This window comes from Rhodococcus erythropolis R138 (genome assembly GCF_000696675.2).
Classification (GTDB): Bacteria; Actinomycetota; Actinomycetes; order Mycobacteriales; family Mycobacteriaceae; genus Rhodococcus_F; species Rhodococcus_F erythropolis.
On sequence record NZ_CP007255.1, the window covers coordinates 227,843 to 343,185 of the forward strand.

At 62.0% G+C, this 115,343-nt stretch carries 108 protein-coding genes, 4 tRNA genes and 1 other RNA gene (1 of these 113 cut by a window edge); 37 read left to right on the forward strand and 76 right to left on the reverse strand.

The features are described from left to right. Nucleotides 1–207, forward strand: the end of a protein-coding gene (locus H351_RS01035) for a vWA domain-containing protein (protein ID WP_051636444.1). It extends 1,512 nt beyond the left edge of the window; only the last 207 of its 1,719 coding nucleotides appear in the window; the start codon falls outside the window, past its left edge; its stop codon occupies nucleotides 205–207. A 4-nt stretch (nucleotides 208–211) separates the two neighbouring features. On the opposite strand, the gene H351_RS01040 is transcribed toward H351_RS01035, so the two are convergent. The 11 genes from H351_RS01040 to H351_RS01090 all read right to left on the reverse strand — a co-directional run bounded on the left by H351_RS01040 (nucleotide 212) and on the right by H351_RS01090 (nucleotide 11,847). Beyond that, nucleotides 212–1,375 (reverse strand): low temperature requirement protein A, encoded by a 1,164-nt coding sequence (locus H351_RS01040; RefSeq protein WP_029254303.1) that lies wholly within the window; start codon nucleotides 1,373–1,375, stop codon nucleotides 212–214. 66 nt (nucleotides 1,376–1,441) lie between these two features. Then, on the reverse strand, nucleotides 1,442–2,569 hold the full coding sequence (locus H351_RS01045; RefSeq protein WP_029254302.1) for an acyl-CoA dehydrogenase family protein: 1,128 nt from the start codon (nucleotides 2,567–2,569) through the stop codon (nucleotides 1,442–1,444). Between the two features lies 1 nt (nucleotide 2,570). After that, a complete protein-coding gene (locus H351_RS01050; RefSeq protein WP_020905915.1) occupies nucleotides 2,571–3,776 on the reverse strand; it encodes an acyl-CoA dehydrogenase family protein in 1,206 nt (401 codons plus the stop codon). A 17-nt stretch (nucleotides 3,777–3,793) separates the two neighbouring features. Beyond that, complete coding sequence (locus H351_RS01055) at nucleotides 3,794–6,004, reverse strand: acyl-CoA dehydrogenase family protein (protein WP_029254301.1); 2,211 nt, start codon at nucleotides 6,002–6,004, stop codon at nucleotides 3,794–3,796. Nucleotides 6,005–6,031: 27 nt separating this feature from the next. Continuing rightward, entirely contained in the window at nucleotides 6,032–7,162 is a 1,131-nt protein-coding gene (locus H351_RS01060) for a steroid 3-ketoacyl-CoA thiolase (protein WP_029254300.1), read from the reverse strand. After that, nucleotides 7,159–8,013, reverse strand: a complete 855-nt coding sequence (locus H351_RS01065; protein ID WP_020905912.1) for an SDR family NAD(P)-dependent oxidoreductase — start codon at nucleotides 8,011–8,013, stop codon at nucleotides 7,159–7,161. The genes H351_RS01060 and H351_RS01065 overlap by 4 nt, the downstream gene beginning before the upstream one ends. 1 nt (nucleotide 8,014) lies before the next feature. Beyond that, nucleotides 8,015–9,223, reverse strand: a complete 1,209-nt coding sequence (locus H351_RS01070) for a DegT/DnrJ/EryC1/StrS family aminotransferase (RefSeq protein ID WP_029254299.1) — start codon at nucleotides 9,221–9,223, stop codon at nucleotides 8,015–8,017. A gap of 32 nt (nucleotides 9,224–9,255) precedes the next feature. Continuing rightward, a complete protein-coding gene (locus H351_RS01075) occupies nucleotides 9,256–10,437 on the reverse strand; it encodes a lipid-transfer protein (protein ID WP_029254298.1) in 1,182 nt (393 codons plus the stop codon). Beyond that, nucleotides 10,434–10,847, reverse strand: a complete 414-nt coding sequence (locus tag H351_RS01080; protein WP_021332909.1) for a hotdog family protein — start codon at nucleotides 10,845–10,847, stop codon at nucleotides 10,434–10,436. The genes H351_RS01075 and H351_RS01080 overlap by 4 nt, the downstream gene beginning before the upstream one ends. Further along, the gene (locus H351_RS01085) at nucleotides 10,844–11,272 is read right to left on the reverse strand and encodes a Zn-ribbon domain-containing OB-fold protein (protein WP_003943933.1); all 429 of its coding nucleotides are present in this window, start codon (nucleotides 11,270–11,272) and stop codon (nucleotides 10,844–10,846) included. Before H351_RS01085 ends, H351_RS01080 begins: the two co-directional genes overlap by 4 nt. Continuing rightward, nucleotides 11,269–11,847 carry an FAS1-like dehydratase domain-containing protein gene (locus H351_RS01090; RefSeq protein ID WP_029254297.1) on the reverse strand — a complete coding sequence of 193 codons (579 nt, stop codon included), beginning with the start codon at nucleotides 11,845–11,847 and terminating at the stop codon, nucleotides 11,269–11,271. Before H351_RS01090 ends, H351_RS01085 begins: the two co-directional genes overlap by 4 nt. A 65-nt stretch (nucleotides 11,848–11,912) precedes the next feature. Here H351_RS01090 and H351_RS01095 point away from each other — a divergent pair, with 65 nt between their 5' ends. Continuing rightward, nucleotides 11,913–12,626, forward strand: a complete 714-nt coding sequence (locus H351_RS01095) for a TetR/AcrR family transcriptional regulator (protein ID WP_182262141.1) — start codon at nucleotides 11,913–11,915, stop codon at nucleotides 12,624–12,626. On the opposite strand, the gene H351_RS01100 is transcribed toward H351_RS01095, so the two are convergent. The 4 genes from H351_RS01100 to H351_RS01115 all read right to left on the reverse strand — a co-directional run bounded on the left by H351_RS01100 (nucleotide 12,613) and on the right by H351_RS01115 (nucleotide 15,712). Beyond that, entirely contained in the window at nucleotides 12,613–14,085 is a 1,473-nt protein-coding gene (locus H351_RS01100; protein ID WP_029254295.1) for an MFS transporter, read from the reverse strand. The two genes, H351_RS01095 and H351_RS01100, sit on opposite strands and share 14 nt — an antisense overlap. A gap of 86 nt (nucleotides 14,086–14,171) precedes the next feature. Continuing rightward, entirely contained in the window at nucleotides 14,172–14,741 is a 570-nt protein-coding gene (locus H351_RS01105; RefSeq protein WP_007731538.1) for a TetR/AcrR family transcriptional regulator, read from the reverse strand. Beyond that, entirely contained in the window at nucleotides 14,741–15,361 is a 621-nt protein-coding gene (gene recR, locus H351_RS01110; RefSeq protein WP_003943917.1) for a recombination mediator RecR, read from the reverse strand. The genes H351_RS01105 and recR overlap by 1 nt, the downstream gene beginning before the upstream one ends. 12 nt (nucleotides 15,362–15,373) lie before the next feature. Next, complete coding sequence (locus H351_RS01115) at nucleotides 15,374–15,712, reverse strand: YbaB/EbfC family nucleoid-associated protein (RefSeq protein ID WP_003943929.1); 339 nt, start codon at nucleotides 15,710–15,712, stop codon at nucleotides 15,374–15,376. Nucleotides 15,713–15,821: 109 nt separating this feature from the next. On the opposite strand from H351_RS01115, the gene H351_RS01120 reads away from it, so the two are divergent. The 3 genes from H351_RS01120 (at nucleotide 15,822) to H351_RS01130 (ending at nucleotide 18,514) form a co-directional block, all read left to right on the forward strand. Continuing rightward, a complete protein-coding gene (locus H351_RS01120; RefSeq protein ID WP_029254294.1) occupies nucleotides 15,822–16,622 on the forward strand; it encodes an Rv3717 family N-acetylmuramoyl-L-alanine amidase in 801 nt (266 codons plus the stop codon). Nucleotides 16,623–16,706: 84 nt separating this feature from the next. After that, nucleotides 16,707–17,003 carry a hypothetical protein gene (locus H351_RS01125; protein WP_029254293.1) on the forward strand — a complete coding sequence of 99 codons (297 nt, stop codon included), beginning with the start codon at nucleotides 16,707–16,709 and terminating at the stop codon, nucleotides 17,001–17,003. Then, nucleotides 17,003–18,514, forward strand: a complete 1,512-nt coding sequence (locus tag H351_RS01130) for an alpha/beta hydrolase (protein ID WP_029254292.1) — start codon at nucleotides 17,003–17,005, stop codon at nucleotides 18,512–18,514. The genes H351_RS01125 and H351_RS01130 overlap by 1 nt, the downstream gene beginning before the upstream one ends. Nucleotides 18,515–18,568: 54 nt before the next feature. On the opposite strand, the gene H351_RS01135 is transcribed toward H351_RS01130, so the two are convergent. After that, nucleotides 18,569–19,003 carry an SRPBCC family protein gene (locus H351_RS01135; RefSeq protein WP_019746544.1) on the reverse strand — a complete coding sequence of 145 codons (435 nt, stop codon included), beginning with the start codon at nucleotides 19,001–19,003 and terminating at the stop codon, nucleotides 18,569–18,571. Between the two features lie 338 nt (nucleotides 19,004–19,341). On the opposite strand from H351_RS01135, the gene H351_RS01140 reads away from it, so the two are divergent. Together H351_RS01140 and H351_RS01145 are read left to right on the forward strand one after the other, a co-directional pair. Further along, entirely contained in the window at nucleotides 19,342–20,745 is a 1,404-nt protein-coding gene (locus H351_RS01140; protein ID WP_019746543.1) for an FAD-binding oxidoreductase, read from the forward strand. Beyond that, the gene (locus H351_RS01145) at nucleotides 20,742–22,043 is read left to right on the forward strand and encodes a class I SAM-dependent methyltransferase (protein WP_029254291.1); all 1,302 of its coding nucleotides are present in this window, start codon (nucleotides 20,742–20,744) and stop codon (nucleotides 22,041–22,043) included. The genes H351_RS01140 and H351_RS01145 overlap by 4 nt, the downstream gene beginning before the upstream one ends. A gap of 36 nt (nucleotides 22,044–22,079) precedes the next feature. Here the strand turns inward: H351_RS01145 and H351_RS01150 are convergent, their stop codons facing one another. The 7 genes from H351_RS01150 to H351_RS01180 form a co-directional block, all read right to left on the reverse strand. Then, complete coding sequence (locus H351_RS01150) at nucleotides 22,080–23,117, reverse strand: type IV toxin-antitoxin system AbiEi family antitoxin domain-containing protein (RefSeq protein ID WP_024487818.1); 1,038 nt, start codon at nucleotides 23,115–23,117, stop codon at nucleotides 22,080–22,082. Nucleotides 23,118–23,257: 140 nt separating this feature from the next. Next, entirely contained in the window at nucleotides 23,258–25,399 is a 2,142-nt protein-coding gene (locus tag H351_RS01155) for a 3-hydroxyacyl-CoA dehydrogenase NAD-binding domain-containing protein (RefSeq protein WP_003943799.1), read from the reverse strand. A gap of 45 nt (nucleotides 25,400–25,444) precedes the next feature. Beyond that, nucleotides 25,445–26,659 (reverse strand): acetyl-CoA C-acetyltransferase, encoded by a 1,215-nt coding sequence (locus H351_RS01160; protein ID WP_003943886.1) that lies wholly within the window; start codon nucleotides 26,657–26,659, stop codon nucleotides 25,445–25,447. A 222-nt stretch (nucleotides 26,660–26,881) separates the two neighbouring features. Beyond that, entirely contained in the window at nucleotides 26,882–28,744 is a 1,863-nt protein-coding gene (locus H351_RS01165; protein ID WP_029254290.1) for a multicopper oxidase domain-containing protein, read from the reverse strand. An 88-nt stretch (nucleotides 28,745–28,832) separates the two neighbouring features. Next, nucleotides 28,833–30,419 (reverse strand): hypothetical protein, encoded by a 1,587-nt coding sequence (locus H351_RS01170; RefSeq protein WP_021342624.1) that lies wholly within the window; start codon nucleotides 30,417–30,419, stop codon nucleotides 28,833–28,835. Next, nucleotides 30,416–36,535 (reverse strand): type I polyketide synthase, encoded by a 6,120-nt coding sequence (locus tag H351_RS01175; protein WP_029254289.1) that lies wholly within the window; start codon nucleotides 36,533–36,535, stop codon nucleotides 30,416–30,418. Before H351_RS01175 ends, H351_RS01170 begins: the two co-directional genes overlap by 4 nt. 677 nt (nucleotides 36,536–37,212) lie before the next feature. After that, nucleotides 37,213–39,474 carry a DNA polymerase III subunit gamma and tau gene (locus H351_RS01180; protein ID WP_029254288.1) on the reverse strand — a complete coding sequence of 754 codons (2,262 nt, stop codon included), beginning with the start codon at nucleotides 39,472–39,474 and terminating at the stop codon, nucleotides 37,213–37,215. A gap of 162 nt (nucleotides 39,475–39,636) precedes the next feature. Between H351_RS01180 and H351_RS01185 the strand changes: the two genes are divergently transcribed. After that, a complete protein-coding gene (locus tag H351_RS01185) occupies nucleotides 39,637–40,950 on the forward strand; it encodes an ammonium transporter (RefSeq protein ID WP_003943791.1) in 1,314 nt (437 codons plus the stop codon). Between the two features lie 6 nt (nucleotides 40,951–40,956). Here the strand turns inward: H351_RS01185 and H351_RS01190 are convergent, their stop codons facing one another. The 7 genes from H351_RS01190 to H351_RS01220 all read right to left on the reverse strand — a co-directional run bounded on the left by H351_RS01190 (nucleotide 40,957) and on the right by H351_RS01220 (nucleotide 48,008). After that, nucleotides 40,957–41,328: a carboxymuconolactone decarboxylase family protein gene (locus H351_RS01190; RefSeq protein ID WP_020905896.1), complete on the reverse strand. Its 372-nt coding sequence runs from the start codon at nucleotides 41,326–41,328 to the stop codon at nucleotides 40,957–40,959. A gap of 8 nt (nucleotides 41,329–41,336) precedes the next feature. Continuing rightward, on the reverse strand, nucleotides 41,337–42,926 hold the full coding sequence (locus tag H351_RS01195) for a long-chain-fatty-acid--CoA ligase (RefSeq protein ID WP_029254287.1): 1,590 nt from the start codon (nucleotides 42,924–42,926) through the stop codon (nucleotides 41,337–41,339). Beyond that, on the reverse strand, nucleotides 42,919–43,542 hold the full coding sequence (locus tag H351_RS01200; protein ID WP_029254286.1) for an RBBP9/YdeN family alpha/beta hydrolase: 624 nt from the start codon (nucleotides 43,540–43,542) through the stop codon (nucleotides 42,919–42,921). Before H351_RS01200 ends, H351_RS01195 begins: the two co-directional genes overlap by 8 nt. Then, nucleotides 43,542–44,903 (reverse strand): MFS transporter, encoded by a 1,362-nt coding sequence (locus H351_RS01205; protein WP_021332896.1) that lies wholly within the window; start codon nucleotides 44,901–44,903, stop codon nucleotides 43,542–43,544. The genes H351_RS01200 and H351_RS01205 overlap by 1 nt, the downstream gene beginning before the upstream one ends. A gap of 96 nt (nucleotides 44,904–44,999) precedes the next feature. Beyond that, entirely contained in the window at nucleotides 45,000–46,052 is a 1,053-nt protein-coding gene (locus tag H351_RS01210) for a beta-keto acid cleavage family enzyme (protein ID WP_003943988.1), read from the reverse strand. A gap of 51 nt (nucleotides 46,053–46,103) precedes the next feature. Continuing rightward, on the reverse strand, nucleotides 46,104–47,003 hold the full coding sequence (locus H351_RS01215; RefSeq protein ID WP_029254285.1) for a TauD/TfdA dioxygenase family protein: 900 nt from the start codon (nucleotides 47,001–47,003) through the stop codon (nucleotides 46,104–46,106). 30 nt (nucleotides 47,004–47,033) lie between these two features. Next, a complete protein-coding gene (locus H351_RS01220; protein ID WP_003943928.1) occupies nucleotides 47,034–48,008 on the reverse strand; it encodes a quinone oxidoreductase family protein in 975 nt (324 codons plus the stop codon). 200 nt (nucleotides 48,009–48,208) lie between these two features. Between H351_RS01220 and H351_RS01225 the strand changes: the two genes are divergently transcribed. Continuing rightward, a complete protein-coding gene (locus H351_RS01225) occupies nucleotides 48,209–49,213 on the forward strand; it encodes an AraC family transcriptional regulator (protein WP_021342611.1) in 1,005 nt (334 codons plus the stop codon). Here H351_RS01225 and H351_RS01230 read toward each other — a convergent pair. After that, a complete protein-coding gene (locus H351_RS01230; RefSeq protein WP_029254284.1) occupies nucleotides 49,206–50,252 on the reverse strand; it encodes a YeiH family protein in 1,047 nt (348 codons plus the stop codon). The genes H351_RS01225 and H351_RS01230 overlap by 8 nt on opposite strands. 101 nt (nucleotides 50,253–50,353) lie before the next feature. On the opposite strand from H351_RS01230, the gene H351_RS01235 reads away from it, so the two are divergent. Then, nucleotides 50,354–51,262, forward strand: coding sequence for a LysR family transcriptional regulator (locus tag H351_RS01235; protein ID WP_029254283.1), 909 nt, complete (start codon nucleotides 50,354–50,356; stop codon nucleotides 51,260–51,262). A gap of 6 nt (nucleotides 51,263–51,268) precedes the next feature. On the opposite strand, the gene H351_RS01240 is transcribed toward H351_RS01235, so the two are convergent. The 4 genes from H351_RS01240 to ffs all read right to left on the reverse strand — a co-directional run bounded on the left by H351_RS01240 (nucleotide 51,269) and on the right by ffs (nucleotide 54,756). Beyond that, complete coding sequence (locus H351_RS01240) at nucleotides 51,269–51,850, reverse strand: HhH-GPD-type base excision DNA repair protein (RefSeq protein ID WP_019746526.1); 582 nt, start codon at nucleotides 51,848–51,850, stop codon at nucleotides 51,269–51,271. 18 nt (nucleotides 51,851–51,868) lie between these two features. Further along, on the reverse strand, nucleotides 51,869–53,224 hold the full coding sequence (locus H351_RS01245; RefSeq protein ID WP_029254282.1) for a glycosyltransferase 87 family protein: 1,356 nt from the start codon (nucleotides 53,222–53,224) through the stop codon (nucleotides 51,869–51,871). A 98-nt stretch (nucleotides 53,225–53,322) separates the two neighbouring features. Then, nucleotides 53,323–54,615 carry an aspartate aminotransferase type Ic gene (locus H351_RS01250; RefSeq protein WP_029254281.1) on the reverse strand — a complete coding sequence of 431 codons (1,293 nt, stop codon included), beginning with the start codon at nucleotides 54,613–54,615 and terminating at the stop codon, nucleotides 53,323–53,325. A 41-nt stretch (nucleotides 54,616–54,656) separates the two neighbouring features. Then, nucleotides 54,657–54,756, reverse strand: an RNA gene (ffs, locus tag H351_RS31305) — signal recognition particle sRNA small type. A 136-nt stretch (nucleotides 54,757–54,892) separates the two neighbouring features. Here ffs and H351_RS01255 point away from each other — a divergent pair. From H351_RS01255 to H351_RS01265, 3 genes are all read left to right on the forward strand, one after another. Further along, nucleotides 54,893–54,980: transfer RNA gene (locus H351_RS01255), tRNA-Ser, on the forward strand. Between the two features lie 77 nt (nucleotides 54,981–55,057). Beyond that, a complete protein-coding gene (locus H351_RS01260) occupies nucleotides 55,058–55,498 on the forward strand; it encodes a hypothetical protein (RefSeq protein ID WP_019746523.1) in 441 nt (146 codons plus the stop codon). A 56-nt stretch (nucleotides 55,499–55,554) separates the two neighbouring features. Next, complete coding sequence (locus H351_RS01265; RefSeq protein ID WP_029254279.1) at nucleotides 55,555–56,373, forward strand: pentapeptide repeat-containing protein; 819 nt, start codon at nucleotides 55,555–55,557, stop codon at nucleotides 56,371–56,373. Between the two features lie 9 nt (nucleotides 56,374–56,382). Here H351_RS01265 and H351_RS01270 read toward each other — a convergent pair whose 3' ends face one another. After that, nucleotides 56,383–56,691: a DUF6191 domain-containing protein gene (locus H351_RS01270; RefSeq protein WP_007731580.1), complete on the reverse strand. Its 309-nt coding sequence runs from the start codon at nucleotides 56,689–56,691 to the stop codon at nucleotides 56,383–56,385. A gap of 134 nt (nucleotides 56,692–56,825) precedes the next feature. Here H351_RS01270 and H351_RS01275 point away from each other — a divergent pair, with 134 nt between their 5' ends. Continuing rightward, the gene (locus H351_RS01275) at nucleotides 56,826–57,497 is read left to right on the forward strand and encodes a response regulator transcription factor (protein ID WP_019746521.1); all 672 of its coding nucleotides are present in this window, start codon (nucleotides 56,826–56,828) and stop codon (nucleotides 57,495–57,497) included. 39 nt (nucleotides 57,498–57,536) lie between these two features. Beyond that, nucleotides 57,537–58,316 carry a helix-turn-helix domain-containing protein gene (locus H351_RS01280; RefSeq protein ID WP_029254278.1) on the forward strand — a complete coding sequence of 260 codons (780 nt, stop codon included), beginning with the start codon at nucleotides 57,537–57,539 and terminating at the stop codon, nucleotides 58,314–58,316. Nucleotides 58,317–58,338: 22 nt separating this feature from the next. Here H351_RS01280 and H351_RS01285 read toward each other — a convergent pair whose 3' ends face one another. Together H351_RS01285 and argE are read right to left on the reverse strand one after the other, a co-directional pair. Beyond that, nucleotides 58,339–59,628, reverse strand: coding sequence for an MFS transporter (locus H351_RS01285; RefSeq protein ID WP_020905883.1), 1,290 nt, complete (start codon nucleotides 59,626–59,628; stop codon nucleotides 58,339–58,341). A gap of 26 nt (nucleotides 59,629–59,654) precedes the next feature. Then, nucleotides 59,655–60,842 carry an acetylornithine deacetylase gene (argE, locus tag H351_RS01290; protein WP_029254277.1) on the reverse strand — a complete coding sequence of 396 codons (1,188 nt, stop codon included), beginning with the start codon at nucleotides 60,840–60,842 and terminating at the stop codon, nucleotides 59,655–59,657. A gap of 111 nt (nucleotides 60,843–60,953) precedes the next feature. Between argE and H351_RS01295 the strand changes: the two genes are divergently transcribed. From H351_RS01295 to H351_RS01315, 5 genes are all read left to right on the forward strand, one after another. Then, complete coding sequence (locus H351_RS01295) at nucleotides 60,954–62,021, forward strand: Lrp/AsnC family transcriptional regulator (protein WP_232253112.1); 1,068 nt, start codon at nucleotides 60,954–60,956, stop codon at nucleotides 62,019–62,021. Between the two features lie 51 nt (nucleotides 62,022–62,072). Beyond that, on the forward strand, nucleotides 62,073–62,633 hold the full coding sequence (locus H351_RS01300; protein WP_020968193.1) for a TIGR03086 family metal-binding protein: 561 nt from the start codon (nucleotides 62,073–62,075) through the stop codon (nucleotides 62,631–62,633). Between the two features lie 51 nt (nucleotides 62,634–62,684). Next, on the forward strand, nucleotides 62,685–63,293 hold the full coding sequence (locus tag H351_RS01305) for a TetR/AcrR family transcriptional regulator (RefSeq protein ID WP_019746515.1): 609 nt from the start codon (nucleotides 62,685–62,687) through the stop codon (nucleotides 63,291–63,293). A 1-nt stretch (nucleotide 63,294) separates the two neighbouring features. After that, nucleotides 63,295–64,191, forward strand: coding sequence for a tRNA glutamyl-Q(34) synthetase GluQRS (gene gluQRS, locus H351_RS01310; RefSeq protein ID WP_029254276.1), 897 nt, complete (start codon nucleotides 63,295–63,297; stop codon nucleotides 64,189–64,191). 255 nt (nucleotides 64,192–64,446) lie between these two features. After that, on the forward strand, nucleotides 64,447–65,187 hold the full coding sequence (locus tag H351_RS01315; RefSeq protein WP_019746513.1) for an EAL domain-containing protein: 741 nt from the start codon (nucleotides 64,447–64,449) through the stop codon (nucleotides 65,185–65,187). Between the two features lie 12 nt (nucleotides 65,188–65,199). On the opposite strand, the gene H351_RS01320 is transcribed toward H351_RS01315, so the two are convergent. After that, a complete protein-coding gene (locus tag H351_RS01320) occupies nucleotides 65,200–65,853 on the reverse strand; it encodes a DUF4190 domain-containing protein (RefSeq protein ID WP_029254275.1) in 654 nt (217 codons plus the stop codon). Between the two features lie 130 nt (nucleotides 65,854–65,983). On the opposite strand from H351_RS01320, the gene H351_RS32895 reads away from it, so the two are divergent. The 3 genes from H351_RS32895 to H351_RS01335 all read left to right on the forward strand — a co-directional run bounded on the left by H351_RS32895 (nucleotide 65,984) and on the right by H351_RS01335 (nucleotide 68,504). Beyond that, the gene (locus H351_RS32895; RefSeq protein ID WP_029254274.1) at nucleotides 65,984–66,697 is read left to right on the forward strand and encodes an RDD family protein; all 714 of its coding nucleotides are present in this window, start codon (nucleotides 65,984–65,986) and stop codon (nucleotides 66,695–66,697) included. 340 nt (nucleotides 66,698–67,037) lie between these two features. Beyond that, the gene (locus tag H351_RS01330; RefSeq protein ID WP_019746510.1) at nucleotides 67,038–67,652 is read left to right on the forward strand and encodes a hypothetical protein; all 615 of its coding nucleotides are present in this window, start codon (nucleotides 67,038–67,040) and stop codon (nucleotides 67,650–67,652) included. 117 nt (nucleotides 67,653–67,769) lie between these two features. Further along, on the forward strand, nucleotides 67,770–68,504 hold the full coding sequence (locus H351_RS01335; protein ID WP_019746509.1) for a queuosine precursor transporter: 735 nt from the start codon (nucleotides 67,770–67,772) through the stop codon (nucleotides 68,502–68,504). Here the strand turns inward: H351_RS01335 and tgt are convergent. The 6 genes from tgt to H351_RS01365 form a co-directional block, all read right to left on the reverse strand. Further along, nucleotides 68,495–69,784, reverse strand: a complete 1,290-nt coding sequence (gene tgt, locus H351_RS01340) for a tRNA guanosine(34) transglycosylase Tgt (RefSeq protein WP_029254273.1) — start codon at nucleotides 69,782–69,784, stop codon at nucleotides 68,495–68,497. The two genes, H351_RS01335 and tgt, sit on opposite strands and share 10 nt — an antisense overlap. A 54-nt stretch (nucleotides 69,785–69,838) precedes the next feature. Continuing rightward, nucleotides 69,839–70,507 carry a GOLPH3/VPS74 family protein gene (locus H351_RS01345; RefSeq protein WP_020905872.1) on the reverse strand — a complete coding sequence of 223 codons (669 nt, stop codon included), beginning with the start codon at nucleotides 70,505–70,507 and terminating at the stop codon, nucleotides 69,839–69,841. A gap of 22 nt (nucleotides 70,508–70,529) precedes the next feature. Continuing rightward, nucleotides 70,530–72,461 carry an ABC transporter ATP-binding protein gene (locus H351_RS01350; RefSeq protein ID WP_020968186.1) on the reverse strand — a complete coding sequence of 644 codons (1,932 nt, stop codon included), beginning with the start codon at nucleotides 72,459–72,461 and terminating at the stop codon, nucleotides 70,530–70,532. Next, the gene (locus tag H351_RS01355; RefSeq protein WP_029254272.1) at nucleotides 72,458–74,191 is read right to left on the reverse strand and encodes an ABC transporter ATP-binding protein; all 1,734 of its coding nucleotides are present in this window, start codon (nucleotides 74,189–74,191) and stop codon (nucleotides 72,458–72,460) included. Before H351_RS01355 ends, H351_RS01350 begins: the two co-directional genes overlap by 4 nt. 114 nt (nucleotides 74,192–74,305) lie before the next feature. After that, complete coding sequence (locus H351_RS01360) at nucleotides 74,306–76,660, reverse strand: MMPL family transporter (RefSeq protein WP_019746493.1); 2,355 nt, start codon at nucleotides 76,658–76,660, stop codon at nucleotides 74,306–74,308. 71 nt (nucleotides 76,661–76,731) lie between these two features. Beyond that, complete coding sequence (locus H351_RS01365) at nucleotides 76,732–77,361, reverse strand: TetR/AcrR family transcriptional regulator (protein WP_007731646.1); 630 nt, start codon at nucleotides 77,359–77,361, stop codon at nucleotides 76,732–76,734. A 250-nt stretch (nucleotides 77,362–77,611) separates the two neighbouring features. Here H351_RS01365 and H351_RS01370 point away from each other — a divergent pair, with 250 nt between their 5' ends. Beyond that, nucleotides 77,612–78,721 carry a sensor domain-containing diguanylate cyclase gene (locus H351_RS01370; RefSeq protein ID WP_029254271.1) on the forward strand — a complete coding sequence of 370 codons (1,110 nt, stop codon included), beginning with the start codon at nucleotides 77,612–77,614 and terminating at the stop codon, nucleotides 78,719–78,721. Nucleotides 78,722–78,733: 12 nt separating this feature from the next. Here the strand turns inward: H351_RS01370 and H351_RS01375 are convergent, their stop codons facing one another. Then, nucleotides 78,734–79,189 carry an RrF2 family transcriptional regulator gene (locus H351_RS01375; protein WP_003943908.1) on the reverse strand — a complete coding sequence of 152 codons (456 nt, stop codon included), beginning with the start codon at nucleotides 79,187–79,189 and terminating at the stop codon, nucleotides 78,734–78,736. A gap of 128 nt (nucleotides 79,190–79,317) precedes the next feature. On the opposite strand from H351_RS01375, the gene H351_RS01380 reads away from it, so the two are divergent. Next, entirely contained in the window at nucleotides 79,318–80,259 is a 942-nt protein-coding gene (locus tag H351_RS01380) for a sterol desaturase family protein (RefSeq protein WP_029254270.1), read from the forward strand. Here H351_RS01380 and H351_RS01385 read toward each other — a convergent pair. The 3 genes from H351_RS01385 to H351_RS01395 all read right to left on the reverse strand — a co-directional run bounded on the left by H351_RS01385 (nucleotide 80,225) and on the right by H351_RS01395 (nucleotide 81,721). After that, nucleotides 80,225–80,563: a DUF202 domain-containing protein gene (locus tag H351_RS01385; protein ID WP_029254269.1), complete on the reverse strand. Its 339-nt coding sequence runs from the start codon at nucleotides 80,561–80,563 to the stop codon at nucleotides 80,225–80,227. The two genes, H351_RS01380 and H351_RS01385, sit on opposite strands and share 35 nt — an antisense overlap. Next, the gene (locus H351_RS01390; RefSeq protein ID WP_029254268.1) at nucleotides 80,564–80,914 is read right to left on the reverse strand and encodes a YidH family protein; all 351 of its coding nucleotides are present in this window, start codon (nucleotides 80,912–80,914) and stop codon (nucleotides 80,564–80,566) included. A 123-nt stretch (nucleotides 80,915–81,037) separates the two neighbouring features. Beyond that, nucleotides 81,038–81,721 carry a YceI family protein gene (locus tag H351_RS01395; RefSeq protein ID WP_019746487.1) on the reverse strand — a complete coding sequence of 228 codons (684 nt, stop codon included), beginning with the start codon at nucleotides 81,719–81,721 and terminating at the stop codon, nucleotides 81,038–81,040. Nucleotides 81,722–81,965: 244 nt separating this feature from the next. Between H351_RS01395 and H351_RS32225 the strand changes: the two genes are divergently transcribed. Next, nucleotides 81,966–82,139, forward strand: a complete 174-nt coding sequence (locus tag H351_RS32225; protein ID WP_003943953.1) for a hypothetical protein — start codon at nucleotides 81,966–81,968, stop codon at nucleotides 82,137–82,139. Nucleotides 82,140–82,366: 227 nt separating this feature from the next. Here the strand turns inward: H351_RS32225 and H351_RS01405 are convergent. The 4 genes from H351_RS01405 to H351_RS01420 all read right to left on the reverse strand — a co-directional run bounded on the left by H351_RS01405 (nucleotide 82,367) and on the right by H351_RS01420 (nucleotide 83,845). Further along, nucleotides 82,367–82,457, reverse strand: a tRNA-Ser gene (locus H351_RS01405). Between the two features lie 56 nt (nucleotides 82,458–82,513). After that, nucleotides 82,514–82,705, reverse strand: coding sequence for a CsbD family protein (locus H351_RS01410; RefSeq protein WP_003943869.1), 192 nt, complete (start codon nucleotides 82,703–82,705; stop codon nucleotides 82,514–82,516). A 138-nt stretch (nucleotides 82,706–82,843) separates the two neighbouring features. Further along, complete coding sequence (locus H351_RS01415) at nucleotides 82,844–83,305, reverse strand: nucleoside deaminase (RefSeq protein ID WP_019746485.1); 462 nt, start codon at nucleotides 83,303–83,305, stop codon at nucleotides 82,844–82,846. Continuing rightward, the gene (locus tag H351_RS01420) at nucleotides 83,306–83,845 is read right to left on the reverse strand and encodes a tRNA adenosine deaminase-associated protein (protein ID WP_003943823.1); all 540 of its coding nucleotides are present in this window, start codon (nucleotides 83,843–83,845) and stop codon (nucleotides 83,306–83,308) included. A gap of 48 nt (nucleotides 83,846–83,893) precedes the next feature. Between H351_RS01420 and H351_RS01425 the strand changes: the two genes are divergently transcribed. After that, on the forward strand, nucleotides 83,894–84,868 hold the full coding sequence (locus tag H351_RS01425) for a prephenate dehydrogenase (protein WP_029254267.1): 975 nt from the start codon (nucleotides 83,894–83,896) through the stop codon (nucleotides 84,866–84,868). An 11-nt stretch (nucleotides 84,869–84,879) separates the two neighbouring features. Here the strand turns inward: H351_RS01425 and H351_RS01430 are convergent, their stop codons facing one another. Further along, nucleotides 84,880–85,467 carry a putative glycolipid-binding domain-containing protein gene (locus tag H351_RS01430; protein WP_019746484.1) on the reverse strand — a complete coding sequence of 196 codons (588 nt, stop codon included), beginning with the start codon at nucleotides 85,465–85,467 and terminating at the stop codon, nucleotides 84,880–84,882. A 238-nt stretch (nucleotides 85,468–85,705) separates the two neighbouring features. Between H351_RS01430 and H351_RS01435 the strand changes: the two genes are divergently transcribed. The 5 genes from H351_RS01435 (at nucleotide 85,706) to H351_RS01455 (ending at nucleotide 90,162) form a co-directional block, all read left to right on the forward strand. After that, the gene (locus H351_RS01435) at nucleotides 85,706–86,851 is read left to right on the forward strand and encodes a DNA cytosine methyltransferase (RefSeq protein WP_174531793.1); all 1,146 of its coding nucleotides are present in this window, start codon (nucleotides 85,706–85,708) and stop codon (nucleotides 86,849–86,851) included. Further along, a complete protein-coding gene (locus tag H351_RS01440; protein ID WP_029254265.1) occupies nucleotides 86,848–87,723 on the forward strand; it encodes a hypothetical protein in 876 nt (291 codons plus the stop codon). Before H351_RS01435 ends, H351_RS01440 begins: the two co-directional genes overlap by 4 nt. Nucleotides 87,724–87,733: 10 nt before the next feature. Continuing rightward, the gene (locus tag H351_RS01445) at nucleotides 87,734–88,138 is read left to right on the forward strand and encodes a very short patch repair endonuclease (protein WP_019746481.1); all 405 of its coding nucleotides are present in this window, start codon (nucleotides 87,734–87,736) and stop codon (nucleotides 88,136–88,138) included. A 10-nt stretch (nucleotides 88,139–88,148) separates the two neighbouring features. After that, nucleotides 88,149–88,838, forward strand: a complete 690-nt coding sequence (locus H351_RS01450; protein ID WP_029254264.1) for a DUF998 domain-containing protein — start codon at nucleotides 88,149–88,151, stop codon at nucleotides 88,836–88,838. Nucleotides 88,839–88,917: 79 nt separating this feature from the next. Next, nucleotides 88,918–90,162, forward strand: a complete 1,245-nt coding sequence (locus H351_RS01455; RefSeq protein WP_029254263.1) for an alpha/beta hydrolase family protein — start codon at nucleotides 88,918–88,920, stop codon at nucleotides 90,160–90,162. 1 nt (nucleotide 90,163) lies between these two features. On the opposite strand, the gene H351_RS01460 is transcribed toward H351_RS01455, so the two are convergent. From H351_RS01460 to H351_RS01505, 10 genes are all read right to left on the reverse strand, one after another. After that, complete coding sequence (locus H351_RS01460; RefSeq protein ID WP_019746478.1) at nucleotides 90,164–91,342, reverse strand: cation:proton antiporter; 1,179 nt, start codon at nucleotides 91,340–91,342, stop codon at nucleotides 90,164–90,166. Nucleotides 91,343–91,376: 34 nt separating this feature from the next. After that, the gene (locus H351_RS01465) at nucleotides 91,377–92,006 is read right to left on the reverse strand and encodes a pyridoxamine 5'-phosphate oxidase family protein (protein ID WP_020905857.1); all 630 of its coding nucleotides are present in this window, start codon (nucleotides 92,004–92,006) and stop codon (nucleotides 91,377–91,379) included. After that, the gene (locus H351_RS01470; protein WP_029254262.1) at nucleotides 92,003–92,818 is read right to left on the reverse strand and encodes an ABC transporter ATP-binding protein; all 816 of its coding nucleotides are present in this window, start codon (nucleotides 92,816–92,818) and stop codon (nucleotides 92,003–92,005) included. Before H351_RS01470 ends, H351_RS01465 begins: the two co-directional genes overlap by 4 nt. Then, nucleotides 92,815–93,867 carry a FecCD family ABC transporter permease gene (locus tag H351_RS01475; protein ID WP_029254261.1) on the reverse strand — a complete coding sequence of 351 codons (1,053 nt, stop codon included), beginning with the start codon at nucleotides 93,865–93,867 and terminating at the stop codon, nucleotides 92,815–92,817. Before H351_RS01475 ends, H351_RS01470 begins: the two co-directional genes overlap by 4 nt. Further along, nucleotides 93,864–94,907: a FecCD family ABC transporter permease gene (locus H351_RS01480; protein ID WP_029254260.1), complete on the reverse strand. Its 1,044-nt coding sequence runs from the start codon at nucleotides 94,905–94,907 to the stop codon at nucleotides 93,864–93,866. Before H351_RS01480 ends, H351_RS01475 begins: the two co-directional genes overlap by 4 nt. After that, nucleotides 94,904–95,938 (reverse strand): iron-siderophore ABC transporter substrate-binding protein, encoded by a 1,035-nt coding sequence (locus H351_RS01485; protein WP_029254259.1) that lies wholly within the window; start codon nucleotides 95,936–95,938, stop codon nucleotides 94,904–94,906. The genes H351_RS01480 and H351_RS01485 overlap by 4 nt, the downstream gene beginning before the upstream one ends. Before the next feature lie 156 nt (nucleotides 95,939–96,094). Continuing rightward, a complete protein-coding gene (locus tag H351_RS01490; RefSeq protein ID WP_029254258.1) occupies nucleotides 96,095–96,871 on the reverse strand; it encodes a helix-turn-helix domain-containing protein in 777 nt (258 codons plus the stop codon). Between the two features lie 187 nt (nucleotides 96,872–97,058). Continuing rightward, nucleotides 97,059–97,131 (reverse strand) — tRNA-Arg (locus tag H351_RS01495). Between the two features lie 82 nt (nucleotides 97,132–97,213). Then, nucleotides 97,214–97,305, reverse strand: a tRNA-Ser gene (locus H351_RS01500). A 96-nt stretch (nucleotides 97,306–97,401) separates the two neighbouring features. Then, nucleotides 97,402–98,121, reverse strand: a complete 720-nt coding sequence (locus H351_RS01505) for a dienelactone hydrolase family protein (RefSeq protein WP_029254257.1) — start codon at nucleotides 98,119–98,121, stop codon at nucleotides 97,402–97,404. 61 nt (nucleotides 98,122–98,182) lie between these two features. Here H351_RS01505 and hisC point away from each other — a divergent pair, with 61 nt between their 5' ends. The 3 genes from hisC to H351_RS01520 all read left to right on the forward strand — a co-directional run bounded on the left by hisC (nucleotide 98,183) and on the right by H351_RS01520 (nucleotide 101,961). Then, nucleotides 98,183–99,259, forward strand: a complete 1,077-nt coding sequence (hisC, locus tag H351_RS01510; protein ID WP_029254256.1) for a histidinol-phosphate transaminase — start codon at nucleotides 98,183–98,185, stop codon at nucleotides 99,257–99,259. A 100-nt stretch (nucleotides 99,260–99,359) separates the two neighbouring features. Further along, complete coding sequence (locus H351_RS01515; protein ID WP_029254255.1) at nucleotides 99,360–101,054, forward strand: bifunctional metallophosphatase/5'-nucleotidase; 1,695 nt, start codon at nucleotides 99,360–99,362, stop codon at nucleotides 101,052–101,054. Between the two features lie 37 nt (nucleotides 101,055–101,091). Beyond that, nucleotides 101,092–101,961 (forward strand): MYG1 family protein, encoded by an 870-nt coding sequence (locus H351_RS01520; RefSeq protein ID WP_019746470.1) that lies wholly within the window; start codon nucleotides 101,092–101,094, stop codon nucleotides 101,959–101,961. A 20-nt stretch (nucleotides 101,962–101,981) separates the two neighbouring features. Here the strand turns inward: H351_RS01520 and H351_RS01525 are convergent, their stop codons facing one another. After that, nucleotides 101,982–102,992, reverse strand: a complete 1,011-nt coding sequence (locus tag H351_RS01525; RefSeq protein ID WP_019746469.1) for an alpha/beta hydrolase — start codon at nucleotides 102,990–102,992, stop codon at nucleotides 101,982–101,984. A 399-nt stretch (nucleotides 102,993–103,391) separates the two neighbouring features. Between H351_RS01525 and H351_RS01530 the strand changes: the two genes are divergently transcribed. Both H351_RS01530 and H351_RS01535 read left to right on the forward strand, forming a co-directional pair. Next, entirely contained in the window at nucleotides 103,392–104,012 is a 621-nt protein-coding gene (locus tag H351_RS01530; protein WP_007731691.1) for a LysE family translocator, read from the forward strand. 25 nt (nucleotides 104,013–104,037) lie between these two features. Further along, nucleotides 104,038–104,445, forward strand: a complete 408-nt coding sequence (locus tag H351_RS01535) for a DUF4259 domain-containing protein (protein WP_020968164.1) — start codon at nucleotides 104,038–104,040, stop codon at nucleotides 104,443–104,445. On the opposite strand, the gene H351_RS01540 is transcribed toward H351_RS01535, so the two are convergent. The 11 genes from H351_RS01540 to H351_RS01590 form a co-directional block, all read right to left on the reverse strand. Continuing rightward, nucleotides 104,439–105,365 carry a D-isomer specific 2-hydroxyacid dehydrogenase family protein gene (locus H351_RS01540; RefSeq protein ID WP_029254254.1) on the reverse strand — a complete coding sequence of 309 codons (927 nt, stop codon included), beginning with the start codon at nucleotides 105,363–105,365 and terminating at the stop codon, nucleotides 104,439–104,441. The two genes, H351_RS01535 and H351_RS01540, sit on opposite strands and share 7 nt — an antisense overlap. A gap of 88 nt (nucleotides 105,366–105,453) precedes the next feature. Further along, nucleotides 105,454–106,497 carry an urea transporter gene (gene yut, locus H351_RS01545; RefSeq protein WP_020905834.1) on the reverse strand — a complete coding sequence of 348 codons (1,044 nt, stop codon included), beginning with the start codon at nucleotides 106,495–106,497 and terminating at the stop codon, nucleotides 105,454–105,456. Nucleotides 106,498–106,531: 34 nt separating this feature from the next. Continuing rightward, entirely contained in the window at nucleotides 106,532–107,479 is a 948-nt protein-coding gene (locus tag H351_RS01550) for an urease accessory protein UreD (protein ID WP_037119126.1), read from the reverse strand. Next, nucleotides 107,476–108,117, reverse strand: coding sequence for an urease accessory protein UreG (gene ureG / locus H351_RS01555; RefSeq protein WP_007731713.1), 642 nt, complete (start codon nucleotides 108,115–108,117; stop codon nucleotides 107,476–107,478). The genes H351_RS01550 and ureG overlap by 4 nt, the downstream gene beginning before the upstream one ends. Before the next feature lie 10 nt (nucleotides 108,118–108,127). Next, nucleotides 108,128–108,841, reverse strand: a complete 714-nt coding sequence (locus tag H351_RS01560; protein ID WP_029254252.1) for an urease accessory protein UreF — start codon at nucleotides 108,839–108,841, stop codon at nucleotides 108,128–108,130. Then, complete coding sequence (locus H351_RS01565) at nucleotides 108,825–109,472, reverse strand: urease accessory protein UreE (RefSeq protein ID WP_007731715.1); 648 nt, start codon at nucleotides 109,470–109,472, stop codon at nucleotides 108,825–108,827. Before H351_RS01565 ends, H351_RS01560 begins: the two co-directional genes overlap by 17 nt. Before the next feature lie 9 nt (nucleotides 109,473–109,481). Then, entirely contained in the window at nucleotides 109,482–111,200 is a 1,719-nt protein-coding gene (locus H351_RS01570; protein ID WP_029254250.1) for an urease subunit alpha, read from the reverse strand. Between the two features lie 35 nt (nucleotides 111,201–111,235). Next, nucleotides 111,236–111,673, reverse strand: coding sequence for an urease subunit beta (locus H351_RS01575; protein WP_003943812.1), 438 nt, complete (start codon nucleotides 111,671–111,673; stop codon nucleotides 111,236–111,238). Between the two features lie 29 nt (nucleotides 111,674–111,702). Further along, nucleotides 111,703–112,005 carry an urease subunit gamma gene (locus tag H351_RS01580; RefSeq protein ID WP_020905830.1) on the reverse strand — a complete coding sequence of 101 codons (303 nt, stop codon included), beginning with the start codon at nucleotides 112,003–112,005 and terminating at the stop codon, nucleotides 111,703–111,705. A 51-nt stretch (nucleotides 112,006–112,056) separates the two neighbouring features. After that, the gene (gene amt / locus H351_RS01585; protein WP_230091063.1) at nucleotides 112,057–113,736 is read right to left on the reverse strand and encodes an ammonium transporter; all 1,680 of its coding nucleotides are present in this window, start codon (nucleotides 113,734–113,736) and stop codon (nucleotides 112,057–112,059) included. Between the two features lie 540 nt (nucleotides 113,737–114,276). Continuing rightward, nucleotides 114,277–115,305 (reverse strand): prenyltransferase/squalene oxidase repeat-containing protein, encoded by a 1,029-nt coding sequence (locus tag H351_RS01590; protein ID WP_244891417.1) that lies wholly within the window; start codon nucleotides 115,303–115,305, stop codon nucleotides 114,277–114,279. Between the last annotated feature and the right edge of the window lie 38 nt (nucleotides 115,306–115,343).

Consider the following 115,343-nt stretch of genomic DNA (forward strand, 5'->3'; position numbering starts at 1 on the left):
GGTTCGTGGCCCTCTGCCGAATCCGACCCCCGTCTGGCGGGCGCCTACTCCTGCCGAGGGCAAGGGACGGATACACCCATCGTATGGGCCGAAAGCACCTATCCGATCGATCGTGCCGAAGATCGGTGGACCGTGCTGGTCGGACCGTCGAAGGGACCGCTGGAGACCGTCGCCGTCACCAAGGCGATATTCCTTGCCGCCGAATGAGCGCTCAGACGGTTTCGGATTTCCCCTCGGTCAGAATCAGTTCCACGGCCAACAGCGCGGCGCAGGCCAGTCCCGCGACCAGTTCGGGCACCGCGGTGTAGGTACCACCGAGCACGACGACGATCGCGACCGAGAATGGCATGAGGGTGCGTACCGAGGAGTCATGTAGTCGAATGTGGATGAACCACAGGGCGGCAAGGATGACCGCGACCGGAACGGTGACGGCAGCACCCGTCACCAACGCGCTGCCGTCACCGTGATGAGTCCAGAAGTCGACGCGCGAAGCCAACCCCGCACCGATGGCGGCAGCGGCGGCGAAGATGAAGTAGTGACCGAACCCCCAGACGAAGGGTGAGACGTTGTCACCGCCGATCACTTCGCCTGCATTGCGTTGGAAGTAGAGCCACCACAGGCTGAAGACAATCAGAATGCCGCCGATCACGACGTAGGTAACCTGCGCTGCCGGATGCTCACCGTCGACCGCGTCCTGAATCGCGATGGTTGTCGAGAGGATCGTCTCGCCCAGAACGATGATGAAGAACAACGAGTACCGCTCCGCGATGTGATGCGGGTGCCACGGCGTCATGCCCGGCTTCTCCGACCAGATCGGTACCGCGAATTCGCACAGAACCAACACCAGGAACGTCGGGACGTAAATGGCGGATGGAACGAAGTAGAAACCGATCCAACCGATCTGGACCAACACGATTCCGAGAGCGTATCGACGAGCCGTGAGCGCATGTTCGGGGTCGTTCCGCGACACCCTGAGCCATTGGATGACCAGGGCTATTCGCATGATGACGTAGCCGACGATGATGAGCAGGGCGTCGTCGTTGAAGAAGCGGACGATGCCGGCTGCAAGGACCAGCGATCCGAGGATCTGGAAGATGGTCAGCAGCCGGGCGATTCCGTCGTCGTTGTCGTACGCCGAGGTGAACCACGTGAAGTTCAGCCACGTCCACCAGATCGCGAAGAATGCCATCGCGAAGTGCCCGACGCCCGAAGCCGCGTGCCCTTCGCTGATCGCGTGGTGCAGACCGGTGGCCGCTTGAGCGACCGCCACGACGAAGCAGAGGTCGGTGAGCAGCTCGAGCGGCGTCGCCACCCGATGCGGCTCGTGCGGATCCCGCGGAACCAACGGCCGGATGAACGAACTGGTGCGATTCACGAAGGGCAGAGTAGCGCGATGATTGCCGACGCGCTGCCCGTGACTGCAACCTGTCGTCTCAGATATTCACGCCGACGCCCCGATCTGGGCTCGGATTTCCAACTGATCGGCGAGTTCGGCGCCTATCGCCCCCGCGCTCCCCAAGGTGAAGGCGATCTGCCGTCCCCACAGGAAATAGCGGTGAATCGGATAGTCGACATCCGCTCCGATTCCGCCGTGCAGGTGCTGGGTCGCGTGCACCACACGCAGGCCGCCGCGCGACGCCCACCATTTGGCGACCAGCGCCGCTGCTTCCGCTTCACTCTCGACTCCGCTGTCCATCAGCCAGGCAGCGCGGTGCGTGGTCAACCTTGTGCTCTCGGTGTCGAGGTACGCGTCGGCGGCCCGGACGGCAACTGCCTGGTTGGTCGAGAGTGGACGACCGAATTGCACTCGCTCGGAGGTGTATTTCGCCGTCATCCCCAGCGCTTCCTCGCAGACGCCGGTAGCCAGGGCCGCGAGAGCCACCCGTGCACGCCGCAACGTCCAGTCTCGAACCACCGCGCCGTCTGCGGGAAGTGCGTCAGCTGCAGTAACCGCAACCCCGTCGAACTGCACAGAACTGTTGCTCTCGCGGTTCGTCACCGCAAGCGGTGTACGCACCAGCGCGTCCCGGTCCGTGGGCACGATCATGACGCTGACACTGCCGTCCGGCATCGTCACCGGAACGACCAGCGCGGCCGCGAACTCCGCGGCAGGCACGGAGTCGACGTGGCCTGACAGAACCCAACCGTCAGGCGCCGGCTCGGCGCGAACCGCCGTCTCGGCGTTGTAGCCGGTGTCGAATGTGCCGGTGACGATCACCGAGCCGTCGAGCAGTCCCGGAAGCCACGACGCTTTCTGCTCCGTGCTGCCGAACTCGGAAATCGGCAGCGCCGCCGTGGAAATCACCGACCAGAGCGGCACCTGGGCGACCCGGCGGCCCTGTTGTTCGAGCACCGCGGCCAGGCCGAGCATTCCGAGTCCTGCTCCCCCGACCTCTTCCGGCAGAGCGATTCCCAGAACGTCGGAGTCGGCGAGGAGCTTCCACAGTTCGGCGTCGAAACCGCTGGTGCTCTCCACTTCCCGCAGTCGGTCCACTCCGGACTTCGCCGAGAAGATCGATTCACTCAGATCCCGCACGGCGGACAAGTTGTCGTCGAATTCGAATTCCATGTCAGCTCTTTTCGTTCTGTGCAGCGGGCCGGCGACGCGCAGCAAGCGCCATGCCCAGGCATTTTGCGGCGACAATTTCACGCATCACTTCGTTGGTACCACCACCGAAGGTGTTGTTCTGGGCGCGCCGACCCAGGTTCTCGACCCGCCCTTCCAGTACCGCTCCGGGTGTACCGGGGCGCAGTAAGCCCTTGGCACCCAGCACTTCCTGCAGCATGCCGTACGCACTGACGACGGCTTCGGTACCGAAGATCTTGGCCGCGGCCGAATCCCCGCCGCCCAAGGTGTTGGCGGCGACGTCCGCCACCAGTCGCAGGTTCATCAGGTCGGCGGCGCTGAGCAGCGCGTAGACTTCCGCCAATTTCTCACGTACCCAGCCGATGTCGTAGACGTGGCCGTCACCGGCGGGTTCCGTCTTTGCCCACTCGACCACCTCGGCGAAGAGCTCGTTGGCGATGCCACCGCGTGCTGCCAGGGCAACACGTTCGTGGTTGAGCTGGTTGGTGATGAGCTTCCACCCCTGATTGAGCTCACCGACGACATTGCTGATCGGCACCCGAACATCTTCGTAATAGGTTGCCGAAGTGCTGATTCCGCCCACGGTGTGAATTTCGGTGACCGAGAACCCCGGCGAATTGGTCGGTACCAAGACCACGGAAATGCCCTGATGCGTCGGCGCGTCAGGATCGGTGCGAACGGCAAGCCAGACCCAGTCGGCAAACACACCCGCACTGGTGAAGATCTTGTTGCCGTTGATGACAAGCTCGTCGCCCTCGATGCGGGCGCGTGTTTCGAGTGCCGCGAGATCGGTGCCCGCATTGGGTTCGGTGTAGCCGATGGCAAAGATCAATTCACCCGCCAGGATCGGACGCAGGAAGAAGTCCTTCTGAGCTTGCGTCCCGTGCTTGATCAGAGCGGGTCCGACGGTGTTCAGCGTGACCAGTGACAGCGGCGCATTCGCGCGAATCACTTCGTCGTAGAACACATACAGAGCTTCGGGGTTCTCACCCCGACCGCCGAATTCCTCCGGCCACCCCAAGCCCAGCCAACCGTCTTTACCCATCCGGCGCAGGATGCGATCGAAGACGGGGCCGCCTTCGGTCTGATCCACGAGAGCACGGCGGTCTTCGTCGTTGATGATCTCTGCGAAGTATGCGCGCAATTCCTTGCGCAGAGTCTTCGACTCCTCCGACAAATCCAAGTACATGGTGAAGCTCCTAAGATCTACGAACGCGGCAGGCCGAGTACGCGCTGCGCGATGACGTTGAGTTGGATTTCGACGGTTCCGCCGCCGAACAGAATCGAGGGAAGTCCGATGTGGTCTATCGCGTAATTCGCCGACGGGTCGACAACTGCGGCGCGCGGTCCGAGCAGTCGCAACAGGTCCCGCGAGCCCTCGCGCTGCGCCAGGGCGTTGTACACCTTCGACACGCTGATCTCGGCGCCCGGTTCCTGACCCGCCAGTCGCGCCGACACTCCGCGCAGATTCATCGCGGACAGTGCCAACTCACGAGAGATACTGCGGCCGAGGCCTTCCACTGCATCTTCGCGGGGGCAGTCGTGGCTCGCGTCGGCAATCACCTGACGGAACAACCGACTCGAACCGTGGTGCAGCGTGCTGCCCATGCTCAAGCGTTCGTTGGACAGCGTTGTCGCAGCCAGTTTCCACCCTTGCCCAGGTTCGGCCACCAGGCAGTCGTCCGGGACGAAGACCTCGTCGAGGAATACCTCGTTGAATTCCGACTTGCCGGTGGCTTGCTTCAGCGGACGTACGTCGACGCCCTTCGAGGTCATGTCGACCAGGAAGTACGACAGCCCACGATGTTTCGGAGCGTCCGCGTCGGAACGCGCCAGGCATACTCCCCAATCTGCCTCGTGCGCACCCGAGTTCCACACTTTCTGACCTGACAGGACCCAGCCACCGTCGACCTTGCGCGCTTTCGTGCTCAGACCGGCCAGGTCTGATCCCGCGCCCGGCTCACTGAACAGCTGGCACCAGATGATGTCGGCACGCAGCGAAGGCTCGACGAACCTGTCCTGCTGCTCGGCGTTGCCGTGTTCGAGAATCGTGGGCAGCACCCATTCCCCGATCACCGTGGACGGTTGAGCCCAACCTCGCATCGCGAATTCATGTGCGATGACGGCCTGTTCCCTCGGTCCCGCTCCCAGCCCGTACGGCGCCCGATAGTGCGGGGCAACCAGTTTGGCGTCGGCAAATCGGGCGCGTCGAGCGCTCCCCTTGGCCGGCGCCCAACTCGCGCTGGTGGTTCCGTCGTCAGGCAGCAGCGCAACCTCGTCCAGAACCCTCCGAACCTGCTCTCGTAACTCCGGCAGCATTTCCGGGTCGACAAAGGAGAAATCCCTTTCCGAATCGGCGGACCGGTCTCCCAATGTGTGTGCCCACTTCACCTCGGAACCCGCCACTGCCGCGATACTGATCGCCCGGCGCCAGTACAGATGCGCGTCATGCTCCCAAGTGAATCCGATTCCGCCGAGCAAAGTTACACATTCGAGGGCGTTCTCGATGCCGACGGGCAAAGCGGCCAACGCAGCTTGAGCCGAGACAAGTTTCTGCTGATCCTCGTCGTGCTCTTCGGATCGAGCGGCGTCCCACGCTGCGGCACAGGCAATCTCGGAGCGGACCAACATCATGGCCGCCTTGTGCTGAACTGCCTGGAAGCTTCCGACCGGACGGCCGAACTGCTGCCGGGACTTCACATAGTCGACTGCGGTCCGTAGCGCCCACCCGGCGATACCGCTCGCCTCCGCAGCCAACACCGTGTTGACGATCAGTTCGACTCGGTGCGCCTGGAGGCCGTCGACGATCAGCCCAGCCTCGACCTGGTGATCGGTCAACGTCAGTGTTCCGATCGACCGTGTCAGATCCACCCCGTCTTCGATCACCACCGCAGCGGAAGTCGACGGTTCGAGCCGGAACCACAACTCGCCGTCTTCGCTGTTCGCCCGCACGAGAACGACATCAGCTCCGGGCAGACCTAGAGCTGGGTCGGCAGAACCGCTCACTGTCCACCCAGCGTCGCTGCGAGCCGCGCGCAATCTCGTTCCGGTGCAGACTGCTCCGGTTGCACCGGCGGCCAATTCGGTCAGCATTGTTTCCGCAGCCGGGCCCGCAGCTGTTGCGAGAATGCCGCTCGCGATGACCGTCGGAACGTACGGTCCCGGATAGAGCGCATCACCCAATTGCTCGACTACCACTGCAAGTTCGGCAAGACCCGCCCCGTCACCGCCGTACTGCTCCGGCAGGTGCACTGCGTGCAGGCCCTGACGGACCAACCCATCCCACGAGTCCGGCCGATCACCGGCGGCGTACCTCTTGACGTTGCTCCGGGTATCGGCGATTCCACCGAAGCGGTTCGCGAATGCGGCTACCGCTTCCGCCAGGTCACGGTGATCTTCGAGCAGGGGTAGTGCCATGGCAGGTTCCTCAATCTTCGGTTCTTGTCAGATGCATTCGAGAATCAGGCAGGTGGTTGCGGCGGACGCGCAGATCGCGATCAGTGCGATAGACTTGTTCCGGCGTTCCAGTTCGTCGATGACATTGGCCAACAGTCTGATTCCGGTTGCACCGGCCGGGTGGCCCAGTGCGATTGCACCACCGTTGACGTTCAGCAATTCGGGATCGACGCCGTGAACCTGCGCGAACGACATCGGTACCGAAGCAAATGCCTCGTTGACCTCGAACAGATCGATGTCGTCGATTGTCAGCCCGGTGCGTCCGAGCACGATGTTTGCCGCGTCGACGGGACCGTCGAGCATGAACTCGGTGTCACCGCCGATGACGCACTGCGCCAGTATCTTTGCGCGCGGCCGCACGCCGAGGCCCTTGGCTCGATCCTCGGACATCAGCAGAGCGGCACTCGCACCGTCCGAGACCTGCGAAGACGTTCCAGCGGTGTGCAATCCGCCCTCTTGAACGGTGCGCAGCTTCGCGAGCCCTTCGAGACTCGATTCGCGCAGACCCTGATCCCGATGAACCGGAACGTCAGAGCCCGGAGCGACCACATCGATGATGTGCGAGTCGAAGCGTCCTGCCTCCCACGCCGCCGCCGCCCGCTGCTGCGAGCGCAGCCCGAAGGCGTCGAGATCCTCGCGGCTGAAACCGCGTTTGACAGCAATCCGATCGGCCGCGGTGTACTGGTCGACGGTATCGAGTGACCACGACTCCGGACGCGGCGTTCCCAGACCGGTACCCACCTTGTACGTCAACGGAGCGCGGGACATCAACTCGACACCGCACGCCACACCCACGTCGACTGCACCGATGGCAATCTGCCCGGCGATCAACTGCACCGATTGCTGCGCTGTGCCGCACTGCGCGTCGATCGTGGTGCAACCCGCTTTCAACGGAAGGCCCGCATGCATCCAGGACGTACGCACGATGTTTCCGAACTGCTCACCGAGAGGCGTCACGCAGCCGCCGATGACCTGGTCGACCGCGTCAGGATCCACGCCAACCCGATCCAGCACACCTTTCTGCGCATAACCCAACAGTTCCGCCGCGTGGACTCCGGACAGCCAACCCTCACGCTTGCCGAACGGCGTTCGTGCTGCGTCCACGATGACGGGCTTCATGCCAACTCCTCGGTTCGTAGTGCCGGGTTCTCCGGTAATGCTGCGCCGTCCAGACCGCGTACGGTCAGGGACCACTCGTCGATCAGGTCCAAGCTGACGCTCGAGCGCGCGGTGAACTCGGTGTCGCAATCACACAGCGCTGTGACCGCTTCCACCATTTCTTCCATAGATTCGACCTGATCCGGCCGGATAGTCTCACCGACCAGGACTCTGGCGCCCTCACTGAGCACCGCTGCCCGCGGTTGAACCGTGTTGACGCGAACCCCCTGGCCGTAGAGTTCCACGCCCATGCCGTTGCTCATCCTGTTGAGCGCTGCTTTGGAGGCGCCGTACACGGTCATGGCAGTTCCCGGTTCGACCCACGTGAACGGCGGGCCATGCCACGGTTTGACGGTGCCACTGGACACGTTCACGATCCAGCCGTATCCGTTTGCCACCATCCCCGGCACCACGGCTTGCATCAGATCGAGCGGTGCATGGACATTTGCCTCGAACATCAAACGTCGTCGCCGCAGTGGGTAATCCGACAGCGGCTGATAGATCGCCGCTGCCGCGTTGTTCACCAGGATGTCGATCGTCCCGCCAAGCTTCTCGATCGCCAGCGGCACAACGGTGTCGCGCTGCTGCTCGTCCGTCAGATCTGCGACAACTATCTCGACTTTGGTTCCGTACTTGGCAATTCGAGCCGCAGTCTCTTCGAGACTGCCCGGCAGGGTTGCATGCGTGCCGAGCGTCCGAGCCACGAGGGCGACGTCGGCACCCTCAGCGGCCAGTCGCTCTGCGACGCCCGCACCGATTCCGCGACTGGAACCGGTGACAAGCGCTCGGCGGCCGTCAAAGCGCCTCGTCATGCTATTTGAACTTCGAGGCGAAGCGATTGATGCTCTCCGCGATCCGGGCAACTTCGTCTTCATGCAGGCCGTGACTCATGCCGAGTGTCATTCCTCGGGCGAAAACCGCGTCGGCTTCCGGCAATCCTTCGACCGGCTGACGGAACTCGATGTTGTTCATCATCGGGTGACGAGTGACGTTGCCGCTCCACACAGTTCGTGTGTCGATACCGTCGGCCTCGATGGCTTCCTGCAGGTCGCTGCGCGTGAAGGGGGCGTTCTCGTTGATCATCACCGGGTAACACAGCCACGCCGTATCGAGACCGTCGAGTTCTACCGGCGTCGTGAAGAATTCAGGATGGGCGCCGTATGCCGCCGTGAAGGCCGCAAACGTTGCCTTACGCGTCTTGTAGTTCTCTTCCAGCTTGTCGAGCTGCACGACGCCGTAGGCTGCGCCGAGTTCGGAGGGCTCGAAGTTCCATGACATGAGCTCGAAGATGAAGTCGTTGTCGTAGTCGACGCCGTCGAGTTCTTCACGGAAGACTCGGCCGGATTTGTTGCTACCGAACAGGTTCGGCTCGCTGCGACGGCCCCAGCGGCGAAGCAGCAAAGCCTTGTCGCGGCTGGCTTCGTCGTCGACGCACACCATTCCACCGGTTCCCGCGCACGTGATGATGTGTGCCATCGAGAAACTGGTGACGACGATGTCCGCCCGGGAGCCGGTGGGAGTACCGCGGAGCGTGGCGCCGATCGCGTCACACGAATCCTCGATCACCTTGAGTCCATGGCGATCAGCGATATCACGAATGACGTCCCAGTCCGGGCAGTTGCCGGCGAGGTTCGGCATCAGGATGGCACCGGTCTTTTCGGTGACCATTGCCTCGATCTTGGTGACGTCGACGTTGAACGTGTTGGGTTCCACGTCCACGAACACCGGCACCAGACCGGCACGCACGATCGGTGCGATATCGGTGGAGAACGTCAACGGCGACGTGATGATCTCGCTTCCCGCAGGCAGTCCGAGCAGCTCGACTGCCAAGTACAAACCCGAGGATCCCGAGTTGCACATGACGCCGAACTTCTTGCCTGCCAAGGCCGCGATACGTTCTTCCATCTCGAAGACGTTCTTGCCGATGCGCAATCCTTGATGCCCGCTGCGCAAGACGTCGACAACCGCCTGTATTTCTTCCTCGCCGTGTGTAGCCCTGGCGTAGGTGATCCGCTCACTCATCTGGTTCCTGCTTTCTCGAATTGGCGGCAGATTCAGCGATCTGCCGAGAGGACGAGCGCACTGTGTGGGACGGGAGAGCCGCCGGTCACGAGCACGTTGTCCAGAGTTTTGGTGGGTTGATTGGTGGAGGTACCGCGGATCAGGCGAACACCTTCGGCAATACCGTTGACGCCGTGGATGTATCCCTCACCGAGTTGACCGCCATGGGTGTTGATCGGCAGGCGACCGTCCAGCTCGAGATTGCCGTCGGCGATGAAGTCTTTTGCCTCGCCTCGACCGCAGAATCCGTACTCCTCGAGTTGAAGCAGAACCATCGGGGTGAAGGCGTCGTAGAGAATTGCGGCATCGATGTCGTCCGGGCCGATACCGGCCTGGTCCCACAGTTGGCGCGCCACGAGTTCGACTTCCGGCATGCTGTCGATGTCGTCGCGGTAGTAGCTGCTCATCGAAATCTGTTGTGGACCTACGCCTTGCGCAGCACCGCTGATGATCGCAGGTTTGTGCGGCAGGTCGCGGGCGCGCTCCGCGCTGACGATGACCAGCGCCTGTCCACCGTCACTTTCCTGGCAGCAGTCGAGCAGGCGGATGGGGTCGGCGATCATGCGTGAGTTCTGATGGTCCTCGATGGTGATCGGGCGTTCGTAGAACCAGGCCTTGGGGTTGTTCGCGGCATGCTTGCGTGAGAGAACCGAGATCTGACCGAAGTCGGCGCTGGTTGCCCCGTACTTGTGCATGTAGAGCTTGGCGAGGAAGGCTTCCTGCTGCGCCGGCGTCAGAAGCCCGTACGGGTTGATCCAGTTCCGATACTCCTGGTCCGTCGACGCGTTGTACGCAAAGGGTGGTGGCCCGGCGCCGAATCGGTGACCTGATCTTTCGTTGAAGGCACGGTAGACGACCACGACGTCGGCGACACCACTGGCGACGGCAAGCGCGGCTTGTTGAACCGGTGCGCAGGCGCCGCCGCCGCCGTGGGGAATACGACTGAAGAACGTCAGTTCCGGGATCCCGAGAGCGCGTGCGACCGCAATCTCGGGATTGTTCTCCATGGTGAACAGTGCAAATCCGTTCACCTCTTCTGCCTCGATGTGAGCGTCGTCGAGCGCGGCGATCACGGATTCGCACGCCAACTGCCATTCACTGCGGCCGGAGTTCTTGGAGAACTCGGTGGCGCCGATCCCGGCGATGGCGGCTTGCCTCGAAAATCCTCGTGTCATGCGATTACCCTTTCCGCCGGTTCGAGAGTCACGTCGGCTGTCACGTGCGTTCCGCGAGCGTTCTTGCCGAGAACCGTCACGGTGAGCGCCCGGCCGTCGGAGTCGATCACCTTGCCGGTCAATGTCATGGTGTCTCCGGGAAAGTTCGGAACACCAAGCCGTAGTGATGTTTTGACGATTCGCGATCCCGGGCCTGACCAGTCGGTGATGTAGCGGTCGATGAGCCCGTTGGTGGTGTTGATGCTCATGAAGATGTCGGGAGTTCCGCGATCCTGCGCCTTGCCCGGATCGTGATGCACGTCCTCGAAATCCTGAGAAGCGATCGCCGTGGCGACGATGAGCGTTCGGTCCAACGGCAGTTCGAGGCTGGGAAGGGCCGAACCTACCTCGTAATCAAAAAGATTCGTCATTGCGCCGATCCCCGTCGCCTCAGTTGCGGCAGCATCTCCCCGTGGGCGTGCTCGGAGAACGCCACTTCGAGTTCCATACCGAATTCGAGTTCCTCGTGATCGATGCCCGCGATGTCGGCAACCAGACGCGTCCCTTCTTCGAGATCGACGAGTCCGACGGCGAGCGGGTACTCGAAGGCAGGATCCTTCGGGTGATGAATGACCGTGAAGCTGTGCAACGTGCATCGCCGCGTGGATTCGACTGTGTCCCAACTGAACGAGCGGCATTCCGGGCAGGCGGGCGCTGGCGGGTGGCGCAGTGTCTTGCAATCCGCACACCGTTGGATCTCGAGGCGACCCTCTTTGGCCGCGGAGAAGAAGAAATCGTTGTCGTCGGTGACGGTGAGTCTCGGCACCGCGGTGTGGCGGGAGCCAGTCTCGCTCATGCGATTACCTCCTGGGCTTCGGGCTTGGTATCTGTCTGGGTATCTGGTTTGAATCTGAGCAGTCGAAAGCGCTCTTCGACCAGCGTCTTTCCGTCCTGGTCCACGTACTTCTTGAACAGAGTGATGAAGCACCCGTGACCGAGAGCCGTCTGTTTGAACGGTGAGATCGCTTCGATGGTGAAATATGCGGTGACGTGGTCTCCGGGACTCAACTCCGCGAAATACTCCTGCTCGACGTTGGTCGCGACTACGGACGTGTAGCCGGCCTCGTCCAACAGCCCGAGTAGTCGTGAATAGGCGAAATCCTCGGAGGCTCCGTCGGCGCGAAGTTGTTGGACCTGCCGATAGCGGCGGTAGCCCGCCATCACCCAGGTCGAGATCATGGCGGGTGGGCAGACGACGTCTCGACGGCCAGTGCTGCGAGCAGCGTCGGCGTCGACGTAGATCGAGTTGCGGTCGTCGTGTGCCTCGACCCAGTTGCGGATCATCGCCTCGTTGACGGCGTAGCGGGCGACGCGGGGTGGTTCGGCCTCTGCGCCGATGAAATTCGGAAACTGCGTCTGCAGGCTCTGCACTGAAATCCTCCGTGAACGAAAGTTGAGCAAGCGCTTGATTTTGAAGCTAGCATAGGAATCCGGAAGTGGAAACACGCGATCTCACCGACGAATTGGTTCGAGCCGGAGCCATCAGGCAGGATTGCGCTACGTTCGACGCCGGCAGCCCGGCACCCGCGAAACCCTGCCCTGAGCAGGACCGACAACCAGTGGAGATTTCAGTGGCATCACCAGATCGTCGGGAGAAGATCCTGGAGAGCTCAGCCGAGCTGTTCGCCAGGAAGGGTGTCGCCACCACGACCGTTCGCGAGATCGGCGACGCTGCTGGAGTGTTCTCGGGCAGCCTTTACCACTACTTCAAGTCGAAGAATGCGATAGTCGCCGAGCTCATGCGCGGCTTCATCACCGACATTCAACTCCGCTTCGATCAGGTGGAGAAGACGGCGAACGACCCCGAGGACGTCCTACGCGGCCTGATCCGCGAGACCCTGGTCGTCATCGAACTGCACCCGCACCCGACGGCGATCTACCAGAACGATCGGGCGTATCTACGCGACAACGACCTCCTGCAATCCGTCGACGGTCCTTCCCGCCAAGTCCGCGAGCACTGGATGAAAGCGATCGCCGAAGGCGTCGATCAGGGAATCTTCCGCAGAGACGTGGCCCCCGAGATTTTCTATCGATCGGTTCGCGACACCCTGTGGTCGACCACGCATTGGCCGGACCGCCAGAAGTACACCACCGAAGAGTTCGCGGATCTGATGATCACACTCTTCCTCTCGGGATTCAGGGTCGCCTGACGAGATCCGGCAGGTCCAGATGTTTCGGGGTTCGCCCCTGCGGCAACAGGATCGACACCGCGAATACGACCACCGCGCAGCCCGCGCACACCAGGTAGGCGACGGAGAATCCGGTCCACGACGTGGAATGTTCCGAACCGCTGATCACGAACGCGGCGAGGATCGTTGCCACCGTCGCGCTGCAGATCGTGCTTCCGGACGTCCGCAGAAGTGAGTTCACCCCGTTGGCTGCAGCCAGTCGCTGACGGGGCACGGCAACCAGAATCAGCAGCGAGAGCGTGCTGTAGACGATGGCGGTCCCGACTGCTGTGATACCCAGTGCTGCAACCACTCCCCACAGCGGCTTACCGGCAACGGCGTGAATCCCGTACCCGCCGGCGAGGAACACGGCACCGGTCAACATCGCGGTCCGTGAACCGAAGCGGTCGGTGATCCGCACCGCAACCGGTGAGAACAGCACCATCGCGATACTCGCCGGAATTTGGCAGAGCGCTGCTGCGATGATCGACAGGCCGTACCCGGCGCCCGGCCCCTTCATCCCCTGCAGCAGTTGTGTAGTGATCAGTGTGTTCCCGAAAAATGCGAACCCGACGAGCAGAGCCGCCAGATGCGGGATCAACACCGCACGTTTCACGAGAGCGCGGACGTCGACCAGCGGATTGACGTTGCGCCGCTGTTGAATTACCCAGAGCGTGAACAGCACCGCCGACGCGGCCAGCATGGAGATCACCGCTCCGCTGGTCCATCCCCAACTCGACCCCTGAGTGATCGGCACGAGCAGAGCGATCATCGCGGCGCTCAGACCGACAGCCCCGACGCCGTCGAATCTTCCCGACGGATTCGGCTCGGACTCTCGAATGAACAGCACCGCAGCAAGCGTCACGGACAGCCCGATGGCGGTGGTTACCCAGAACAGGACGTGCCAGTTCGAGTACTGCGCGATCATCGCAGAAAACGGTATGCCCAAAGCGGTTCCGACGCCGAGCGTCGAACTCATCATGGCCACTGCGCCGTTGACCTTGTTGCGTGGCAATTCGTCACGGAGCATGGAGATTCCGATGGGGATGACCGCCGATCCAGCTCCCTGCAACGCTCTCGCAAAGATGAGGACAGCGATGTCCGACGACAGCGCACACAACATCGAGCCGAGAGTCATCATCGAGAAGGCAACCAGAAGCATCTTCTTCTTGCCGAACATGTCGGCGAGCCGGCCGAAGATGGGAGTGACGACGGCGCCGACCAGCAGCGTGACGGTCACCAGCCAGGACACCGCCGTACGTCCAGCGCCGGTGAAGTGCGGCAACTCCGGCAGCAGTGGAACGATGACCGTCTGCAGAACAGCCTGGAACACGGCGGCGGCGACAACGATGGGGAAGAGAAAGCGGGAGCGCGGCTGCGCGGGACTCGCGTCGGGGGTGGTGGCTGCAGGCGTGCCCGGCGGACGGTCGAGCGTCGTCACCCCACACCGCCTGTTCCCACTAGGTAAATATCCGTTCACCTACATTAGGTGAACGGATATTTACCAAGCAAGAATTGTGATGCCGCTCACCCGTCGAGTAGCTTTTGGACAAGTGGTGCGTACAGCGCAACCACTTCGTCCTGGGTGCCGGTGGCATGGCCGGCCATCATCCGTCGGCGCATGATCGCCACTCCGACCACCATCGACATCGCCAGTTCCGCGCGCAATCTCGCGTCGGGGCCGGACAGGCGAGCGGCGAGGGTGTCGATCATCTGCGTCGAATAGTTCTCGCGCAGCTTGCGGTTGCTCTCTTCACTGACGCCACTCATGAACAACAAGCTCATGGACAGCGGCTTGTACGACTCCAGCGGCTTGGTGAACAGCGAGACCATGCGCTCGCCGAGCGAGTCGTTCGGGGCGTCGAAGACCGTGACCGCCGCTGCCCGGAAGTCGACCAACTCGTCGTACAACTGCTCTTTGGAACCGAAGTACTTGATGATCAGCGGAGCGCTGACGCCTGCGTCTTCGGCGATGTCCTTGAGCGTGATTTCGCGGTACGGCCGAGTCGCGAATGCTTTCCCGGCCGACGCGATGATCTGCGCACGCGTCTGCTCGGACGTACGACGCACCTGCTGACCTTGCTCCGTGCCGCTCATCAAGCGTTCCGCGACAATTCACGACGGCCGGACAGTGCCCGACCCAGCGTCAACTCGTCTGCGAATTCGAGATCGCCACCCATCGGAAGACCCGAGGCCAAGCGAGACACCGTCAGCCCCGGAATGTCTCGCATCATGCGAACGAGATAGGTAGCTGTCGCCTCACCCTCCGTGTTGGGGTCGGTGGCGATGATGACCTCGGACACGTCGACGCCGTCCTCCTGATTTGCGATGCGAGCCAACAACTCCCGGATACGCAACTGGTCAGGCCCGATCCCCGAGAGCGGATTGAGCGCACCGCCGAGCACGTGGTAGCGACCCTTGAACTCACGGGTGCGTTCGACGGCCTGGACGTCCTTCGGTTCCTCCACGACGCAGATCACCGTGCGATCGCGACGTGCGTCGGCGCAGATGCGGCACTTCTCCTGATCGGACACAGTTCCGCACACCGTGCAGAACTGAACGCCGTCACGGATGCGCTGCAATGCATTTTTCAAACGGTCGATCTCGGGAGGCTCCACGGAGAGCAGGTGAAAAGCGATGCGTTGAGCGCTCTTCGGCCCGACTCCGGGAAGCTTCCCGAGTTCGTCGATCAGATCCTGAACCGGACCTTCGTACACGCGTTCTCGTTTCTAGAAGCCGGGGAGACCGGGAAGGCCTCCGCCGAGTCCGCCGGCCAACGGGCCGAGCTTCTCAGCAGCGACTTCCTGTGCTTTGCGCGAAGCGTCCTCGATCGCGCCGATCACCAGATCCTGCAGCGTCTCGACGTCTTCGGGGTCGACGACCTTGGGATCGATCTGCAGACCGACAACCTCGCCGGTGCCCTTGACCGTGGCGACAACCAGTCCGCCACCGGCCTGACCGGTCACTTCGGCCTGAGCCATTTCCTGCTGCGCCGCCATCAATTGCTGCTGCATCTGCTGAGCCTGAGCCAACAGAGCAGACATGTCGGGTGCTCCACCTGGTTGCACGAGCGGTCCTTTCTACAGAGTTATCCCCACCAGCGTAGTCGGTGCGCGCTACCGTGAGCGGGTGCGCCGGAACCAGTCAGACACCGTAAAACCGTCAGGTAGGTCAAACATGGCATCACGTGTGTTCCGCTCCACTGCCCTGATCGCCGTGGTCGGGGCTGGGCTTCTGAGCGCTGCGTGCACGATTCCGATCGAGACTGCCGAGGCCACGACTTCGGTCGAGGTGTCTCCGCTGAGCACTGTCGCCGCTGACGTCCCCGCTGCGCTCACCGGCAAGGTCGTCTTCCTCGATCCCGGGCACAGCGGGGCGAACGACGACAGCATCAACACCCAGGTCCCCACGGGCCGCGGCGGCACCAAGAACTGCCAGACCACCGGCACCAACACCGATGCCGGGTTCCCCGAGCACACCTTCAACTGGGAAGTCGCGAGCCTGGTCAAGAGCGAGCTCGAAGGCCAAGGCGCAACTGTCGTCCTGAGTCGACTCGATGACGTCAGCGTCGGATCATGCGTCGACGCACGTGCCGAAGCTGCCAATTCCTCCGGCGCCGACGTAGTGGTGAGCATTCACGCGGACGGCGCAGCAGCGGGGGCCGAGGGCTTCCATGTCTGCTACTCCGCGCCCCCGCTGAACACGGTGCAGGCCGGCCCGTCCGTCGCCTTTGCCGAAACCATGCGCGACTCACTCGTCACCGCCGGGCTCACCCCGTCGACCTACATCGGTGACGGCGGGTTGGCGCCACGCGCCGATCTGACGGGTCTCAATCTGTCGCAGCGGCCGTCGATTCTGGTCGAACTCGGCAACATGCGAAATGCCGACGAGGCAGCGCGCATGACCAGCCCGGACGGTCAGCAGGAGTATGCAGCCGCCGTCACCAGCGGAGTCACGGCCTTCCTGACAACCCCCTGACCTGGCTTCTGTGGAGAAATTCCGCTTGTCCACAGGAAAGTCGGCACCGCCCCGCTAGCCAGCTCACCTGGATACGGTTCTGCCATGGGGCCGATACTTCAGGTAGATTTCGCTGCTCTGCAGCAACTTTCAGCTGATCTGTCTCGAATTGCGGATCAGATCTCGGGGATCGATTCCGCCGGCCCGATTTTCGAAGCCACGGCGGCCCTGAATTCGTCCGCTGTCGCGGCGGTGTCGACTGGGAATGCCGGCGTCATCGCCGACGCGTACCGGCACCTGGCTACGCAATTGGGACTCATGGCGTCGGGAACCGCTGCCGCAGCACGTCTGTACGACGCTGCCGAGGGCGAAGTGGTGTCCGAACTGCGCGGAGCCTACTGATGCAGCCCACCGTCTCTCAGCTTCGAACGTGGTCACCGGAGAAATTGCTCACAAGCGCTTCGGAACTGATCGACATCGACCGGCAGATCGAAGCTCTCGGCAATGACGCCGGACGCAGCATCGACGGCGTCCGCGAATTCTGGCAGGGACAAGCGTCGAGCGCGGCGGCAGTGCAGTGGTCTGGCGTCTCGCTTTCCTCGTCGCGGCTGTCGATTGCCGTTCGCGTAATTGCGGATCTGTATGGCGGAGCGGCCAATACGATCGGTGCGGCGCGAAAATCAGTTCTGGACCTGGTCGAGGAGGCGACTCTCGAACACGGCTTGACGGTGTCAGACAGTGGAGCTGTATCGGCACCTGAGACGAAGCAGCCCTGGAATCTGGCCGACGTCATGCAAGATTCCGAAAATGCCACGGCTGCACAGATTTTTCAGCAAAAGATCTCCGCTGCATTGACGGCACTCGACGACGAAGACAACCGGGCCGCGACTGCTCTGGGTGAGGCATTCCGGGAGATCGGATCACTCCTTGGTAATCAGACTGATCGCCTCAACCGCACTGTCGTCGACATCATCGATGGGAGGTCGACACTCCCCGGGACACCAACGGAGCTACACCGACTGTGGGAATCGCTCACTCCCAACGAGAAAGACGCGTTGGCGAGGTGGGATCCGTCCATCGGTAGCCGCGACGGCCTTCCCGCTCTAGACCGGGACTACTACAACCGGCGGTACCTCTCTGCGCTCGAGCAGTTGCCGGATCGAACGGTAGCTGCCGGATACACGGCCGTGCGCGGCGAACTTCGACCGGACACGTTCCTTCTCTCGGTCACGGATGGGCACGCCGTAGTGGCAGTCGGTAATCCCGATGCCGCCGACAACGTCGCAACACTGGTTCCCGGAACCGGCTCCGGGCTGTCGGGCGTCGGCGGAGATCTGCAACGAACCAAGGCCATGTACGACGCGGCGGTCGCGGCGGCGCCAACGGAAGCCACATCGGTGATCCTGTGGTCCGGATACGACGCTCCCCCAGGTATTCCCGATGCAGCCTCGGATCGGTACGCCAACTCCGCGGCGCCGAGGCTGGACAGCTTCCAGGACGGGTTACGAACCGCACATGACGGTCCGCCGTCGCACAACGTGGTGATCGGTCATTCCTACGGCAGCACCGTCGTCGGTGCTGCGACTACCCGTGGCGCTTCTCTCGACGTCGACGAACTGGTTTTTGTCGCAAGCCCGGGCGTCGATGTCGAGCGCGTGAACGAACTGAGCCTGGACGGCGTCGACTCGGACGAGGTGGCGCGCCATGTTCATTCGACGACGGCCTTCTGGGATCCGGTCCAATTGATCCCCAAGATCCTCGGACTCCACGGGTTCGACCCGTCGGATCCGGAATTCGGCGCGCAGATATTCGCCGGATCACCCGGGGAGCCTGGGTTCGGAGTTCACAGCGACTACTGGGAAAGCGGAAACCCCGCACTCACCGAATTGGGGCGGATCATTACCGGCCCATGAAAGAAGGCGCCGTACCGGTGAAGGTACGACGCCATCTCGGTGATGCAGGATCAGTTAGACGAGTTCGCGCTTGAGGTTGTCCAGGACCTGGGCCTGGATGCGCTGCAGACCCTTCGGGGCGAACGTGCGCTCGAAGAATCCGCCGATACCGGTGGCACCCTGCCACTGGGTGAGCGTCGTCACCGTTGTTCCGGTGCCGTTGGGGGCAACGGTCCAGGTGGTGACGAGACTGGAGTTCGCGTCCTTCTCGGTGATGACGTTGCCGTCGACCGTCACGGTGGCCTTGACGTTGCGCGAGCGCTTTTCCGTCGCCTTCAGCGTCCACTGCGCGACGGTGCCGTCACCCTGGCCGCCTTCGACGACCTTGTAGTCGAGGTACTGCTCGGACAGGATTCGCGGGCGAACCGTCTCGTAGTCCGCGAGCGCCGCGAGCACCTTGTCGGGTGCTGCTGTGACGACTATCGAACTCATTGCATTGACCTGACCCATATGCCCTACGTCTCCTTGCTCGACCAACGCGGCTCGATACCGCGAATGACTACCCGAATCCGCACCTCGAACTGCGCAGATATTCCTTTCCATACTGCCTGCTGCGCCCGGGTATCTCGACCATCTACCCATTCCGTGTGAGCTGGTTCACCACTCGGAGCATTTACCGAGTTCGATTGCAACAACTCGATCAAATTCGGGCATTAATACCCCTCCGGATAGCTTGCACACGCAACTACCGATAGCGTCAGGGTGTGACTCTCTCGTTCAATGGGGTAGTTCAGAAGTTAGATCGAATCCGGACAAAGCAAGGCCCGGGTTCCGATGCTGCGCGTGAAATGGGGTTCGAGCAGCACAGAGAAGGCGTCGAACGCCTACTCGCGTCATACCGCGCCATTCCCGCCGATGCTTCTGTACGCCTGGCAAAGAAGACATCCAATCTGTTCCGCGCTCGCGCCAAGACGTCGGCCCCCGGCCTCGACGTCAGCGGTCTGGCAGGTGTCATCGCCGTCGATGCGCAGGCGCACACAGCCGACGTCGCCGGCATGTGCACCTACGAAGACCTCGTCGACGCGACGCTGCCCTACGGTCTGGCGCCACTGGTCGTACCTCAACTCAAGACCATCACCCTGGGCGGTGCGGTGACGGGCCTGGGCATCGAGTCCACCTCGTTCCGCAACGGCCTGCCACACGAGTCGGTGCTCGAAATCGACGTACTGACCGGGAGCGGCGAGATCATCACCGCAACGCCGGACGGCGAACACGCCGAACTGTTCTTCGGTTTCCCCAATTCCTACGGCACACTTGGCTATTCGACGCGATTGAAGATCGCACTCGAACCCGTCAAGAAGTACGTCGCCCTGCGTCACGTGCGCTTCGATTCGTTGAAGAAGCTCGAAGAAACGATGGATCGCATCGTCACCGAGCGCGAGTACGACGGTATCGCCGTCGACTATCTCGACGGGGTGGTCTTCACCGATTCCGAGAGCTACCTCACACTCGGCGTACAAACCGACGAGGAAGGCCCGGTCAGCGATTACACCGACCAGGACATCTTCTACCGGTCGATCCAGCATCCGTCACTCACACAGCCCAAGACGGATCGCTTGACCATTCGGGACTACCTGTGGCGCTGGGACACCGACTGGTTCTGGTGCTCACGGGCTTTCGGTGCACAGAACCCGAAGATTCGACGCTTCTGGCCCAAGCAGTACCTGCGCAGCAGCTTCTACTGGAAGCTGATCGCCCTCGACCACAAGTACGACATCGGAGATCGCCTCGAAAAGCGCAAGGGCAAGCCCCCGCGCGAACGCGTCGTCCAGGACGTCGAGGTACCCATCGAACGAACCGCGGACTTCGTCTCGTGGTTCCTCGAGGAAATTCCGATCGAACCACTGTGGTTGTGCCCGTTGCGTCTTCGTGAGCCCAGCCCGGCCGCTGCCTCAGCTTCTCGGCCGTGGCCCCTCTATCCCCTCGAACCCAAGCGCACCTACGTCAACATCGGCTTCTGGTCTTCGGTGCCGATCGTTCCCGGCGAGCGCGAGGGGGCAGCAAATCGACTGATCGAAGAAAAGGTCAGCGATTTCGACGGACACAAATCGCTCTACTCCGACTCCTACTACTCGAAGGAAGACTTCGAGGAGCTGTACTACGGCGGCGACCGGTACATCGGACTCAAGGAACGCTACGACCCGAAATCCCGTTTATTGGATCTATTCTCTAAGGCGGTGCAACGTAAATGACCACGTTCAAAGACTCCAAAAGCCAGGACAAGCTCTCTATTGCCGAGATTCTCGAGACGCTTTCCGACGGCATGCTGCCGCTTCGATTCACCGCGTACGACGGCAGCACCGCCGGCCCCGAAGACGCCGACTACGGACTGCACCTCAAGTCGACTCGCGGAACCACTTATCTCGCAACGGCGCCCGGCGATCTCGGCATGGCCCGCGCGTACGTCTCCGGTGATCTCGAAGCCGAGGGTGTTCACCCCGGTGATCCGTACGAGATCCTGCGCATCATGGGTGACGAACTCCACCTCAAGCGCCCGTCGGCACTGACACTCGCCAGCATCACCCGCTCACTTGGCTGGGATCTGTTGCGGCCCATCGCCCCGCCGCCCCAGGAACACCTTCCTCGCTGGCGTCGCGTCGCAGAAGGACTGCGTCACTCCAAGACTCGTGACGCCGAAGTCATCCATCACCATTACGACGTCTCCAACACCTTCTACGAGTACGTCCTCGGCCCGTCCATGACGTACACCTGTGCCGCCTACGACAATGCGGAACAGACGCTCGAAGAAGCCCAGGAGAACAAGTACCGCCTGGTGTTCGAGAAGCTCGGACTCCAGAAGGGTGATCGACTTCTCGACATCGGTTGCGGCTGGGGCTCGATGGTTCGCTACGCGGCCCGACGCGGCGTCAAGGTGATCGGCGTGACTCTCTCACGCGAGCAAGCGGATTGGGCACAGAAGGCCATCGAGGACGAGGGCCTCGCCGATCTCGCCCAGGTCCGTTTCTCCGACTACCGCGACGTGGCCGAAACCGGATTCGACGCAGTGTCCTCCATCGGCCTGACCGAGCACATCGGCGTCGGAAACTACCCGGCGTACTTCGAGTTCCTCAAGGGCAAGCTGCGTGAAGGTGGGCGTCTGCTCAACCACTGCATCACCCGTCCGGACAACCGAAGCAGTGCCAAGGCAGGCGGATTCATCGACCGGTACGTCTTCCCCGACGGGGAGCTCACCGGTTCGGGTCGCATCATCTCCGAGATCCAGAACGTCGGTCTCGAGGTGCGCCACGAGGAGAACCTGCGCGAGCACTACGCACTGACGCTCGCCGGATGGTGCCAGAACCTCGTCGACAACTGGGACGCCTGCGTCGCCGAGGTCGGCGAGGGAACCGCACGCGTCTGGGGCCTGTACATGGCCGGCTCACGACTCGGGTTCGAGCGCAACGTCGTTCAGCTGCACCAGGTTCTGGCCGTCAAGCTCGACCCCAAGGGCGAGGCGCATGTGCCGCTTCGCCCGTGGTGGAAGGCCTAGGGGCAAAGCCCCTGTGCGCCTTTTTGGTAGTCGGCACTACCAAAAAGGCGCACAGGTGCCGCAGGCACCCGACTGCGTCCTCACCCAGCCTCCGCGCCGCAAGACCGTCTCCACTTCATGTGCAACCTGGCACGGAGTCTTCATCACCTCGTCGAATCCGTAGACCAACCGCGGACGACCTGCCAGTTCTGCCGCGTTGTCACGACGGCGATCACGGAATGCCACCTCGGCCATGGAATGCGCCCACCGACCGTCGAGACGCACGATCAGCGGCACACCCACCTCGCTGTAATCGCAATCCTCGTACAGCGTGCGGCCGTCGACGCGGACCGGTGACTGGCGTCTGGCCGACGGCAACCCGTGCGCCTGCTCCACGTCGACCGCATAGTGGTATTCGAGCGTTGACTGCACCCCGTCTGCCAGGAGTCGTACCGCATCGGAAAGCGCACCCTTGAATCGATGTGGTGTTCGTTCGTCAATCCGACGGCGCACATCGTTCAACGGAATTCGCGCATTTGTCACTGTGGTGATGAGTGAAACGTAGGCGCTTCGCGCTGTGGATTCGGCGGTCGCAAGATCAATCGCGGTATCAGCCCGCGACGTTCGAGGTATGACTGACGGCACGCCGATGTATCGGTGAGCTCGGGATCGGTGGACGACGACCCCGGGGTGAACCACGCCGCCCACTCTGACAAGTGCACCCGACGTTCGCGCTGGAACTCGGCGGATTGTCGCGGACTGACAGCGAGCGGACTTGCCGTAGGGCACCGTGACATGGACTGGCTTGTCTGCGTCGATGCGACGCATTCCCCATTCCTCAGCTGCAGTGTCGTGGCTCAGAATCGCTTGCGGGCCACCGTAGAGCCAAGCGGCGTTCAGGATCATTTCTCTGGTGAGCGGGCCAGCGGTCACTGCATATACACCTTGTAGAACACGCTGCCATTCGCCGCGGTCCAGAAAGTTCCGTAGCATCCCTCGGTTGTATCCGAATGACGAGAGTTGCTGTTGCCGTACCAGACCGGATTGCGCATCGAGAATCCGGAGAAACTCGCTTCCACCATGAGACGTAGTCATGGCACCAAGCGTCAGGCCGAACTCCGACAGGACTGACGTGAAATTCGCTGTCGGAGTTCGTCTGTGGATAACGCACAAGCTGGGGATAAACCCCTGTGCGCCTTTTTGGTAGCCGTAACTACCAAAAAGGCGCACGGGGGCTATGCCCCTAGCGAAGCCGGCGGGGTGAACCGCGGGCCGTACTGCGCAGCGAGTTCCTTTGCGCGAGCGACGAAGCCGGCCGTGCCGCCCTCGTATCCGACGATGAACTGGTGAACGCCACCGGTCCAGGCCGGGAATCCGATGCCCATGATGGAGCCGATGTTGGCGTCCGCCGTGGTGATCAGGACGTTCTCGTCGAAGCACTTCTGCGTCTCGATCGCCTCGATGAACAGCATGCGGTCGATGAGGTCCTGGATCGGAGCATCGGAGGTTCCGGAGTTGAAGTTCTCGCGGAGTCCGGACCACAGGCCGGTGCGCTTGCCCTCGGCGTAATCGTAGAAGCCGGCTCCACCGAGCTTGCCCTTACGATCGAACTTCTCGACGAGGGTGTTGATGACCTCGCCGGCCGGATCTGCCGGCAGTTCCTTGCCCTCGGCCTTGGCGGCGTCGGCAGATTCCTTGCGGATCTTCTGCATGAGGGTGAGGTTGAGCTCATCCGAAAGCTGAAGCGGCGCAGCCGGGTAACCGGCCTGCATACCGGCCTGCTCGATGGTGGCAGGCTCGACGCCCTCGGCAAGCATGCCGATGGCCTCGTTGATGAAGGTTCCGATGACACGCGAGGTGAAGAAGCCACGCGAGTCGTTGACCACGATCGGCGTCTTGCGGATCGCCTGGACATAGTCGAACACGCGAGCCAGAGTCTCGTCGGAGGTCTTCTCACCGCGGATGATCTCCACCAGCGGCATCTTGTCGACGGGCGAGAAGAAGTGGATGCCGATGAAGTCTTCCTGACGCTTCACGCCGGTGGCGAGACCCGTGATGGGCAGCGTCGAGGTGTTCGAGCCCAGCAGTGCCTTGGGATCGACGATGTCCTCGATCTCCTGGAACACCTTGTGCTTGAGTTCCTGGCTCTCGAAGACCGCTTCGATGACGAAGTCGACGCCGGCGAAATCTGCCGGGTCAGCCGTCGGGGTGATCTTGGCGAGGAGTGCGTCGGACTTCTCCTGCGTGGTCTTGCCGCGCGAGAGTGCCTTGGCCTCAATGCCTTCGGCGTACGCCTTGCCCTTGTTGGCAGCCTCGATGCTGACGTCCTTGAGGACGACGTCGAAGCCGGCCTTCGCGGAGACGTACGCGATGCCCGCGCCCATCATGCCCGCGCCGAGGACGCCGACCTTCTTGATGGTGGACTTCTCGATGCCTGCCGGACGTGAACCGCCGCCGTTGATCGACTGCAGGTCGAAGAAGAACGCCTGAATCATGTTCTTCGCGACGCGGCCGGTCACCAGCGAGGTGAAGTAGCGAGCCTCGATGAGGAGCGCGTTGTCGATGTCGACCTGCGAGCCTTCGACGGCTGCGGCCATGATGGCGCGCGGAGCCGGCATCGGAGCACCCTTGAGCTGCTTACGCAGGTTCGCGGGGAACGCCGGAAGGTTGGCAGCGAATGCCGGGGTGGACGGGGTTCCGCCAGGGATCTTGTAGCCCTTGACATCCCACGGCTGAACGCCGCCTTCGGGGTTGGCCTTGATCCATGCCTTCGCAGCCGGAACCAGTTCTTCTACCGAGCCGACGACCTCGTCGATGAGGCCGACTTCCTTGGCCTGAACGGGTCCACGCTGCTGCCCCTGGAGCAGGACGCCCATGAGCGCGTTCTGCAGACCGAGCATCCGCACGGTGCGCACGACGCCGCCGCCGCCGGGCAGCAGGCCGAGGGTGACCTCGGGCAGGCCGATCTTGACGCCCTTGACGTCTGCCGCGATGCGGTGGTGGGTCGCGAGAGCGATCTCGAGGCCGCCGCCGAGCGCCGCGCCGTTGATGGCGGCGACTACCGGCTTGCCGAGAGTTTCGAGGCGACGCAGGTCTGCCTTGATCTCGACGCTGTGGTTGTAGATCTCCTCGGCCTGCTCGGGGCCGACCTTGATCATGTTCTTGAGGTCGCCACCGGCGAAGAAGGTCTTCTTGCCTGAGGTGATGACGGCACCGGTGATGGAGTCCTTCTCGGCGACCAGGCGGTCGACGGTGGCCTTCATCGACGCGATGTACGCGTCGTTCATGGTGTTTGCGCCCTGGTTGGGATCGTTGATGGTGAGCACGACGATGCCGTCGGCGTCCTGGTCCCAGTTGATGATGTTCTGATCAGTCACTTTGCTTGACTCCTGGTAAGCCTCGTTGGAAGGACGGACGCCGCGTCAGACGCGCTCGATGATGGTGGCAACGCCCATACCGCCGCCGATGCACAGGGTGATGAGGGCGCGCTTGCCGCCACGACGCTCGAGCTCGTCGACCATCGTTCCGGTGATCATCGCGCCGGTTGCACCGAGCGGGTGACCCATGGCGATCGCGCCACCGTTGACGTTGAGCTTCTCGTCCGGGATGTTCAGGTCCTTCTGGAACTTCAGGACGACGGAAGCGAATGCCTCGTTGATCTCGAAGAGGTCGATGTCGTCGACCGTCAGGCCGGCAGCTGCCAGAACCTTCTTCGACGCCGGCGTCGGGCCGGTGAGCATGATGGTGGAGTCGGCGCCGCTGGTGGCGGTGGCGACGACGCGAGCGCGCGGCGTCAGACCCATGTCCTTGCCGGCCTGCTCGCTACCGACGAGCACGAGGGCAGCGCCGTCGACGATTCCCGAGCTGTTGCCGCCGTGGTGAACGTGGTTGATCTTCTCGACCCAGTGGTACTTCTGCAGCGATACGGCGTCGAATCCGCCGATTTCACCGATCACACCGAACGCGGAAGCCAGGCCGGCAAGGTTCTCGGCCGTGGTGCCCGGACGCATGTGCTCGTCGTTGTCGAGGATGGTGATGCCGTTGATGTCCTTGACCGGCACTACCGACTTGGCGAAGTATCCGCCGGTCCACGCCTTGGCGGCGAGGTCCTGCGAGCGCACGGCGTATGCATCGACGTCGTCACGCGAGAAGCCCTCGATGGTGGCGATGAGGTCTGCGCCGACGCCCTGCGGCACGAAGTAGTTGTCGTAGTTGGTGGCGGGGTCGAGCGCCCACGGTCCACCGTCGGATCCCATCGGAACGCGGGACATCGACTCGACGCCACCGGCGATCACCAGTTCGTCCCAGCCGGACCGAACCTTCTGAGCTGCCATGTTGACGGCTTCGAGGCCGGAAGCGCAGAAACGGTTGAGCTGAACGCCGCCGACGGTGTCCGGCAGTCCCGCATCGTTGACTGCAACGCGGGCGATGTCCATTCCCTGATCGCCAACGGGGGTGACGACGCCCAGGATGAGGTCGGAGATCCGATCCTCGTCGAGGTCGGGAAAGCGCACGCGCAGTTCCTGGATCAGACCCGTGACCAGCGAGATCGGCTTGACCGAGTGCAACGACCCGGTCTTCTTGCCGCGGCCTCGCGGGGTACGGATGGCTTCATAAATGAATGCCTCTGTGGTCACTGTGAGGTGTTCCTTCCGTGTAATTCGTCGAACCGGTCTGCAGATCGTCCGCGCCGCCTTCGGTGGTGGCGCATGGCCGAGGTACAGACCTCAGCCCTTTCACTGTAGAACGTGTTCCAAATTCATGGGAAGGACCGAAGCGATCCTGCTAGGTGACCGAGGTGATCCGGTGCGCGAACGCCTGCCCGCTTCGGTTCATTTCGAGAGCGCCCCCGGAAGCACTCACGGCACGATGCGATACGGCAACATCATGTCGTGATCTTCGTGATCGAGTAGATGGCAATGCCACACGTATCCCTGGAGCCGACCGGTGTTACTCGCGTCGTGGTTGCTCATGCCGTGGTTACTCATACCGTGGTGCCCGTTTCCCTGATGCGCCTGATCACCGCCCGTCATCCCACCGCCCATCATCACAGCGCTCGGAAGACGATCGAACATCGCGTCGGGATCGAAACCCAGCTCATCCTCGGTGGGGAATCGCACGATGATCCGGGTGACAGTGCCGCCGTCCACCCTGACGGTGTCCTTCATCCCCGCTTCCCACGGCGCCGGCGCGATCATCGGCCCCGCCTCGAACCCGTCGGGCGACGGAGTCCACTTGTTGCCGATCACCGGCTGCGGATGGCGGATCAAGTACTCCAGCGTCCGCATCGGTGTCCTGCCGAGAATCCGGAAATTCACCAGGTGCAGGTGTATCGGATGCGGGTCCGGCGTGGTGTTGACGATGTTCCACTGCTCGACGGTGCCTTGCCGCGGCCTCTCGACGTCCGTGGTGCTGAACGTCAGGTTGTTCAGCGTCATCTGAGCCGGTGGATTCCGCAGTTCCAGTTGCTGGCTCACTGTCACCGTGCGAATTACCGTCGGCTGCTCCAACGGGGCGAGAACGTCACGTTGTCGGCGCCCACCGCGCAGTTGCGACGGAACACCACCGGTGAATCCGCGCCTGGAGTCGCCGCGGAACCGGCAGAACAGCGGCATCGTCACTTCACCGATGACAGCGGCGGGTAGCGGGGGCGCCTCGTCGTTGCGAAGCTCCACCGTCGAACCCTCCGACAGTCCGGTGAAATCGACGAGGAGGTCGTACCGCTCCCCCGGTGCGCAGCGGAAGGCATTGACCGCGACGGGTGCGTCGAGCATTCCGGCGTCGTTGCCGATGACCCAGAACGTCATCATGTTCGAGAAGTGAAGATTCCACACACTTGCCGACGACGCATTGACGATGCGGAAGCGGTAAAGGCCCCGAGCCACAGACAGTTCCGGCCACACCTTGCCGTTGACCAAGCCAACGTCGCCCACCGCGCCGCCTTCCCACGATCCTTCCGGGATCAAGATGGTGGATCGGCCGTTCTGGGCGCCTGTCGGCGTGAAGATCTTCTCCTGCAGGATCAACGGGATCTCGAATTCCTCGGCCGGCAACCCCAACGGATTTCCCAGTTTGCCGGTGTCGAATTCATCCCTGATCAGATAGTTGCCGATCAGACCGGCGTAGACGTTGAGCCGGGTGATGCCCATCGCGTGATCGTGATACCAGAGGTGGGCGGCTTCCTGACCGTGCGAAAAGTGATGCATCGCAGCCTGTCCCGGCATCACCAGCAGTTCCGGGTGGCCGTCGCTCTCAGGTGAAGTGACTCCACCGTGCAAGTGCAACGACGTCGGCGGGTTCGCACGAAAGTCGGCCTGCATTCCGTGCAGCGTCATATCCATGTCCGCTGCCAACGGATGTCCGGTCAGATCGTTCTCGAACGTCAACATGATCGGCTCGCCGGAATGCGCCTCGACGGTCGGGCCCAGATAACCGCCACCGATCTCTCCGCTGCGGTACGACAGTGCCGGGGACGATGGAAAGTCCCGATGAAAGGCATGTTGCCCCACTTGCGCTGTCAGCGTGATCTCGTTTCCGGAAAGCGTCGACAACGAGGGTAGTTGGTCACAAAACGGCTCGAACTCCGGCGAATGAAAAATCAACGGCGACTCGATGTCCGCGCTCCCGGTTGGAACAGCACTTGCCTTTGTACCCAATGCAACCGCCACCGTGCCGACTGCCGACCCCTTCAGAACCGACCTTCTCGAAACCCCGATACCCATACATACCCCTCCCCATCGAAACGGGTTGCGTTCTCCGGCAAGGAAAACGCAACCCGTCTCTCCACTTCGATCTCGGAAAATCCCCCGTCTACTTTCCGTCGATCGCCTCCAGCACCGAATCGATCAGTGACTGCGGAAGTTTCGACGGCGGAGAGATTTCCAGTTCTCCCGGAGCGCCCGGCATCGTCCAGACAGTTCTGTGCCGAGCGATCGCGAGCTTCTCCCGTGATCCGTCCTGATTGACCTTGAAGTACTCGAACTCGAGGTCGATCCCCCTCTCGTAGAGGGCAGTCAAGGACATCGTGACCAGGACGTCGTCGAACGGCATGACCTCGCGCAGATGCTCAACTCTGGTGTGCACACAACGCAGTTCCCCGAGAGCGCCTCTGGCCGCCATGGCCTCACGCTGAGAACGGGCGAGGAACTTGTCCCGAACCCTCGACTGCCAGATGTAATAGTTACCGAAGTAGATGTTGCCCACGACGTTTCCGTCCTGCATCGTCGTCGAGAACACCTCGGATTCGAGCAGGTACGGATTGCGCGGCACCATCGGAGCCGAGCGGATCAAGGAACCACGATCGACGTCCTTCGGTTGTGTGGGGACAGCGACGTTCTTCGCCCCCGTCGGAATCGTCATCGGCTCGATGAAATCGTGGAAGTACTGCGGCATCGGCCGTGCCGCCACCACACCGTGGGAGAGGATTTCCACCCACGTCGTCTGCATCGCACTCCACCCGATGTGAGTGCGCGTCTCGCCGTCGACCCGGCACCATTCGACATGCAGATTGGTGGTTGCCCGATCCGGACCGGTGAGCTCGGTGATCCAGATCGTCCCCTCGACAATGTCGTCGGTGTACAGGTTCGCATCGATGAACACCTCGGAGTTGTTGGTCACCATGCCCCAACGGCCCGTCGCCATGTCCTCCACGATCTGCTTCGAGATCGGTCCGGTTCCCCTCTCTCGCAAAGCGCCCAACCACAGCGCGAAGCTCGCGAACCCCACTGATCCACCGACGTTGCACGCGTCCCGGAACCCGACGGGGAACCGGATCGACACCGCCGGATAGCCGCTCCGGGCCACCACATGCACGTCGGAGCCGTAGGCCATCGGATCGAACTGCGCGAGAGACTTCGCCGACAACGGGCCGGAGTCGAACTGTGGTGCCGGGCCCTGCGCCGGTTCTTCCGCATCCGCCTCGTCCGAAACACGCTCTTCGGCATCCGCCTCATCGGTCACAAAAGCGAGAATCCGCTCCTCGTTGTCCGTCAACAGAGCCGGAAAAGTCAGAACCACCACGCTTCCCTCGACGCCGCCGCGGAAGGTCACTGCGTCGTCCTCCCTGGCGCCCATCGCCAGAGAAACCGACATCTGCCCTGTGGCCTTTCGGATCGCCTCGGCCGCCGCCCACAGCCTGGTTCCCGCACGATCGAGTGATTCGCCGCCTGCGATCAACTCGTCGAGCAGCGGAATCCGCGCCGAACCCAGAAGCGCCTTCCACTGCACGACGGTTCGGGAGCGAATCGGTTCGATGTCACACCCCTGAGGCCAGTCGCCGGCCGAACTGAGTGACTTGCTGCCGTCGTGCGAGAGCGAGACATCCACAGAGGGCGGAATATCACCGACAACGACGGGCTTTCCGGTTTCCTGCCATTCGATGGCAAAGGCATTACTCATTTGATCACCACATCCTCATCGAGATGAATGTTCACGGCCGCCTCGGCGATCGGTTTCTCCTGCTCGTGGCGTTCCGACTTGGTCAACTCGTGAATCCCCGGGGTGTGCGCGACCACAACCCGCGGGCTCTTCACTCCCAACGCCCGGCTGTGTTGCGCGAGCTTGTCGAGAATGATCTGTGCGTCGCGCGCAGTCGGATCCGCGATTTCCTCAGCCGTAGGACGGCTTTCGTCGTGGGAGAGAATCTGGGAGCGATATCCCTCGAGCTGCATCACCACTCGTCCGTCCTTCACCACCGCCACGTCAGCTTGCATGTGGGTCTCTGTCTGCACCTTGTCGTAGGCGTACGCGGTGAACGAACGAGCCTCGAATCGTCCGTCGTACATGTCGATTCGCGCAATGTTGACCGGAAGGCAGATCTCCCGCGGAACCATGATCTGGCCCGATTGGAGCAGGGAATCGAGGAAATACGGATCACCGAGGAGGTGCTGCTTACGGTCGGCTCGCGAAATAGCACTGAAGAGAATGTGCTCGGAATCGAGGCTCGAGATCTCTTCGAGTCGGCGGAAATCGCCCTCCTGGAACAGCAACCACGAGTAGAGGTCGTCCAACGGATCGATGTCGAGCACCGGTCGCGGCAACTCCTTCTCGAACTCCGGCAGTGATTCGTCCAGCCCGAAGATGAAGTCGGCCGAGAAATGGGGCCGCCCGTACCCGGTCCGTTCGGTGCCGATCGTGACATGCACCCGCGTTCCTGCGGCATCACGATCCTGCTCCACGACGCTTGCCTTGATCTCGACTCTGGTGCCCTCGACCGTGTCGACGACGATCGGTCGATCCAGTTTGATGTCGTCGATGCGGACGCGACCCAGGGTCACGCGTCCCGTGACATACGCCGCCGCCTGCGACATCGCCTCGAGTCCGAACACCGTCGGAAGCAGCGCCGATCCCTTCCAGACATGATCGAGGACAAAGGGATCCGCCGAGGTGGACAACGTCGTCCGGGTCACCAGTTCTACTTGAGGCTCGAATGTCACCACTTGGTCGATGTAGCGCGACACCGCCGGCAGAGCCGGTGCTGCAGGCGCCCAGGTGTCGAGACCGCCGAGTCGACTGGTCACGACGATACGACTCGCCTCGGGTCCGCTGTCGACCAGGCGAAGGAAATGATCCACTCCCGCAGCCGTCGAAATCGGCATGACACCCATCTTCGCGAGGTGGTTGACACTGCCCATGCGGGCGCCCATTCCGGTCTCTCCCCACACGCTGTACGCGAGCGAGAACGTCCGAGTCTTCGGGTGCCCGGCGGCATACCGCACCACCATTTCGTCGAGAAGCTCGTTTCCGTATGCATACCAGCTGTTTCCGGGCATACCTGTGAATCCGATGATGGAAGAGAAGCCCACGAACAGCTTCAAGTCACGATCAGCGAGCGCTTCGACGAAGTTGGCTGCGCCCAGGACCTTAGGTGCAACCTCCTTGAAAGCCGCAGCGCTGTCGACTCTCTCGAACCGCCGCGGAACATTTGCCCCCGCACCGTGGACAAACCCGGTGATCGGCCCCACCTCGACCTCGATCTGGGCGACGACGCCGGCCACCGCCGCGGCATCCGTGACGTTGCAGCGATAGTAGTGAGCGCTCAAACCGGCAGACGTGAAGTCCGCAAGAGTGGAGGCGATTTCGTCGCCCGCTTGTCGCTGAGAGCTTCCGATCAGCACCAGTTCGGCGCCGGTCTTTCGACCGAGGGCCAGAGCACATTGGGCCATGATGCCTTTCGCGCCACCGGTCACGACCACGACATCCGAACTTCCCAATCCGCTTTCGCGGACGGTGTAGTCGTTGGAGGCGAGAACCCGCGGTTGCAGTGCCGTGCGTCCCATCTCGGCGTCGTAAGTCGCGAACACATAGGGTGCAACCGAATCCAACTCGGAGACGACAGTGGCTGCTACCTCCGCGTCCGCAGTCGAGCCGTCGAATCCTATGACGCGCACATCCAGTTCGGGACGCTCGTGATGCACCGAAGCGGTGAAAGCCGCCACACTCGGCACCGGCGCTGGATTGCTCAACTCGACATCGGTGAACTGAACCACTGCCAATGTGGTTCGCGCGCCTCCACTTTGCTGCGCCGGAACTATCTTGTACATGTGTTCGATCCCACGGCGCAAGCCGCTTTCGGTGACGGAATCATCGGTCACGCGCGGCATTACGGCAACCACGTGGTGTGCATTCGCAGTAGTGCTGTCGGAGAATGTGCGAATGTCGACCTGAGCGCCACGACCTCGAAGTTCGGATTCCAACCTTCCGACCAAACCGGCGTCGTCACCGATGACGACAAACGTCGTGTCCGTGAGGTCTCGGACTCCGTGCAACGCTGTCTCGCTCCGAACCTTTTCCAGGGTGTAATCGCGAACCCAGGTGAAGCTGTCGGCTGATATACCCTTTGCCTTCGCCGGCAGCGCCCGCGCAGCCGGCTGCTGCTGCCCCGACTTCTCCTTCGCGGACCGATCGAGCACTTCGATCAGTTCACCCAGGCTGACGTTGACGAGTTCGGCCGGATCCAGGTCACCCTGAACACCCAATCGTGTTGCCACCGTCGCGATTGCATCGGCGGCCTTGATCGAGTCCATGTTCAGGTCGTCCAGAAGGTGGAGATCGACGTCGAGAGACTCCACCGGAAATCCGGTGTCCTCCGCGATTACCTCGAGCAGTATTCGCGACACGTCCGACTGCGCCGAACTCGCTGCTGGAACGGCAGAACCGGGATGCGGTGATGCCGCAAGGATCAGCGATGCTGCTTCTCCGATGGTGGCGTTGGCCAACTCGGCAGGGTCGAGGTCGACAACCTCGAACTGATGTGCAACCTTCGAAATAGCCTCTGCCGCACTGATCGAGTCGAGATTCAGATCATCGAGCAGACGCAGATCCGTCGTGATCGACTCGGCGGGGAATCCCGTCGTATCGGCGAGGATCCTGATCAGCTCACTTTCCACGGACCCAGCGCCCGCGACAGCCGGCTCTTCGACTACCGGAGCCGAAACCGGCGAAGGAGCTTTCGCTGCTACAGATTCGTGGCCGTTGGTGACTGCCCGCGAAGTCGGAGCAGATGGAACAGATGGAGAAGACGGAGAAGTCGCTCCACTGCCTACATCCGCGCGAATGACGTCGACGAGGAAGGTCCCGCGTCGGCTCAGGTAATCGGCCAGCGCCGCAGCCGGATCCCCGCCGGACGTACCAAGTGCGAGCGGTTCGGGAGCAGAGGTAACCGTCAGCTTCGCCTCGGCCAGGTTCTCGATGAATACCTTCTGATCGGCAGGAACGAATTCGCGCACGAACCGGCCGTCGAAAAGTTCGTTCCAGCGGACCTGAGCGCCGTGTACGTACATCGCGGCCAGTGCGACGTTGAAGTCCTCGTCGCGTCCGGACTTGGACGCAACGGGGAAGCAGCGCACGCCGTCGGTCCCATTGATCGCCTTGGTGAGCCCGGTCAGCACACGGCCGGGTCCGACCTCGACGAGCAGGTCCACTTCCTGCGAGATCCCACTTACCGTCTTGACCCAGTCAACCGGTGAGACAACCTGTTTGGTGACCAATTCGCGAAGTGCCAGTGGCGTCTGTACGCGTTCCCCTTCGACACAGGAATACACGGGGCAAGTCAACGAATCGACTTGCTCCTCAACGGGCGCAGTGGACTTCAGCTCCCGTTCGGCCTCGTTCATCATCTCGGAGTGGAAAGCATTCGACACGGCAAGCGCCTGAGCCGACACTCCGCGCGTCTTCGCGATGGCAACCACATCGTCGACCGCGTCTTTGGTACCCGAAACCACACTCTGCGTGGGCGTATTCAGATTCGCGACGGTCGCGTAACCCTTTGCCTCCGCGATGATCGCCTCAGCCGTCGATCGGTCGCAGGTCAGGCTCGCCATTGCGCCGTTTCCACCACCACTGACAGCCATGGCCGCGCCCTTCGCCGCAGCCAAGGTGATCAGCGTCTTCTGGTCGTAAGCTCCGGCCGCGTAGAGCGCAGTCAACTCCCCGAGACTGTGGCCGGCGACAGCACTGGGTGTGACACCCAATCGGCGGAGGTACTCGAACCAGAGCAGCGACGCCAAGGCGACGGCGGGCTGGGTGAACTGTGTCTGGGCGAGGTCCCGCTTCCACTTCGCCAATTCCGCAGCGTCAGCGCTCTTGACCGGGTTCCGCAGAATCCGCGGCGTGATCGCCTCCGCTCCAACTCCCTCCAACCAGCCGTCCGCCTTGGTCGCCAGTTCGCGCGCCCACTCGAAGCGCTCGATCAGCACGCGAGCCATCTCGAGTTGTTGGGATCCCTGTCCAGGGAACAGGAATCCGATGTCGTGGCGGACGCTGTTAGAGATCGAGATCTCGTTGCTCACCACCTTGACCTGGCCGGAAGCTGGAGCGGAGTTCTCGCAGATCACGGCAAGCTGACGCATGCGTTCGGCCAACTGCGCGGGACGTCCGGCCACCACTGCGGCACGGAAGGGCGCGGTCGGCGAGATCACTCGCGAGAGTTTCGCCGAAAAGTCCAGCAGCTCCGCAACACTCAACGGAACCGCCAGATCTGCAACATCCCGCGCTCGGGTCGCCAAGTCCACCGCGGAATCTGCAGAGAGTACAAATACCTCGGTGTCCTGATACGACGCCATCATCGTGCGGACGTCTTGCGAGGGTGTCAGCTTGCTGGACGGTGCATCAGCCGATTCGATCGCGACGTGGCAGTTGATACCGCCGAAACCCATGGCTTGCGCACCGGCACGCATCTTCTCCGACGGATCTCTGATCTCGCCGTTGACAAGCGGAAAGAGTGCCGGTGCTTCGGTTCCGAACGCCGGGTTCGGGTCGGTGCAACCGGCGAGCGGCGGAAGGATTCGTTGATTGACGGCCATGGTCGCCTTGATCAGCGCAAGGATGCCCGACGCCGCCTTCGTGTGCCCGATCAGCGACTTCAGTGAGGTCATGCCGATGCTACGAGCCTCGACTGGTCCGTCCGTCTGCGCGGCCTGCTGGACGCCGGCCAATTCGACAGGGTCCCCGACGGGAGTACCAGTTCCGTGTCCTTCGACAAAGGCAACCTCGCTGGCCGCGAATCCCGCTCCCGAGTATGCGCGACGGATCATTTCGGCCTGAGTTTCGGCGCGGGGCTTGGTAATTCCACCCTTGCCATCGGTAGAGATGCCCCAGCCGCGAATCGTCGCGTACACGTAGTCGCCGTCCGCCCTGGCGTCCTCGAGTCGTTTCAAGGCCACGAATCCGCAACCTTCACCCGGGATGAATCCGCTTCGGCTTGCGTCGTACACGTTCATGTCGCCGCGTGTCAGTGCACCCAAACGGGCGAATCCCACCAGTTCCAAAGGATCCAGGCTGACGTCGACTCCACCTGCCAATACGAAGTCGGCCGCGCCGGACGCCAGCTTTTCGGCTGCAGTCGCCACCGCGAGCATTCCGGACGCGCACGCACCGTCCACGACGTACCCGCCGCCGTTGAAGTCGAGGTAATTGCAGATACGGCCGGCGATCGTATTCGACAACATGCCGGCCAGAGTGTCTTCACTCGGCTCCACCAACGGGCCTTTGTAGACCTCTTCCATCGTCTCGGCGAGAGCATCGGCGACGGAACTGTCCAACTGGCGCGCTTCGGCTGCCACAGCGAGTGCGCGCTTGACGTAAGGCCAACGCAAACGCATCGACCACATCCGGGATTCTTCACCGGTGAGGGAGTTGCCGACGATTGCGGCGCTGCGTCCAGTTGGCACCGATCCTCGGCTGTAGCCCGCGTCCGTCAAAGCCCCGAGTGCTGTTTCCAGCGCCAACCAGTGTGTGAGATCTGTCGACTTGAAGGTTCGCTCCGGTATCCGGCGACCGACCCAGTCGAATTCGAAACCGTCCATGAACGCGCCGCGGTCGGCGTATGTCTTGTCGACGTCGTCAGGGCTCGCGCTCCAGTAGTCGTCGAGCGACATCCGCGACTCGGGAAACTTTCGGAATTGCATCCGTCGCGCGAGGACGTTCTCCCAAAATCCTTGCAGATCATGGGCACCGGGAGACCACATGCTCATCCCGACTATCGCGATCGCGGGATTAGTTGAATCTTCAGTCATCTTACACTTCCTATTTTCGCGCGCATCCACGGGAGACTCAATCGACCGAAGACTAACCACGCGTTCAGCCGTGTGTAAAACGCAGATTCACCTCAAGGCATAAACAAATAACAAAGGTCGTTCAGCTCCGTGAACATGTGTCAGCAATTTGACAGCAATCGATAGTTAGCTGTAACTCGGAGTTACTTATTTGCTTCGTCGCCGGTCAAGCAGTGGTTTGAACATCCGTACCGGACACCGGTTTCAAGGCCACCGTTTTCTCGAGATCGGCAAATGCTCAGTTGAGTGCGCACCGAAATGCCGCAATGCCGAATATGTGGCCAATTCGCCGAATGTCCCAAATTGGTCGATCACCGCAAAACAAACATCCGACAACTATCAATCTGAACATTCGTGGCACACCGAGAATTAGCAACAGCACGCGAATATCGATCAGACAACGAGAAATTCCAGATATTCTTCGGCGACCATCGTCCGAATCGATGTTTCGTTACACCGGAATTGAGCGAACGAATGTGCCAGCAAACCGGCCACACACAATTCAGCTTTGCCGGGCCGAGCCGGTGCCCTTTCGACACGTGCGCACACAAAAGGAACGGCACTTATAACAATTCGATCACACAGTGGTGCCGCGGCATTCCGACAGCCGTTTCACGCGCACGGACCGAGTCGGCAACTCAGCTTTCGAGGCGGCGTGCCCCGAGGACGTCCTTGAGGAGTTCCTTTGCAACGTCCTCGGGATCACGTCTGGCAGTCGGATCAGCGGGCTCAGCCGCCTCCGCGAACATCTCGTCCTCGTCCTCCGGCGTTGCAGGCGGAGGAGTTGCCTCGTAGTCGACCTCAGGAGCAGGGGCCGGTCCAGGGTCTTCCGGATAGTCGGGGGCCTCAGGCGGCGGAATGTCGTCCGAATCTCCGCGCTGGGGCTGCGGGGCCTTGGGCTGCTGCGCTGCACGCTCCTGACTGGGGCGCGAGAAGCGGGGCGCAGCGGCCGGGCGGCTCGCAGCTTCTGTCGCCTTGGGTGCGCTCGATGCTGCCGGCGCTGTGGGCGCACCTTCTTGGTACTCGACTTGCCAAGTGCCACCGAACATCTCGGCAAGGACCTCGCAGATGACCGCCGCGTTGTGCGGTTGCGTCACACGAGCACCCAGGACCGGCGAGCCGTGAGCGATGACCACAACATGTCCACGCACGTCGTGAACCGTCGCAGCGGACAGCATGGCCGGAAGAACCTTGTTTCGTTCACCGACCTTGTTGCGCAAGGTGTTCCACGATTCACGGAGGGTCTCGACTGTGGGGCCCGCCGAGACCGGCGCAGCTTCTGCAGCCGCCGGCTCCTCGTACTCGGGCTCGGGCTCGTAGTCGGGTTCCGGCTCGGCAAGGCCGATCAGCTCTTCCGCTTCGACCGGAGCAGGAGCCGGTGGTTCAACCACAGGAGCTTCAACTATTGGAGCTTCGGCAACCGGAGCTTCAACCACTGGTGCTTCAACCACCGGAGCTTCAACCACTGGAGCTTCCGCAACCGGCGGTTCCACGATCTCGACGGTGGGAGGCTCGACCACGGGAGCTGCCGCTACCGGAGGTTCGACGACAGGAGCCTCGACGACCGGAGCCTCGACGACCGGCGGCGCCGCCGGAGCCGGGGCGGCTGGTTCCGGCCGTGCCTCAGGCTCGGCCTTGCGTTGGGAGGGCCGTTGGAACTTGGAAGCAATCTCCGGTTCGAGCGGCGGCACAGTCGGTGCCGGCGTTGCTGCCGCGCGAGGGGCAGCGGCAGCCGCGACTCCGGCAGCCGGAAGACCTTGTTCCAGGCGCTCGAGCCGCTGCAACACAGCCGACTCGGTGTCGGAGGCCGAAGGAAGCAGCATTCTCGCGCACATCACTTCGAGCAGCAGCCGCGGCGCCGTCGCCCCACGCATTTCACTGAGACCAGCGTGGACGGTTTCGGCGAAACGGGTGAGCGTGGCCGGGCCGACTCGCTGAATCTGTTCACGCATCGTGACCAGCTCGGCCTCCGGCGCATCGACCAACCCTCGTTCGCTGGCATCGGAGACTGCCTGCATCAAAATGAGATCGCGTAGACGTTCGAGGAGATCGAGCGCGAATCGGCGTGGATCGTGACCGGCGTCCATCACCCGATCGACAGTGCCGAACAAGGCGGCTCCGTCACTGGCAGACAGGGCGTCTACTGCTTCGTCGATGAGCGCGACGTCGGTGACTCCGAGAAGAGAGAGCGCCCGCGGATACGTGACACCTTCTTCGCCGGCTCCCGCGAGCAACTGATCGAGGACACTCAACGAGTCGCGAGGCGAACCGCCGCCAGCCTTGATGACCAGGGGATAAACAGCAGGCTCGACCGGTACGCCTTCCTGGGCGCAGATCTTTTCCAGGAGTCCGCGCATGGTCGACGGCGCCAACAGGCGGAACGGGTAGTGGTGTGTACGAGAACGGATGGTCGGGAGAACCTTTTCCGGTTCCGTCGTCGCAAAGATGAAGATGAGGTGCTCCGGCGGCTCTTCGACGATCTTGAGCAGCGCGTTGAAGCCCGCCGCCGTCACCATGTGTGCCTCGTCGATGATGAAGACGCGGTAGCGAGAAGCGGCGGGGGCGTGGAACGCCTTGTCTCGGAGTTCTCGGGTGTCGTCGACGCCACCGTGACTTGCGGCGTCGAGTTCCGTCACGTCCAGGTTGCCTGTGCCGCCCGGGCCAAGCGAAACGCACGAGTCGCATACATCGCACGGCGTCGACGTCGGTCCCTGCTCACAGTTCAGCGAACGCGCCAGGATTCGCGCCGACGACGTCTTTCCACAGCCGCGCGGGCCGGAAAACAGATAGGCATGGTTGATGCGTCCGGTGTCGAGGGCCGTGCTGAGCGGTGCGGTGACATGCTCCTGCCCCACCACCTCGGCGAAGGACGCGGGTCGATACTTCCGGTACAGGGCCACGCGCAAAGACTACCGGCGACCCACGACAGGTGATCCGGTGCGGGTGCAACGCCGACTTCTCCCGAAACATGTTCGCAACACAATCGCAGTGCGGAGGAAACCGCACGCACCCATCGTGGGTTCCGTGCACGCGGGCTGGTCCGCATGCGTGAGGAGAAAACTGTGCCCGCCACCATCGATGCCGGAGCAACTGCCTGGTTGCTCGTCAGTACTGCACTCGTACTTCTGATGACGCCAGGACTCGCGCTCTTCTACGGCGGCATGGTCCGCTCGACCGGCGTGCTCAACATGATCATGATGAGCTTCGTCTCCATCGCACTCGTCACGGTCGCGTGGTTGTTCGTGGGCTACAGCCTCGTGTTCGGCGACGATCACGGTGGCATCATCGGCGGACTCGAACACATCGGCATGGCGGGCATCGACCCGTCGACCGTGCACGGGAATGTCCCGGAAGTGTTGTTCGCAACCTTCCAATTGACGTTCGCAATCCTTACTGCAGCACTCATCAGTGGTGCGATCGCCGACCGCGCGAAGTTCTCCGCCTGGATGATCTTCGTCCCCATCTGGTCCTTGCTCGTCTATGTCCCCGTCGCTCACTGGGTGTGGAATCCGCAGGGATGGCTCGCCCAGATGGGCGCACTCGACTACGCCGGTGGCCTCGTGGTCGAAATCGTGTCCGGAGCGTCAGGCCTGGCATTGGCACTGGTCCTCGGCCAGCGGATGGGTTTCAAGGCCGAGTCGATGCGTCCGCACAATCTGCCGTTCGTCCTGCTCGGCGTCGGTCTGCTCTGGTTCGGTTGGTTCGGATTCAACGCCGGGTCGGCCCTTGCGGCCGACGGTATGGCCTCGCAGATCTTCCTCAACACACTCGTCGCCGGCTGTACCGGACTACTCGGCTGGCTGTTCGTCGAGCAGAACCGTGACGGACACCCCACGACGTTCGGCGCAGCTTCGGGCGTCGTCGCCGGTCTGGTCGCGATCACCCCGTCGTGCGGAACGGTGAACATGTTCGGTGCGCTCGTCATCGGTCTGATCGCGGGCATCGTCTGCTCGTACGCCGTGGGATGGAAGCACAAGCTCGGCTACGACGACTCCCTCGACGTCGTCGGCGTGCACCTCGTCGGCGGAATCGTCGGCTCGTTGCTGATCGGACTCCTCGCGACGGCCGTGATGACGGGCGGTCCGGAAGGTTTGTTCTTCGGCGGTGGATTCGCGCAGCTGGGCAAGCAGTTCGTCGGTGTCGTCGTGGTCGCGCTCTATGCCTTCGGTGTGACCTACGGTCTCGGAAAGCTCATCGACAAGACCTTCGGCTTCCGTATTTCGCGTGAAGACGAGGCCCGCGGAATCGACGTTGCCCTGCACGCGGAGTCCGCCTACGAGCACGGAGTCCTCGGCCACGGTCCGATCGGCGGACAGAACCCGAGCCCGTTCCTCCAGCGTCAGCGTGAGGAACGGGAGAACCGCGAGCGGGACTGACCGCCGTCACCGGTTTGCGATTTCCTCCATCAGGATCGGAACGCCGACATTGCAGGAGTGAATCCCGACGACGGTGGTCAGTTTCAGCACCTCGAGAATCTCCTTCGGGGTCACTCCCATGTCGAGTGCAGCGCGAATATGGCGTCGTACGCCGGGTGCGTACATGTGTGTGCTCGCCGCATCGACGGCTATGCACAGCAACTGGATCACCTGAGGTGACAGCACCCCGCTGTTCCAGGGCTGCATTGCTGTCTTCATGTACAGCTCGGTCCACTCGGGATCCAGCTCCGAAAGTCCGTCCCACAACGGATTCCAGCCACCCGAATCCTTCATAGCCTGGGTCACGGGAAAAGCTTCACTTGCTCGAACGTCAGTCATCGATCTCCTCAGACAATCGAAAATGCTTGATTCAGTTCACGTTTGAGAATCTTTCCGGTTGCCGTCATCGGCAGCGACGGCACGAACTCGATGCGGCGCGGATATTTGTAGGCGGCCATCTGTTCCCGCGACCATTCCACGAGATCCGATTCGGAGATCTCTTCACTCGGCTCTCGGATCACGAATGCGACAACTTCTTCGCCGAGGCTCGTGTCCGGCACCCCGACGACAGCGACGAGTGAGACGGCTGAATGGGTGAGCAGAACCTCTTCGATTTCGCGTGGGTAGACGTTGAATCCGCCCCGCACGATCATGTCCTTCGCGCGGTCGACGATGTAGTAATTTCCGTCGGTATCGACCCGTGCCAGATCCCCGGTGCGAAACCATCCGTCGCACATGACTTCCGCCGTCGCCTCGGGTCGGTTGAAATAGCCCTTCATGACGTTGTGCCCGCGAATGGCCAACTCACCCACTTCATCGGGGCCGGTGATCGTACGCCAAGAGTCATCGACAAGCCGCGCTTCGACGCCCCAGATCGGCACGCCGATCGAACCGGGCCGGGGGTCGCTCTCCGGGTCACTGAACAAGGCCAACGGAGAGGTCTCGGACAACCCGTACCCTTCGAGGATCTGAACACCGAAGCGTTCCCTGAACTGTGTCAAGATTTCGACGGGAAGCGCTGCACCACCGGAGATCGCGCACCGCATGTTCTGTGCAACGGTCTCGATATCCACCCCGGATTTCACTACCTCCTCCAGCACGCCGAGCAGTCCCCAATACATGGTCGGGACGCCCGCGAAGACCGAGATCTTTTCGCGTTCCATGATCTCGAGTGCCGCGGTCGCATCGAAGCGCGGCATCAACACCAAAGTGGCACCGACGCAGATTCCCGCATTCATGGTCACTGTCTGGCCGAACGAGTGGAACAACGGCAAAGTCAGGAGATAACGCTCATGCATGGACGGAACGCTCTCGAACAACCGGTTGGTCGACAGTGCATTCAAGACCATGTTGCAGTGAGTGAGTTCGGCGCCCTTGGGCTTTCCGGTCGTGCCGCTGGTGTAGAGAATGACCGCGGTGTCCGTCGGTTCACGAACAACCGCGGCTGCAGGCGTTTCCGTGCCGGACACGGATGCCAGTGCTTCGCCTAGAGTCTCGACTCCGAGGGTCGACGACGGTGCACCCGGCTCGGTGCTGATCACGATCAGGGCCGAACAGGTCTCGCTCTGCTCGAACCCGGCGATGGCGTACTCGGCGATCGGTAATTCGGGACTTCCCTCGAAACAGAAGTACAGCTTCGCTTCCGAATCAGCCAGGTGATAGGCAATTTCGCGCCCCTTGAGCAGGATGTTCAGAGGAACGACGACGCCACCGGCCTTGAGAATGCCGTAGTAGACGATCGGGAACTCGAGAACGTTCGGGCAGGACAACGCCACCTTGTCACCTGGCTCGACACCCCGCGAGACGAGCAGATGGGCGATGCGATTCGCGTAGGCGTCGAACTGCGCATACGTCAGCCTCGCTTCTCCGAGAACCAGCGCATCCCGTTCCGGGTATCGCCGGGCCGAATCTTCCAGCAGAGCAGCAAGATCAAGCATGACTGTGTTCCTCCTGCGACTCGGAATCCGTGGTACGAGACGAGGCGGCGTGCGACACCGACTCGAGCAGTTCCCACACCAATGATTCCGCCCGCGGCCAATACCCGTATCCGGACGCCGGATTGAGATGTCCGACCTCACCCAGATCCAGCAACCGACTCCCCCATCCTTCAGCCAAACCCACAACTCGGCGATACCCGGCGAGCGGATCGTTCCGACTCGCCGCGACCGTGCTCGGAAAAGGCAGACGCTGACGCGGTATCGGTAGCCACCCGTTCCGATCGAGCTCCTCGAGAGACGGATAGGACTCGGGTAGAGGAAGTTCGAGATCCGCCGGCGTGACCAGAAGTGCGCCGGCAACATCTCGATGATGCGCCCTCGCCCAGTGGGCAACTGTCATGACTCCGGCGCTGTGCGCGACCAGGACCACCGGGCTGGAAACACTTGTCAACACCTCGTCCAATGCCGCAACCCTGGCATCGCGACTGAGCTTGTCGGTCTCGAGGGGAGGAACCGTCAGAACGTTGCCGAGTCTGCGCGCGAGGTGAGTCTGCCAATGATCCTCGACATGATCGCGCAGACCGGGAACTATTACTACCGTAGGTGATTCATCCATCAGGAACTCCGAACTTCTGCTACTTCAGTGGCGCCGGGGATCTCGGGCCGATTCTGCAACGTCGCCAGCCGCCTCATCCCGGCGGGATAGGCACGCTTGCCGGCTACCAACGCGAGGGCCGCGACGACATAGACGAAGGGCGAAAGCTGTAGAGCGCCGAGAAGACCCAGGTGATCGGCGAGGATGCCGACCACGAAGGGACCGAGCGCCAGCCCAAGAAGGTTGTTGGCAACGGTGAGCGTTCCCATGGCCGACGCTCGAATCGAGTGATGGGTAAGGTTCGCGACCATAGCTGCCGTCGGCCCCGACGAACCGGCGGAGAAGAATGCACCGATACCGAGCAATACGAGTTGCGCTGTCCCCGTATCCAACCGGAGCCCGATACTCAGCGTCACCAACGAGATGGCGCAGTAGACGATGGCGGTGGTCCATTTCCGCGCCGAATCGTCGCGGCTGAATCTATCTGTGATGAACCCGCACACCACCATCCCACTTCCGACCAGGAGGACGAACACGGAAGCCGTGACGCCGGCCTTGTCCGGGGCCAAATCGTAGTAGCGATTGAAGAAGCTCGGCAACCACGCCAGAAGTACAGCGGCGGTGAACATCTGGAGACCACCACCGATGTAGGCGAACAACACGGCGGGATTGGTGAACAGCGAGGACACCGGCGCACGAAAACCGTCGTGTCTCACCGCTTCCCCGGCGGCATCCGGCGCTGCCTCGACGGCGTAAGCGGTGAGCTTCTTCTCGGTGACGAGGGCACGGAACAGCGCAACCAGAATCAGACCGAAGATCGCCATGGCGGCAAAAGACCACCGCCAACTGAACTGGACTGCGATGAACCCACCGATTGCCACACCGATGACCGAACCGAACGATCCACCGGCCATGAAGGCACCGGCAAGAGCTGCGTGCACGCGGGGCGCAAACACACTGAGGACCACGGCGATACCCACGCTGCCGTACGCCGCTTCACCGACACCTACCAAGAATCGGGCGCCCAACATCTGTTCGTAAGTCTGAGCGATTGCGCACAGCAACGTCGCGACACTCCACAACACCGCCATCAAGATCAAGCTCTTGACGCGGCCCCAGCGGTCCGCGAGCAGCGACAACGGGAACGTCAACAGCCCGACCATCAATGCCACCACGCTGCTCAGGGAGGCGAGGTGCGAATCGGAGAGATCCCAGTCCGCTTTCAGGATCGGGAAGACTGCACTGAGCACCTGCCTCGACATGTAGTCCGAGAGCAGAAGACCGAAAGCCAGGGCGAAAACGATCCACGGGTATAACTTTCGTCGTCCGCCGATTCCGAGCGCGGTGTCCACACGTGGCGTGGCGGGAGCTTGCAGTCCCATGACTCTCCTAGAAGTACTCGAGGTAGACGGGGGGATTCGGGGGTACGAACCGTCGCGGTTCGTACCCCCGGAACTGTTGTACGAGAGGGTGCGAACTCAGGCGTGCTGCGTGAATCCCAGCTGGCCGATCCGGCGGTTGGGCGCGTAACCCAGCTTCGCCAACGTCTCGTCGGTGTCGGCATACGTCTCACCGATCCGGTAGATGTCCCGAGCTTCCTTCGCGGTAGCCACCTCGCGGCCCAATTCGCCTGCAATGCGCACCAACTGCTCGATCTGCTGCACCGACGTCATCTTCTCGCCCTTGCGGCCCCAGATGGTGTCCTCGTTGCCGCAACGAGCGTGCAAGCCCATCGCGATGGCCATCGTGTTCACCGGCAGGACGCTACGCATCAGCGTTTCCAGCGTCAGGCACGCACCGTCGGGAACACGCTGGACGAAGTTCATCATGTTGTACGGGTTGGGGCCGTCGAAGCCGCCGCCGATTGCGACCCACGTGAGGTTGACCGGACCCGTGTAGATGCCGCGTCGGATCAACCGCTCCACCGTTTCGAGCTGCGGAATACTGGACAACTGGAAATGCGGCTGGATTCCGGCGGCCTGCAACCGGCGCAGGTGCTCTGCCACCCACTCCGGACCGGCGGGCACGGTCATTTCCCGATACGTATCGGCCAATTCCGGACGTTGCATCGACGTACCCGCGATGTCGTCGTCGGTCATCAGTTCCATGATGTTCATCTGGCTGGTGTTGATCGCGATCGTCACCTGGTCGGGAGCCGGCTCCAATTCCGCCAGCATGTGACGCACGTCGTCGGACAACCACTTCGCATCGGCGCCTTCCCCCTCCGGGGCAAACGAAATCGAGCCGCCGACCTGCAGAATCATCTCGGGAACGGCCTCACGCAAGCGGCCGAGAAGCTCGTTGAACTTCGACAGTCGCTTCGAGCCCTTGCCGTCGAGTTCACGCACGTGGATGTGGAGAACGGTGGCACCGGCGTTGAAGCAGTCGACGGCTTGCTGGACGTGCTCGTCCATCGACAACGGGAGGTCTTCCGCAAAATCGTCCGGCTCCCACTCCGGTCCGTAGGGAGCAACGGTGATGACAAGCTTGTCCTGGGTTTCGGGGAACAGTGAATCGTCGTGGAAATGCATAGTGTGACTCCGATCGAGTGAATGAATTATCTTCGGGGCTGGGAAGAGAGATCAGAACGGTGCGTCGCCGATGATTCCGGCGCGCTCCATCTTTCGAACCGCGGGCCAGTAGTCCTGCACCGCGTAATGCTGTGTCGACCGGTTGTCCCAGATCGCGACGCTGTTCTCGGTCCAGCGCCACCGAACCTGATACTCGGGAATCTGGGCCTGACTGGCCAGGTAGGTGAGCAGGTTTCCGGCACCGGGGGCGTAATCGATTCCGTAGCGGACGTTCTCGGGCGTGTGATAGTTCACGAGGTGTGTGGCGAACGAATTGACGAAGAGAATCTTCTCGCCGGTCTCCGGATGTGTTCGTACCACGGGATGTTCGGCGTCAGGAAAGCGTTCCTTCAGCTGGTGCCGCTGATCGATCGGCATCCGAGCGCCGAAGGTCGACTCGATACTGTGCCTGGCACGCAGATCCTTGATCTGCTCCTTGACCCGCGCCGGCAGATTCTCGTAGGCGAGTGCCATGTTCACCCAAATCGTGTCGCCGCCGACCGGAGGTGTTTCCACACAACGCAATACACATCCCATGGGCGGGTTCACGCGCCAGGTGGCGTCGCAGTGATACGCATTCTCGAAATGCTCCGGCGGGCTGTCCAGGTCTTTGTAGATGCGGACCAGGCCCGGGTGGTCGGGGTCGCTGCCCAGGGCCGGATGATCCTCGAGCTCACCGAATCGCTGGGCAAGCTCTACGTGCTCGGCTTTGGAGAAGTTCTGGTCGCGAAAGAACAGAACCTTGTGTTCGAGCAGCAATGCCTTGATCTGGGCAAAGAGTGCAGCATCTCGCGCGACCTCGCCAAGATCCACCCCGGACAACTCTGCCCCGATCGAACAGGTCAATTTCTCGACGTGGATCATGCTGGTCGACGAGGGAAGGTTTTCTGTCAACGTTGCGGTGTTGGTCATGACAATTCCTCTGGGAAGTGCTGTTTCGGTTCAGACGGAGAAGACGGAGGAACCGATACTGCGACCGGACTCCATGTCGTGGTGCGCACGCACCGCATCTTCGAGGGGGTATCGCTGGTTGATCTCGATCTTGATTCGCCCGGATTCGACGTGTGAGAACAGTTCGCCCGCCAATTCGGCACGTTCCTCGGGATCCGCGATGTAATCGGCAAGTGCCGGACGTGTGAGGAAGAGAGATCCCTTGACGGCCAACTGCATTGCCTGAATCGGCGGAGTCGGCCCGGACGCCGTTCCGAAGCACACCAGCAGCCCGCGCCTGGCAAGGCAATCGAGAGAGATGTCGAACGTGGATTGCCCGATACTGTCGTAGACAACCGGCACGCCGACGCCCCCGGTGATCTCCTTGACACGCGCTACGACGTCCTCGCGGGTGTAGATGACGACTTCATCGCACCCGTGAGCTCGGGCAACGCTCGCCTTCTCGTCGCTCGACACCGTTCCGATCACTTTGATTCCCAACAGTTTTGCCCACTGGGTGAAGATCAGTCCAACCCCGCCCGCCGCAGCATGCAGCAACACGGTGTCTCCCGCTTTCAACGGGTAGATGCGACGCAGAAGGTAGGCGGCAGTCAGTCCTCGCATGGTCATGGCGGCCGCGGTGTCGAAGGCAATGCCGTCGGGTAGCGCGATCAGGTCGGACGACGCCATGATCCGCTCGGTGGCGTACGCACCCAGCGGACTGCCGGTGTAGGTCACACGGTCCCCCACTGCAAAATCGACTACTCCCTCGCCGATCTCTTCGACCACACCGGCGCCCTCAACGCCCATCCCGGCAGGCAATTGCGCAGGATAGAGGCCACTTCGAAAGTAGGTGTCGGCGAAGTTCAACCCCACCGCTTCATGACGAACCCGAACCTCTCCGGCACCGGGTCGTCCTACCTCGATCTCTTCCCAACGCATGACGGACGGTGTGCCGATCTCGTGGAACCGAATGGCGTTTGCCATCAATGCTCTCCAATTCTGTGGGCGGGCTCGACTCGATTACGGTCGAGCTGTATTCGTACGCAACAACTTCCAGAAGTCGGTGCTCGACTTCGCGGTCGTGCCGAACTGATGTGAACAAAACTATGTGAGATCCGGCTCACATGCTTAACTTGACGAGACACACAACACAACATTTCGGGACATCGAGTAAAGGGGGCCCTATGAAGCCACTCGCCCGCTACGCGTCACTGAACCGATACGTCGACCTGTGCCGAACAGTGGACGTGGACGCTGTGGCCCTCATGAGAAGTGTCGGCCTGAGCCCGGCAAGCCTGGCGAACCCCGACCAATGGGTACCGGCCGCCTCCATTGCATCGCTCCTGGAGCGATCGGCAGCGGAGTCCGGACACGAAGACTTCGGGCTTCTACTCGCCGGCCTGCGTCGACTGTCCAATCTCGGTCCCCTCAGCTTGGTCATCAGGGAAGAACCAGACGTCAGGAGCGCGCTCGACGTATTGATGCGATACGAGCACACGTACAACGAGTCATTGCGCATCCGATTGAACGAGGTCAACGGACTCGCCACCCTGCGAATCTCGCTCGAGGTCGGCGAACCGGTCGACACCAGACAGAGCGTCGAACTCGCAGTCGGCGCGACGCTGCAGATCCTGCGAAGTTTCCTGGGTTCTCGATGGCATCCGGTCAGCGTGGGATTCACGCACAATGCCCCGAAAGATACGAGCACGCATCGACGAATCCTCGGCGACACCGTGGAATTCGATCACGAATTCACCGGAATCGTTTTCTTCGCCGCCGACCTGGATGCGGCAAACCAACTGTCCGACGAGTTGCTCCGGCCGTACGCTCGCCAGTTCCTCGACTCACTTCCCGCATCGGAAACCTCCGACACCCTCAGCCGCACCAAGGAATTGATCGAAGTTCTGCTTCCGACCGGCCGCTGCTCTGTCGAGCAGGTGGCACGAAGCCTCGGATTCGACCGGCGGACACTGCACCGTCATCTCGCCGAATCCGGAGATACGTTCACGGCCGTTCTCAATTCGGTCCGAAGCACCCTCGCGGAACGATTTGTCGCCAACCCTCGCTATTCATTGACCGAAGTGGCGGTGCACTTGGGGTTTTCGACGCAGGGTAGTTTCTCGCGCTGGTTTCGCACTCAGTTCTCGACGAGCCCGAGCGCATGGCGGACTCAACGCTCGATCAGCTGACCAGCACGACTCCGACGTAGGCGATCGTCGCCACCCACACGGTGGAAATCGCGGCCAGAACGAATGGTCGGGCGCCCACTCCACGAATGACGCTCAGCCGCACCCCCAGCCCGAGAGCGAACATCGCAGCAGCCAACAGCGCCGTCTGCACGGTCTTCGCCAATCCGAGAAGCTCATTCGGCAACATTCCGGTGGAGCGCAAACCCATGCAGCCGATGAATGCCACGACGAACAACGGAATCAGCGGGGGCCGCTTGGTGTCGGTGTTGTCGACCATCGTGCGTTGCCGAATGCTCAGAAACGCCATGACCGGCGCCAACATCAATACGCGCGCAAGTTTCACCACGGTCGCGACACCCAACGCGGTGGCGCCGAGAGCGCTGCCGGCAGCCACTACTTGTGCCACTTCGTGGATCGACCCACCGGCCCACATGCCCGCATCGATCTCGTTCATACCGAAAGCATCGGCCAGCAAGGGGATCGCCGGAATCATCAGAGTTCCGAAGATCACCACCAGCGCTACAGCGGTCAGCAACTCTTCCTCTCGCGCATTCACCACACCGTCCGCAGCAGCCACAGCGGCTGCGCCACAGATCGAGAAGCCGCAGGCAATCAGAATCCTCTGCGACCAACTCAATCCCAGAAGCTTTCCGGCATACATGGTCCCGGCGATACCGAGGAACACTATCGCCACCACAACGGCGATCACTCCCCAACCCAAACCGACGATGTCGGAGAACATCAATTGCAGCCCGAGCAGAGCGATACCCACCCGAAGTAGCCGTTTCGCCGAGAATGCCAGGCCAGGTTGGAATTTCGCCGGCAAAGAGACGGTATTCGCCAACACCGCACCCGCCACTATCGCAATCAGCAACGGACTCACGGCGGAGGTGAACTGACCGGCTATCAGCGCGACCGTGGCCCCCAAGGCGCACAACGCAACTCCGGGCACCAATGCAGCCACACTCGACCACCGTCGTACTTCTGACGAAGGGGCGACTGCGGGTTTCTCGGCCACGGACTTCACATCACGGTTCACTCATCCAGCGTCCTTGAGCCACCATCGCTCCGGTAGGGCGATTTCTACCATCACGACATATCAGATCGATATGGAATAGATGCTGGGTATAGCCTGTCTGCATGACCAGAAGGTGGCCCGACCTCACCACACTCGAGCTACTCGTCGGCATCGATGATCACGGAAGCCTCAGCGCTGCAAGCCGTCTGGCTCACATCGCACAACCGAATGCCAGCCGCGCCGTCAAAGCCCTCGAGCGGCAGCTCGGGATGCCACTCATACACCGAAGGTCGACGGGGGCGACTTTGACTCCGCAGGGGACCGTCATCGTCCACTGGGCGCGCCGCGTCCTCGCCAACTCGAAGCAGCTTCTCGACGTCGCCGAAGGGATGCGGACCGAACGATCCGCGGAATTGACCGTGTGTGCCAGCATGACCGTCGCCGAACATCTGATCCCGGCCTGGCTCGGCGTCTTTCGATCACTGCATCCTGGTGTCACCGTCCACCTTCAGGTCTACAACTCGACACGCGTACTCGAAGCCGTCGAAGTAGGAATGTGTGACCTCGGATTCGTCGAGTCACCGACCGTTCCGAAGAGCCTGCCCAGCGTCACCGTCGCGCGTGACTCGCTGGTCGTGGTCGTTCACCCGGATCATCCATGGGCGCGTCGACGAAAGCCGCTGACCGTCACCGAACTGGCAGCGACACCGCTGCTGGTGCGTGAGCCCGGATCGGGAACCAGAACGACTCTCGACCTGGCGTTACACGAATACGAGCGCGGTGCACCGTTGTTGGAACTGGGTAGTTCGGCCGCGATTCGAACCAGCGTGCTCGGTGGCGTCGGCCCGGCGGTACTGAGCACGCTGGCCGTCGAGGACCAGGTGAAGCAGGGAGAACTTCGGGTCGTAGCCGTCGAAGGCTTGGAACTCGACCGATCCCTGCGTGCAGTGTGGCGCCCGCCGCGTCAGCTCGAGGGCCCCGCAGGCGACCTGATGAAAGTAGTGCGTGCGAGCGGGTCCCGGAAATCCTGAAAGCGGCTACTTCTTGTCGGCCTTCGCTGCCGCCTTTGCGGCCTTCTTGAACTCGCGGACCTCGAGCAAAGACTGTTCGTCGACCACGTCTGCAATCGAGCGCCTCGAGCCCTCGAGCCCGTAGTCGCCGGCCGCTTGGCGCCAACCTTTCGGCTCGACGCCGATCTGTTTTCCGAGCAACGCCAGGAAGATCCGGGCTTTCTGATCCCCGTAACCGGGTAGGGCTTTGAGCCGCTTCAGCACTTCCTTGCCGTCGGGATTTCCCGAAGTCCAGATCGCCGCGGTGTCGCCGTCGTAGTTCTCGACGATGAACTGGCACATGAGCTGGATACGCTCGCCCATCGACTTGGGGAATCGGTGCACAGCCGGAGGCTCGGCACAGATGGCGATGAACTCGTCGGTGTCCATGTCGGCGATACGCCTGACGTCGATACCGCTGAGCCGATCCGCCAGCTTCTTCGGACCTAGGAAGGCCGTTTCCATCGGAACCTGTTGATCGAGAAGCATTCCGATCAACAACGCCAACGGGTCCTCGGCCAGGAGGGCATCAGCTTCGGGGTCACCGACAAGGTTCAGTTGAAGTGCCATGAGTCCGATACTGCCACGTCAGGCGGCAGTTATGACCGACGCCGACGCATCCGGAGCCGGAATCTTCCACTTCTTCCAGCCGAAGAGAACCAACGTCGAGACCGCGGCAAGCGTGAAGACCCAGAGGTAGACGCCGACGGTCGGAATCCGCAGATACTCGGGCGGCACGAACATGAACAGGCCCATTCCGACAAAGCGATCCGTACCCGGAATGACCGACGGGTCCCACCAAGTGTGAGACCAGTTCAAGACTGGGAGCAGGAAAACGAACGGCGCCACCCACGCCCAGCGCTTCTTCGACACCATCGCGTAGTGCGCGGCGAGGACGACCAGCGGGACGAACCACACCCAGTGATGACCCCACGAGAACGGCGAGACAGTGGTCGCAGTCAACCCCGTCATGGTGAGGCCGAGCAATTTCTGGCCGTGCCGGTGAGCAATCCACGCGGCACCGAGTCCGAGGCATACCGCCAGCGCACTGAAGACGAGGACCAGGACCCGCGACGGCGTCGGAGTGTGAGTGAGCTGAGCGATCAGACCGGACACGGACTGGTTGCTCGGAGCATCCGTCGGTCCGACGCGTTCGCTGTCGACAAGAGTGCCGGTCCAGTACTTGTACGCATCGTTGTAGATCACGACGAAACCAATCGCGACGGTCGCCGCGAACGTCACGACGGCCGTCACCAACGCACGCCATTGACGAGTGATGAAGAGGTACGCCCAGAAGAAGGCCGGAGTGAGCTTCACGCCGGCGGCGATGCCTGCCCCGATTCCTCGGAGCCGACTCTTCTCGTCCCGACCGAGGTCCCACACGATCAAGAGCAGCAGGAAGATGTTGATCTGCCCGAGCCAGAGCGTCGTACGTATCGGTTCCATGAACAGAAAGATCGTGGTGGCCAACGCACTGACGGCGTACGCCTTCACGTCGAGCCGATAACCGAGGTACTTCCAGCACAACACGATCACTGCGAACAACGCAGCGATGTTCAAACCCGTCCACACGACAATCGCCTGTTTGAACGAGAGCACCGCCCACACCGTGAACAGCAAAGCCGCAAACGGGGTGTACGTGAACATCATCCCTTCCAGGACTGGCCCGTCGTACAACGGAAGGCCCTGAACCACAACGCTGCCGCCGTGGCGGTAGACGTCGAGATCGAGGAAATTTTCGAAGATCCCCCAGTACCGCGTATTCATCGGCACGGCGAAAAGAACCATCAGCACGGACGCGACTGCCAGAACACCGAGCACAGAGAATCCGAGAACACCGACACGGAGACTGCGTCGCGGTATGTCAGCTTCGATGACCGACTCTGATTTCGCGGTGTGCGCCTCGAAAGAAGGCCCATCCGAAGCGTTGATCGCGCCCGTCACTACAACCTCCGGGATTTACACCCTATGTCGGGAATTGATGCTCCGAACGGTACAAGACGAGACCGAAAAGTACCGACCGGGCACGCCGCTTCGAGAACTCAGATCTCGGAGAGACGCGATTCGGTGGCTGCGAGCAGGACACACGTCGCCACGCCGTCCATGGCAACTTCGAGTTCAGCCGTGGACGGGAAGCTTGGGGCCAACCGGATGTTCCGGTCGTCCGGATCCGTGCTGTACGGGAAAGCCGATCCGGCAGCGGTGAGCGCGATACCCGCGTTCTTCGCCAGTTCGATGACGCGCTTGGCCGTGCCGTCGACCACGTCGAGGCTGATGAAGTATCCGCCCTTCGGCTCCGTCCAGGACGCGACCTTCGAAGCACCGAGACGATCCTCGAGGATCCGCAGTACGAGCTCGAACTTGGGTGCGAGGAACGCGCGATGCTTCTCCATGTGCGCACGAACGCCGTCGACATTGCCGAAGAAACGCAGGTGGCGAAGCTGATTGACCTTGTCAGGTCCGATGCTCTTCTTACCCAGGAACTTCTGGTACCAGGCAAGGTTTTCCGCCGAGCTACCGAAGAAGCTCACACCAGCGCCGGCGAAAGTGATCTTGGACGTCGACGCGAACACGAGCGGACGGTTGGGGTGTCCGGCCTCCGCTGCCATCGAGAGAATGTCGTAGGAAGGTGCGGTCTCGCCGACAAGTGGATGCACGGCATACGCGTTGTCCCAGTACAGGCGGAAGTCCGGCGCGGCCGTCGGCATCGACGCGAGCGTCCGGACAATTTCTTCGGAGTACACGGCACCGGTGGGGTTCGCGTAAACCGGAACCGCCCACATGCCCTTGATCTGCGGATCTGACGCAACAAGTTCGGCGATCTTGACGACATCCGGGCCGTCGTGGTTCATCGGCACCGCAATCATCTCGATGCCGAGGGACTCGGTGATCGCGAAGTGGCGGTCGTAGCCCGGTGCGGGGCAGAGAAACTTGATCTTCTCTTCCTGTGCCCACGGCCGGGCCGAATCCGGAGTGCCGTGCAGCAGTGAGAACACGACGTTGTCGTGCATGATCTCGAGGCTCGCGTTGTTGCCGGCGAGAAGGTTCGCAACGGGGATACCCAGCAGCTCACCGAAGATGGCGCGCAGTTCCGGCAGACCGGTGAGTCCGCCGTAGTTACGGCAGTCGGTGCCGCTGCCGTCTCGGAAGTCACCGTCGCCGGGCAGCGTCAGCAGCTCTGCGGAAAGGTCGAGTTGTTCCGGGGAAGGCTTACCGCGGGTCAGATCGAGTGCGAGCTTCTGCGCCTGGAGCTGCGTGTACTTCGCGCTCTGGCTCTCATGCTCGGAGGTGAGTTCTTCATGGCTCATCAACCCGATCTGGGTTTGGATAGGCATCCGGAGCGGCCTTTCACCGACGAGGCGGGGTCTGGTATGTGAAAAAATAGAGGACCCCGCGCACCCGGCAGAGCCCGTTGACCCTTGCTGCCTTCCGGCCCTGGGGGAGTTCACAGGATGCGCGCCGCGCGGGATCCAATGAACAGTGTAGACGGCTTTCGTCGGCCGCTGCACACCACCTACCGGGGTGGAGATGCAAACCCTGAGATCCACCGGTTCTTCGCAGGTCAGGTACCCGTTTAACGCTTCACGCCTGCAATTGGGTATGCTGCTCCACGGAGGATTCGCCTAGTGGCCTATGGCGCTCGCCTGGAACGCGGGTTGGGTTAACGCCCTCAGGGGTTCAAATCCCCTATCCTCCGCCAGGGAAGTCCCCGACCAGTCTTGGTCGGGGACTTTTTCTTTGCCACGAAGCATCGCCGAGCAGCGATACTGTCGACGAATGCGTCCCTCGACAACTGGCCGGGTCATCGCAGCAGGTACCGGCCTGATACTGAGTGCACTTGTCGACGCCCCCGTGAAAAAGTGGATGTCTCACCGCCGAACACCTGCCTACGCCGCCGGCCTCGTGGTCGCCGCGGCCGTTTATCCCGTGGCTCGGCAGGGACAAGCTCGGCAGGGACGCCTGGTCGACGTCTCCATTCCCGTTCGCGAATGGAGTGCAGTGTCCGCAACATTTGTGGTCTTCGTCGGCGCACTGGTTCTGCAGCCGAGTACCGCACGGCGACTGGTTGCAGCGAGCTGGGCCGTCCACCCGATTTTCGACCTACTTCACGAGCGTGGTCCGGAATCACGTCTGCCGGATTGGTACCCCGCAATTTGCGCGGGATACGACCTCGGAGTCGCTGGACTTCTTGCTGCCGAACCACGCAATTTCGTTTGACAGACTCACGAACTCGAAGCCAGACTTTCCGTCCAACCCAACAATCGGGAGTACGCGTGATTGCCGGCCAGACCAATCTGCTCGCGGATTGCAGCAGTTGCTTCGGCCTGTGCTGCGTCGCACTCCCCTTTTCCAAGTCCTCCGACTTCGCGACCAACAAGAATGCCGGCGACCCCTGCAAGAACCTGCAGCAGGATTTCCGTTGCGGCATTCACACCGGATTGCGAAAGAAGGGCTTCACCGGTTGCACCGTGTACGACTGTTTCGGTGCGGGACAGAAGGTTTCACAGCAGACCTACGACGGCATCAGTTGGCGTGATGCCCCGGAGACTGCGTCAGACATGTTCGAAACGTTTCCTGTCGTACGCCAGTTGCACGAACTGCTCTGGTATCTCGCCGAAGCCCGCTCGCTGAAGCAAACCCACTCGATACGAAAGGAACTCGACGCTGCACTCGCAGAGACGGAAAGCCTGACTAACGGCACGCCTTCGCAGATTCGAGCCGTCGACGTCTCAGCACACCGAGCGACTGTCAACACACTGCTCTTGCAGACGAGTAACCTTGTGCGCTCGCCGATCTCAGGCAAGAAGGGTCGCAAACTCGACCACCGCGGCGCAGACCTCATCGGAGCCAAGTTTCGTGGTTCCGACCTACGTGGGGCCAACTTTCGCGGGAGTTATCTGATCGGTGCAGACCTCCGCGGCTGCGAACTCGATCGCGCCGATCTGATCGGTGCAGACTTGCGCGGCACCGACATTCGCGGCGCAAAACTCCGCGGCAGTATCTTTCTCACTCAGTTCCAGATCAACGCGGCGGTTGGCGATTCGGCTACCACACTCCCCGATTCACTGACCCGCCCCAGCCACTGGGCCTGAGCCCGACTGTCAACTCCGTCGACGGAGAACGACCTTGTTAGCTTCCGGATCGACGGACACCCACGGCGGGTCACCGTCGGTTCCGTCCTCACGATGCATCAACGCACTCTGCCGCTGTTCGAATTCATGATGCTTGGACCCCTGAAACAGGGCAGCAACCTCTTCGAAGCCCGCAGCCGAGACCGGACGAGTCGTGCGCCCCCTGGTCCACGGCAGGGCCCGGCCACCGGTGAGCCGGTTCCAGAGAGTCTCGGCGAACGCGAACAGGACCAGCAGCACGAGCAAGCCTGGCAGCGTCAACGCGAACAAAGTGCCCATGAAAGAAGTCTAGCGACGAACGCCCCCAGGTTCCCTCAACTTTTGATCAGCCACCTTGTTGTGGCCATGCCGTGGATGATCTGCCAGAATGCAAGCTGTTACGACTAGTAACACCTTCGGGGGGAGGATTTCACGTGAGCTTGATACTTGCAGCTACCGACCGTTCAGAGCTTGCCCAGACACTCGGGGCCGAATTAGTACATTTTGGTCATCAAACACAGCTCGTCCGCACCGGGCGCCGCCTACTCGACGACCTGGACACCGACAGTTTCGATATCGCCGTGATCGATCTCTTGTTGCCGGACATCGACGGCTACGAGATTGCACGACAGATCCGCTTGCGCAGTTCGATGCCGATCATGATGTTGGTGGATACCCACGAGGACATCGACGAAGCACCACATGGCGCTGTCTCGGACTTCGTACTGAACCCGATCGATTCTCACGCGCTCGATCTTCGGGTCACCGCGATCCTTCGTGAAACCGCGCATCCCGCCGCCGGAAAACACCAACGTCACGGTGACCTGCTCCTCGATCGACGTGCGATGACGGCGACGATGGGCGGAAAGCTGCTCGTCCTCAGCCGGACCGAATGGCGGGTACTCCTGGAACTGTCGACCGAGCCTGGGCGCGTGTACTCGCGTGATCATCTGATCCGAAACGTCTGGGGTTCCGACCACGAAAAGACACGTGTGGTCGACGCGACCATTCTCAGCTTGCGGTCCAAACTCGAATCCAATCCCGCGAAACCGAAGTACATCAAAACCATCCGGGGGTTCGGATATCGCTTCGGCCCGGTCGAATGAACTCGCCTTCGTGTCGGTGGCGCTCGATAGGCTCTTGTCATGGGTTGGTACACACCACAATCGGTCGCCCCGGATCTCTCCGACATCCTGGTGTGTGGCTGGACGGCGTGCGCAGAAGGTGAACACCTGCTCGTGCCCGATGCTTGCATGGACGTGCTGTGGATACGTGGCGTCGGCATACGCGTCTGTGGCCCCGAAACCGCTGCATGGTCATTCACTCTTCCGCCCGGAACACGCTCCGTGGGTGTTCGATTCCGCCCTGGATCGGCATCGCCGATGTTGCGAACCTCGGCGTCCGAGCTTCGAGATTCTCGCGCTGACCTCAGCGCTGTAACCGACGCACGCACGGAACGAATACTGTTGAACCGCTTGGAAAATTCCGACGACCACGAACAAGTCTCGATCCTCGAAAGCGCTGTCCGGAGTTGGGCAAGTTCGAGTTTCCGTCACGATCCGGTGATCAACCACGTCCGCACCGCACTGTCCGAACATTCGTGGAATGTCAGCACTCTCGCCGACGCGGCGGCACTGACTTCGCGCCAACTCCAGCGTCGATGCAACGACGCCTTCGGATACGGCCCTGCAACGCTGCGCTCGATCCTGCGCCTCCAGCGTTTCATGGCGCTCGCTCGCAGTCGACCCGCACTGGGCCTCGCTGAATCCGCAGCCCACTGCGGATTCAGCGATCAGGCCCACTTGACGCGTGAATGCCGCCGAATCTCTTCGCTGACCCCGGCAGCTCTACTGCGAACCCAAGCCCCCGACTGGCACGGGTCGGATACCGTTGTCGCGCTGGCAGAGGGAGACGCGGTCGCATGATCGCTACCGCGCTCCCCCGCCGTCACTTCTGACTGAAAAGCGTCCTGGCAGACCACAGCCCGCCGAGGGAGAGCACTGCGACCGTCATGTAGTAGTAGCTCGGAGCGTCGAGCGAGCCTGTTGTACTGATCAACCAGGTCAAGACCAACGGCGCGATTCCGCCGAGCAAGGTCACGCCGAGGTTGTACGACAAAGACATCCCGGTAGCCCGGATCTCCGCCGGGAACAGCGAACTCATCAAGGCAGGCAACGGGCCGAAGGCAAACGCCATGATGACGCCCAGGGCCGAAACAACCAGGACGAGCGTCAGAGTCGAGGGGTGATCGACCATCAGTTTGAAGAGCGGCCAGGCCAGGACGATTGCCGCAACGGCGGCCCAGGTCATAACTCTCGCAGGTCCGACCCGGTCTGCAAGATGACCGATCAACGGCACGGTGATCAAGGTGACCAGTCCGGCGACGATTCCGCCGAGGTAGCCGGCAGAGGCGGATACTCCGAGGTTCTTCACGGCAAACGTCGGCATGTACAAGATGAGGTAGATCGAGATCGTCGCGACGCCGACTACTGCGGCGCCGGTCAGCACCCGGCCGAGATGCCTGGTCAGCGTCGTCTTCAGCGGGGCCTTTTCCGGGACGCTCGTCTTGAAATCGTCCGTTTCATCGAGCTTGGCGCGGATGTAGAGACCGACCGGCCCGACGATGATGCCGAAGAAGAACGGAACGCGCCAGCCCCACGAGTAAAGCGCTTCATGCGAGAGATGGGTATTGAGAACGTATCCGAACAACGATGCCAGGAAAACCGAAGCACCCTGGCTGGCAACCTGCCAGGAAGAGTAGAACGCCTTCTTGTGCGGTGCAGTTTCCACGAGGAAGGTTGTAGCAGTACCGAATTCACCGCCAGCGGAGAATCCTTGAATGAGTCGCGAAACCAGGATGACGACGCCGGCCCACGGCCCGATCATCGAGGTCGTCGGCGCCACGGCCATGATGAGCGTGCCGATCATCATCAGCATCATCGTCAACGTCAAGGCGTTCTTGCGCCCGCGACGGTCGGCATAGCTTCCGAGAACCATCCCGCCAAGCGGCCGGATGACGTATGAGATCGCGAACGTCGCGAACGTCAGTATCAAGCCGAGAGTGTTGTCGCCGCCGGGAAAGAAGTTATGGGCGATGACCACTGCAAATGATGCGTAGACGATGACGTCGAACCATTCGAGCGCAGCGCCGAGCGAACTGCTGATCACCGCCTTGCGAGCAGCGGCCAGGCGTTCCGGGGTGACTGCTCCGGAGGTTGGCGTAGTTGCCGTGGACATGGTTTTCCTTAGGGGGTGAGGGTGGGTCAGGCGCGGGCGTGAGCGATGACGTTCCGAACGAACTGCTCGCACTGTGCCAATTGGTCAAGTGTCACGTACTCGTCAGGTGCATGCGCCTGAGTGATGCTTCCCGGCCCACACACAACAGTGGGGACACCGATACTCGCGAACATCCCGGCCTCGGTGGCGTACGCGACCTTTTCGTCCGAGGGTCGACCACCCCATTGTTCGACCAGTGCGGCCGCCGAAGCATTCGCATCCGTCTCCAGGGGAGGAACCGAGGCCGACACGTGCATCGTCACGGAGGCTGACGGGTTTTCTTCCTGCATCAGGTTTTCGATCCGATTCGCCTCGGCGGCAAAGCGTTCGAGCAAATCTGCGGCGCCAGCTGAGCTGATGCTCCTGAATTCGAAAGTGATGGAGCAATCCTCGGGGACAGTGTTCACTGCGATCCCGCCGGATACGAGATTGACCGAGCACGTCGTCCAGGCCACGTCGAATGCGTCGTCGTACGGGCCGGACGCACGGAGCTCGTCGGCCGTGCTTCTGACGAATCGAATCAACTCCGCGCCGTATTCGATCGCGTTGACTCCTTGCGGAGTAAGCGACGAGTGCGCCGAAACACCATGCAGATCAACACGTATGACGTTCATCGACTTGTGTGCGCGAATGACCCGCATCTCCGACGGCTCTCCGACGACGCACACATCAGGGCGCAGGTTCCGGGAAACAACCTCCTCGACCAACCCGGCCGCACCGATGCAGCCGACTTCCTCGTCGTAGGAGAATGCAAAGTGAATCGGCTTCGCCAGCGGCCGAGCAACGATGTCGGGGATCGCCGCGACAACGATCCCGATGAACGACTTCATGTCGCACGTGCCACGTCCGTACAGACTTCCGTCGCGAATTTCGGGAGTGAAAGGGTGGCTGCTCCAGTCTTGATCGTCGACCGGCACTACATCTGTATGGCCGGAAAACATCACTCCACCGGCAGTGCTTCCGTCAGGAGGCGTGAATGTTGCCAACAGGTTCAGCTTGGAACCCTCGTCGTCGGAAACGAGTATCGGCTCGACCCCGTGGCGACGTAGTTCCGCGGCGATGAGATCGATCAACGGTCGATTGCTCACGGCACTCGTCGTATCGATTCCGATGAGGCGCTGCACCCAGTCGAGACTTCTCTCGGTTGGAACAGCGGACAACGTGGTGGACGACATCTGGGTTCTCCTTTCACAGCACGAACGCGGTGGGCACTTGCCACCGCGTTCTGCCCTTCGAGCATGAATGAAGTGATCCCAGACACAATGAAGATGCACGATACTTGCAACATGATCGAAGAAACGCAGGATTCCGCCGTGCTCGACGACGTCGACCTCGCCCTGATCAATTGCCTGCAACTCGACCCGCGAGCGTCGTGGCGCACGGTTGGTGACGCGCTCAAAGTTGATCCGGTTACCGTCGCGCGCCGCTGGCAACGGCTACAGGACTCCGGCACCGCCTGGGTCTCCGCGAGGGCAACCGGCCACGGCCGTCCGGAATCGTGTCTGGCTTTCGTGGAAGTCGACTGTACGACTTCGAACGCCTTGGCGATTGCGGAACGCCTTGCCCGCTGGCCGCAGGTTCTGAGCGTCGAACACACAAGCGGCCCAGGCGACTTGACCCTTCTCGTCGAGGTCAGAGACATGGCTTTCCTGTCGCGTTTCCTGCTTCGCTCACTCGCGTCGGTGCCCGGGATCGTCAGTTCGCGTGCGCACCTCGTCACCGAGGTCTTCGCGATCGGAGACGACTGGAAATTGCAGGTACTCGATGCCACGCAGCGGGCGGTGATGACAGACCGGCCTGTGCGCTACAAATATGCTCCGACGGATCAGCGCCATCACGGGAAGACTTTCGACGCGGTCGACCGCCAATTGATATTGAAGCTGGGCGAGGACGGTCGATCCTCGATTGCCGAGCTCACGGTCGGTACCGGCCTCAGCGAAAGTACGGTCAGGCGGCGACTTGCCGAACTGACGTCGCGCAACCAAATCGTGTTCCGTTGCGACGTGTCTCTACCGCTGTCCGGCTGGCCCCTCGTGACCTGGGTGTGGGGATATGTCGATCCCACGGACCGGTCGACGATTCGTGCTCTGGTGGAGCGAGTGTCTGGAACACGAGTGTGCATGCGGATATCCGGTGGACGCGCCAACACACTGCTCGCGATCGCCGCACACTCCCTTCGCGAAACTCCCATTACCGAAGTACAACTCGCACAAGAGGCACCGGGCCTGGTGGTGCTGAACAGGTCAGTGGTGCTGCGATCGATGAAGAGGGTGGGCCGACTTCTCGATGACGAAGGCAAGAGCGCCGGGGTCGTACCGATGGACATCTGGGCGGAAGCCCCGGAGATCGAGTGAATGTCCGAAATAATCAATCATGACGCGCCGCGGTGGAGAAGGATTGCTGTCATGACTTCAACAGAGATCTCCCCCGCCCAGCGTTATCGGGATCTGGCCGCCGGATTCACGGCGCGGATCGACGCCGTACCCGCCGACCGCTGGGACAACGATTCCCCCTGCGAGGGCTGGACCGCCCGCGACGTGGTGAGACACGTGCTCGACAGCGAACGAGACATGGTCAAGGTAGTCGGCCTGGAATTGGCACCCGGTCCGTCGGTCGACGACGACCCGTCGGCAGCCTGGGCGGCCGTCCGAGATTCGATGCAGGCCATTCTGGACGATCCGGCAAAGTCCACCCTCGAATACGACGGGCACTTCGGCCGGACCAACCTCGGGGCCACGGTCGAGGGGTTCTTGTGTTTCGATCTGGTCATCCACGGTTGGGATCTCGCAGCCGCGACCGGCACCGATACGACGATGCGTGACACGGACGTGGAGTGGGTGTCGGAGATCGCCGCGGGCCTCGGCGAGTCGATCCGCATGAGCGGTGTGTGCGGCCCGGAAATACAGGTTCCGGACAACGCTGACAAAGCGACGAAACTCCTTGCCTTCCTCGGCCGGAAGGCGTGAAAAAGTACCCCTGACGTGGGCATTACTTCCATACACATGTAATGTCGCGGTATGCCGGAACGCCGAAAATCCTCCACGAGTCCAGACCTGCTTGCGGCGGCATTGTTCGATGTCGCCGCGGAATCCGGACTGGAAAATGCCAGCGTTCGCGAGGTCGCAAAACGGGCGGGCGTCTCGATCGGCGCAGTGCAACATCATTTCTCGACCAAGGACGAGATGTTTGCATTCGCACTGCGAACACTCGTCGATCGATTGTTGACGCGACTGGCCGAATCGTCCGCCGACGCGGACCCGCATACCGCCCTGTTCCAGGCGCTCTCGCAACTCCTGCCCCTCGACGAGCAACGCACGCGTGAGGCGCATGTGCTAGCCGCGTTTGCCGTGCGCGCCGCAACCAGTGAGTCACTCTCCGAAATCCGCCGGACAACCCTGTTCACAATCCGCACCGGCATCTCGACAGTTCTGATCGGGATCGGAACTCCGGAAGCGGAAACCAGAGCGGCACTTCTACTTTCAACCGTCAATGGATTGGCCCTCGACGCACTCGGAAGCCCCGCCATGTATCCGCCGCAGTACCTCGATCACGCTTTGGAAACCCAGATCCGCCTCACCCTGCACGACGCCGAGAACCCGCTCGCCTCCGTCGGGCTCGCCAGCTGACGTGGCAGGAGCAGGACGCTTCGCGCCGAGCCCGTCCGGCGATCTCCATCTGGGAAACCTCCGTACCGCCCTCTTGGCCTGGCTGTTCGCCCGCACCAGCGGGCGCGACTTCCTCATTCGCGTCGAGGATCTCGACCGTGTCCGACCCGGCTCGATGGAACGACAACTCGACGATCTGCGCAGGCTCGGCCTCACATGGGACGGCCCAGTCGTCTTACAATCGCACCGTCTTCCCTTGTACCACAACGCTATCGAACTATTACGCGAGCGCCACCTGACCTATCCCTGCTTCTGCACACGCAAGGAGATCCTGCAGGCACCGTCCGCTCCCCATGCTCCCGATGGCGCCTATCCCGGCACTTGCCGGAACCTGTCGACGGTCGAACGCGCCGAGAAATCGGCAAGCGGCCGATCCCCCGCGCTGAGGCTACGGGCCGACATCGATTCGTTCACCGTGCACGACCAACTGTTCGGCGAGGTGACGGGGCAAGTCGACGACGTCGTACTGCTCCGCGGAGACGGCGTACCCGCCTACAACCTCGCCGTGGTCGTCGACGACGGTGCGCAGAACATCGACCAAGTGGTCCGCGGCGACGACCTCCTGACCTCGGCGCCGCGTCAGGCGCACCTTGCTCAACTGCTCGACATCGAACCGCCGTCGTACGCCCACGTTCCTCTCGCGTTGAACAGTGAAGGCAAACGACTCGCGAAGCGCGACGGCGCAGTGACTCTGGCCGATCAACTCGAGGCCGGACGCAGTGCCGAACAGGTCCTGACAATGATCGCGTCGAGCATCGGTCTCGCTGAACCCGGCGAAGTTGTCACACCACCCCAATTGGCGGATCGATTCGACTCTCGCAAGATCCCCCGAACCCCGTGGATTTTCCCGGCGAAGTAAGTGAAGTTTCAATCGGCACCTCGTCGGGACAAAAGCTCGATTGTCCGATATGACAAAGCCGTCCGCAATAGCTATTCGTTGGCAATTCTCGATTAGTGAAGTACGGTCAAGACTGGCGAAGGAAATTCAGGGCGAGTAGTCCCTGCAAAACTACGCCCGGGATCTGAACCTGGGATCCGACCGCAGTACCCACTTGCAGCATCCACGCTGACACGCACGTGCGGCACGGGCGACTCAGGACGAAAAGGAATACGCATGGTCCGCGAGCTTCGCGAGGCACTCGACGACCATCAATTCGAGGTGTTGTATCAACCCCAGGTCAATCTGAACTCGTCAGCAATTATCAGCTATGAAGCACTTCTGCGGTGGCGCCATCCGCTTCGAGGGTTGATCGAACCCCAAGATTTCATGCGCTCCGCCGAATCCTCTGGGCTCATCATTCCCATCGGGCTGCAGGCTCTGGACATGATCTGTGCCCAAACAGCGTCGTGGCCTGAGCACATGATGGTCGCGGTCAACTTTTCACCTCGCCAACTCGCTACCCCGCACGCCGCTCACGAGATCCTCGGAGCGCTGGACAGTTCAGAAACCCCACTGAGCAGAATCATCGTGGAAGTCACCGAACTCGGCGTCGTGGGTCGGCATGCCGCCGAGACCCTTCACGTCTTGCATAACGAGGGAATTCGAATCGCGCTGGATGATTTCGGGGCGGGCTTCGCGTCTTTCTCCGCGTTGTCGGAATTGCCGCTCGACATTCTCAAGATCGACCAATCCTTGACCTGGGCCGTCAGCGCAGCGGGTCGTGCTGGAGACCGCGCCTTCATGGTCATGGAGTCAATCGCCGACATCGCTCGGAAGCTCGGTCTGGATTCGATCGCCGAGGGCGTCGAAACCGCGGAACACGCAGCCAACGTCTTGCAGGCCGGCTGCGACATGGGCCAGGGCTATTACTTCGGGAAGCCGCTTCCTGCGTCGTCCATAGTCACTCCCGTGTGAGCGCCAGCCACTTCAGTACGACGACGATGCGCTCGCGATGAGTGCGACCACGAGAATCACGGCAAAAATAGCCAAGAAGGTTGCTCCGACCGCAATTCCGGCTATCGCAAGCCCGCGTCCCTCTTGACCTGTCTGCTTGATCTGGTTGAGCGCGACGATTCCCAAAATGATTCCGATGATTCCGCCGAGACTGTAGAAACAACCGCCTGCAAGCGATACCACCAACGACGCAATTGCGAGACCATTGGTGCCGACTGGCTGCATCGGCGGGATGTATCCACCAGCGAATTGGTTCGGTTGACCGTACGCATTCGGCGGTTGACCGTATTGGGGCTGTCCGTATTGAGATTGTCCGTATTGTCCGTGTTGCTGATATTGATTCGGCTGATATTGATTCGGCGGTCCGAAATTCTGCGGCGGCAGGTATGGATTGGGTTCACCAATTCCACCCGGCTGAGGCGTATTACCGGTTGGGTTGTACGACGGCGGCGGATAACCCGGGTACTGCTCGTTGGGAGTGGTATATCCGGGAACTTCAGGTGAAGACTGCGTTTCGGACGGGGACACGCCGTACCCCTCGGGCGGCAGGCTCGGAAATTCTCCGTATCCAGGTTTTGCCTGGTAATCGCTCGAAGAATCGTCGTTGTTGCCCCCGGAACTCGTCATACAACGCAGCCTAAACCACAGGTGACCTCCGAATCCAAGTGAGCAGATGTCATCCACATCGCTCTTTGATCCCAGTAGGGTCATATCCACTGTCACACTCGAGCGCGATATTTACGACTGAGGGGAACACATGACAACCGGCGGGTACGACCCCAACCAGAATCCAGAAGGAGGGAAGCAATTCCCACCCCAGGATCCATATGGCCAGCAGGGAACACCTCCTCCCGGAAGTTACCCACCTCCCGCAGGCCCCCCGCAGGGCGGTAGCTACCCGCCTCCTCCACAGGGCGGGAACTTCCCGCCCCCTCAAGGTGGCAACTACCCGCCGCCCGGTGGATACCCGCCGCCTCCGCAGGGCGGCAACTTCCCGCCGCCTCCGCAGTTCAACGACCAAGGTGCGTACGGCGGAGGAAATCGACTGCCCTCTGGCGCCGAAGCCGGTGGACTGGGTATTCGATTCGGCGCTCGCCTTATCGACTACATCATTCTCGGCCTAGTGGTCGGGCTCCTGATCATCTTCGTCGACTCGGGATACTGGATAACAGGCCTGCTGACTGCCCTTCTGACATTCGCATATTTCGTTGGGTTCGAGGTCACACAAGGTTGGACCCCAGGCAAGAAGCTCCTTGGGCTGTCGGTGAAGGCCCCGGGAGGCGCGGGCCTTCCCACTCCGCAGCAGTCCGCAATTCGCAACGCATTCAACCTCTTGTCGATCATTCCGATCATCGGAGGACTTCTCTCGCTCGTTGCGTACATCGTCATCGCGGTCACCATCAACAACAGCCCCACCAAGCAGGGCAAGCATGACGAGCTCGCTGGTGGGACTCAGGTAGTCAAGGGTTAGGTAGACATATATGACAACCGGTGGGCAAGACCCCAACCAGAACCCAGAAGACGGGAAGCAATTCCCACCCCAGGATCCGTACGGCCAGCAGGGAACACCCCCTCCGGGGAGTTATCCTCCACCGGCCGGTCCTCCGCAGGGTGGAAGTTATCCCCCGCCCGGCGGCTACCCGCCGCCCCCACAGGGCAACTTCCCTCCACCCCCGCAGGGGGGAAGCTATCCCCCTCCCGGCGGAAACTACCCGCCTCCCGGTGGGTACCCGCCTCCTCCCGGTGGTGGCAACTTCCCGCCTCCGCCCCCGAATGACTACGGCGCAGGCTTCGGCGCCCCCCAGCTTTCTGTGGGTGCGGCAATTTCCTACGGCTGGAACAAGTTCAAAGACAACGCACTGGTCTGGATCGGGATCTCGATCATCGCTTTTCTGATCGCCGGACTCATCCAGGGTGCTTTCAACGGCTTCGACTACACCAATACCGAATTCAGCGCGCTGTCGATCGTGGGTGGATTGGTCACCGCAATCGTCGGCTACATCATCCAAGCCGCATTCCTTCGTGGAGCGTTGAGCGAATTGGACGGAATCAAGCCGGCTTTCGGCACCTTCTTCCAATTCACGAACATCGGTGCAGTTGTTCTCGGCGGTTTCCTTGTCGCCGTCGCCACCTATGTCGGTTTGGTTCTGTGCATCATTCCCGGCATCATCGCGGCGTTCCTGCTCTACTACACGCTGACCTTCATCGTGGACAAGAATCAGGATGCGATTTCGGGCATCAAATCGAGCTACGCGTTGACCTCGTCGAACGTCGGAACGTTGATCCTGCTGGCGCTCGCTCTGATCGGTATCAACATCATCGGCGCACTGCTGTGCGGAATCGGTCTTCTCGTGACGGCGCCCGTCGCGCTGATCGCCAGTACCTACGCATACCGCGTGCTGACCGGCGGCCATGTAGCTGCCTGATCAGTTCGTTTGCATCACCGAAGGCCCTGCGGTTCCACGTGAAACCGCAGGGCCTTCGGTGTGTTCTGCGCAACTGGACGGTCGCCAACTCGCATCCGAGCGCCTTGTGGTGCTTGGATGACGGACGTGACAGCTCAGGATCAGCAAGACGAATCGACCCACGAAACCAAATTTGCGCACGTCAGCCGGGGTTATTACCCGACGATCGTCGCGCTCTTCACCGCAACGCTGCTGATCTCGAACGTGGCGGCGACAAAGGGGGTCGCCTTCTTTGCGGATTCCGACTTCTCGCTCGGTCCCTTGCAGATTCTGCCCATCATCACCGATGGTGGATTCTTCTTGTTCCCGCTTGCCTACGTCCTCGGTGACGTACTCAGCGAGGTGTACGGCTTCAAAGCGACCCGACGCGCGATCTACCTGGGCTTCGGCGCACTGATTCTTGCCGCCGCGTGCTTCTGGATCGCTGTGCAACTCCCGTCGGCAGAGTTCTACGAGAACCAGGCCGCCCTCGAAACCGTGGTCGGCGTCATTCCCCGGCTGCTGGTCGCAGGATTGGCCGCCTACCTCGTCGGCCAGCTGCTGAACTCCCTGGTCCTGGTCATGATGAAAAAGCGCATGCAGGAGAAGCACCTGTGGGCGCGGCTGATCGGCTCGACCGTCGTCGGCGAATTCGCCGACACCCTCATCTTCTGTTCCATCGCAGCCGGTGTCATCGGCATCAGTACGTGGGAAGACTTCATCAACTACGTGCTGGTCGGCTTCCTGTGGAAGACGCTTGTCGAGGTTCTGGTCATGCCGATCACCTACCGCGTCATCGCCTACGTGAAGAAGCGCGAACCGACCTACGTCTGAGGTGCAGGCGTCTTCGCCGCATAGAACTTTCCGAGCATGTCCGCTTTGAAGTCGTGGAAGTATCCGCCTTCGATGCTGGCTCGGATGTCGTCGACCAACTTCACGGTGAATCGCTCGTTGTGGATGGTGCACAGCGTCGACGCGAGCATTTCCTTCGCCTTGAACAGGTGATGGATGTACGCGCGGGTGTAATTGGCGCAGGTGTAGCAGTCGCACTCGTCGTCGATAGGCGTGAAGTCACGACGGAATCGGCTGGTATTGATGTTGAACCGGCCGGAGCGGACGTAGATCGCGGCATTGCGAGCAACACGCGACGGATTGACGCAGTCGAAAGTGTCCGCGCCGTTCTCGATTGCGACGAAGAAGTCGTCCGGTTCACTGATGCCGAGCATATGACGCGGCTTGGTCTCGGGTAGTTCCTCGTTACACCAACGCACAATTGTGCCGAGGTTCTGCTTCTCGAGGGCGCCGCCGATGCCGTACCCGTCGAAGCCGTATCCGTTCTCGCCTTCGATCGACTCGAGGCCACGGCAGGCTTGACGACGCAGATCTTCGTACTGCGCGCCTTGGATCACCCCGAAGAGAGCCTGATAGGGCTTCTCGGCGCGTTCAGCGGTGAGCTTCTCGTGCTCGTTGATGCAGCGGATCGCCCACGCCTGCGTGCGCTCGACCGATCGCTCCTGATAGCCGCGGGTGTTGAGCAACGTGGTGAGCTCGTCGAACGCGAACATGATGTCGGCACCCAGCTGATGCTGAATCTGCATCGACACCTCGGGGGTGAACCGATGCTTGCTGCCGTCGAGGTGCGATTTGAACGTCACGCCCTCGTCGTCGACCGTCGCGAGACGCTCCTTGCCCTTTGCGATGACGTCGTCGGACTGCACGCCGACGGCCTCCATCGCGAGCACCTTCTTGAACCCGACACCAAGAGACATCACCTGGAAGCCACCGCTGTCGGTGAAGGTAGGCCCGTCCCAGTTCATGAACTTGCCCAACCCGCCGGCCTCGTCGACGATGTCGGGTCCCGGCTGCAGGTACAGGTGGTACGCATTAGCGAGCAACGACTGCGCACCGAGTTCCTTCATGGACTCGGGCAGCACGGCCTTGACCGTGGCCTTGGTTCCGACGGCCACGAACGACGGCGTCGCGATATCGCCGTGCGGTGTGTGGATGGTGCCGGTTCGTCCGAGTCGGTCCTCGAGCCTGGTCCCCATGGTGAAAATCGACTCGGGACGCTTGTCGACGGCGGGCACGGGCGGTGTCGGAACTGCAGAAGTCACGGGCTCAATCCTGTCACAGCTGCAGAAAGGGCCACGTCGTGCAGTATCGCTCCGTCACGATCCCGAGGATGTCGACACGGCAATTGTTGCGGTGAGCGCCGCAGTGGTGGCTGCCTGCGTCGCCGCGATCGACTGCCGCACTGCCTCGCTCGCCCAGTTTCCTTGCGACAGCACTTTCGCTCGCGCTTTCGCCGCCTTGAACTGATCGGCCGGAACGACCACCTTAAGCATGTTCGCGCCTGCCAAGATCGACACCAATGCACCTTCGGTGGGGGTGGGTTGGCGGACCCCCAGCAGAATCTCACGAAGCACGAAGCGCAGTTGATCCTCGTACCGCGGATTGGTCGCCGGCCATCTAACGGTCGGAAAGAACCCGAGCACTTGATGTTCCACGGCCGTCACAATTCCGCGGGCTCCCATACCCGCATAGAGCGCCTTCCTTGCGCCCTTCGCAAGTCGGTTCACCACCGCAGTTGGCCGGGCCGGTGGTTTCTCGGCCAGCCGTGCCAATGCAGCGTTGAGAGTGGGATCCGCGAGTGGCCGATTGTCGATGACGACTGCCCGCGCCCGCCATCCGGCGCCGTCGAGGCGGACGCGGTCGGCAAGCACAAGCTCGACCAACAAGGCGCCTCCGAGCGCAACATCGACGTAGGACGACGAACGCAGCAGCTTTCCGCTGACGTCGTCGGTGGCGAGCAACAGCAGATCCTCGGCAATCAGCATGCTCACCACCGTAGTAGTGCGATTAGATCTCCGCGCCCACGAATTGGCTGTTGTACAGACGGAAGTACGCGCCGCGGGATTCGAGCAGAGCCTCATGGCTCCCCTGCTCCACGATGCGGCCTTCCTCCATCACCACGATCAGGTTCGCATCACGAATTGTCGAAAGACGGTGCGCGATGACAAAACTGGTGCGGTCACTGCGCAGAACCGCGGTGGCGCTCTGAACCAGTAGTTCGGTGCGTGTGTCCACCGAACTGGTCGCCTCGTCGAGGATCAGAATAGACGGCTGCGAGATGAAGGCGCGGGCGATGGTGATGAGCTGCTTCTCGCCGGCACTGACGTTGCTGCCTTCCTCGTCGATGACCGTGTCGTAACCCTCAGGCAGAGAGTGCACGAACTTGTCGACGTAGCTCATCTCGGCCGCGCGACGAATCTCCTCGTCGGTGGCACCGGGCTTGCCGTACGCGATGTTCTCGCGGATGGTTCCACCGAACAGCCACGCGTCCTGCAGAACCATGCCGATGCGTGAACGCAGATCGTCTCGCGTCATGTCGGCGATATCGATGCCGTCCAAAGTGATTCGGCCCGAATTGAGTTCGTAGAACCGCAGGATGAGGTTGACGAGGGTGGTCTTGCCTGCCCCGGTGGGGCCGACGATGGCAACCATCTGGCCGGGCTCGGCGGTCAGGGACAGGTCCTCGATCAGCGGCTGTTCCGGCTTGTAACTGAAGGTGACGTTCTCGAACTTGACGCGGCCCTTGTCAACCGTGGGCGACTTCGCGCCCTTCGGGTCCTCCGACTGCTCGTCTTGGTCGAGCAGCGCAAAAACACGCTCGGCCGAAGCGACACCGGACTGCAGCAGATTTGTCATCGACGCGATCTGCGTGAGCGGCTGGGTGAACTGACGCGAGTACTGGATGAACGCCTGCACGTCGCCGAGCGTCATCGTTCCGGATGCGACGCGCATACCACCCACCACTGCGATGGCAACGTAATTGAGGTTGCCGAGGAACATCACGGCCGGCATGACCAGACCGGAGATGAACTGCGCCTTGAAGCTCGACTCGTACAGATCCTCGTTCTGCTTGCGGAAGCGCTCCTCGACCTCGTGCTGGCGGCCGAACACCTTGACCAACTCGTGACCGCTGAATGCTTCCTCGACCTGTGCATTGATTCCGCCGGTGCTCTTCCACTGCGCGACGAAGTGCTTCTGCGAACGTTTCGCGATGAACGCCGTGACCATGATCGACAGCGGAACAGTTGCCACTGCAATCAGGGCGAGCAACGGTGAGATCCACAGCATCATCACCAGAATGCCCAGGACGGTCATCACCGACATGACCAACTGGCTGAGCGTCTGCTGCAAGCTCTGCGCGACATTGTCGATGTCATTGGTCACGCGCGAGAGTACGTCACCGCGGGCATGGGTATCGAAGTACCGCAAGGGAAGTCGATGAATCTTCTGTTCGACGTCCTCACGCAGACGGCGAACGGTCCGTTGCACAACGATGTTGAGCAGATACGCCTGCAGCCAACTGAACAGCGACGCGCAGACGAACAGCAGCAGCACGATCATCAAGACCTTGCCGACGGCGTCGAAATCGATTCCGGTTCCGGGCACAACGGCCATGCCGGACACCATGTCGGCGAGTTGACCCTGCCCCGAAGCACGCAATCCTTCGACAGCCTGTTCCTTTGTCGTCCCCGGCTGGAGTTGCTTACTGACGATGCCGTCGAAGATCAGATTGGTGGCGTTTCCCAGGATCTTCGGCGCGATCGAGGAAAGTACGACGCTTGCCGTCACCAAAGCGAAGATCAGGATGACGATCGGCTTGTCCGGGCTCAAGCGACCGAGGAGACGCTTGAGCGAAGGGCCGAAGTTCATGGCCTTCTTGGTGGGATCGCCGCCGCCGGGCGGGCCGATGGGAGGCGAGGAAGTCGGTCGATTACTCATGATGCGTCCTGTACGGCTAGCTGAGAGGCGACGATTTCGCCGTAGGTGGGACAACTGACCACGAGTTCGTCGTGCGTGCCGATCCCCACGATGGCGCCGTCGTCGAGCACGATGATCTGATCGGCCTCGACGATAGTGGAGATACGCTGCGCGACAACGACTATGCAGGCGTCTTGCGTGACCGGCCGGAGCGCCGCACGCAGCCGTGCGTCGGTAGTGAGGTCGAGTGCCGAGAAGGAATCGTCGAACAGATAGATCTGCGGCTTACGCACCAACGCTCTCGCGATGGCGAGTCTCTGACGCTGACCGCCCGATACCGTCGTACCGCCTTGTGCCACCGGTGTGTCCAGGCCTTCTGGCATGGCGCGGACGAAGTCGGCAGCTTGGGCGATCTCGAGGCACTCCCACAGCCATTCGTCGGTAGCTTCGGGGTTTCCGTAGCGGAGATTGGTGGCGACAGTGCCGGAGAACAGATACGGCTTCTGCGGGACCAGACCGATCACCGAGCAGAGCAGCTCCGTGTCGATGTCGCGGACGTCGACGCCGCCCACCGATACCGATCCGGAGGTGGAGTCGATCAATCGCGGAATCAGGTTGAGCAGAGTGGTCTTTCCCGACCCGGTGCCGCCGATGATCGCCGTCGTTTTGCCTGGTTCGGCGCGGAAGGTGATGTCGCGCAACACTGGCTCCTCGGCTCCGGGGAACTTGAACTGAGCTCCACGAAGTTCGACGACGCCCGGGTCCTTCAACTCCAGGACAGGATTCTCGGGCGGAATCACCGAGGAATCGGTGTCGAGTACCTCGGAGATACGTTCGGCGCACACCGACGCACGCGGCAGCATCACCGCCATGAAGGTGGCCATCATGACGGCCATCAGGATCTGCATGATGTAGCTGAGCATCGCGGTGAGCGAGCCGATCTGCATCGAACCCTCGTTGATCTGATGGCCACCGAACCAGATGACCGCGACGCTGGTGACATTGCTGATCAGCATCACGAGCGGGAACATCAGTGCCATGAGGCGGCCGACGCCGAGTGCAGTCTCCGTCAGTTCGCGGTTGGCGTCGCCGAAACGCTCTACCTCGTACGGTTCCCGTACAAACGCTCGGACGACGCGGATGCCCGTGATCTGTTCGCGAAGAACACGGTTGACGGCGTCGAGGCGGCCCTGCATGACCCTGAATCCGGGGACCATCCGGGCAATCAGGAAACCCATCGAGACTACGAGGAGCGGGACGCTGATCCCGAGGATCCAGGAAAGATTCAGGTCCTGTCGTAGAGCCATGATGATGCCGCCGATACACATGATCGGAGCCATGACGAGGATGGTGCAACTCATCACGACCATCATCTGTACTTGCTGGACGTCGTTGGTATTGCGGGTGATCAGCGAAGGCGCACCGAAGTGCCCGACTTCCCTGGCCGAGAACGTCCCGACCTGATGCAACACCGACGCTCGGAGATCGCGCCCGACGCCCATGGCGACTCGCGCTCCGAAGAAGACGGCACCCACCGAGCACAGGATCTGCGTCAGCGTGACCATCAGCATCATCCCGCCGGTGGAGAGGATGTAGCCGGTGTCGCCTTTGGTCACGCCGTTGTCGATGATGTCGGCGTTGAGACTCGGAAGGTAAAGGGCCGCCATAGTCGAAATAAACTGCAGGACGACAACGCCCGTGAGTTCACCCCGGTACGGCGTCAGATAAGTGCGCAGCAGCCTGATCAGCATAGTGAGCGAAGGTTACCAATCCTGGCCGACATGTGCCGCTGGATATTTCGATACACAAAAACAGCTGTGCGCCTTTATTAACCGCGGGGGGTTAATAAAGGCGCACAGCAGAGATCAAGCAGATGCGGACTGCAGTTCCGCTTCCTTCTCGTCACGGAGGGCCTTGCTGAGCTTCTCACCCTCGATGTCGACGTTCGGCAGAATCTTGTCCAGCCACTTCGGCAGCCACCACGCCTTGTCGCCGAGCAGTGCCATGACGGACGGGATGATCACCATGCGCACGATGAAGGCGTCGAAGAACACCGCCGCGGCGAGCGCGAATCCGATCGACTTGATGAACGAGTTCGGTTCTGCGATGAAGGCACCGAACACGGAGATCATGATGACCGCGGCCGCACTGACCACGCGGGCACCGTGGTTGAAGCCGATTGTCACGGCCTCCTTCGCGCTCGCGCCGTGGACGTACTCCTCACGCATACGCGTCACGAGGAACACCTGGTAGTCCATCGCCAACCCGAACACCACGCCGATCAGGAAGATCGGCATGAAACTCACGAGCGGTTGTGGGTTCGAGATGATGCCCAACCAACCGTGCTGGAAGATCGCCACCGTCGCACCGAATGTCGCGAGCACGCTGAGCAGGAAGCCGAGCGTCGCCGTCAGCGGAACCAGGATCGAACGGAACACCAAGAGCAACAGAATGAATGCAAGGCCGACCACTACGGCAAGGTAGGGCACCAATGCATCCTTCAGCGTGTCCGAGACGTCGCCTTCGAGTGCGGTCTGACCGGTGATGCCGTAGCTGACGCCGATCGAATCGTTGAGTCCCGCTTCTGCTCCGCGGAGGCTGCCCACCAGATCCATCGTGGCCGGATCGGTCGGTCCGCTCTTCGGAGTGATCAGTACCTGCGCGGTGTTGCCGGCCTCGTTGACTCCGACGACCTGTGCGTTCTGGACGTCACCGAAGCTCGAGATGGTCGAGACGACCTCCGCAAAGGCCTCCCCGGCGGGGACGCTGGCATCCTTGGCGTCGACAACGGCGATCAGCGGTCCGTTGCGGCCGTCACCGAAGCCCTCGTCGATCAGGTCGTACGCCTGACGCGCACTGGTCGCCGGGTCACCGGTGGCCTCCGACGGCAATGCCAGGCTCAATCCCGTTGCGGGCAGAGCCAATGCGCCCAGAAGGACTACTCCACCGATCAGCGGCACGAGCGGACGACGAACGACGGCGGTGATGAAGCGCAGAGCCAGCTTCGGCTTGCCTGAATCATCGTTTTCGGACTCCTCCGCACGCTTGCTGAGGAAGGGAATCTTGCCGGCAAAAGCCTTGCGCCCGAACATACCCAGGATCGCGGGCAGCAAGGTCAATGCGATCAGGACCGCGATCAGCACCGTGAAGGCCGCTGCCGCACCCATGTCCGAGAGGAACGGGATACCGACGACACGCAAGGCAACGAGCGCGATGATGACTGTCAAACCGGCGAATACCACTGCGGAACCGGCGGTTCCGACGGCGCGACCTGCTGCTTCGGCACGGTTGTCGGTGAGGGTGAGCTCATGCCTGAACCTGGACATGATGAACAGCGAGTAGTCGATCGCCACGGCCAGACCGATCATGATCGCCAGCGTCGGAGTCATCGAACTGAGATCCATGAATCCGGTGGCAACCGTGATTCCAAGGCTGCCGATAGCGATACCGATGATCGCGGTGAGGAGCGGAAGCCCCGCGGCCACAAGCGAACCGAACGTGATGGCCAGAACGACAGCGGCAACGGCGATACCGATCAGCTCGGTGACACCACCGGGCATCTCCGCTTCCTGAGCAGCAGAACCACTGACCTGGACATTGAGTCCCTCGGCCCGACCGACATCGGCTGCGGAGTTGATCGAATCACGCAACGCCTGATCGAGATCGGCGAAGTCACCGCTGAACGGAACCTCGACGTACCCGACCGTGCCGTCGGCACTGAGCGGCGACAACGCGCGCGCGTCGTCCACGGCCTGCGTCTCGGAAGTTCCAGCCGCAGCAGCCTTTTCCTTGAACATCGCAACCATGGAGTCGTTGCCGGTAACCGGATTGACCAACGCCTTCGCGGCCTGTTCCGGAGTGGCAGTCGCCGGGTCCACCTTGGCGGAGTCGGCGACCTTGTCGATGCCACGAATACTCGCGAGCATGTCGTCCATGGCCTTGACGTTCGCCGGATCGGCCAGCGTCGTGCCCGCCGGAGCTTGCACTACGTATCGCGCGCTCAGCGAATCCATCGGGTTGGGCGCGTCGGGAAAACGCTCCGCCATCAGGTCTTGCGCCTGCTGTGCCGGGGTTCCCGGAATGGAGAACGAATCCTTGGTGGGGCCGGACAGAGTGGCTGCCCCGACGCCCATCAGGACCAGGATTATCAGCCAAACGCTGAGGACCGCGCCTTTTCGCCGGTAGGCGAACTTGCCGATCCGATAAAGATAGGTGGCCACGACGGGCTCCTTGCTGTTTCGGTGCGTGTACGTGGACAGGTATTACGTGTGGGGCTCAGAGACGGGACATCTCAGGGACGCGACATCTCAGGGGCGGGCGGCGGCGCGGGCAATCCGGCACGAATCTGCCGAAAAGCGTCGTGAACCAACTCTTCCGGACTGGAAGCCTCCGACTTTCCGCCAGTCCAGACGTCGATCACCGATTTAGCGGCTCCGCCCACCGCTCCGAGGAGGAGCGTCGGGTACAGGTCCTTCTCGGCGTCGGTACCGGTGCGTTCCGCCAATGCCTGAACGACTGCACGGTTGATCCGCTGATGCATGTCTGCGGCATCCCGGTAGAGCGCGGGACTCGAATCCGACAGCAGCCAGATACTTGCCTTCTCACTCCCACTCGGACCTGAGTCGTTCACGATTTCGACCACAAGTTCTTCGAGGACGTCGAGAATTGGTTCGTCCGCGGGCCGCGACGCAAGCGCCTCGATCCACAGGTTCACCGATTCCTCGAAACTGGCGAGCACTGCCTCCTCCTTGCTGGAGAAGTAGTTGTGGAACGTCCTCGTCGACACTCCGGCCTCGGAGGCGATCGCGTCAGCGGTGACGCATTCGATCCCCAGCGCACGAGCGAGCCGTGCTGCCGCGCCACTGAGTGCGGCACGGGTTGCTGCCTTCTTGCGGTCGCGAAGGCCTTGTTCGATGATCACTCCAACACGGTACCCAACTTGCAGAGCTCTGCAACTTTGCAGAGGTCTGCAATATTGTGCGATCGAACACACAGCGCGGAAACTCGAGGCGTACCTCACACCCACGCACGGCAAATGCCTGAACAGCGCGACAGAGAGAGTTGTGAGCAGCTCCACGGCGTGACGCCCACTGCCAAGTTGACGCGTGAATCAACATGGCCTGACATACTTTGCGGTGAATTAACCGCAATGTGCTCGGCGAAGGAATCTGATGGACCCGCTCCTGCATACCTGGCCGGTTTCGTCCACGGTAATGCTGTGGGGATCGAAGTCCGGACGAGGCTCCGTACTACGTCTCGTCCGTCTCACCATCGGATTCTGCTCACTCAATTTCTCGATCGTGGCGTTCCTGTTTCTCCTCAGCGGAGAGGGCCCGGACGGACCGTTTGCGCGCAGTTGGCTCGTCGGCATTGCGACCGTCAACCTGATCCCCACGATTCTCTGGTTTGTCGGCCGAATCAGAGGTTCACGCATGCTCAAGCTCTACGGTCTGTGGGCGGATCTCGGAACTGCCTCGATTCTCATCACCTTCACCAGCCATAACGCCGCCCTTTTCGGCGCGGCACTCTTTGTGGCCACCGGCGCCTACTTCACCTATTTTCTCGACCGCCGCTGGCTGGCATTCCACCTCGCCTTTGCCACGACGTTTGTCATCGCCCTGACCGTGCTCGGCCTGACGAACGGCGACTACTCGGCAACCAGCGTGATTGCACGCACCGACGTCGTACTGTGTGCCGTGATCTTCATTCCGGCCACCATTCAATTCACCTGGCGGCAATTACTCTCGCGCGCAACGGGATCCAAGGTGGATGCACTCACCGGACTCCTGAACCGGCGAGGGCTGTGGGACATGTCGGAGCGTATCTGGTCGGTCGCGTCGGCAAATCGTGCCGACATTGCTGTTGCCGTCGTCGACATCGACAAGTTCAAGGCTGTGAACGACACCTTCGGTCACGAAGTCGGTGACGCCGTCATCATCCGGACAGGAACGCGCCTGCAGGAGCATGTGAACGGTTTCGGCTACGCCGCGCGCACCGGCGGCGAGGAGTTCACCGTTGTGATGATCGGCACCCCGTACGGACTTCGCAAAAGAATCGCGACACTGCCCAAAGCCGTCGTGAACGCTTCCGACGACCCCTTGGCCACGGTCAGCGTCGGAGCAGCGACGCTACCTTTCATCCCGTATCAGGAAGAGTTCGACTACAACGAGTTCTCCCGAGCAATCGTTGCGGCCGATCATCTGATGTACGACGCAAAATCCGCGGGAGGCAACACTGCGAACACTGCTCCTATGACTGTTCCGCGTCGACGGGCACCCTGAAACCGGGCTGTATCAGCGCCGATTCCACGCCTCGGGATCTGCCGTCAGTTCGTGAATGAACTCGGGCAACTCCCCACCTGCAACATCGGTGAGTGTGACATTTTCGAGCACAGCACGGAGGTTGACGCGCACTGCAATCCACACCTCCTTGAGGGGCGTCGCCGGCCCCCCGTAGTCGACGTCTTCCGGTCGCTGACCCCGAATCGAAGCAAGCGGTCCTTCGACGGCTCGTATGACGTCGGCAATCGTGATCTCGTCCGCGGACCGAGCGAGCCAGTATCCCCCGTCCGGGCCTCGACGGCTGTTGACCAAGCCGCCGCGCCGCAGGTCGGAGAGCACCGCTTCCAGGAACTTGTGGGGTATGACCTGGGATTTGGCGAGAAACTCGGCCTTGGCCGGGTCAGGACCTACTGCCGCGAGCTCGACCAGAGTCCGCACGGCGTAGTCCACCTTCGCGGTGATATGCACCGGCAATTCCTACCATCGTTCTATGAATAGTCGCAACAAACCTGCGAGTTCTTCGCCGCAAAGGGTTCCATGACGTTACATTTTGATGCATGATGTAACGATCGAAGCTAGAGAACAGGACAAATCGCGTGTGGGAGACCCTTCTCGAATCATGGAAGTCACTTCTCGAACCGCTCCATGATCCAGTCACGCTCGCAATCCCCGCGTTTGTCATCTTCCTGGCAATCGAATGGTTCGCGGCCCGCGCTCTCGAGGATCATCCCGACGACGCCGACGGACGCGCACGACCCGAGGAAGGCGGCTACCGAAGCGTCGACGCCAGAACCAGCGTTCTGCTCGGACTCGTGTCGATCGCAACGAGCACCTTCTGGAAAGTGCTGGCGCTGATCGGCTATTCCGCAATCTGGGTGTACCTCGCTCCGTGGCACCTCTCGCCGACGGCCTGGTACACCTGGGTGATCCTGCTGCTCGGAATCGACGTCCTCTATTACGCGTATCACCGCATCGCGCACCGAGTTCGGGTCATCTGGGCCACACACCAGGCTCACCATTCGAGTGAGTACTTCAACTTCAGCACCGCACTGCGGCAGAAGTGGAACAACAGCGGTGAGATCATCATGTGGTTGCCGTTGCCGTTCCTCGGGATTCCGCCGTGGATGGTGTTCGTCGGCTTCTCCGTCAGCCTCGTCTACCAGTTCTTCGTCCACACCGAACGTGTCGGAAAACTTTGGCGGCCCATCGAATTCATCTTCAACACGCCGTCGCACCATCGCGTCCACCACGGGTCCGACGCCGAGTACCTCGACCGCAACTACGCCGGAATCCTCATCATCTGGGACCGGATGTTCGGAACATTCGCAGCCGAAACCCACCGGCCCACCTACGGACTCACGACGCCGGTCGGAACGTACAACATCTGGAAGCTCCAAACACGCGAATACGCTGCCATCGCTCGCGACTGGAAAGCGTCGAAGTCGTGGCGCCAGCGCGCAGGCTACGTGTTCGGCCCACCCGGCTGGGCACCCAAAGCCGAGGTTACTTCAACAGAATCCACAGCCCCGTCGCACTGAGCAGGAGCAGGGCGACCGCGAGAGCTGCACCCATACCCAAAGCTGGCGTTGCCTTTTCGGCTGAGAACTGGGCCAACCGCCTGGGCCGCGACCGACGTTCGTAGACCGTCACCGCGACGACAAGCACGGCAGCGAGGGACGGGCCGATCAGTGCTAGCGAACCGAACGGCGGCAACCATCTCAAACAGGCGGCAGACAAGCCGAGGATCGACAGACTCGTCCGTACGAACGAGAGCGATGTGCGCTCGGACTGCAAGCCCTTGTCCGGAGGCTTGACACCTTCCGACGGTTCCAGCGCGGTCAATCAGTTCACGACCTCGACCACCAGGACGGTCGCGCAGATCACCAGCACGATGCCGACCACCGGCGCCATGAGCGGTACCGGCAACGGGCGCTCAGCACGCAGTGCTCGCTCGGCGCTGATCCAGTGAACAAACGAAGTGATGGCGATCAGAGCGCCGCCGACGAGTAACAACGCGGCCAAGCCGGCACGAACCGTCGGGTTGAGAATGTCGCCGCCGAACGCTTCGAGTCCGACGCCCGACGCGACAAAGGCCGTCGCCGTGCGGATCCAGGCCAGATACGTCCGCTCATTGGCGAGAGTGAACCGTGGATCGGGGTCTTCGCCCGTTCGGAACGGTTTCCACCGGGGCATCACCTGTTCATTCCGTACGGGCAGAAATCGCACACTGCCTTCGGAACGGACAACAAGAAAGGAAGGTCATGTCCTTAATCTTCCCTGCCCGCCCCGAAGCAGTGCGAATCGGGTAGACGTAATTCAGCTCGCGGCGAGTGAGACGAGGAAGTCCACCGATCCACTGGCGTCGACGGTGACAAAACCGAGGGACGGGGGTTCAACTCCGAAATCGGTCCAGGTGACCGGAATCGAGCCCGATGCGATCAGCGAATCACCCGAATGCAGCACGGTCATGTCGACCGACACCGGCTTGGACTGACCTTTGAGTGTCAAGGTGCCAGACACCGTGACCGTCGCCGTTGTTCCGTCCGTCGGCACAGCAGCCAAGTCCACCGGCGAGTCGATCGTGAACGTCGCCGTCGGATACGTGCTGGTATCCATCACATTGCCCGTGAACTGGCCGTCGCGCCGATCCGAGTCGGTCTTGATGCTTGCCACCTGCACCGTCACTTCGCCTGAAGTGAGCTTTTCACCCTCGACAACCGCGTTTCCGCTCACCTCGCCGGTGGTTCCGACGACGGTCACACTCGATCCGTTCAGAATCTCGTGCACGGTGTATCCCGCTGCCGTCTGGTTGTCCCCCTGCCCGGCGACGACGGTCCACTGCCCGTCGATCGATCCGGACGCCGCTTCTGCACCCTGAGTGGATACCACGGCCGCCGGCGCATCGTCTTCAGCGATGAATTTCCCGTACGCCCACGGCCCCACAAGCAGGGCGAGTACGACCACAACTACTGCTCCGCCGATCCACCAGATCTTTTTCATGGGTTCGACGATAGTTGCAGCTTCAACGATTGTCAGGACTTACGACCTGGGAGAACCCTGTGAAAGCGCTCCACGAACACCGAAAGCGGGCACACCCACAGCCATTAGTAATCATTTGGTAAAGTAGTTTTTGCATTCCGGCCCCCAGCCTGGAGTGCCTGGGCCGTGCGCATCGAATCATGCATCGATCCCGATGCGCACGGTCTGCCCGAAACACGAATCACACCGATCGGGGGAGCTCGCAATGGCGGACCTGACGCTCCTGACCGACGACGAGTTACGCGAGCGTCGGATCGCCCTCAGTCGATCCCTCACTACCGCAGCAGATTTGATCCCCACCCCGCCACCCTCGTTCTTCGAGAAGCTGAAGCAGGACATCGATGCCGCCGCTGCAGAGTGGATCGCCCGCCGCTCCTGAACTTCGTCAACCTGGGAATATCCACCGGAGGACGGCCCCTCCCCCATAAGACCTAGTGCGGCTTCCGATCTCCTCCGAAGTCCAGCGCTGTCCTCGTCCGAATGGCGGACTGGCCGGTCGTCCGATGGTCCAGTCGGAGCGTGTCCGTCCTGACGGTCGGGCAGCGCTCGCACGCCAGGTTTACCACACAAAAAAGCTCCCCACCTGCGTGAACAGGTGGGGAGCTTTGGCGGTGGCGGAGGGATTTGAACCCTCGGACGGGGGTTACCCGTCACACGCTTTCGAGGCGTGCTCCTTAGGCCGCTCGGACACGCCACCGTTGGTGACTTTACCGGATGGAGTGCCCGTGGCTGAAATCGCCAGGTGGAGCGGTATTACGTGAGCTTGTCCTTGATGCTGGAGGCGGCGTCCTTGACCTTCTCGCCTGCATCCTTGACGGCCGATTTCACCTGGTCGCCCTTGCCTTCGTTTTCGAGGTCCCGGTCACCGGTAGCGCTGCCAGCAGCTTCCTTGGCCTTGCCCCCGAGGTCTTCGGCCTTGTTCTGAGCCTTGTCTGCGATTCCCATGAGTACTCCTCTGTGAACGCGAACGAATCGCCTTCCGACGATCCGCCGATGCCCTGACGGCATCTGCCTCCACCATGCCCTCGATTGCTGGATCCGGCTACCCGAGTGTGCGATCACTCTCGATGGGGAATACCGATTTCAGGCCCGCTGCTCGCGGAAGAAATCTTCCAAAAGCCCAGCGCATTCGTCCTCGAGGACCCCGCCGCGCACCTGCGGCCGATAGGTCAATCTTTTATCTCGAACTACGTCCCATAATGATCCGACGGCTCCGGTTTTCGGCTCCCACGCCCCGAAAACAACCCGAGAAACCCGGGCGAGGACCAGAGCGCCAGCACACATCGTGCATGGCTCGAGGGTGACGGCCAGCGTCGCACCTTCCAGGCGCCAGCCGTCACCGTAGATTCTTGCGGCAGCGCGCAACGCCAGGATTTCGGCGTGCGCGGTCGGATCGGACGACGCCTCCCGGGCATTGGCGGCCCGAGCAACTTCGACGCCGTCTGCGTCGAACACCACTGCCCCGACCGGGACGTCTGCGTCGGAGGCGGAACGTGCGGCCACGATGGCCGCACGGATCATGCGCTGATCGTCAGCGAGAGTCATCTAACGCGGGAGCTTGTCGAGCGCTGCGCCGAACTCGGACGCGAACCCGAGTCGCTGTGCGATCATCCCCAACTGCTCGTCCGGATAAAGGTCGGTCTCGGCCGCGATGACAGCGAGCACGGGTTCCGGCAGGCCCAGATCGGCCAGGACGGACAGGTCGCCCTCTTCCCAGGGTTCGACATCGTCGAGGTCGTCCGGGTCGATGTCGGGGATCTCGATGTGCAAGGCGTCGAGGACGTCAGCTGCGATGTCGTAGTCGATGGCGGCGGTCGCGTCGGAAATCAGCAATTGCGTGCCGGACGGCGCCGGACGCAACACGATGAAGAACTCGTCGTCGACGTCGAGAAGACCGAAGACGGCACCCGAACTTCGCAGCTCACGCAGCTGCGTTTCGGCGGCCGAGAGCGAGGTCAACGCGTCGGGCGTCAGTGCCTTGACCGTCCAACGCCCCTCTTCACGGACCACCGCGACACCGAAGCCTTCAAGCTCCTCCGACTGGTTCGAAGAGGCGCTCTTGTTACCCGCGCGCTGTGCACCCATGGCGCAACGGTAGCCCGCCTGGTGCCAGTGAGTGAAGTCCGAGCATCGATGTGCCAACCTGAACTCGTGTCTGCGATCGATTCCGCCCCACCAGTCTGCGTTCTCGGCCTCGGATTGATCGGCGGTTCGCTACTTCGCGCCGCCGTCCGATCCGGTCGTCAGGCGTGGGGTTACAACCGTTCCAGCGAGTCCGCCGACGCGGCCCGAGCCGACGGTTTCGACGCCGACACCGATCTGGTTTCAGTGCTGCAGAGAGCGAACGAGAGCGGTGCGATCATTGTGATCGCCGTGCCGATGCCTGCCGTCGACGCCACCTTGGAGGCAATCGCCGCGCATGCGCCGAACAATCCGATCACGGACGTCGTCAGCGTCAAGGGCGAAGTGAAGGCCGCGGTCGAACGAGCGGGCTTGAGCGCCAAGTTCGTGGGCGGTCATCCGATGACGGGGACGTCAGCTTCGGGTTGGGCGGTCGGGGATGCCGATCTGTTCGTCGACGCGGTGTGGGTCGTTGCCACCGACAACGGCGTCGACGCAGACGTGTGGTCGCAGGTCGCCGACCTGGCACTCGACTGCGGCTCGGTGGTGGTGCCAGCCGAATCTCTCGAGCACGATCGAGCAGTCGCGCGTATCTCTCACCTGCCCCACCTACTGGCGGAAACACTCGCGATCACCGGAGCTGCCGGCGGCGAACTGGCCCTTGGGCTGGCCGCCGGGTCATTTCGCGACGGCACCCGCGTAGCCGGGAGCGCTCCTGGCCTGGTGCGGGCGATGTGCGAGGGCAACCGTGACGCCCTGCTGGTCGCACTGGATGAAGCGCTCGTCCTTTTGCAGGGTGCACGTACCGATCTGCTCGACAACGGCTCCACGGCACGATTGGTGGACGCAGGGTTCGCTGCGCGCGGCGCTTACGAGTCGCACGAGCGTTGGGACATCGAAGACCTTCGGGTCGGAGAACCCGACTGGATCGAGCGGATGCGGGACGCCGGTCGACGCGGTGGTGTCATCCGGCGATCCGAAACCTAGAAGTACGAAACCTAGATTCGAGTTGCCAGACCCGGGTAGTCGAGGACGAAGCCTTCGGTATCGACGGCCAGCGTCGAGCTGGACACCGGGGACAGCACACTGATTCCGTCGGTGCCGCTGCTGTAGGTGATGGTCGCACCCTCGACGCGCAGGTCGAGAAGGTTGACGTAGACGACCGGGACCTCGGCGTCTTCGATGTCGTTCTGCAAGCCGACGCGGCGGATGGGCAGCGTGTTGAAGAACGGGCTGAGGATCACGTCGACATCGAGTGCGCCATCGAACGCAGAGCGCTGGTGACTGGCGCCGTTCTCGACCATCCAGGTGCCTTCTTCGTCCCGGCTGATCGACATCTGACGCTCACCGGCGGCCAGGGCGGTCCGCACCGACAGCCTGCGGGTGATGCCGGCCTCGTCGGTGACCAGGTCGTATGACGCGCTGAATGCAGGGTGCTCACTGCAGGCTCCACCGATGATCCGGCCGGAAGCCTTGATGCGATTTCCGTTCAGCTGCACACGAACAGACTCCATACGAGGAGCGTTGTGGGCCTGCCAGGTCAATACCGCGGGCCAGGACGCGTCACCGGAAGGTTGGATGCTCACCCGACCACGGTAATGGACGAACGGGCGCGGAGCACCGCTGGTTCGGGTTATTGCTTCGATCAGGGACCTTTTAGGGACTTCGATCGGCCCCGAAGATCTCGATGTAAGGCGTTTCACAACGGTTCTTCCGTAAGGAGCACCCCGCAGACCGAATAGTTGGCAAACGGTGTCGGAGTTCTCGAGTACCGTGCTTCTAGGTCGGTTCGTGAGGAAGGGTGCTGTGACGTCGTCGCGGAGCATGGTGGGTTTGTTTGCCGGTATCGGCGGGCTCGAGTTGGGGCTCTCGGAACATGGGTGGAACACCGAACTGCTGTGTGAAATCGATCCGGGCGCCCAGGCAGTTCTCCGTTCGCGTTTCGCCGACGTGCCGTTGCACGGCGACGTCACCAAACTGCGCGCGCTGCCCAGCGACATCGAATTGGTGGCCGCCGGTTTCCCCTGCCAGGACCTCTCTCAGGCCGGCAAAACGGCGGGCATCACCGGCGCACGCTCAGGCCTGGTGGACGAGGTGTTCCGTCTGGTCAAGCGCAAGAAAGGCCCGCGCTGGCTGTTGATCGAGAACGTTCCGTTCATGCTGCAACTCGGCAAGGGCGCTGCCATGCGGCACATCACCGACGCTCTCGAAGACCTCGGATACACCTGGGCATACCGGGTGGTCGACGCCCGCGCCTTCGGACTCCCCCAGCGCCGCCAGCGCGTCATCATGCTTGCCTCGCGCACGGACGATCCTCGCGAAATCCTGTTCGGCCAGGACGCCGGCGAGCGCCTGGGAGGTGATCCCGCGGACTACCCCTGCGGCTTTTACTGGACCGAAGGCACCCGCGGACTCGGATGGGCCGTCAATGCCGTGCCGACGCTCAAGGGCGGCTCGTCCGTCGGCATCCCCAGCCAGCCGGCGGTCCGGTTGCCGTCCGGTGAGATCGTCACTCCCGGCCTCGTCGACGCCGAACGCCTGCAGGGTTTCGATCCCGACTGGACGCTTCCGTCCGTCGAGGTTCCCGGCCTACGCCACAGCCACCGATGGAAGCTCGTCGGCAATGCCGTGAGCGTGCGGATGGCATCGTGGGTCGGTGGCCGGTTGAACGATCCCATCGAATACGACGCCGCCGGCGAGACGCCACTCGAACCGGGCGACGCGTGGCCGAGTGCGGCGTGGGGCCGTAACCGCCAAGCCTTCCGCGTCCACACCTCGACCTGGCCGGTCCAGTACGACTACGAGGATCTGAGCGGTTTCCTCGAGGACACGCGGTTGCTGTCGGCGCGGGCCACAGCCGGCTTCCTCAAGCGCGCACGCATGGGCAACCTTCGGTTCATCCCCGGTTTCATCGAGGACGTCGAAAGCCATCTCGAGCGGATGGGCGGATACCCCGAGGCCGCGGCATGACGGAATCACTGTTCCCCGAACCTGAAACGCTATTCCCCGAACCCCTGCTTTCCGAGCCGGAACACGAACCACTGTGGAGCGCACTGCAACTCGCGGGCGACAAGCCCCCGGCCGACGCCGATCGCGGCGAGAAGAAGAACTACGCCCAGCGACTCTCCAATCAACTGGCACAGACGGTGGCCGACGCTCTGCGTCCGCTGTATCCCAACATCACCCCGACAGCGTCCGGCGAAGGCCAGGAGGCAACCGTTGATGTCGCCAAGGGCCGAAAGCGCTTGGACGTCAAGGCACTCGACCCCACTCTCGGCCTGATCCTCTGCGTCTCCATCAAGACGTACAACTTCCAGGACTACAGTCCCCGCAGCGGAAAACTTGGACGGTGGACCAAGAACATCGTCCGCAACGACCACGAATTGCGTGGCGAGGCAATGGTTCTGCATCAGCGTCAGCCGTACAGCGTGTTGGTCGCCGTCATGTTCGAGCCGTACGCCACGTGCGACGACGGCGACCCGACCAAGACCAGCGACACCGGCAAATCCTCGTTTGCACACCACGTCACGACGCTCTCGAAGCGCTCGGGCCGGGGCAAGCGCGCGGTGGTCGGCGTTCCAGGAAAGGCCTGGGTGGATCTCGGCGCCGAGGACACCCGCTACGACCTCTTCGAGAAGGTCTACATCGGACTCTACGAACCCGATGGCGCGGTTCGGTTCTTCGACGTCGACGAGCCGCCGCCGCGCAACGGCCGGCCCACCGAAGCTCAGACGCTCTCGTTCACCGACTTCGTGACCGTCGTGCACGGTGAAGTGGAGCGTCGCAACAGGTTTGCGCCCACCTGGTCCGATCCCGAAGACAGCGACGATTCCGACGGTTGAGGGAACCACGGTGCCTGCGACGGATCCTGCCACCAGCGCTCGGATGAGCGCTCAGCGTCGGCGCGACACCAAACCTGAAATTGCACTTCGACGCGAGCTTCATCGGCGCGGACTCCGGTACTTCGTGGACCGGGCGCCTGTCAAAGGTGTTCGCCGACGCGCTGATCTGGTGTTTCCGCGCCGCAAAGTCGCGGTGTTCGTGGACGGATGCTTCTGGCACAGCTGCCCGCAGCATGCGACGTTTCCCAAGAACAACGCGCAGTGGTGGACGGACAAGTTGGCCGCCAACGTGGTTCGAGACCGCGACACCGATGCACGTCTGGCAGAGCAGGGTTGGACCGTCATCCGCATCTGGGAGCACGAAGATCCGCTGGTAGCAGCCGAACGCGTCCAGAAAGCCCTGCTCGGTCCGTAAGCTCGATTTCGTGAAGGAACGCAACGTTGCGCGGTGGGGTTTGGTGGCTGCGCTGGCTCTGGGCGGAATCGTCTACTCGTCGTGGATTCTCGAATTTTTCCTCGACACCGGCCTCGACCCGGTGACATCGTTCCTCAGCGAACTCGATGCCGAGAACCAGAAATACCGTGACGTCTTCGGCAATGCCGACGTCCTGTCCGCGATCTTGATGTTGATCTCCGGAGCGCTGGGTCTGCTGATCACGCCCAGGCGCAGGCTCTACGTCACGGGCTGGATTGCACTTGCAGTGTTCGGCATCGCCACAATCGCCGACGCGTCGTTCCCTCTCGAATGCTCGGGCGAGGGTTGCCCGTCGAGCGCACCCGACGGTCTACTTCCGCAGCTCCACCATGTTCACGCATTGACGAGCAGCGTGGCGGTGTTCGCGATCTTCACCGCGATGATCGCATTCACCGTGGGAGCGTTCAGGTATCGCGAACACCGGTCGTTGCGTACGACCGGCCTGACCATTTTGATCCTGACTTCCCTTGCGACGGTGTGGATGTTGACGACCAACAGCATCGAAGTCTCCGGCGGCGGTAATCTCGGACTGGGTATCGCTCAACGCGCACAGGTGCTGGGGATGTCGTTGTGGTTGTGCACCCTGGCATTTGCGATGTCGAGGCCGCCATCCACCGGGCTCCCGGCGTCGCCACGCTGACAGGTTTTCCGGCAAGCGATTCGGGCGATCCTGGAACTACAACTGAAAATGGCTGCCCCGAACTAGCGAAGGTGTGCCCATGTCTCTCGCGTCGTCGTTCTTCGCCCATCCACACCAGGCGTTCACTGCCGGTTTCTACCGCAACGAGTCCTTCGACTTCGAGCTACGAGTCGTTCTCGGGCAAGCCACCTACGGCGCGGCAGACACCGGCGAAGTGCTCTCGGCCATCGCTCATGTCGGCGAGAAAGACCTCGAGGGCTGGTACGAGGCCTGGTTCGACCTCGGCACACGAGTATTCGGGCACGCCGATGAGGCGGCCGAGGCCGGGCATTCACGAAGCGCGTCCAACGCGTACCTGCGGGCGGCGTCGTACTTCGGTGTGGCGATCAACGCCGTCGACGGTCTCAGCGACGATTCGGTTTTGGTCCCCACTTTCAAACGTCACCGACAAGCGTGGGACCGCTTCGTCGACACCACCGCCCAGCCCGTCGAACGCGTCCGGATCCCTTACGAGGACACCTACTTGCCCGGGTACTTCTTCCGGCCGCCCGGCGACGTGCGACGGCCGACGTTGATCATGGTGAACGGTAGCGACGGCCCGATCAGCGGACTGTGGGGCAGCGGCGGCGCCGGGGCCCTCGAACGGGGCTACAACGTGTTGATGTTCGACGGACCCGGTCAGCAGTCGATGCTCTTCGAGCGCAACATCCCGTTCCGTCACGACTGGGAATCCGTCATCACGCCCGTCGTCGACTATCTCGTGGACCGGCCGGACGTCGATGCGTCGAAGCTGGCGATCTACGGGATCAGTCAGGGCGGTTACTGGGTACCGCAGTCGTTGGCGTTCGAGCATCGGATCGCGGCAGCGATCGCCGATCCGGGGGTCGTGGACGTGGCCGCGTCGTGGCTCGCCCATATCCCCAAGAACATGCAGAAGCTGCTCGACGAGGGGAAGTCGGAGGCCTTCGACCGCGACATGGCGATAGGGCTGGGGATGAAATTCTCGAAGGACAGCGCCCGGATCTGGTGTTTCCGAGCGCGTCCGTACCTCGCCGACGGTTACTACAACACTCTCGCCGAGGTTCGGAAGTACCACCTCGAACACGTCGCCGGCTCGATCTCCACTCCCCTGCTCATCACCGATCCGGAAGGCGAGCAGTTCTGGCCCGGTCAATCCAAGCGGCTTGCCGCCCTATCCGGCGGACCGACGACGGTGGTTCCCTTCACCGCTGCCGAAGGCGCGAACTTCCACTGTCAGCCCATGGCGAGGCGTCTGACGGATCAGCGAATGTTCGACTGGCTCGACGAGCAGTTGGATCTCTGAATCAGGACACTTTCTCCTTTTTCGTCAAGAGAGTGGCGAGCATCGGCAGCAGTAGAACGGTGATCGCCCCGGCCGCGACAAGAATCGACGCGTTGTCCGACGACATCTGATGCGCGTCGACGGCAGCGCCCGTGACCGCCACGATCATGGGCAGACCGGTAGCCCCGTACAACGCGACTTGCGCACTTTCGCGCGTGGTGAAGGGCGGCTCGACCTTCTCGAACTTGGTCACGAAGAACACCGGCACGCCGCGGACGACAACGATCAGGATCAGAAACGCAATCAGTATGCCGGGACTGGCGGCGACCGCCGAGACGTCGATTGCCATGCCTGAAGTGATGAAGAAGATCGGGATGAGGAACCCGAAGGCGATCCCGTCGAGCTTGATCTCGAGGCGCTCGTCGCCCTCTGGCATCAGTCGCCGCAGGATGAAGCCGGCGGCAAACGCGCCGAGAATGACGTCGAGTGAGAACACGGCCGACAGCACTCCGAGGCTGACCAACAACAGAACGGTGAGGCGGACCGTCGTCTGCGCCGTGGTGTCCGCTCCTGCCCGCACCAGCCGATGTGTCCACGAGCCTTCGTGAATCAGCTTGCCGGGCAGCACCGCCACGACGATGGCGATCAAGGCGAAGACGGCAAGAACGATCAGCGACAGGACGGCACCACGGGCACTCAGCAGCACCGCCATCGCGACGACCGGCCCGAGTTCGCCGACGGCCCCGTGATTGAGGACCGTCTTGCCCAAGCGTGTGTCGAGGAGTTTGTTGTCCTTGAGGATCGGCAACAGCGTGCCCAGTGCGGTCGACGTCATTGCGATGGCAACAGCGGCTTCCGCGGAGATCACGTTCCTCATGCCAAGCAGCGCGACCACCGTGAACGCCAACGCGAGGCAGAACAGCCACGTGTAGAGCGCTCGACGTCCGCCGCGCCCACTGAGTTCCTGTCGGTCGATCTCGTAGCCGGCGAGCAGGAACAGCATGCCGAGGCCGAGTTCGCGGAGGATTCCGATCGCTTCGCTGTCAGCGGCGATGTTGAGGGCGAACGGCCCGACCACTGCGCCCGCGACCAGTAGCAACACCACTTCGGGAACCAGTCGACGCGGGATCAAGCCCGCGACTATCGGCGCGATGGCCGCGATCAGCGCAATCCAGAACAGCGACGAGGCAATTGAAGGCACGGATCATTATCGGACATAGGTGACGGATCTGCGCTCAGTACAGGTACTTGCGGTACGCCTCCTGCCGAGCCGGCTCCAGATCCTCGACCAGCAGGCTGTGCTGCTCGGCCATCATGTCGCGCAGACTCGGTACGTCATCGGATGCGGGCCACGTCGACGGATCCCACAGCTTCGCCCGCAGAATCGCTCTCGCGCAATGCAGATACGCCTCGTCGATCTTCACGATCACAGCAAGCTGCGCCGGCTTGCCGTTCATCGCCATCGAGTCCAGCAGATCAGGATCGGTGGACAGAGTCGCCGTGCCGTTGACGCGCACGATCTCGTCGTGACCAGGCGCGAGAAAGAGGATCCCCACGTGAGGATTTTCGATCATGTTCCGGTACGAGTCAGCGCGCCGGTTGCCCGGACGATCCGGGAGCACGAGCGTCTTCTCGTCGGGAAACAGAACCTGACTGACCAAGTCTCCGCGCGGCGAGCAATCGCAATTTCCGGCCGCATCGGATGTCGCGAGCACAAAAAACCGTGCCTGCTCGACGAATTCACGGATCAACGGAGTCGTGTAGGCGGTCTGCTTCTCCATGATCGTCGGATGGGGCTGTCCGAGAATCGCATTGAGTTGTTCCACGGATTCGATCCGCCCGCCCGGGGCGTTCGACGCCGTCACGTCAACACGTCGTCGAGAACGTGGTGGCGCCCGAGCGGCAACACCAACGGCTTACCCGAGATGGGGTCGGGGATGATTCGGCTCTCGAGACCGAAAACGGTGCGGACGTTGTCGCTCGTGAGCACCTCGGCAGGATCACCCTCCGCGTAGACCCGGCGATCTGCCATGGCGACGAGGTAGTCGGCGTAGCGGGCGGCGAGATTGAGATCGTGCAGAACCATGACAATCGTTGTACCCCGAGTCCGATTCAGGTCGGTGAGCAGGTCCAAGACCTCAACCTGGTGGCTCACGTCCAAGAAGGTAGTCGGCTCGTCGAGAAGAAGCAGATCGGTTTGTTGGGCGAGCGCCATCGCAATCCACACACGTTGGCGCTGACCACCGGAAAGTTCGTCCACCGATCGTTCGGCCAATTCGGTTGTGTCCGTTGCCGCAAGCGCCTCAGCGACGGCTGCGTCATCCTCGCGACTCCACCTCGACAGCACCCGCTGATGTGGATGTCGGCCTCGGCCGACGAGATCGGCGACAACTATCCCTTCCGGTGCGATCGGTGACTGCGGCAGCAGACCGAGCGTGCGAGCGAGCTTCTTCGCGGGTAGGCGATGAACATCCTTGCCGTCCAACAGAACATGACCGCTTCGGGGACTGAGTAGCCGCGACATCGACCGCAGCAGCGTCGATTTGCCGCACGCGTTGGCGCCCACGATGGTCGTGATCTTTCCCGGCGGCACCGCGAGGTCTAGCGATTCGACGACGGTCCGTCCTCCGTAACCGAGTTCGAGGTTTTCGACAGTCAGAGTATGGGATTCGGTCACAGCGAACCTCCCGTTCGGTTGGAGCGAATGATGAGGTAGACGAGATACGGCGCTCCCAGCGCGCCGGTCACCACGCCAACGGGGTAGCGGGTGCCGAAGGCGTACTGTCCGCAGAAATCGGCAACTAGCACCAGCAGCGCTCCGACCAGCGCAGACGGAATCAAAAGTGATGTTCCCGGACCGACGATGCGGGCGGCGATGGGCCCTGACAGAAATGCGACGAAGGCGATGGGCCCCGCAGCGGCAGTGGCAAAGGCGATGAGTCCGACGGCCGCAATGATTGACAGAATGCGCGTTCGTTCCACTCTGACGCCGAGCGCTTGTGCTGCGTCGTCACCGAGCGGGATGGTCGAAAGGTTGCGCGATTGGCTCAGCAGCACCGGTCCGAGGACAACCAGCGCCAGGACCACGGGAACCGTCGAACCCCAGTTGGCACCGTTGAGACTGCCGGTGAGCCAACGCATCGTCTCCTGCAGATCCCACGCGGCGGCGGTACTGAGCAGGTAGGCGGTGACGCTGTCGAGCATCGCGGCGATGCCGATACCGATCAGGATCAGCCGAGTGCCCGCTACACCGTCTCGGAAGGACAGAACGTAGATCAAGACTGCGACGCCCAGACCGACAGCGATGGCGAAGATCGAGACCTGCGAGCCGCCGAGCGAAAGCGAGATGATCGCGAAAGCCGCTGCAGCGCTTGCGCCCGAGCTGATCCCGATGATGTCGGGGCTCGCGAGCGGGTTGCGCAGCATCGTCTGGAACGTGATGCCACCCAAGCCGAAACAGATTCCGGCGACCACAGCGAGGACAGCGCGAGGCAGCCGGAGGCGGCCGACGGTGAACGAGGCACCAGGTACGTTCTCCCCCAGCACGACGCGAAGCACATCTGACGGCGGGTAGAAGGTTTTTCCCACCATCAGAGTGACCGCGAAGGAGGCGACGACGAGGACCGTCAGCACGGCAATCACGATGCGGCGGCGTCTACCTCGTCGGATACGGCTTGCTCCGACTGCGTCGACCTCGACTTCGGGAGTAACGAATGTAGTGGTCACAGCTCACGTATTTTCTGACGGCGGACTATGTAAATGAAGAAGGGCGCTCCGACGAGCGCGGTGATGATGCCGACGTCGATTTCGCTCGGCCGGGCGACAATTCGTCCGAGAATGTCGGCGGCGACGAGAAGGCCGGCACCTGTCAGCGCAGAAAACGGTAGTAGCCAACGGTTGTCGATCCCGATCAGCAACCGGCACAGATGCGGGACAACCAAACCGACGAAGCCGATCGGTCCGGCAATGGCAGTGGCCGCACCGCAGAGCAACACTGCACCGAGCGCTGCCACTGCACGAACCACCGCGACGCGTTCGCCGAGACCTGACGCAACCTCGTCGCCGAGCGCAAGAGAGTTGAGACTGCGCGCTGACAGCAGACAGATCACGAAGCCGACAATGAGGAAAGGCAGACCCTGCCGGATCACCTCGAAACTCGCGCCACCGACGCCGCCGATCTGCCACGAACGAATGTTGCCCGCAATATCGTTTCGCGGCAGCATGATCGCAGTGATGAACGAAGCAAACGCAGCCGATGTTGCGGCCCCGGCAAGAGCCAACTTGAGTGGCGTGGCTCCACCTCGCCCGAGTGACCCGACTACGTAGACGAACAATGCCGCCCCGGCTGCACCGAGTACGGCCACCCAGATCATGCTGGTCTGGGTCCACAATCCGAACCACGCCATTCCGATCACCACGGCGAGCGAAGCGCCCATGTTGACGCCCAGGATTCCGGGATCCGCCAAAGGGTTTCGGGTAATCCCCTGCATCACCGCGCCGGCAAGACCGAGCGCAGCACCCACGATGATCGCGAGCACCGTCCGCGGAATGCGCTTGGCAATCGCACCCTGACCGATGTTGTCAGTGGAACCGCCAAGTGCGGCAACGATGTCGGACCAATCGACCTCACGAGAGCCGATGACGATCGAGGCGCACATGAGCACGGCGAGGACCACGAGAAGGGCGATCAGCCACAGCGAATTGCCGAACGTCGGGCGCCGCGTATCGCTGGCGCCCGACGTCGAATCCTGCGAGGTTACAGTCACTCCGACTTTCCAGCAGCCCCGGCGAGCAGATCGACATAGTCGCCGAGTACCCACGAAATGGCGAGCGGAGTCGGGTTGGCCGCCGTTCCCATCGGCCCGGTTCCGTTGAGGAAGACGATCGAATTGTTGGCGACGGCAGGCATCTGCGAGAGCAGCGGGTCAGCCTTGAGTGCGTCGACAAGTGCCTGGTCACCGTACGTGACGATCAGTTCGACGTCGTCGAAGACGTCCACACGCTCGGCACTGACCTTCTTCGAGAACTCACCACCCGTCGAGGCGTCGGCAACGCTCTTCGGCGTCGAAAGTCCGAGGTCCTCGAAGAACGCGGCGCGTGTGTCGTTCGCGGTGTAGAAGCTGACCTGGCTCAGGTCGGCAGTGTCGACGTGCGTCAGGAACATTGTTGCCTTGCCGGCAAGCTGCGGATGTGAGGCAACCTCGTCGGCGATCTCCTTCTCGATGGTGGAGATCAGTTCCTGCCCTTCGGATTCCATGCCGAGGCCCATGCTGTTGAACTTGATGACGTCACGCCACGACGTCGCCCACGGCCCCTCGGGATACGCCACAACCGGAGCGATCTCACTGAGAGTGTCGTAGTCCTCCTGCGTCAATCCGGAGTACGCGGCAAGAATGACGTCAGGGTTCGTATCGGAGACGGCTTCGAAGTCGATGCCGTCGGTCTCGTCGAAGAGCACCGGCGGCTTCGCGCCGAGGTCGTCGAGCTTTTCCTCGACCCACGGCAGCATTCCGTTGCCGTTGTCGTCGCCGAACGTCGCCGCTGCCATTCCGACGGGAACCACGCCGAGAGCAAGGGGCACTTCGTGATTGGCCCAGGCAACGGTGGCAACTCGCTCCGGCTTGGCGTCGATCGTCGTAGTTCCGAAAGCGTGCTCGATCGTGACGGGGAAGGAGCTGGATCCGCTTCCGGCGCTGCCGCCGTCGGCGGTCTCCGAGGAGCCGGAACTGCAAGCTGTCATGCCGAGGGCGACTGCGACCGCTGCTGCGGCCACCGCCAAGAAGCGTTTTGAACGCATGAAAACAGAACTCTCTCGAGAAGGGGTACGGCCCTCAACCCGGCTCAATCAGGCACTTAGGTGAGGTTTGCCTAAACCGTATACGGGAGGGCAATGTGGCGCAATCGCGTGTTTGGGACACCCGGTGTAGCGATCGAGACAAGGTGTGATGGCCGATCAGCTAGCCAGGAACATCCCTGGTGTGGCCCCGGTGGTGCGCCGGAATGCCGCACCGAACGCACTGGTCGAGTGGTAGCCCACGCGCTCGGCAACCTCTTGCAGATCCAAGCCGTGTGCAAGAAGCGTCACCGCCCGTTGGGCGCGCACCGCTGACACCCACTGCCCGAAACTCATCCCGGTCTCCGACCGAAATACCCGGGTGATGGTTCGCGGGCTGACGCCGAGGAGCCTTGCCCAGTCGGACAGCGTTCGCATGTCACTCGGATCGTCACCGATCGCGTCGACGATGGGTTGCAGAAGCGCCGAGTCCGGCACCAGAACCAGCAACTCGTTGGGTGACGGCGCCAGTACGTCGATCACCATCTGCTCTGTGAGCGAGCGCGAAGAGGTTCCGAGTGAATCGTCTGCCAGTCGCTCGAGGAGGTTCCGCAGCAGCGGAGTCACCTCGATCGCCACCGGCACGTCGGACAGAGACGGAACCGATGCGATGTCGAGCTGAGCGGCCCGATACCAGGTTCCGGCGGGCGCGATCGCCGAGTGCAGGACGCCGGCGGGCATCCACAGACCGACGGTCGGGGTGATCGTCCACGTGCGCGATCCCACCGTGGCGCTCGACGCTCCTCGCTCGTTCCACAACAATTCGTGGGTCGGGTGCGAGTGCGCCTCCCACCGGGTCTCGCGGGAGACAAGCTCGTCCATGCCCGCGATGACAAAGGGCACCTCGACCGCCCCGGCCGAGTAGACCGGGAGCGTCCGACTGTCGACGGTCTCCAACGGGTTCTCCTCGGTTCGCGCGGCTGCTCCGGAGAAAGCATAGGTCGCGGGGATCGGTTGTTGGTTCCTACGATCGCGAGGGTCACCGACCGAAATTCGCCGAGGTGACGTCACACACATTCAAAAATCGCGAATGCACCACAACAAAAAGAAGGTCACAGACCGGAGTCTGTGACCTTCTTTCTTGTGCGCCCGAAGGGATTCGAACCCCTAACCTCTTGATCCGTAGTCAAGTGCTCTATCCGTTGAGCTACGGGCGCATGTTCTGTTGTCTTGCTGATCTTGCGTGTCTTACCGTCGTACTTTCTATCATTTCTAACCCGCCGGTCAAAATCACCGGCTTGGCGGAGGCGAGAGGATTTGAACCTCCGGTCCCTCGTAAAAGGGACAACTCATTAGCAGTGAGTCCCATTCGGCCGCTCTGGCACGCCTCCCTGGGGGTTCCGATCCTTTCGGACCGCCGGATCGAAAGATTACACACCCTTCGCCACCAAAGGCAAAACGCGTGGTCAGCGCCTTGTTTTGTCGACTTACCGCAGGTGGCTGTCGAACCAGTCGAAGATCCGGGTCTGAGCTTCGACGATCGAAGCCGAGCCAGGGTCGTCGAGGTCGGCGTCCTCGGACAGCTGTGGCGGCTCGTCGGCCCGGTGGGCCAGTCCGGCGTAGCTGACCACCAGTGTCGCGACGTCGGCCTTCGCGGTCGCTTCCCGGAGCAGAGTCACGTGCTCACGCGGCGTGCTGGGATCGTCCTCGCCGTACAGCGCCAACCACGGCGCCTGCAGGGAAGTGGCCGCATCGACGAGCGCCTGAGCATCCACCGACAAGGCTTCGACGATTCCCCGGGCGGCGACGCTCACCGCGGCACCCACGGGACGGCTGGTGGCCACGAGCATCGCGGCGGTCCCGGCGTCGTCGAATCCGAGCACCCCGACGGTGTCCGCGAGAACTTCGCGTCCGACGAGCCAATCGAGGGTCGCGTCGAAGTCGGCGAAGAGGTTGTCACCGAACACCTCGCCCTGCATGTGTTCGGGTTCGCGGTGGAACAGGTGCGGTGCGACGCTCACCCACCCTTCGCCGGCGAGTGCGCACATCAGATTCAGCAGAGCCGGGCTGAACTGGCGGGCTTCATGCAGGACGACGATCCCGCCCCGCGTCGGGCCGTCCGGCTCCACCACCGTCAGCGGAACAGCCGTGGCGACCTCCCCTTCGGCTGCGCGCAGATACGCGGTGGCCCGGAAGATTTCCGACATCTTCTAACTCTGACACGCAGACGGCCGCTACGCACCAAATCGGTGCGCGCATAATCGACTCGTGACCGCACACATTCGCCCTGACCTCGCCTCCATCCCCGCCTACGTTCCCGGACGCAATTTTCCGGGTGCGATCAAGCTGGCGAGCAACGAAACGACCGTAGGGCCGTTGCCCGGTGTGCGTGACGCCGTCGCCGACGCGGTCGCCAATGCCAACCGCTACCCGGACAATGCCGCGGTCGCACTCATCGAGGCGCTGGCCAGCTTCCTGAAAGTCGAGCCGGCCAACGTCGCCGCTGGTTGTGGCTCCGTGACGCTGTGCCAAGAACTCGTGCAGATCACCTGCGATCAGGGTGACGAGGTCATCTACGCGTGGCGGTCGTTCGAGGCATACCCCGTGGTCACCCAGGTCGGCCATGCCGTCTCGGTCAAGGTTCCGCTGACCGAGGACTTCGGCCACGACCTCGACGCGATGCTGGCCGCGATCACGGATCGCACGCGGTTGATCTTCGTGTGCAACCCCAACAACCCGACCGGCAACGCGCTGTCGAAGGCAGAGCTCGAGAGCTTCCTCGACGCGGTCCCGACGCACGTCGTCGTCGCACTCGACGAGGCGTACTTCGAATACTCACGCTCGGACGCCGACGGCATCGAACTGTTCCGCAGCCGCCCCAACGTGGTTGTTCTGCGCACCTTCTCGAAGGCGTACGGCCTCGCGGGAATCCGCGTGGGTTACGCGGTCGCGGATCCGGAGATCATCGTGGCCCTCGGCAAGGTGCACACCCCGTTCACCGTGAGCGCTGTCGCGCAGGCCGCCGCAATCGCTTCCCTGGCTGCAGCAGACGAACTGCTTGCCCGCACCGAAGGCGTCATCGCCGAGCGGACGCGCGTGCGCAGTGCACTGATCGAAGCCGGGTACACCGTCCCCGAGTCGTCGGCGAACTTCGTCTATCTCCCCCTCGGAGAGCTCTCCCCCGGTTTCGCCGAGGCGAGTACCGAGGCGGGCATTCTGATCCGTCAGTACGGCGTCGAGGGCGTCCGGATGACCATCGGCGATCCACACGAGAACGACGCGTTCCTCGCTTTCGCGAACACCGACGTCGCGAAGCAGGCTGCGGGCATCGGCGTCACCGCGTGACACTCGATACATAACTGTTACGCCGAGGACTGGAATTCGTTTCGGCGGACGGGCACACTCAGGGAGGTTCGAGGCCGGTCCGAGTGAGGGAGCACGACGCATGACGCGACGCATGACACGAACGTGTGCCGTGCTCGCAACGACCCTTCTCGCCACCACCGCGACCTCCCTGAGTGCCGTCGCCACCGCCGAGTCCCAGGACACGGTGTCGGTACGTCTGCTGGCGTTCAACGATCTGCACGGCAGCCTCCGCCCGCCGGAAGGTGTTCGCAGCGAGATCAGGCAGGCCGACGGCTCGCTCACCCCCGCAGGTGGCGCGGCGTATCTCGCGGCATACGTGACGCAACTTCGCAGCCAAGCCACCAACTCGCTGCTGTATTCGGTCGGTGACAACTGGGGATCGTCGGCATTGGAATCGGCGATGTTCAACGACGAACCGACGGTCGAACTGCTGAATCGGATGAAGATCGACGCTTCCGCGATCGGCAACCACGAACTGGACAAGGGGCTCGCCGAGTTCCGTCGTATGCAGTCCGGCGGTTGCTCCGCCGTCGACGCGTGCACGTTCAGTCCGTCCTTCGGCGGCGCCAACTTCCCTCTGATGGCCGCAAACATGACGTACACCAACGGCACTCCGGCCACGCTGCCCTTCACCGTGAACATGGTCGACGGCATTCCGCTCGGAGTCATCGCGATTTCCCCCGCCAACACGTCGCAGATCGTCACACCGGGCGGGATCGCCGATCTGCAGTTCGGCGACGAGGTCGAAGCGATCAACCGCACCGCCGATGTCCTCGACTTCTTCGGCGTCAAAGCCATCACCGTTCTCCTGCACCGTGGGGACGAACCGGCCGTCGAAGGTGGGCCCAACGACTGCAACGTCGAGTCCGGCCCGGCCCGCGACATCGCTCTTCGTGCCTCACCGAAGGTGGACGTCATCTTCACCGCCGACAGCCACCAGCAGTACAACTGCGAATTCCCTGATCCTGCAGGCAATCCCAGAGTCGTCATGCAGGGCGCTTCGCACGGCCGGATCGTGTCCGTCGCCGACGTCACCATCGACCGCAACACCCGCGAGGTCGTTCGCGATCAGACATCCGCTTTCAATCAGATAGTGACGCACGATATTTCGCCGGATCCCGATATTCAGGCTCTCGCCGACCGGGCCTGGTCGGAGGCGTCGGAAAGCGCTCAGCGACCGGTGGGGACCATCACCGCCGATCTGACACGGGATCGCGTCCCCAGCGGTGAATCGACACTCGGCAACCTGGTCGCCGACGCTCAACTCGCGGCCGGATCGACACGAGGCGCTCAACTCGCGTTGACGAACCCGGGCGGTATGCGCGAGGACTTGGACTTCGGCACTTCCGGCCAGGTCACCTACCGCCAGGCCTACGGTGTTCAACCGTTCGGCAACAGCCTCGAAGTGCTCTCCGTCACAGGAGCGGTGTTGAAGGACGCTCTCGAACAGCAATTCCAGATCGACCTCGACGGCACCGCTACCGAGCGCATCCTCTCCCCGTCCGCGGGCTTCACCTACGCCATGGACCGGCGAGCAGCGCCGGGCTCGCGAATCTCGGAAATGCGCTTGAACGGGCAGGACATCGCCCCCGACGGCGTCTACAGCGTCGTGGTGAACAAGTTCCTCGCCGAGGGCGGGGACGGTTTCACCGCACTGAAGAACTCCACCCAGATGACCGGCGCGGGCAACGACCTCGACGCCTTGACTGCCCTGTTCGCAGCCGGGTCCCCGGTCTCGCCGCCTGCCACCGATCGCATCCGCACCGTCGGCTGAATAGGCATCCCCCCGCTCGATTGCCTAGTCTCGACGGGTGATCATCGCGACCCATAACGGCAAGTTCCATGCAGACGACGTCTTCGGCGTATCGCTGCTCAAGCAGCTGTACCCCGACGCCACCGTCGTTCGCAGCCGTGACGAGTCCGTCCTCGACAGTGCGGACATCGTGCTCGACGTCGGCGGTCGCTACAACCCGGCCGAGGGTCGCTTCGACCATCACCAGCGCGATGCCGGCGAGCGCAGCAACGGCATCCTGTACTCCGCTTTCGGTCTGCTCTGGCAGGAATACGGCCTGCAGTTCTGCGAAGGCGACGCCTCCGTTTTCCGCCGAATCGACAGTCGTCTGGTCGAGGGCATCGACGCCGTCGACAACGGCCAGGAGATCTACACCCTCAACGACTACGGCACCAAGCCTTTTGATCTGTCGTCGGTGCTGGACCTGTTCAATCCGATCTCGTCCACCGACGAAGAGTTCGACACCCAGTTCGAGCTGGCCGTGGTTCTCGCAACTCAGGTCTTGATTCGCCTGCGCGCCAAGTACGCCGGCGACGCTGCAGCCGAGCGCGAGTTCACCGAGACCTACGAGAAAGCAACGGATCCGCGCTTCGTCGTGCTGGAACGCTTCGTTCCCCACGGCCGCGCCGCGTCGGCCCAGCCAGAACTTCTGTTCACCATCTTCCCGAACACCAACGGCGGCTGGTCGATTCAGACGGTCAAGCCCGCTGACTCCAAGTTCGGTTCACGAAAGCTGTTGCCGGAGCCGTGGCGCGGCCTGAACGGCTCGGACCTTGCCGCCGAGACGGGCGTCGACAGTTCGGTCTTCTGCCACAAGGCGGGGTTCATCGCGGCTGCGCAGACCCGTGACGGCGCCCTCCAGTTGCTCGAACTGGCACTGGCCGAGTAGTTCTCAGCTCACAGCCCAGTTCACATTCCCAGGGCGGTCTTCACTGTCGGCCAGGAATCGTGAAGCGCGTCTTGCCAGTACGGCCATGAATGGGTGCCGACGTTCCGATACGCGAACACTGCGGGAATCGACAACTCCCCTAACCTCGCCTCGAACAGTTGCGTGCACGTGTTTGCCAGTGCCTCGAGCGGCCCGCCTTCGATGGCCGTCTGCAGGCCGCCCGGGGTGAAAATGTTGTCGTATTCTCCGGGTGCGCCCGTGCCCGAGGAAACGTAGATCGTCTTCCCTCGCAGCGTTTCAGCGTTGGTGGACGGGTCGTGCTTTTGCCAGTCGGGGTCCGACGCCGGGCCCCACATGTTGGTGGCGTCGCCCGCCTTGCTGGCCACGGTGAGCCGCACGGAATCCTGCGAAGACGACTCGGAGTTGTCGAGACAGCCACTGTACGAGGCTAATCCGGTGTAGAGCTTCGGGTGATGTGTGATGAGGTTGGCCGCGCCGAGCGCACCCATGGACACCCCGCCGACCACATTCGTCCCATTTCCGGAAAACGCAGAATCGATCAACGCCGGAAGCTCTTCAGCGAGAAACGATTCCCACTTGTTCACACCGAGGTTCGGATCGTCGTTCTTCCAGTTGGTGTAGAAACTGCCGGTACCGCCAACAGGGAGAACGACGTTGACGTTCTTGTCGGCGAAAAACGCTTCGATGTCGGTCTTTTGAGTCCAGGTGCTTTCGGAGTATCCGGATTCCGAACCGGCACTGACGCCGTCGAGTAGGTAGAAGGACGGACGCGAACCGGCACTCGACGCTGGATGCAGAACCTGCACTTGCACCTCGCGCCGCATAGCCGGCGAATCGACGAACACGGCGCTACGAGTGGGCGACAATTGCTCGATGCGATTGATGTGAGCCCCGGTCTGACCTGTCAGATCTCCTGGTGGATTTTCGGGCGCCGGTTCGGCATACGCCACTCCGCCCACAACAAGCGCGAGCACGACCAACACAATCCCGACAAACCCAAATCTCCGCATCCGTCAAGCGCCCCCTGAGCATCGCACGACTATCGCTAACCCTCGATTGGACAGGACGAACGTCCCGAGGTCAACCCACTGGTTGGGATTTATTACTCGCGGGTATCCAATGGAGTTGGACAGTTTTCCACCGATGCACACACAGGTGTGGATAACTTCATTCACATCCACTTCCCAGTTGTGCATAACCTGTGGACTAAAGAATGAATTACACCGAAGTCATTCCTTCTACCTGCATCTTTTCGTTTCCCCACAGTGTGCATAACTTTGACGAACAGGCTGGGCAAGACAGCGGTTTCCGGGCGTGTCCACGCAGTTCACTTCACTGCGCCACTCTTTGTTCACAGGGACGACACCACCAACCGGGAACGCTCCCCACCCCGGCTTCATACTTGGTGCATGCTGACCGCTCTCCTCGCCGCCACAGCTGTGCTCGCCCTACTGACTCTGGTCCCGGGGCCCGACATGGCTGTCGTGACGCAGGCTGCTCTCGGCGCCGGAAGATCCGCCGGATTCCGGGTAGCGGCCGGCATCGTCTCGGGCCTTCTGGTGTGGGGGCTGCTGACCGTCCTCGGGTTGTCGGCGATCCTGGCCGCGTCAGCCGAGGCGTACACCGTGGTCAAGCTCGCCGGTGCTGCATATCTGATCTATCTCGGCGTGCGAGCACTGTGGGAGAGCCGGACGTCGCGGATGCAACACAATGCCGACGCTCCACGGTCGCAGAAGGCCGGAACGTGGAAGACGGGCTTCACCACCAACCTGCTCAACCCCAAGATCGCCGTCTTCTACACCGGACTGCTGCCGCAGCTGGTTCCGGCCGGGTGGCCGACGGGACCATCGCTTGCGCTGCTGGTGCTCATCCACGCAGCGATCACCATCGTGTGGCTCAGTGGCTACGTTGTCCTTCTCTCGCGAGCGCGTAGCACCTTCGAGAAGCCCCGAGTGCGACAGGCACTCGAGCGCATAACCGGAACAGTTCTTCTAGGATTCGGAGCGAAGATCGCGCTCGAAGCGCGCTGACACGGCAATCGGAAAAGAGTAGACAGTGGGCGCGTGGGGATCGGGACCGTTCGATAACGACGGTGCAGGGGATTTGATCGCGTCCATCGGACACGGTGACTTCACCTTCGAATCGGTGGAGTGGGCATTCGAGGACGACTACCTCGAGGTGGACGGCGGCCAAATCGCCGTCGCCTTGCTCGAATTGGTGTTGATCGTGCGCGCCGATCGCAAACGCGACCCCGCCGCCCAGGACCTCGATCTCGATTCCTTCACCTCGGCCCTGACCAGCGAACGGCTCACCTGGCTGATCGAGATGGTGGAGCGCACCATCTCCTCGACCGATTCGGAACTGTTCGAACTGTGGGACGAGCAGGGACCGGAAGAGCTTGCCTCGTGGCGCGTTCCCGTCGTGGACGGTCTCGAGGATTTGCGTGTTCTGTCGGTTCAGTAGCCCGCCGACGGATCGATTACCGCAGCAAGGTCCTCACCCGCAGCGAATCGAGCGACGTTGGCGGCCACGTGATCTGCCAGCACACGCGTGAGCGTCGTAGCCGGGTTGGCGACGTGCGGAGTGATGATCGCGTTGGGCAGCTTCCACAACCGGTGCCCGTCCGGCAGCGGCTCGGGGTCGGTGACGTCCAGTGCCGCCCCGCCGATCGAACCAGCTTCGAGAGCATCGACCAGCGCGTCCGTGTCGACCAGGTTGCCGCGTGCAATGTTCACGATCCAGCTCGACTCCGACATCTGGTCCAATTCAGCCTTGCCGACCAGATGCCGCGTCGCGGACGTCGACGGTGCTGCGATCACGAAGTGATCCGCCTGGGACCAGATTTCACCGGTTCGATCGGCCGAGAGCGTTTCGGAGGCACCTTCGACGGGGGTTCCCGAGCGGGTGACGGCGATGACTCTGACCTTGGACGCGGCGAGGTACGGGATCAGCGCACGGCCGATTCCGCCGCAACCGATGATCGCCACTGTCGAGCCCTGCAAGGTGCCCACCCGTGGATCGAACTCTTCTTTTCGCCACGACTGCGCCACCAATTGTTCGGGGAGAGAACGCACTCCGGCGAGGAGGAGCATCATCGTATGTTCGGCCACATTGCCCGCGTAAGCCCCGGCAGCGGACGTCCAGACCCGCTTGTCGTCGATCACGTCGGCATCGAACCATGGCTCGATCCCGGCGAAGGGCAACTGCACCCAACGAACCGAGTCAGGTAGCGACGACGGGAACGTGTCCGGACCATGTACCCAGACCACGCCCTCTGCCTCGGCGAGTGGAACGAGAACCCCACCGACTCCGCGAATTCCGTCGGCAATGTGCGGATCCTCGACGGGGCCGAGATGGATGCGAGGGGCGCTGGAGTCTGTCATTTAGGTGCGTTCCTTCGAGAGTGGCGGGGCGATCGGATCAACTCATCGGTGTGCCCCAGCGTACGGGCGCCTCGCCAATTCGGCCCGTCTAGCCGTTCGCCTTTGCGATCGAATCCTTGCCTTCGGCCGCTCCGCCCTCGATGGTGTCGTGCTGGATGGGAACGAACTTCTTCTTCGGCAGCAGGAACAGCCACGTCGCGAAGACGAACGGGCCCGTTCCGGCCGGCAGGCTGATCGGAGCGAACGCAGACACCAGCGTGCCGTGGATGACAACAGTGACCAACACTCCGAAGACGGTGTAGACGAACACACGCCACGACGGGTTGTAGAACACCGATCCGAGAGCAATTGCCGTCAGCACCGAACTGAGCCCGTAGAGACCATTCCCGATGTCGACGGTGTTGGCGCCCAGCGCCAGTACCGAACCCATCGCTATCGCGGAACCGATGAGCGCGAACAACGCCGCCCAACGCGACGCGACCAGCAGCGCGATCACGAAGATAATGCCGGTGACAGTGTTGTTGATCAGAAAGATCTGGGAGACGTTGCGAAACAGCGTGTCCCACAGGAAGTTGAAAGTGATGTCGGCATGAACCGACGCGTCCCCGATGTGCTGGGGAAACTGGCCGGCGCTGAGGTCCGACGTTTCGATCCGCAGGAACTGGAACGCCGCGAGGAGGAAAAACCAGTTGACGAGGTTGAACGGAAAGGTCAGCGCCGGTACGCCCCAGGTCTTGAAGACATTGGCGACAGCCAGGAACGCGATGGTCGACGCGGCAGCTCCCACCACGAGGTAGATCCACAGCATCACGCCACCGGCAAGGAACGTCGGAAAGGCAGCTCCCACAAGAATTCCGTTGTATCCGTACAGGCCGATACGCATCGAATCGTCGTCGGAGTGCAGCATCATGCCGGTGACGGTGGATACCACCAGACCCACCACGGCACCGATCGCGACGGTGATCGTGTCCGCGGCTATCGCGCCCCAGAAGATACCGACCAGAAACAGCAGGCCTGTCAGCGCATTGCCCTGGAACATCACCTGCCCGGAGCCTTTGAGATTGGTGTCGATGAATCTGAGCACGACGTTCTTGTCCGCGACGTCGTCCCACGGTTTGGTGATGGTGGTCATCGCGCGTTCCTCGATCCCTTTCAGGCGATCCGCGTCATCCCCAGAGCGGGACGGGCGGAATGGTGGTGTCCAGAACTGCCTTTCGCACCAGAGACCAGAAATCACGAACCTTCGCCTTGACGGGTTCGCTCTCCGGACCGAGGACTTTGAAGATGAGACCGGCGTCGTTCGGTAGCCGACTCGCTCCGGAAACGACCTTGCCGTCACGGCCCGGAACTACCTCTTCGAGAATCGCGTCGGCATGCTCCTTCGGTGTCAGCAAGATGACATTGCCGAACACGTCGTGGTCGCCCATGATTCCGCCGTATCGCACAGGGAAGCGTGCCGGTTCGATCACCAACTTCTCGGTGAAGAGGTTCTTCCCGTCCGGACGCTCCGCCTTGATCATTGTGGAGTACAGGTCGTAGACGAACATCTCTCCGCCGTCGTGGTACTTGCGACCCGACATCACGATCTCCGAGAACAACAGCGTTGCAGTCGGATCCACCGTGATGTCGGTGCGCGCGTAGTACCTCGCGTTGCGGTGTGGGATCGTCACCCCCGGCATCAGTTCGAGATACGAATTCTCCGCGAGCACCACTTTCTGGAGTTGCGACGCGTGATTGGCATCCATCCGGTGAACCTTGGTGGCCGACTGAGTGGTCACGTGCGCGAGAGAACCCGGCTCCATCTCGATGGTCAGGAACAGTCGATCACCTTGCAACACACTGCCGGACGTCGAGATCATGTAGACGCACGGCATGGTCGGCAACGCTTCGTCCCAGTACAGCGCCTGCTGAACGAGCAACGGTGTCTTGCGGTACATGTCCCGCAGAATCGTCTTGTCGCCACGGTCGACAAATCGCATCTCGAGAACGCCGGTCTTCCCGACCTTGCCGGCCGGAGCCTGCTTCGGCTGGTCCTGGTACTGGTCGAGTTCCGGGATGGTCGGGATCGGACCCGGGAGCGCCCGCGATGCTCCCGGGGCGGGCGGTGCGCTCACGGTGCGCTCGCTCCCACTTCCTCTTCGTCGAAGAGGACTCCGTGCACGATGAGGTCCACCACTTCCTTGATGCCTTCCCCGGTCATGCAATTGGTGAAGACAAACGGCTTGTCTCCCCGCATTCCCTTGGAGTCGCGATCCATGACTCCGAGATCGGCGTTGACGTACGGTGCGAGATCGGTCTTGTTGATGACCAGGATGTCGGACTGCGAGATTCCCGGACCGTTCTTACGCGGAATCTTGTCGCCTGCGGCTACGTCGATGACGTAGATGAAGAAGTCGACGAGAGCCGGGCTGAACGTCAGTGTGAGGTTGTCGCCACCACTTTCGATGAAGACCACGTCGGTGTCCGGGAACGTCTTCTCCATGTCCTCGACGGCCGCGAGGTTCATACTCGGGTCTTCGCGAACGGCGGTGTGCGGACAGGCCCCCGTCTCGACGCCGACGATGCGTTCCTCCACGAGAACACCTTTGAGAGCCTTGCGCACATGCTTGGCATCTTCGGTGGTGACCACGTCGTTGGTGATGATCAGAACGCTGGTGCCCCGCTTGATGAACTCCGGCGTGATCGCCTCGATGAGTGCGGTCTTACCCGAACCCACGGGTCCGCCGATTCCGATGCGCGTTGTCTTCTTCATCGTTCTCCTTCTAGTTCATGAACATTCGGACGTGCGCCTTGACGTGAACCGCAGCCAGAATGTCGATCATCGGGGCGAAATTGGACATGTCGTCGAGTCCGTAGTCACGCACTGCGGCGTACTCACGGCCGGCGCTCTGATTGACCTCGAACAGAATCTCCTGTGTCGCAAGGTGATCTACTCGGACGATGCGAAGCGCAGCGCCGAGCAACGTCATCGCGACACCGTACTGATTGACCGTGAAAGCGTCCTCCTCCGGAGAACCCATCTCCGCGAAAGCAATTCCGAGGCCGACGGGGTAGGTACCCGGCGTCTCCCCCGATGCGATCGCGGCCAACCACTTGTTGAACAGGGTCTCACCGGCCAAGCGCCCGCCGAGTTCGGCCAACTTCTTACCCATCCGGGTACTCATCGTGCGTGCTTCTTCGTTGAGCTTGCGTTCGATCACTGCATGATCAGCGGCGAGGATCGCCGAGAAGTCACCGGCGGTCGCGCCCCGGTGCGCTGCGAGTACGGCGATACCGTCGCACGTCGCGCCCTGATGGGCGGCCGAGAGCACAAACTCCCGCAGCGACGGACCACCCGTGACAATTCCCTGCGCCACGGCCGATTCCAAACCGTTGGAGAACGAGAAGGAACCGACCGGGAACATGGAATCGGAAAACTGCATCATCCGCATCGCGCGGTTGATGCTGAGCCCGGATCCCTCAGACGAGAGGGTCATGGGTATGCCCCTCGCCCTCACGCGCGGCCGCACCGAACAAACGGCGCGCCTCGTGTGGAGCGATGTAGGGAATGACCTCGGCGCCCGGGATGAAGGTGTACTCGATGCCCTCGAAAGCATGTGTCCGCATCACCGAGCCCATGACCGCCTTGTCGACGGTCAACGGAACGTAGACCTTCATTCCCTTCACCACCGCAGGCCAGTGCTGGTTACCCACGGCATGTCCCAACTCCAGGCACGTCTGAATCATCTTCTCGGGCGTGACGTCGACCAGCGCGCTCAGGTCGATCTCCAACACGTCCTTGAGGTTGATCCTGGCCACGACCACGGTGTTCGCCGGCTCGTCCCACAGCAGAATGTCGCCGTCCTGCAACTGAATACCCCGATCGAGCGAGACGGCCAATTCACGGCCACCGATCGTGGTGCGTCGTAACCGACTCTTCTGCGCTTCCCACTGATCGAGCGACAAGACGTCGACTACCGCATTGTCGAGTCGACCGGCCCACTCCTCGTCGGTCTCCTTCCCGAGCAGCGCGTCGACTCGCGTCGGCTTTCCGCTCGGCGCGGTCATCTCGCCGTGCGTGTGTGGCGTCGCATCGGCGCCGTGCGTGTGTGTGATTGTTCCCGACACAGGAGACCCCTAACTGAAGAAGTAAAGTTGGTTCAAGCGAATGGATTCGGCAGGTTCGACGTATGCGTGGACGCCGTCCGCAGTCACCGCGAAGGTCTCCGGGTCCACCTTGATTTCCGGAGTGGCCGAGTTGCGAACCAGATCACGCTTGGTGACTGTTCTGGTCCCCTCGACAGCAACAACCTGACGTTCGAGACCGAGCCGGTCCTTGATGCCGTCGTCGAGTGCCGCTCGCGAGACGAACGAGACCGAACTCTGCGGCAACGCCTTGCCGAATCCACCGAACATCGGCCGGTAGATCACCGGTTGTGGTGTCGGGAGCGACGCATTCGGATCTCCCATGGCGTGCCAGCTGATCAGACCGTTCTTGATGATCGTCTTCGGCTTCGCACCGAAGAATGCGGGCTCCCAGAGAACAAGATCCGCCATCTTCCCGACACCGATCGACCCGACCACATGCGAAAGACCGAACGTCAACGCGGGATTGATCGTGACCTTCGCGACGTAGCGCAACACGCGGAAGTTGTCGTGCGTCGGTGAATCCTCTGGCAGCTTTCCGCGGGACCGCTTCATACAGTCCGCTGTTTGGATCGCGCGTAGCCAGTTTTCTCCAACGCGGCCCATCGCCTGTGAGTCACTCGAGAACATCGAGATGACGCCCATGTCCTGCAGTACGTTCTCCGCACCGATCGTCTCGGCGCGAACGCGGGACTCGGCAAACGAAACATCGGAGGGCACTTTGGGATTGAGGTTGTGACAGACCATGATCATGTCGAAGAGTTCGGCCTGAGTATTGATGCCGTACGGCAACGTCGGATTGGTCGACGCCGGAAGTACGTTGTCCTCTCCCGTCACCCGCAGAATGTCGGGTGCGTGACCGCCGCCCGCGCCCTCGCTGTGATAGGTGTGAATGGTACGGCCTTCGAAGGCCGCGATGGTGTCCTCGACGTATCCGGCCTCGTTGAGTGTGTCCGTGTGAATGGCGACCTGAACGTCCATTTCGTCTGCCACCCGCAGAGACTCACGAATTGTGGCCGGGGTTGCGCCCCAGTCCTCGTGGACCTTCAGTCCGGCCGCACCGGCCTTGATCTGTTCGACCAACGACTGATGCCCGGACGAGTTGCCCTTGCCCAGCATGCATACGTTGACCGGCAAACCCTCATTGGCCTTGAGCATCATCTCCATGTTCCAGATACCGGAAGTGATGGTGGTGCCGTTGGTTCCGTCGGTCGGGCCGATACCACCACCGATCAGCGTCGTCACTCCCCCACTGAGTGCGTGGTACGCCTGTTGTGGTGACACGAGGTGCACGTGCGGATCGATGCCGGCGGCAGTGAGAATCATCTGCTCACCGGAGATCGCGTCGGTCGCCGGACCGGTGGTCAGCCCCGGAGTGACGCCTTCCATCGTGCTGGAGTTTCCCGCCTTGCCCCAGCCGACGATCTTGCCGTCCTTGATTCCCACGTCCGCTTTGACGATCCCGATGGTCGCATCGACGATGACCACGTTGGTGATCACGAGGTCGAGCGCACCGTCGATGCTGCACGACTCCGGATCCTGGCCCATGCCGTCGCGCAGCGTCTTGCCGCCGCCGTAGATCGACTCGTCGCCGATGGTTCGAAGATCTTCCTCGACCTCGATGTACAGGTCGGTGTTGCCGAGCCTGATCTGGTCACCCGTGGTGACCCCGAAAAGGCCCGAATACTCTTGTCTCGAAATGCTTGTCATGGGTGTCGCTCTCCTTCGTCCGCCGTGAACGAGAATCAGTCGGTTTGAGGTTCGGACAGGAAGCCGAGTTCTTCGGCACGCTGGACGGCTCCGGGAAGCCGAGGGCGGTAGGCGGCGTGGGTCGGCGCCCAACCGTCGACAAGTCCGTTGAAGCCTTGAACCCGTTGCTTGCCGCCGAACGGCACCAAGGTCACTTCCTTTTCGTCGCCCGGCTCGAATCTGACCGCCGTGCCCGCTGGAATGTCGAGGCGCCAGCCGAAGGACTGTTCACGATCGAAGGACAACGCGCGATTGACTTCCATGAAGTGATAGTGCGAACCCACCTGGATAGGACGGTCACCGGTGTTGCGGACTCGCAACTTCAAACGTGGACGGCCCTCGTTGAGTTCGATCGGCTCGTCCCGCAACACGTATCCGCCGACCGGCACTTTCTTCTCGCCGCCGGAATCCTTCTTCGTCGATTTGCTTGCCATCTTGGAGTGCTCCTGACATCTCGGTCGGGCTACTGGATCGGAGAGTGCACGGTGACGAGCCGGCTACCGTCGAGGAACACCGCCTCGACCTGCACACGCGGAATCATCTCCGCGACACCTTCCATCACGTCGTCGACCGTCAAGGCGTGCGATGCGTCGGCCATGACCTCCTCGAGAGTCTTGCCCTCCCGAGCTCCCTCCAGAGCGGCTGCAGTGATGACTGCGACGGACTCCGGATGGTTGAGTCTGAGCCCCTTTGCCTTTCGCCTCAGTGCGACATCCGCCAACATGAGAATTGTCAGCTTGTCGAGTTCTCGCGGTGTCAGATGCATTCCGAACGCTCCTTGTCGATCATGCGGTAACTCCCTGTCGTCGAATACATGTCAGCTCCCCTGTTCCGTCGCTTCGGTGAGTGGTTCGGCCGCTTGCTGGACAAAACCGCTCCTCCTGCCGCCCGAGTACTCGTTGATCGCGTCCAGGACCGCCTGGGCATGTTCCGAGGCGACCAACACCTCGACACGCAACCGCTCGGTGAACACGACGTCGTTGCGTTGCCCGCGGAACTTGAGCGAGGCCGAGTCACTCGCGGAGACATGCGCTTCCGATACGACTATCGACTCCGCTCCGGCAGCCAGCAGCGCCTCCCGAAGCTTCTCGGACTCGATGGTCTGCAATACCGCGGTGATGAGTTCGTGCTTCGGGGCGGCGAGGTTCGGAACAAGTTTTGTCCCCTCGACCAGGACCCCCGAGTCGAACCCGCTGGTCTGCGGCGCACCACCGGCGTCGACGAACGCGGCGTTGTAGCGGTATGCGTCCATGCCTTGCTGACGACGGTCGATGTCCACCTGGTCTTTCGGAGCCAGCTTGAGACCGATGGTCTTCTCGATGCCCGTGGCGATCAGCCAGGTCACCACGAACGAGAAAGCGATGACGACGATCAACGCCAGCGCCTGCTCGCCGAGTAGTCCTGCCCCGCCGCCGAAGAAGAGTCCGTCGCGGCCGATCGAATTGATGGCTTTTTCGCCGAACAAACCGAGAAGGAGTGAACCGAGGATGCCGCCGATGAAGTGGACCGCGATGACGTCGAGCGCGTCGTCGAACTTGAAGATCGACTTGAGCGCGAGCGCGAAGTGGCAGACCAGTCCGGCAAGCGCGCCGATCGCCAACGCGGAGAAGGTGCTGACGAAGCCGGCGCAGGGGGTGACGGTCGCGAGACCGGCTACCGCGCCGGTGATCCCACCGATCGCCGTGGCCTTGCCCTCGGTATACCTTTCGATGACGAGCCAGACGACCATGCCGCCCGCTGCGGCGATGTGAGTGTTCATCAAGGCTTGTGCCGCAACACCATCGGCGGCCAATCCGTCGCCTGCGTTGAATCCGAACCAGCCGAACCACAGGATGCCTGCGCCGATCAACGCCAGAGGCACCGAGTGCGGGACTGCTTCGGCGTTGGGCCATCCCGGACGTTTGCCGACCACCAGCAAGATTGCCAGAGCGGCGGCGCCGGCGGATGCGTGGACGACAATTCCGCCGGCCCAGTCCTGAGCTCCGCGGAGCGCCAACCAGCCTTCGGGATTGAAGAGCCAGTGCGCAATCGGGGGGTAGACGATGATCGACCACAACACGAGCAGAACGGCCCAGCCCAAGGGCTTGAGCCGGTTTGCGGTCGCACCGGTGATCAGCGCGGGCGTGATGATCGCGAACATCATCTGATAGACCACGAACGCCAGAGTCGGTACCGCGACTGCACCTTCGATCAGGTGGAAGCCCGGGGCGGCGGCAGTGTGTATGTCCTGCAAGCCGAACAATTTGAGGTCACCGAGGAAGCCGGAACCCCAGTCTCCACTGAACGCGAAGCTGTATCCGAACACGACCCAGGTAATCGAGACGAGTCCGAGTGGGACGAGGTTCTGCTGCAACATGACGAGCGCACTGCTACCACGCACCAGACCGGCGTAGAAGAAGGCGAGTCCGGGAACCATGAACAGAACCAGGCCCGCGGAGATCAGCACCCATGCCGTGTCCCCACTGTCTATCACTGCTTCGGCTAACACCATTTCCATCGACATCGACGACCTCCGAGCATTATTCGGACCTGAACAAAGTCATTGGTTAGAGCAGCAATTCGCGATGTTCCGGTTCGCTGCGACAGTTACGCTACGCCCCATAGTTGCACCTTCTCAGCAAAATCGGGGGAACATCCGGTTTTCACGTTTAGTAGAGCATTGTTCTGGGAAAAGATGGGACTTTGCCTAAACATTGCGGACGCTCCACAACCTACAATTGCGGGACCAATTCTCGCCGAAAGTGGTTTAAGTCTTGCAAAATGGGGAACGTAACCGCAGGTGAGCGACACTTTCGAAGCAGAAATGCCGTTTCCAGCTCGGGACTTAGCTCCCTAACCAAGACAGCCGCGAGCGCCCTATTTGATTACCAACGTCGGTGACCCGCCTATCCAATCGGGTAGGTAATTTCACCGAACATCTTCTCACCTGTTCAGATGGTTAACCTTCACCGCACTGAGGGCAATCCTGTCGTTAATATGTTCTTCATCCGTACTGGATATTTCGACCGGAAAGTCGAAGATCACCTTTCGATAACCTTTAAAGGTGAAAAAACTCTCGCTGTAACTCTTTTGTTATGCGGAACCTAGAGGGGAGGATTGATCCCACCAGGCGAGCACTCGGATGCCGGACAAAGTCAGCCACTTCGACGGCTCCCCCGCCTCTGTGTCGACCTCGAACCACACCCGCCCCGGTTGGCGACCGGCCTGGAGCCACGTCCCATCCGAGGCTCGAGCGGCGGATCATCTCGATCGCGTCCGCCATTCGCGGATCAGGCTCATTTCCATACGACAACGACGCTTCACGGAAGTAGTCGGCTGCGTTGAGCACGTTGTAACGCCACCGGAACGGGTACGCGAACCGGCCGACCCAGGGCCCCACCGGTTCGCCGGTCGAGAGTCGCCGGAACAGACCGCGCCGCAGCAAGAATTCCTCACCGGATCGTCGAGCCGCGCGCGTCTCATCTGTTCCCCCGGTCGCGATCTCGTACGCGAGAAGCCCTTTGAGTGAATTGAGCGTCGAATGAAACGACGATCGCGTCGAACCTTCGATCCACTCGCAGTTCCACCCACCATCCCGAAGTTGATGCTGCACAAACCAATCAGCCAGTTCATCAACACGCATGTCGAGCCACACACCGTTTGCCACCGTCCAGGCGTTGATGCAGCAATCGACCTCACCGTCCCAGTACGGCCGGCCCTCGTACTCCCAGCGACAGTTTTCCGCGAGCAGTTCTGCGATACGACGCTCCCGCAGAACACCGGCGTCGAGGCCCCACTCACGCAAGGAGTTGAGCGTCCAGGTTGTTGCCGTCCAGGGTTGCGAACCTTGTTCAGCTGCTTCGGGTCCCGCGAAGTCGAATTCTGCCGGGAAGAACGCCCCACCCGCCCATTGGCCGTCTCGATCCTGCAATGAAAGCAGGCGTGCACCAAATCCTTTGGTAGCGATCGACGCGCGCGTCGCCGCCCACACAGTGGGCGCTTCGTTCAACAGATCGCGCTCCACCTGCCACCGAATCGCTGGATCCGAATCGAGGAGCCACGCGAGCAAGTCGGTTCGGGGTGCCATCTGACGATACTATCGAAAGGCGAAGCAGGCCATCCGGT

What these genes read in the sequence shown, in the direction of transcription:
- H351_RS01540 (WP_029254254.1), bottom strand. Translation starts at nt 105,365, where the DNA reads ATGACAGACTCCAGCGCCCCTCGCATCCATCTCGGCCCCGTCGAGGAT.
- H351_RS01590 (WP_244891417.1), bottom strand. Translation starts at nt 115,305, where the DNA reads ATGGCACCCCGAACCGACTTGCTCGCGTGGCTCCTCGATTCGGATCCA.
- H351_RS01355 (WP_029254272.1), bottom strand. Translation starts at nt 74,191, where the DNA reads ATGCTGATCAGGCTGCTGCGCACTTATCTGACGCCGTACCGGGGTGAA.
- H351_RS01560 (WP_029254252.1), bottom strand. Translation starts at nt 108,841, where the DNA reads ATGACCCTCTCGTCTGAGGGATCCGGGCTCAGCATCAACCGCGCGATG.
- H351_RS01530 (WP_007731691.1), top strand. Translation starts at nt 103,392, where the DNA reads ATGCTGACCGCTCTCCTCGCCGCCACAGCTGTGCTCGCCCTACTGACT.
- H351_RS01150 (WP_024487818.1), bottom strand. Translation starts at nt 23,117, where the DNA reads ATGACTACGTCTCATGGTGGAAGCGAGTTTCTCCGGATTCTCGATGCG.
- H351_RS01570 (WP_029254250.1), bottom strand. Translation starts at nt 111,200, where the DNA reads ATGACAAGCATTTCGAGACAAGAGTATTCGGGCCTTTTCGGGGTCACC.
- argE (WP_029254277.1), bottom strand. Translation starts at nt 60,842, where the DNA reads ATGTCGTCCACCACGTTGTCCGCTGTTCCAACCGAGAGAAGTCTCGAC.
- H351_RS01390 (WP_029254268.1), bottom strand. Translation starts at nt 80,914, where the DNA reads ATGCCCCGGTGGAAACCGTTCCGAACGGGCGAAGACCCCGATCCACGG.
- amt (WP_230091063.1), bottom strand. Translation starts at nt 113,736, where the DNA reads ATGGAAATGGTGTTAGCCGAAGCAGTGATAGACAGTGGGGACACGGCA.
- H351_RS01280 (WP_029254278.1), top strand. Translation starts at nt 57,537, where the DNA reads ATGGGTTGGTACACACCACAATCGGTCGCCCCGGATCTCTCCGACATC.
- H351_RS01345 (WP_020905872.1), bottom strand. Translation starts at nt 70,507, where the DNA reads ATGCTGATTGCCGAGGATCTGCTGTTGCTCGCCACCGACGACGTCAGC.
- H351_RS01525 (WP_019746469.1), bottom strand. Translation starts at nt 102,992, where the DNA reads ATGCGGAGATTTGGGTTTGTCGGGATTGTGTTGGTCGTGCTCGCGCTT.
- H351_RS01335 (WP_019746509.1), top strand. Translation starts at nt 67,770, where the DNA reads ATGACGGACGTGACAGCTCAGGATCAGCAAGACGAATCGACCCACGAA.
- H351_RS01455 (WP_029254263.1), top strand. Translation starts at nt 88,918, where the DNA reads ATGTCTCTCGCGTCGTCGTTCTTCGCCCATCCACACCAGGCGTTCACT.
- H351_RS01235 (WP_029254283.1), top strand. Translation starts at nt 50,354, where the DNA reads ATGACCAGAAGGTGGCCCGACCTCACCACACTCGAGCTACTCGTCGGC.
- H351_RS01250 (WP_029254281.1), bottom strand. Translation starts at nt 54,615, where the DNA reads ATGCCTATCCAAACCCAGATCGGGTTGATGAGCCATGAAGAACTCACC.
- H351_RS01415 (WP_019746485.1), bottom strand. Translation starts at nt 83,305, where the DNA reads ATGACTCTCGCTGACGATCAGCGCATGATCCGTGCGGCCATCGTGGCC.
- H351_RS01075 (WP_029254298.1), bottom strand. Translation starts at nt 10,437, where the DNA reads ATGACACGAGGATTTTCGAGGCAAGCCGCCATCGCCGGGATCGGCGCC.
- H351_RS01105 (WP_007731538.1), bottom strand. Translation starts at nt 14,741, where the DNA reads ATGAGCGGCACGGAGCAAGGTCAGCAGGTGCGTCGTACGTCCGAGCAG.
- H351_RS01260 (WP_019746523.1), top strand. Translation starts at nt 55,058, where the DNA reads ATGCGTCCCTCGACAACTGGCCGGGTCATCGCAGCAGGTACCGGCCTG.
- H351_RS01215 (WP_029254285.1), bottom strand. Translation starts at nt 47,003, where the DNA reads ATGACCAACACCGCAACGTTGACAGAAAACCTTCCCTCGTCGACCAGC.
- H351_RS01210 (WP_003943988.1), bottom strand. Translation starts at nt 46,052, where the DNA reads ATGCATTTCCACGACGATTCACTGTTCCCCGAAACCCAGGACAAGCTT.
- H351_RS01420 (WP_003943823.1), bottom strand. Translation starts at nt 83,845, where the DNA reads ATGGGTGCACAGCGCGCGGGTAACAAGAGCGCCTCTTCGAACCAGTCG.
- H351_RS01435 (WP_174531793.1), top strand. Translation starts at nt 85,706, where the DNA reads ATGGTGGGTTTGTTTGCCGGTATCGGCGGGCTCGAGTTGGGGCTCTCG.
- H351_RS01485 (WP_029254259.1), bottom strand. Translation starts at nt 95,938, where the DNA reads ATGCGTTCAAAACGCTTCTTGGCGGTGGCCGCAGCAGCGGTCGCAGTC.
- H351_RS01190 (WP_020905896.1), bottom strand. Translation starts at nt 41,328, where the DNA reads ATGACTGACGTTCGAGCAAGTGAAGCTTTTCCCGTGACCCAGGCTATG.
- H351_RS01410 (WP_003943869.1), bottom strand. Translation starts at nt 82,705, where the DNA reads ATGGGAATCGCAGACAAGGCTCAGAACAAGGCCGAAGACCTCGGGGGC.
- H351_RS01135 (WP_019746544.1), bottom strand. Translation starts at nt 19,003, where the DNA reads ATGGGTCAGGTCAATGCAATGAGTTCGATAGTCGTCACAGCAGCACCC.
- H351_RS01370 (WP_029254271.1), top strand. Translation starts at nt 77,612, where the DNA reads ATGGACCCGCTCCTGCATACCTGGCCGGTTTCGTCCACGGTAATGCTG.
- H351_RS01395 (WP_019746487.1), bottom strand. Translation starts at nt 81,721, where the DNA reads ATGAAAAAGATCTGGTGGATCGGCGGAGCAGTAGTTGTGGTCGTACTC.
- H351_RS32895 (WP_029254274.1), top strand. Translation starts at nt 65,984, where the DNA reads ATGACAACCGGCGGGTACGACCCCAACCAGAATCCAGAAGGAGGGAAG.
- H351_RS01580 (WP_020905830.1), bottom strand. Translation starts at nt 112,005, where the DNA reads ATGCATCTGACACCGCGAGAACTCGACAAGCTGACAATTCTCATGTTG.
- H351_RS01225 (WP_021342611.1), top strand. Translation starts at nt 48,209, where the DNA reads ATGAAGCCACTCGCCCGCTACGCGTCACTGAACCGATACGTCGACCTG.
- H351_RS01140 (WP_019746543.1), top strand. Translation starts at nt 19,342, where the DNA reads ATGGGGTTCGAGCAGCACAGAGAAGGCGTCGAACGCCTACTCGCGTCA.
- H351_RS01320 (WP_029254275.1), bottom strand. Translation starts at nt 65,853, where the DNA reads ATGACGAGTTCCGGGGGCAACAACGACGATTCTTCGAGCGATTACCAG.
- H351_RS01295 (WP_232253112.1), top strand. Translation starts at nt 60,954, where the DNA reads ATGATCGAAGAAACGCAGGATTCCGCCGTGCTCGACGACGTCGACCTC.
- H351_RS01065 (WP_020905912.1), bottom strand. Translation starts at nt 8,013, where the DNA reads ATGACGAGGCGCTTTGACGGCCGCCGAGCGCTTGTCACCGGTTCCAGT.
- H351_RS01315 (WP_019746513.1), top strand. Translation starts at nt 64,447, where the DNA reads ATGGTCCGCGAGCTTCGCGAGGCACTCGACGACCATCAATTCGAGGTG.
- H351_RS01045 (WP_029254302.1), bottom strand. Translation starts at nt 2,569, where the DNA reads ATGGAATTCGAATTCGACGACAACTTGTCCGCCGTGCGGGATCTGAGT.
- H351_RS01165 (WP_029254290.1), bottom strand. Translation starts at nt 28,744, where the DNA reads ATGGGTATCGGGGTTTCGAGAAGGTCGGTTCTGAAGGGGTCGGCAGTC.
- H351_RS01130 (WP_029254292.1), top strand. Translation starts at nt 17,003, where the DNA reads ATGCAGCCCACCGTCTCTCAGCTTCGAACGTGGTCACCGGAGAAATTG.
- H351_RS01575 (WP_003943812.1), bottom strand. Translation starts at nt 111,673, where the DNA reads ATGGCAAGCAAATCGACGAAGAAGGATTCCGGCGGCGAGAAGAAAGTG.
- H351_RS01200 (WP_029254286.1), bottom strand. Translation starts at nt 43,542, where the DNA reads ATGGATGAATCACCTACGGTAGTAATAGTTCCCGGTCTGCGCGATCAT.
- H351_RS32225 (WP_003943953.1), top strand. Translation starts at nt 81,966, where the DNA reads ATGGCGGACCTGACGCTCCTGACCGACGACGAGTTACGCGAGCGTCGG.
- H351_RS01305 (WP_019746515.1), top strand. Translation starts at nt 62,685, where the DNA reads ATGCCGGAACGCCGAAAATCCTCCACGAGTCCAGACCTGCTTGCGGCG.
- H351_RS01220 (WP_003943928.1), bottom strand. Translation starts at nt 48,008, where the DNA reads ATGGCAAACGCCATTCGGTTCCACGAGATCGGCACACCGTCCGTCATG.
- H351_RS01050 (WP_020905915.1), bottom strand. Translation starts at nt 3,776, where the DNA reads ATGTACTTGGATTTGTCGGAGGAGTCGAAGACTCTGCGCAAGGAATTG.
- H351_RS01060 (WP_029254300.1), bottom strand. Translation starts at nt 7,162, where the DNA reads ATGAAGCCCGTCATCGTGGACGCAGCACGAACGCCGTTCGGCAAGCGT.
- H351_RS01515 (WP_029254255.1), top strand. Translation starts at nt 99,360, where the DNA reads ATGACGCGACGCATGACACGAACGTGTGCCGTGCTCGCAACGACCCTT.
- H351_RS01170 (WP_021342624.1), bottom strand. Translation starts at nt 30,419, where the DNA reads ATGAGTAATGCCTTTGCCATCGAATGGCAGGAAACCGGAAAGCCCGTC.
- H351_RS01350 (WP_020968186.1), bottom strand. Translation starts at nt 72,461, where the DNA reads ATGAGTAATCGACCGACTTCCTCGCCTCCCATCGGCCCGCCCGGCGGC.
- H351_RS01145 (WP_029254291.1), top strand. Translation starts at nt 20,742, where the DNA reads ATGACCACGTTCAAAGACTCCAAAAGCCAGGACAAGCTCTCTATTGCC.
- H351_RS01070 (WP_029254299.1), bottom strand. Translation starts at nt 9,223, where the DNA reads ATGAGTGAGCGGATCACCTACGCCAGGGCTACACACGGCGAGGAAGAA.
- H351_RS01085 (WP_003943933.1), bottom strand. Translation starts at nt 11,272, where the DNA reads ATGAGCGAGACTGGCTCCCGCCACACCGCGGTGCCGAGACTCACCGTC.
- H351_RS01195 (WP_029254287.1), bottom strand. Translation starts at nt 42,926, where the DNA reads ATGCTTGATCTTGCTGCTCTGCTGGAAGATTCGGCCCGGCGATACCCG.
- yut (WP_020905834.1), bottom strand. Translation starts at nt 106,497, where the DNA reads ATGACCACCATCACCAAACCGTGGGACGACGTCGCGGACAAGAACGTC.
- H351_RS01055 (WP_029254301.1), bottom strand. Translation starts at nt 6,004, where the DNA reads ATGGCACTACCCCTGCTCGAAGATCACCGTGACCTGGCGGAAGCGGTA.
- H351_RS01505 (WP_029254257.1), bottom strand. Translation starts at nt 98,121, where the DNA reads ATGTCGGAAATCTTCCGGGCCACCGCGTATCTGCGCGCAGCCGAAGGG.
- H351_RS01240 (WP_019746526.1), bottom strand. Translation starts at nt 51,850, where the DNA reads ATGGCACTTCAACTGAACCTTGTCGGTGACCCCGAAGCTGATGCCCTC.
- H351_RS01425 (WP_029254267.1), top strand. Translation starts at nt 83,894, where the DNA reads ATGTGCCAACCTGAACTCGTGTCTGCGATCGATTCCGCCCCACCAGTC.
- H351_RS01270 (WP_007731580.1), bottom strand. Translation starts at nt 56,691, where the DNA reads ATGGGCACTTTGTTCGCGTTGACGCTGCCAGGCTTGCTCGTGCTGCTG.
- H351_RS01285 (WP_020905883.1), bottom strand. Translation starts at nt 59,628, where the DNA reads ATGTCCACGGCAACTACGCCAACCTCCGGAGCAGTCACCCCGGAACGC.
- H351_RS01205 (WP_021332896.1), bottom strand. Translation starts at nt 44,903, where the DNA reads ATGGGACTGCAAGCTCCCGCCACGCCACGTGTGGACACCGCGCTCGGA.
- H351_RS01120 (WP_029254294.1), top strand. Translation starts at nt 15,822, where the DNA reads ATGGCATCACGTGTGTTCCGCTCCACTGCCCTGATCGCCGTGGTCGGG.
- H351_RS01080 (WP_021332909.1), bottom strand. Translation starts at nt 10,847, where the DNA reads ATGACGAATCTTTTTGATTACGAGGTAGGTTCGGCCCTTCCCAGCCTC.
- H351_RS01125 (WP_029254293.1), top strand. Translation starts at nt 16,707, where the DNA reads ATGGGGCCGATACTTCAGGTAGATTTCGCTGCTCTGCAGCAACTTTCA.
- H351_RS01175 (WP_029254289.1), bottom strand. Translation starts at nt 36,535, where the DNA reads ATGACTGAAGATTCAACTAATCCCGCGATCGCGATAGTCGGGATGAGC.
- H351_RS01300 (WP_020968193.1), top strand. Translation starts at nt 62,073, where the DNA reads ATGACTTCAACAGAGATCTCCCCCGCCCAGCGTTATCGGGATCTGGCC.
- H351_RS01440 (WP_029254265.1), top strand. Translation starts at nt 86,848, where the DNA reads ATGACGGAATCACTGTTCCCCGAACCTGAAACGCTATTCCCCGAACCC.
- ureG (WP_007731713.1), bottom strand. Translation starts at nt 108,117, where the DNA reads ATGAAGAAGACAACGCGCATCGGAATCGGCGGACCCGTGGGTTCGGGT.